A 115,343-nucleotide genomic window follows, 5' to 3' on the forward strand; every position below is an offset into this window, starting at 1 on the left:
TACGCAGATCGGGAATCCAGGAATCGTTCGGGAATACTTTCGGCATGCCGTCGATCTCCATGACGATGACGTCGGGCACGACGTATTCGACGGTCTGCTGGCTGAAGTGCCGGGCGGGCACCGGCTCCAGCGATCGGATCAGCTCTATGGCCTTCTCCACTCTTTCGGCGGAAAGGCCGGAGCGGTCGATGATGAGCTGCCGGTCGCCGTCTTCGAGCTCGGCCAGAAAATCCCGTAGTAGCAGGATGGCGTCGCCGGCGACTCGTTTTTCCGGGTGCAGCTCAGCCTGAAAGATAAGAGACTGCTGCACGGTGCGGGCGGCACAACCGGGAGGATCCAGCGAGGCGATCACACGCTGCACCTTTTCGGCATGACGAGAATCGAATCCGCTCTCCTGCAACAGGATTGCAGGGTCTTCGGTTAACAGCCCCTGCCCGTCAAGCGCCGAGAGCAGCACCTCGGCGACGCTCTGCTCTTCGTCGCTCAGATCGGTTAAATGGATCTGTTCGAGAAGATGCGCGGCCAGTCCGGGCGCCATCGCCGCCGTATTCTCGATAGCCTGCTGCTTGCGATCCGAGGCCTCGCGGTCGGGCATGCCCGAATAGTCAGAGGCGTCGTCATAATGGCTTGCCTCGCCCGCATAGTCCGCCTCTTCGCGCGCCGGCCGCTCGGCGTTAACATCAGCTTCGGCGAGTTCGAGAAACGGATTCTCGATCATCTCCTGTTCGATGCGATCTTTCAGTTCGAGGGACGAATACTGTAAAAGCTCGATCGACTGACGCAGGTCCTGCGTCATCACGAGCTTCTGAACCTGTTTCTGTACGAGTCGCTGCTTCATAAGATACGAACGTTAGAGAGAGAAGTCGTCTCCGAGGTACACCTGTCTGATGCGTTCATCGGCGACAAGCTCCTCGGCCGTGCCCGCTTTAAGGATGGTGCCCGAATACATAATATAGGCGCGATCCGTGATTTTCAGCGTTTCGCGCACGTTGTGGTCGGTGATGAGGATGCCCAGGCCGCGCTCGCGCAGATGAGCGATGAGCTGCTGGATGTCGCGCACGGCGATCGGATCGACGCCGGCAAACGGTTCATCAAGCAGAATAAAGTCGGGGCCTGTGGCAAGGGCGCGGGCGATCTCGCACCGACGGCGCTCTCCGCCCGATAAGGTATAACCGGCCTGATCCTGCACCTTCGTCAGATGCAGCTCTTCGATCAGCTCGTCGGCCTTCTGTCTGATATAATCACGATCTTTCGTGTGCATCTCAAGCACCGCTTCGACGTTCTCGCGCACGCTCAGCTTGCGAAAGACCGAAGCCTCCTGTGCGAGATAGCCGATGCCTTCGCGCGCCCTCTTATACATGGGCTGGTCGGTGACGTCTTTGCCGTCAATAAAGACCTTGCCGGAATCGGGCTGCACGAGACCGACCGACATATAGAAAGAGGTCGTCTTGCCTGCTCCGTTCGGGCCGAGAAGACCGACGATCTCGCCCTGCCGTATCTCAAACGAGACTCCGTCGACAACCGTTCGCTTCCCGTATCGCTTAACGAGATTCTGCATCTGATAGAGCTTGGCGTTCGGCGGAATATGCGTGACGCTCTTTGCTGCGGGTTTTCTCGCCATCATCGTACTCCACCGGAAAGGTCTTCTTCAAAAATTACGCGGTCGGGATTTGAGAGCATCTGAATCTTCTTACAGCGCACCCAGACGCCGCCGCGCAGAAGAAAGGGCCGGCCCGTCAGATCCATCTTCTGTTCTTTCTCGCGAAAGACGGCGATCTCGGCGATTGCCTCTTCGGCCTTTCGTTTCAGATGAACGTTGCCGCGCGCAAGCGTAATCTCTTTTTCCATGTCTCTTTCGATAACGGCAGCCTCAAGCCGGGCCCTGATACCGGGTCCGTTATTCTCCTGAAGCTCTACGACAGGCGATCCGGAAAGCCAGAGCCATCGCTTCTTCGTATCATAGCGCATGAGGCGGGCGTTGATCTGCATCTTCTCTTTGCGATCGATCAGCTTAACGCCGCGATCCGCCTCTATTAAAGAAAGCCCCGCTCCCGAAAGCCTGAACTGCTCGCCGTATAACGATCGCGTCTCGGATGTAATCTTTACCCCGCCGAGCAGATGCGCCTCGCCCTTTTCGTCGAAGCGGTATTCGATTCGGCCGGCAGAGAGATCAAAGGGGACGCGGCGCTCCTGCGTGGATGTAGCTTGATCGGCACCGGTGTCTGTGGAGGGATTCGGCTGATCTTTCTTCTGCTGTTCCTGCCTCTGCGCCTCTTCTGAGGCGCGACGCAGCTCCTCCTGGATCTCGGGCGGCAGCGTTTTCGGATCCGTTCCCGGAGGCAGCGTCTTTAAATAGGCCTGGGTTTCTGGTCGTAATGATTTCTGCCATGATTCCTGCACAGCAGACTTCACCTCAGTGCGTTCGACCATGATCAGGCGGGCGAAGGGCCGGTCTTTCAGGACGACCTTCTTCTCTTTGGTCAGATACTCGATGTTGCCGCCGCTCATGTAAATATCGCGGCCGATAAGAACGGGCTCTTTTTCAAAAAGCATGACTCCCGTATCGTCCGAGAGCACGCCGCGATCGGCAAGCAACGACCATCTCTCGCCATGCATGCGCACGTCGCCGTCCAGATAGCTCTTTTTCTCGGCAAGATCGCGCTTGAGCAGATTCGTCGTAACGATGACGGGCTTTCCGTCGCCCTGACGGATCTCGATACGCGGCAATCCTTCGATACTCACAAACTCCTTCGCCCGGCTGTAGGTTCCGCTGGCGGCGCGAAGGGTCAGGCCCTGCTCGCGATCGGTGATCGTCACACCGCCAACAAGTCGCCCTTCGTTACCCGGATCAAGATAGATGAGCGGCGCTTTAAGCGTCGTATCATCATGTACGATCGTAGCGTCGCCTCGCAGGATCATGCGGAATCCGGGCTTGCCGTCGATGACGACGGGCTCACGCACAAGCTCCGCGGCGTAGAACTGCGTCGGCACGCTTTTGCGTCGCTCGGTCGCCGAGTTATCCGTCATCACAGGCTGTGGAAGCGGCTTATCGGGACCGACTTCCTGGACGGTGCGTTCGCCCGACCACGGCAAGATTTCCTGGTAAGGAAGCGACCGACAGCTGAGAGACGCCACCACAACAAACAGGGTGATCATAAACCGCAAAGCGCTCACTGGAAGATATCCTCCGACGAAGGCTGTGCGGGTTTGCGAGGGTTATTCGAGGGGAGCGACTCCACCGTTCCGCGAGGCGAGCGGCAGATCAGACGGTCGCTTGCTCTTTCGAAGAAGATGCCGGCATTGCAGACCGTATGCAGGCCTTTGCGGTTCACGGTTACGGGATCCTTTGAATCGGCGATCTTCTTCTCGGTGTTATAGGTCAATCTCTGCGACTGAATCGTGCCTTCTTTATCGCGAAGAAGGATGTTCCCCTCGACGACAAGCGTTCCGGTCTTCTGGTTCAGCTCGCCGCGATCGGCCGAAATAAAAAGCGGATCGGTTCCGTCGGCCTGATCGAGCTCGAAGCCATAAACGACGATGCGGTCCACCTCATCCTCTTTCTGATAGATGAAGGCCTCCTGGGCGCGCAGATCCCATTTCATGCCGCCCGTGCCGCGGTAGAGCGTTCGCCTGAAGTTTGCGAATCGCAGCGTGGCGTTAGGCTCCCTCGTCGTCTCTTTTAGAAGATCGGCCTCGGGATTGCAGCCCGCCAGTACGGCAAGAAGCGACATGAAAAAGGCAAGTCTCACCGGCCTCTCAGGCTCCTTTTACAAGGCGATCCAACCGGTATAGGTCGCGAAGCACATCGGGGCTGCGATCAAGCCAGTACTGCGTCGCCGAATCGGACCAGGCCTTCTCAGGCTCCGGATGCACTTCCATAAAAAGGCCTTCGATACCGACGGCGACGGCCGCTCGCATAAGTACGGGCGCCATCTCGCGATTGCCGCCGCTCTGTTTACCGCCGCCCGGCAGCTGAGTGCTGTGCGTACCATCGAAAACGACGGCGATGTCGGACTCATGCATGATAGCAGGTGAGCGCGGATCAAAGACCAGGTTATTATAGCCGAAGCTGACCCCGCGTTCGGTGATGAGTACGCGATCGTTACCGCGTTCTTTAACTTTGGCGACGATTGAAGGAGCATCCCACGGCGCCATGAACTGTCCTTTTTTCACGTTAACAAAGCGTCCCGTATCGGCGCAGGCCTGGATCAGATCGGACTGACGGCAGAGAAAGGCCGGGATCTGCAATATATCGCAGACCTCGGCGACGGCGGCGGCCTGATGCGCCTCATGCACATCGGTTAACACAGGAACTCCGAATTCTTTTTTGATAAATTCGAGATGCTTCAGGCCTTCGTCAAGGCCCGGCCCGCGAGGGCTGTCACCCGAGGATCGATTCGCCTTATCGAAGCTCGACTTGAAGACGTAGAAGACGCCTAATTCGTCGCAGACCGTTTTCATGCGCTCGCAGACGCGGGCAAGCATGTCGCGGCTCTCTATAACGCATGGCCCGGCGATAAGAAAGAACGGATGGTTGCCGCCGATCTTCGAGCCGTTTAAAAAATCACGTTCCGATGCAAGTTTCATAGTATACCTCGTTCGAAGAGAAAATCTGTTACGGCGCCGCTTCTCTTTCCCGTTATTTGCCGTGACGGCGCTTCAGCTCGACGATGACGTCGTCGACGGCGATGCCGCGATCGACAAGCATCACCATCGTATGAAAGATCAGATCGGCCGTCTCATAAAGGATCTCGGCCCGATCATGGTTCTTCGCCGCAAGAACGGTTTCGCCGGCCTCTTCGACGATCTTCTTTAAATAGCGGTCTTCGCCTTCGCGAAAGAGCTTTGCCGTGTAGGAGTTCTCGGGCAACTCCGCCTTTCTGCTTTTCAGCAGGTTCTCCAGTTCATGCAGGAATTCCAGATCGGACATTGCTTATTTTCCTTTTTCAAGATGATAGAGATATTCCAGGCCGTCACGCGAGAAGTTCCAGCGCACGGGAAGTCCCGCCTCTTGCATCTTCTCTTTGACCTCGGCGATCGAATACTGTCTGAAGTGAAAGATCGACGCGGCAAGCGCCGCCTGGGCACCGCCCGAAAGACAGGCCTCGACAAGATGATCGGGATTGCCGGCGCCACCCGAGGCGATCACCGGAACAGAGACGCTTTTCACGATGGCCTGCGTCAGCGGCAGATCATAGCCGTCGCGCGTTCCGTCGCGATCCATGCTTGTTAACAGTATTTCGCCGGCTCCGCGATCGGCAGCCTCGCGTGCCCAGTCAACGGCCGACCGACCCGTTGCCGTTCGTCCGCCATGCAAGAAGACCTCGAACATCTGGCCGTTCCAGCGAGCGTCGATCGCGCAGACGATACACTGTGAACCGAAACGCGCCGCCGATTCCGACAGCACCGCCGGATTCTCAAAGGCAGCCGTATTGATCGATACCTTATCGGCGCCGGCCAGAAGCAGGTTCTCGACGTCGCTAACGGTGCGAATGCCGCCGCCGACGGCAAAGGGAATGAAGATATGGTCGGCGACCTCTTCGACAAGATGCCGTACGATATCGCGCCGATCAGAGCTGGCCGTAATGTCGAGGAAGGTGAGCTCATCGGCCCCCTGCTCGGCGTAGAAGATGGCGTTCTCAACGGGATCGCCTGCGTCGCGCAGATCGACGAAGTTGACGCCTTTGACGACGCGGCCGTCCTTGATATCAAGACAGGGGATGACCCTTACTGCAAGCACGGTGCCAGATTTCCCGGTCGCACCCTGCTCGCAAAGAGAAAACCACCGTTCAATGGATCACTTTTCAGGCGCTTAAAACCCATCCCCGGCAGACAGGCTCACTTAACACTCCGTCTGGTACACGGCCTTCAGCTTCTCAAGCAACCCAATGATCTCCTGAGACTGATCCTCAGCCTGGATATAGACGCTGCGCGCCTCCTCGAGCCTTCCGGACCGGTAGAGCGCAACGGCCTCGCGACCGTATTTATGAACAAGGCTGTGCGGCGTATCGATCTCTTTGAAAACCGGCAGATGTCCGCATTTCTTCTGACCATCAGAAAAATACCATTTTCCAAAACGACACTGCGTATGGTCGGTGATGCCTTCAGGCTGCAGGTCGTTCTCGCCGCGCATACAGGCTTCGATCTTATCGATAAACAGACGGTGATCGGTGCGCGCAAGATCAAGGATCATGCTCTCGGTCACCTTCGTCTTGATGCCGACGGTCGATCCGCGCAGATCTTCGGCCACCTCGACGAGATGGTTAAACTCGTCCTTTACTTTGCGCGCCATCTGTTCGATGTCGCCCGAGATGTTCATCGTTTCGGCGATGTTCTGCGCTACGTCGTTCGAGGTGATGGATAACTCTTCGATGGCCGAGGCGATCTGCGAGATGTTATGATCGACGTCTTTGAAGTTGCCGACGATGCGATCGAGCGTGCTGTCGGCGCTGTGAATGGCGCCCGAAGCCGAGCCGAGATTCTCGTTCACGGCGGCCACCGATTGCCGTATCTCTGACATATCGCCCTGAAGCGATTGCACGATGCGCGATACGTCGCCCGTTGCATCGCCGGCATTCCGCGCAAGCTTGCGCACCTCTTCGGCGATGACCGAGAATCGGCTACCGGCATGGCCGGCTCTCGACGCCTCAATCGAGGCGTTCAGGGCGATCAGATTGGTCTGCTCGGCGATACCGCGGATCAATCCGACCACTTCGCTGATCTCTTTTGCCGAGCGGTTCATCTGTTCGATGCGTTCTACAAGGATGCCGGCCGCCTCATTGACCTTGCCGACGCCGGTGGAGGCCTGTTCGGCATACTGTCGTCCTGTAAGGGCCGTCTGCATCGCCTCTCGCGAAAGGGAGGCCGATGAAGAAGAGGTGCGAGCCAGATCAGAGACGGTTTGCGTCATCTCTTCGGCGGCGGCCGAGATCTGCCCGGCACGATCAGCCTGTTTCTCCGTTCCTGCCACCGTGCGGTCGACGGCCGTTTTTAATACGCCGATTGAATCGTCGATGCGAACGGCGACGGGAATCACGCGATCGATAACTCCCGTCAGCTTACCGACTACGGCGCCGACGGCATGGATCATCTGCCCCGTTTCGTCGCGACGTTCCGTCTTGATGTCGACCGTGAGATCGCCGGCCACAAGTGTCTTACTCTGCTTCAGGAACTTCTGAATGGGACGCGTGATTACAAACGTAAAGAGGAAAACAAGAAGCGCCATGCCGGCCGCGCCGATTCCCGTAGATAGCCAGACACGCGTCGCAAGCTGTGATGCAAGTCTGTCGACATCCTCGACCCAGACACCGGTGGCCACAATCCAGCCCCATTCGGGTATGACGCGATAAGCAGTGATCTTAGGAACGGGTTTCGTTTCGCCCGGCTTCGGCCACATGTAATCGACTGTGCCGCTGCCGTCTTTTTTTGCTCCGTCCACCATCTCCTGAAAGAAGGCCTTTCCGGACGCATCTTTCGTACCTGTCATATTGCGGTTGCGCAGGCCTTCATCGGGATGCGAGAGGATGACGCCGTTCAGATCCATCACGAAAAAATACTCGCCATCGCCATAGGTTAAAGCGTCCAGCGTTCGTAAAGCCTGCTGCCGCGCTTCCGTCGTCGTCAGATCGCCAGATTTCTCGCTTTTCAGATAGGCACCCGCTGCGGAAACGGCGAGGTCGACCATCAGCTGAGAGCCGCCCTTTTTCTCTTCAAGCAGCGTATCACGGAAGAAGGGCAGATAATAGGCCGAGATGAAAACTACAAATCCGCCGAGAACCAGGATAAAGAGGCTCAGTATTTTCAGAAAAAGGGGCCAGTCACGTAATCTCATAATGCATTCCTGTCGTTTTCACGATCTATTTTTTCGGTTCAAGAACCTGTTATACACCCGGTTTAAGTATCGGCAAAGTTCAGCCGGATTTCAAAAAGGAGCGGATCTGCTCCAGAAAAAGCTCCGGATCTTCATCCTGCGGCATATGACCGAGATTCTCAAGTCGGATCAGACGCGACGCCCGAATCTGACGATGCCATACAGGGGCGAGATCGACGGGCAGAATCTCATCCTTTTCGCCCCAGACGATCAAAGTCGGGCTTTGAATTCCGGCGAGGTACGGATCAATCGGATAATGCATGCCGGCGTGAATATCTCGCCGCACGTAGTTATTCCACTCAAGGTTCTTCTTTTTCTTTTCTTCGAGGTCTTCGGGAATCTCAAGCTTATAGTATGGAAGAGGACCGCCGTTCTGAAGGCCGGCCGGGCTGATGAGAACGAGCTTTTTCACCTTCTGCGGATGAAGTAAAGCCAGACTGACGGCAATATGACCGCCCATCGAGTTACCGATGACAAACGCCCGATCGATGCGCTTATGATCGAGCAGGCGTTTTAAAAAACGAGCCTGGGCGTCCACCGAGTATTTGCGCCTTTCATCGCGCTCCGTCGTTCCCTGGCCGGGAATATCAGGCAGGATCACATGATAGCCCGAAGAGGCCATCACTCCGGCAAGCTTCTGCATCGAAGCCCGGCTCACGCCCAGACCGTGAACGAGAAGCACATGCGGGCCCCTTCCGCCTTCGAGAACGCCGACCGAATAACCCTTATCCCGATAGGAATAAAGCTTTAGCGGAGCGGCCGTCAACGCAAAGGCCGGCATCAACAGACAGAACAATATCAGCAAGCGTTTGAGCACGAGCCGTTGTAGGATTTGCAGCCCTGCTGCGAAGCAAAAAATCTTTCCGGTATTGCCCTTTGTTCTACAATGTAATATGCCCTTCGAGTCAGATGCCATGCTGCAATTCTACCATTATACGTTTCAGACGTTTCATATCGCGTTAATCCTATTCAATGTACTCGGCTGGATTCCACGACCGACCGCTCGCCTGAACCTGATCACACTCGTCGCTACAGGCCTCTCCTGGACGGTGCTCGGCGCCTTTTATGGGTTAGGATACTGTCCGCTCACGGACTGGCATTACGGCGTTCTTGAACGGCTCGGTCGCTACAACCTGCCCGTTTCGTACATCGCTTTTCTCATCGAAGAGATCTGGTCCATCCGCATTGCGACGGCGACGGCGGACTGGATTACGGGTACGACCTACGCCCTTGCCCTGCTGGCCTCCGTCCTGCGAAACATAAAGATCAGACAGACGTTACCGTAGAATCATCGAGCTCCGCTCTATAAAGCGACCCGGCGCGTCCGATGCAAACACAACGGGATTGCGATCAAGCATCCGCTCTTCATACAACGCGATCACATCGCCGGGGGGCGAGATCTCAACGGACTCATATACCGGACGGCATCGCCTCAGAGCATCAGCCTTCGGCTCGGGCAGATCGGCTATGGATTCTACGAGGGCCCCGGACTGCTCTTTATAGGCGACGCAGATTCGATCCGGGCGGTAATCGGTATGCGTGAGAACGATGCCGTCGGGCCGCATGCAATCAAGCGCATAACGCAGAAGCAGACGATCGGCATGGCCTACGCGAAAGTTTCCCTGAAACCCGGGCTCAAGGTTGTTATCCCGTTCAAAACACAGCGCAGGATCTTCGGTCGGGAACGGCCCATGACCGTGCCGCGTGGGAAGCGTGCGTATCACGCCCAGCGTTCTGCGCTCGCCTGTAAAGCCGGCCGCATCAAGCAGTCGCTCGGCGTTTCGCGGTCCTGTATGCGACGGCGTCACATGGGGAAAGAAGCCGGCCTCCATATCAAGCAGCATGCCCTGCGCCCCTTCAAATAGAAGAGTAGAGGACTCCCGGATCTTTGCAAGACCATCCACACATAGCACAAGGCGCGCAACGGCTGTATAACGCTGCACAAGAAATTCTGGCATGGCAGGCTCGCACAGATCGGTAAATAGCTCCTCTATCTGTTTTGAGAGTGGCGCCGCACCCATAACACTGCGAGCGCGCTCAATCTGATGTTCGCGAATCTGTTGCAGACGCCGCCGAAGAAGCGAAACGTCATACAGATCTGCAAAGCGCATCGTCGGAGCGCCGCTTCGCTCGTCCTGAAAGGCCACTCCGATACCGAGGCCACAGCTTCCATGCCGATCTTCGGCCCGACTCAGCTCTTCGATGCGATTCACATAGGCATGAAAGGCGGTGAGCGTAACGGCCTCTGCATCAACGTGAAGCAGCGAAAAAGGCGAGGCAAGGCCGGCGCCTTTCAGCCTCTCGGCTTCGTCTATCAATAGAAGAGGATCGACAAACGTGAATGACGAAAGCAGCGTCGGTACGCCTTCAAAGCTGCCGCTTCCAAACTGCGAGAAGCGAAATCGGACTCCGTTATGCTTAACGTGATGGGCGGCCTGTGCTCCGCCGTTAAAGCGGACGACCAGGTCGGGCCGGACCCGGCGCGAGAGATAGGCGATCGTCTCGCCCTTCCCTTCGTCGCCGAATCCCAGCCCGCAGACGATGGTGGCTCTCATCAGAGACGTTTCGAGCTTCCTCCGCGTTTTTTGTCGGCCTCAGATTTCGGAATGCTATCGCTGCTTACTCGCGCGGCGCTTCTAACACCCGGCATAGCCGACAATCCGGCGAGGGCCTTTCGCGTGCCGGCAAGCCGGGCCGCCGTCTGCTCCGTTCCCTGTAGATCGCCCATGAAGCTTTCCAGATCGTTCGCTCCACCAACAAGGCTGAGCGCGCCGAGCATGACGTCGAGGATGGAATGAGGATCATCGATGCGCAGAATATGCTCTTCCGGGATAACCGAAGCCCACTGGGCCAGGATAACGTCGTCGCGATAGTTGGCGTATTGATCGGCGGGCGTTTCATCGACCGGGGCACGATTACGCATCGACGGATCAAACTGAAACTCATAAATCAGCTGATTGGAATCAGGCCCCGCTTCGCCCTTTCCGCCGATGATGCCGTTGAAGCGTTTGATAACGCCGCCCACTTCGACCTCGGCGCGATAAGGAGTAGGTCCGGGGCTTTCATGAAAGCGATAGTTCTGCACGAAGACCGTGTACTTTCCCGAAGGCGCCTCGCCCTCGGACCAGCGCACGTTCTCGACGGGCTTCGTCGTCTCGCCTGACACGTTCATATCGACGTCAAGCCACCCTTTGCAGGCCGATTGTTTATGCGCATAATAGATCTCTTCACCGGATGGAGCGATCACATGAAGATCGAGGTCGTTCCGGTTATTCCAGATCAGCGATGCGCGCACATCGACGTTGCGATACTGACCGCCGGCCGCTTCGACGCGCTGCTGAATCTCGGCGTCGATATCGGCCTTGCGATCCTCGAAGCCTTTCTGCGGATAAATAAAAAACACATGATACTTCTGCTGTAGCTCGGCGAAGATCTCTTTAGAATCGATGTCATCGGCCACATCGTCGCCGATATAAGCGGCAATCTGATGCTTCGATACTTTCGGATAAAACCCTTCATCACCGACGAAAAACAGAAAGCCTTTGCGCCCTTCATTCAGGCATTCGAGCTTTGTCTTTCTGGCATAATAGTATGCGATCAATTCATAGGATTCCTGTCCCGTTCCTCCACCGCCTTCTTCAAGCCACAGGCTGGAAAGAGCTTCGTCAAGACGGTTGTCGGCTTCAAACTGACTGATCTGCACGGGCGCTCTGTCGCCGGCCGTCGCATCCCCGATGCCGGCAAAGCTCATGGCCGCCCCTTCGACGTATCCCTTCATCTCGATCATTCCGATAAACATGGGAAGCTTCTGGTAGACGATCTTCGAGTCGTTGCCGCGCGAGCGCGTCACATCAAGGGCGACGACGATGGGAGTTCGGTTCATGCATTCGCGTATCTGCCCTTTTATATCGAGCAGCGGATGCACTCCTCGTATCTCTTCACCTGATGCCGTATGTGCTACGCCTGCATAGGTGAAGGCATCGCGGTTCGTGGAGCGCGCCTGTCGCGCCACATCAAGACTGTAATTGCCGTATCCCATTCTTTCCTCCCACTGATACCACCAAATAGTAAATAATGAAGCGATAGAACCGCATCTGACCGTGCAACGCAAAGCAGGTCAAGTCGGTTTCCCTGACGCATCCCGTTGAAGAGGCATCAGGAGAGGCACTATCAAAGGTCTTCTACAAAAAAACCGTCCTGCCGTTACGTTCCGGGGCCGCTGTCCGATACTGAAAAAGGACTTGTCGGCATTACGGAGGGCATTTTTATGAACCTGAGGGTCATTCATGTTTGAGTCTCCTCTGCACGGAAAGCGTCGATCTCTGGTCGAAGTCGCCTTCCTCTCTCTCTGGCTTGCAGGCCAGCCGGTTCTTGCAGATCCGGTTACGGAGTCGTCTGAAACGGACTCCAGCAATCCTTCTATCCCCGTTCAACTTTCCAGTGAAGATATCGACACCGCCGTGGCTCTACGCTGTCCTGGCGAGGCCTATCGTGTTCTTGTCCTTGGCGACGGACGTGCGTTTTTACAGATCAATCCCGAGCATCCCGATCAACTGCAAGAGCTTGCCATAAGCGATGCCTTGAATCCGACGAAAACGACCATCGACTGCGGCGAGGCGTCTTTCGAGATTCGTACAAGCCCGCCTTTTTCGAATAAACTTGTAGAGCAGCACTTTGAGCTTGAAAAAGGAGAGGCAAGGTTCGCTTCGAAACGCGAGTATGACCCGACCGAACAGCTGCTTGAAGAAGCGACGCAGCTGGTGTTCTCTGGAAATCGCGATGCGTTGAACGCGCTTGATTTCTCGGGCATCGAGTTCGCCTACCAGTATGTGAATGCAGAACGCATCCATCGCTTGATGAACCAGTCTATGAAGCGATGCGACCGTCAGCCCTGCAAGCCACTGATCGAGAATACGTTTCTGTTAATCACGCGGCTCAGTACCGCCATATCCGGTACGGAGCGAGATCCGTCTCTACCCGCTCAATGGATACTGGCGCTTGACGATCTGGCCGTTCCCGTCGCCGATAGCGCCCCTCTGCTTTTGCGTTATACAGAGATCCTCAAGCGCATGAACCAGAGAGAGGATGCCATCGCAATCGTCGAAGAGCTCGTACGACGCGATACGGAATCGCCCGACATGCGTCTTTTCTACGGCGATCTTCTATGGGAATCGGGACAGAAAGAAGAGGCCAGGGTTCAGTACCGAGCCTTCGCCGAACTCATCGCCCGTGACGGAAAGACTCCGCCGGCGCGCATAGCACGCCTGCTTGCCGATTGATCCGCCGCTCGAACTGCTCTTGCCGTTACGGCTACAGGCCTTCCGATTCCTGTTTCTTTGATTCCTTTTCGGATTGGCTTGCCGTAAGGTATTCTCGCAGCTCGGCGCTTAACGATCCGGAACGCCCGGCATCGATCAGGCGATAGGCCCGCTCATCAAGAATAGCGGCTTCGTCGGGCGAGCCCAACCTTCGCGCAAGATCCGCTTCCTCTCGCAAAAGAAGGCCGGCAATCACGGCGCGATCGGCGTCAAGCTCACCGGTTACGGAGAACATGTGCAGCAACGCATCGGCATCCAATCGCAGAACAAGGTTGCGCGGCAGGCCGAGGAAATTGTGAAAGGCGGATTCAAGTTCAAGAGCAATGGACTCCGGATCGTTTTTCTTTACGAAGCCGGCAAGACGTGCGAGGAACATAACGAATTGCTGAAGCAGGCGGATCGTGTAGTCGCGATGAAACACGGGAACAGAATAGCGAACACTGGCAGAATCGGGAACAAGAAAACTTGACCGTTTCTTTGAATGCTCCAGCATCAGGCATGATCGGCCGCACAGGACCGGATGCCGTCTATGCGCATCTGACCGCGCTGCTTGCCGAGCTTGATGCGATCGATCGCGAGCTGAGAGATGTGAAGGGATGAATCCTGAACTGGATCGGCCATCTCTGTGGAAAGGTCGGGGATCTTGCTTTTCCAGGAAACCCCCGAAGAAGGTTAACCACGGAGGCACGGAGGAAATCAAAGGAGGAAAAAATAGAGTAAATCCGGAGTTCTTTCGCGAATCCGGGGCCTGTCGCTGTCAACAATTCGCAAATAAGGCCTCCAAACGCTCGAAACGTGTAAGCTGATTCGGAAGGACGAGCTGTGAAACCTCGTTCCGACTATGATTGGCTACACGAGATGTGTCTGTCAGTACAAAGTAGAACCACCGCGTTGAACGAGTATTCCGGAGCCCAGCTCCTATCAAATTTTCTAATTGACTTTTTTTATCAGGACGAGCTTCCTTGAGATACGCCCGATATAAACACAGGGTAATAATGGAGAAGGTCGTCCCCAGCCGCCCGACGACACATGCGAAAACAATGGAAATGCCTCTTCACGAAAACGAAATTCTGGTCTGGCTGCTGGGCACGGTAGTGCTTTCCTTTCTTCACATCTACAGAGAGCAAATCAACCATCTGCCCTCACCTCGCCTGCTCTTTGCCGCCTACATTTCTGTTTGGACGAGCTGGACATCGACGAATCTGGAACACCTCTTCTTTTACGAATTCTTCAATGTGCTCGAACATACGGGCTATGCACTGAACGGCATTTTGCTTCTGGCCTGGTGCAGCCTTGCTTTCTCGTCAAAGCATGAGGAGCAAACGGATGATAAGCGCGCTTGACCTGGCGGGCGCTCTTGCAGCAACCGTAGCACTGATTCGTTTTTCTTTAAACGGTCATGCTTCATTCAGCGCCGGCGAGCGCTGGATTGTACTCATCCTTTGCTCTACAACAGCGCTTATTAACACACTGAGTTTTATGGCCTGGATCGGGCACGACCATCTATCAGAGATTTCTGAGGATTGGAGCGACTATTTGCAGATTCTTCAGCCGGCCTTCTGGGGAATGCTCTTCTATGTCGTGCTGCAAAGCCGCCATCGCAGAGATCTCGCCGCCAGCCAGAAGCGGTTGCGCGATATAGTTGAAAACATGCCAGTACTGCTGACGGCACATGATTCTGACGGCAGAATCCTTGCGTGGAATAGAGAAGCGCATTCCGTAACTGGCTATTCCATCGACGAGATAGCGGAAACCGACCATCTACAGATACTGTTTCCCCAAGCGCAGCAGCGCGAAGATTTCCTCGCAGAATGTTCGAACGGCGGAGGGGATTATCAGCATTCCATTCGGACGATTGTCGGCCGCAACGGCAGCAAACACGTAGCCTGGTTTAACATTTCCCGTAAATATCCCGTTTCTGGCTGGGCGAACTGGAGCATCGGTCTGGACATCACAGAATCCGTACAGGCCCGTCAGCGCCTCGAATTTATGGCCTCACATGACGAGCTGACGGGGCTGGCCAATCGCGGATTGCTGCAGCATCGCCTGCGTTCGGCGATCGCCGCAATTGATAGCGCCGAGAGCATCGAGCGAATGGAAAGCATCGATTCAGTAGAGGCCATCGCTATCACAGGGAACACAGAGGTCTCACGCAGGTCGAATAGAAAAGGCGCACTGATCATGCTCGATCTGGATAACTACAAGATGGTCAATGATACATACTGACATTTGATCGGCGACCGCTTGCTATATGATGTCGGGCAGCGGATCCAGAACAGCGTGGGAAACGACGCTACGGTTGCCAGAATCGGCGGAGATGAATTCATGATCCTCATAACGGGGCTATCCAGAAAAGAGGAGGCGACCATCATAGCCGATTGGCTGCTAAAAAACTTAAGGGCGACGCCGTTTCATATCGATGGTGCCAGAATCTATACTGAAGCAAGCCTGGGTATTACCGTGTACCCGGATGACGGAAACGATCCGGCAGAGCTTTTAAAGAATGTCGATATGGCGCTTTATGCGGCAAAAGAAAACGGTCGCAACGGATTCTGTTTTTATTCCAGAGACCTGCACGATCGTTTTCGATGGCAGCATATGGTCGCTGAAAATTTGCGTTCCGCCCTTCTGAACGACGATCTTCAGCTATATTATCAACCGCAAATAGACGTTGCCGACGGTAGACTGATCGGCGCAGAGGCGTTACTGCGCTGGCCGGGTTTCGAAGGCGGACTATCGCCTGCGGTCTTCGTTCCGATCGCCGAATCCAGAGGCCTCATGCTTCCGCTCGGCCAGTGGGTTCTCAACAAGGCCTTCAGCCAGGCCGCACGATGGAATCAACAATCGGGTTTTACGACGGGCATCAACTTATCGGCGATACAATTTTACCAGTCCGACCTTGTAGATACCCTGAAAAAGCTGGTAACGCTTAACCGGATATCGCCTGAAAACATAGATCTTGAGATAACTGAGTCGGCCGTGATGCGCGATGCCGATCTGGCTATCGCTTCAATGAAGAGATTACGCGATAGCGGTTTTCATATCTCCCTTGACGATTTCGGTACTGGCTTCTCTTCGTTATCGTATCTGAAGCGCTTTCCCGTCTCTCGCCTCAAGATCGACCAGAGCTTCGTGCGTGGGATGGAATCCTCCGCCGACGATACGGCGATCGTACACGGCGTGATACGCCTCGGCCATGATCTCGGATTATCGGTCGTTGCCGAAGGCGTCGAAAACGCCGAGCAATGGAGTCTGCTCAAAGAAGGCGGATGCGACATCGTCCAGGGATTTTTCTTTTCCCCTCCCGTTCCCGTAGAGAATATGGAGGCCATGCTGGCGAAAGGCGATGCGCGGAATTGACAGACTCATCCCGTGACAAAGCCGAAGAAGGTTAACCAGTAGAGTAGAGAGGGTGCCGGAAGCCCGGCAGCCCTCCCCCTCGTCAAACCGGACGTGCAGATTTCCCGCATCCGGCTTTCCCGAAAACAGACCATCCCAGAGCGTATTCATTTGAGATAGAGCAGTCCCATTTTGCTTATCTGGGAGTAGAAGCTCACACCATTCGGCGGGCGAAAACCACGCTGACTTCTTCTCTTTAAATGCACTGTTAAGCGATGAACTGTATAGGAGTTGACTTTTCTAAAGGAAGCCGCTGGATAACCGAAGCGAAAATAATTTGACCAGCCGACAAGGGTTCTGTTGATACCGCCTATCATCTCATCAATAGGTTGATAGCACATCTTCTTGCCCGTCATGATCTTAAGCCTATCCCGCATCCGCTGCACGGCTTTCTTAGAGGGTAACACATTCAAATAGTCTCGATTTCTGCCCTTGAGATCGCGATCAAACCGAAAGGTAAACCCGAGAAAATCCAGACTCGCTTTCTTCTCCTTCAAGTTGACTGTCTTCGTCTTGTCACGATTGATCTTAAGACCCATGCGGGCTTCAATGAATCCCTCAACAAAATCGGTGAGGCGATCCGATTGATACCGGGCCAACACGACAAAGTCATCCGCATAACGAACAAGTTTTGCGTTGGCCCACACAGCGGGTCCGTTACGACCATGAAACACCTTATCGAAGTAATGTAGAAACAGGTTCGCGAGCAGCGGGGAGATCACTCCCCCCTGAGGCGTTCCCTGTTTCGATCTTGCGATGCGTGGTGGACTCCCTTTATCGTCGGGGGGTTCAACCACAGGCGTCTTCAACCACATCCGGATCAGTCGCAAGACCGACCTGTCACTGATTCTCTGCTCAACGCAGAGAATCAGTTTGTCATGTGGGATGGAATCGAAGTATCCTTTGAGATCAGCATCATATACAGCCTGAAAACCCGACAGAATATGACTTCTGATTTCTGCGAGCGCTGTATGTGCAGATCTTTTCGGTCTGAACCCGTAGGAACAGTCGAGAAAATCAGCCTCATAGATAGGCTCGATAATCAGGAGAGTCGCCATTTGCACGACTCGGTCTTTAATCGTCGGAATGCCAAGAGGACGGCGTCTTCCATCCGGCTTCGCAATATACTTCCTGCGGACCGGGCTTGGTCTGTACGTCTTCTCTTTCAGTTCCTTCTGTATCGATTCAAGAAATGCTTTCGCACCTCCTTTGCTGTTCTCAATTTGTTTGAAGGTTATCCCGTCAACGCCGGGAGAACCGCGATTCGCTTTCACTCGTGAATACGCCGCCTCCAGAACGTCCATCCTGAAGATACGATCATAAAGCACGTAAAATTTGAAGCGTGGTTCGTTCCTCGCCTTGTGATAGAGTTTCGATCTCAAAAGAGCGAGCTTCTCGGAAAGTCCCTTCTGGTTAAGCGGTATCGCTGCCTCAGTTCCCTTTCCTTCTTCCGTAGAGGATGTTTCCATCAAGCGGTCTTACTCCTTTTCTTATCCAAACTTGTTTTCGGCAGAGTCCCTTCGCTCCACCGGAATTACCCGACTTCCTCGCTACTATGGACTCCTCCGACTCCCGATGAGGATGAGTCACAGTTATGGATTCCTGTCACTCGTTGCCGAATCCCTCACCGGGCCTCCCAGGTTCCTCATGTCTTCCTTCTGCAAGTGCTATCCGCTCTGACCCCGAGCAGCCAGTCGGGTGCTAACCATTGCTTCCCCGACCGTGTCAGGCTTCACCAACTCCGAGAGGCTGGCCGCTGCTAATGGTGTAACGAGGCTCATGTCGGTTCACTTTTGTTACGGCCCTTACATTTGATCCGCGTGGCTTCACCCAAATGGATTACTCCAGCAGATGCACGCTTCACTACCCGCCGAATGGCTAATTGCGGGGTGGGTACCTTTCAACCCACGGGAGAACACAGGCTTATCCTGGCGCACCGGAGGCACGGAGGAAGAAAAAGTGGGCCTACAGCGGCGAATTAACGGGATCATTGATACCGATCTCGTTCCTCGTAACTCGGCCTGAAGAGATTTACCTCACGGCCGGCCCAGGAGAGAAATGCCTGCTGAGATGAATTTTAGTAGAGGCCAGGTTTACCAGTTTTCTGTCCCTCAGAAATTAGACTGACGTAGTACTATCTTGGTTTTTTTTCTTCACTCTGACGAACGATTAGCTTCCCGGTTTTTATCGCTTCGTCAAGATCAATAAGGCGAAGTGGTGGCGGTTGCGTTGGCCTTCTTCCCCTCAATTTATCCACCACCCAGGAAGCCAGTTCGCTAATAACAATACCTTCGTTGCTGACGTAGGCATTCCAATCAACAGAAGAAATATCAACGCCGAATCGTCGGGAGTAGGCAAGAATAAATTCATCGAAATCATCACCGCTCAGACCTAAATCATAAACGACATCCATATCACCCCGTAGATCTGATTCCGGAACCTTGGTAATCTCGGAAACTAAACTTGCGAATGCAGAGGAGATCATCGTCATCATTAATACCATCCTGTATCGACTTTCGTGCCTTTTCGTGCTTTTCGTGGACCATCAAATGCGTTCACAAAAAACCTGAAGAAGATTAACCACGGCGGCACGGAGGAGGAGAAGAGAACAGAGGAAATCCGGGGGCTTTCGCTAATTTCTCGATCAAAGAGCCCCCTCATGCCCCTCTGTTCTCCGCGCCCTCAGCGCCCTCCGCGATTAACCCATTCCTCTTCTCCCGTGGACAACCGCCTATACCAGCTTCAACGCCTCGCCCTCGGCCTTCAAGACATAGTCTCTTTCGGTATCGAAGTTGCCGGCCAGGATAAACCGTGCAAGCAGGTTGCCCGCCTCGCGCTGGATCAGGCGCTTGAGCGGACGGGCGCCGAACTGCGGATCGTAGCCCCGCTTCGCCAGCCAGTCAAGCACGGGCTTCTCGATCTTAACTTTAAGCCCCTGCTCTGCGGCTCGATCGACAAGCTGCTTCAGCTGGATCTTCACGATATGCAGAAGCGACTCTTCTGATATCGGATTAAAGAAGATGACGTCGTCGAGACGGTTCAGGAACTCAGGCCTGAAGAAGCGATGCAGATCGTCCTGGATCAGTCGCTCGCGCTCCTCGGCCGTACGGCTGAGATCCATCAGGTGGTGCGAGCCTATATTTGAGGTCATGATGACGATCGTATTCTTGAAGTCCACGGTGCGGCCCTTCGAATCGGTCAGGCGTCCGTCGTCAAAGAGCTGCAAAAAGATATTGAATACTTCGGGATGCGCCTTCTCCACCTCGTCAAACAGGATGACCTGATACGGACGGCGACGCACGGCCTCGGTTAACTGTCCGCCCTCGTCATAGCCTACATAGCCAGGAGGCGCACCGATCAGACGGGCGACGGCATGCTTCTCCATATACTCCGACATGTCGATGCGCAGGAGGGCATGCTCGTCGTCGAAGAGAAATCGAGCGAGCGCTTTGGCCGTTTCGGTTTTGCCGACGCCGGTGGGGCCCAGAAAGAGGAATACACCGACCGGCCGATTCGGATCAGAGAGCCCCGAACGGTTGCGTAGAATGGCCTCGCTGACCGATTCGATGGCCGGGTCCTGGCCGACGACCTGCTTGCGCAGTTCTTCTTCGATATGCAGCAGCTTTTCTTTCTCGCCCTGCATCATCTTTGATACGGGAATGCCCGTCCAGCGACTGACGATAAGGGCGATGTCTTCGTCGGTTACCTCTTCTTTAAGATACTGCTTCTGGCTTTCTTCGATGTTCTTCTCGATCTGCTTCAGCTCGTTTTCAAGGGCGGTAAGCTTTCCGTAGCGGATCTCGGCCACCTTATTCAGATCACCGACACGCTCGAATTCCTTCTCTTTAATACGCCATTGCTCGATATCTTCGCGGATGGCCTTCGCCTTCTCAACGTCCTGACGCTCCGTATCCCAGACGCCTTTCTTTTGCTGGAATTCCTCTTCGAGATCGGCCAGCTCCTGTTCGAGGATTTCAAGGCGATGCTTCGAGGCCTGATCCTTCTCGCGCTTCAGGGCCTCGCGCTCAATCTTCAGCGACTGCAATCGCTTCGAGATCTTATCGAGTTCTTCGGGAAGCGAATCGAGCTCGATGCGCATCTTGCTCATCGCCTCATCAATCAGGTCGACGGCCTTGTCGGGCAAGAAGCGGTCGGTGATATAGCGATCCGAGAGTTTTGCGGCGGCAACGATCGCGCCATCAGTGAGGCGGATGCCGTGATGCAACTCATAGCGGTCTTTCAATCCGCGCAGGATCGTAACGGTCTCTTCAAGGCTCGGTTCTTTCACATAGACGGGCTGAAAACGGCGCTCCAGCGCCTGATCCTTCTCAATGTGCTTCTGATATTCTTTCAGGGTCGTGGCGCCGATACAGCGCAGCTCGCCCCTCGCAAGAGCAGGCTTGATCATATTCGCAGCATCAAGCGAGCCTTCGGCGGCGCCGGCTCCCACAATCGTATGAATCTCATCTATAAAGAGGATGACCCTTCCCTCAGAGCGGGTGACTTCATCGAGCAGCGCTTTCAGGCGATCCTCGAATTCGCCGCGATACTTCGCACCGGCGACCATACTGCCGAGATCAAGGGCCCAGATCTCTTTGTCTTTCAGCCCATCCGGAACCTCGCCGGCGACAATCTTTCCCGCCATGCCTTCGACGATGGCGGTCTTACCGGTACCCGGTTCCCCTATTAATAGAGGATTGTTTTTCGTGCGTCGCGTGAGCACCTGCATCATGCGACGGATCTCTTCGTCGCGGCCGATGACGGGATCAAGCTTGCCCTTTCGCGCAGATTCGTTCAGATTGCGCGCATACTTTTCAAGCGCCTCCATAGTATCTTCGGGGTTCTCGGACGTTATCGGTCGATCTCCGCGAAGATCTTTGAGTACTTCTTTAACCGCCTCCGGAGTAAGACCCGTTCTCAACAGTTCTTGAGAATGTTTCTGTGTGCGGTCTTCAAGATAGGCGATGAGCACATGTTCGTTAGAAAGATACTGATCTGAGCGTTGTTCTGCGATCTTTTCGGCCTTCTGCCACAGCGATACGAACGTTGATGATGGCCTCACGTCCTCCTGCCCTTCCACGCGTGGAAGTCTTTCAAGAGCGGCTTGCAACGGAGCGATCACAGAATCACCCGATAGACCGAGTCGATCAAGAAGCATCGGTCCGATACCGTTCTTCTGACGTAATATTTCATACAGAAGATGTTCCGGTGTAAGTTCGGCATGATGTCTATCGCGAGCGAGCTGCTGTGCCGATGTTACGGCCTGCGACGCCATTGTTGTGATCTTATCGAGTCTCATAATCAACTACTCCACCCCGGTAGGGTATAACCGGGTTTCTTCTTATTTTAATACTTCAGAGAATTCAATAGAACCATTCCACATCAGTACACATCCTTCTCATCGACAGAACAGAAAGCAAAAAACATGCCCGCAAATATGCTCCGAAAGTCCTTCTTCTCTGCCCGCGGCAGACGGTGTTGCTGCCAGAAAGACAGCGACCTGTCAGTGCTGTCAGAGTGATGATAAACTTTCTAAACGAATCCGGCTTAAAAAGTCCGATTCTATTGACACGATGGACTTCTTCAGAAATTTGTGTATCGGGCGAAGTCTACCTAAATCCCCAAATACACGGAAGAAAAAGGTTCAGGCCAGATGGCACCACTAACACGTATTCTCCAGAAACACGGTTTGAAATTCCTGCTGTTGTTCCTCCTTCTTGGCGGAATCTACTATCTTTACGGCTACCCTACGAAATATCAGGGGTATGCACCCGATCAACCGATCCCATTCAGCCACAAGATCCATGCGGGCGAAGTGGGTGTCGATTGCCAGTTCTGTCATACTTCGGTTGATAAATCGGAACATGCCGGAATTCCCGATACGGCAACCTGTATGAAGTGCCACTCTCAGATCGCATCTGACAGTCCGGACATCCAGTACCTGCGTAGTTCTTTCGCGCAGGGCGTACCCATGCGATGGAATAAGGTTCACGACCTTCCCGACCACGCGCATTTCAGCCATAAGGCACACGTCGCCCGCGGCTTCGACTGCGTTCAGTGTCACGGCTCCGTCGAGAAGATGGACAAAGTTGAAGTCGTCGCCGAGTTCAACATGGGATGGTGTGTGAACTGCCACCGTATGTATACGGAGCAGGAGCATCCGGCCGGCAACAACACGATGGTGGGCATTACCAGCTGCGGTACCTGCCACTACTGATACTGACGAAAGAACATAGAAAAGGACAGATTCATGAGCCCGATAAAACAAGCTGTTGAATCCAGACGAAAGTACTGGCAGTCACTTGAAGAAAGAGTTCTGCCCGAAGCCGACGCCTGGAGATCTCCCGAATTCGAACAGTCCCGCAATGAAATGGCCGACGAGGCCGAGAAACAGAAATTCTCACGTAAGGATTTTATGAAGATTATGGGCGCCGGCGCGGTCATGCTTTCCGCTGCCTGCCGTCGTCCGACCGAGCAGATCGTTCCCGCCGTCGTGCAGGCGCCGGAATACGTTCCGGGCGAGAAGCTCTTCTACGCCTCTGCCACTCCTGAAGGCACCGGTATTCTCATTCACGCCCGCGAAGGCCGCCCCATCAAGATCGCCGGTAACGCCGACCATCCCATCACACGGGGAGGCGTTATGGCCACTGAAGTCGCCTCGCTGATGGATCTTTATGATCCCGATCGTCTGCGTTATCCGGTAACGCTGCGTAACGGTCGCAAGCGTCGCGCTGCCCAGAACGACATCATCGCCGAAGCGCAGAGCGCCGTGAAGGCCGGGAACTACGTCATCCTGACCGGGCCGATCAACTCCCCTTCGACGAAGGCTCTTATTGCCGACTTCTTGAAGAGCAATCCGGGCGGACGTCATCTTGAAATGCGCCCCGATCCGACGCTGCGTCAGATCCTTGAAGGCCAGGCCGCTTCTTACGGCGACCGTATCGTTCCCTTCTATCGTTTTGATCGCGCTGAGCTCGTCGTTACGATCGAAGCCGACTTCATGGGCACGATGCCGGGCTCTTCGGCTTATACGGCCGACTACATGAGAGGCCGTGATCTTCGCGCAAAAGGCAGCAAGTATAACTCTCTCATCGCCTTTGAATCGATGTTCACCGTAACCGGTTCAAACGCCGAATCACGCGTTCCGATCCGTCCGGGCGATGCCGTTACCGTAGCTCTTTCGCTTGCCGCTCATATCAACAACGGTCTGAAGCAGGGCAAGTTTGCCGGCAACGCTCAGGTATCTGATCTGCTGAAGAACTATATGCCCGAAAAGGTCGCCTCGGCTCTCGGTATTGAAGCGCAGGCCATCTCTTCGGCCGCTGATGCGCTGTGGAAATATCGCGGACGCTCTCTTGTCGTCGGCGGATCGCCGCAGAGCGCCGTCGGTAAGGCAGCCGCTCTTGCCATCGCCGTCAACCTTCTCAACTCCATTCTCGAAAACGACGGCGTGACCGTGGACCATGCTCATGCGCTCGGTCTTTCGGCTGGCTCGTCTGAGAAAGAGATCCTTGAGCTCGTCGAAGATCTGCAGAACGGTAAGGTGAAGTCGGTTATCATGGCCGGCGCCAATCCCGTGTATCACCTGCCTTCGTCGCTGAAAGTAAAAGAAGCCCTTTCGAACGCCAACTACGTTCTTTCGATCACCGATCACATCGACGAATCGACCCTGGCGGCGAAGGCCGCTCTGCCCGTTTCGCATTACCTCGAAAGCTGGGGCGATGTTGAAATCGTGAAAGGCGTGCGCTCCGTCGTACAGCCGGCCATCCGCCCGCTGTATAACACCAGTTCGCTTGAAGACTATCTGATTCAGATCGCCGGCGGTTCGCTTGGCGGCGCCTCTTCGTTCCACGAGTATCTGAAATCTCGCTGGGCCGACGTCGCAAAAGGATCGTTCAACGATTTCTGGATCAAGACGCTGCAGGCAGGATTCCTCGCCTCCACGTCGCTGAAAGGCCAGGCAGCCAATCGCAATTTCAATACGGCCGCTCTGCAGGCGCTTCCCGTTTCTCCCGAAACGAAAGCTGGACTGCGCGTCGGTCTCTATTACAACGTGCAGGTCCTCGATGGTACGGGCGCCAACAACGCCTACCGTCAGGAGCTTCCCGAGCCTGTAACAAAAGGCGTCTGGATGAACTATGCCGTCATCCTGCCCGAAACGGCCCGTCAGATGAAGCTGAAGCAGGGCTCCGTGATCGAAGTGAAGACGCCGTCCGGCTCGGTAAAGGTGCCCGTGCTGCTGCAGCCCGGTATTCACCCCGAGGCCATTCTGATCGCCCTTGGCTACGGCCGCACCGCAGCCGGCAAGATCGGCGACGAGCGTGGCGCCAATGCCATCGAGCTTGCTCGAGTCGGCACCGATTCGCTGATCCTATCCGGCCTTGAGCTTGCCAAAGAAGGCGGACTGGTCGCTACCGGCGATCGTATCAAGCTGCCCAATACGCAAACCGTATATCGCAGCGGACGCAACACCGAAGATCGTGCCTTCTTTGCTCCTGCAAGCACTACGGAAAAGGACAATCACGCCGAGCATGCCCCATCTGTGGGCGGAGCCCCCTATGACGGATCCGCACAATATGGTCGCCCGCTGATTCGTGAGGCCTCGCTTGAGGACTACCGTAAAGATCCGAAAAACGAAGAGATCTACAAGCCTGAAGGCGTTCACTATCCCGACAACGCCGCTATCATGACGGGCTGGAAGTACGAAGGCATCCGCTGGCACATGGTCATCGACCTCAATGGCTGCACCGGTTGCGGTTCCTGTGTAACCTCCTGTAACATCGAGAACAACATTCCGATGGTCGGTCCCGATCAGGTCTATATGGGCCGTGAGATGCACTGGCTTCGCATCGACCGCTACTACAGCGGATCAGAGGCGAATCCGACCGTTGCGCATCAACCGATGCTCTGCCAGCACTGTGAGAATGCTCCGTGCGAGAACGTATGCCCCGTCGGCGCCACGGCCCACGACACTGAAGGCCTGAACGTCATGGCCTACAACCGTTGCGTCGGAACTCGTTACTGCGCTAACAACTGCCCTTACAAAGTGCGCCGCTTCAACTGGTTCGAGAACTGGGATTATATGGAAGGGCTGGTCCGTCATCTGCGTGACCCGCAGCAGCTCGCACTGAACCCCGACGTAACCGTTCGTCGCCGTGGTGTGATTGAGAAATGCTCTCTCTGCATCCACCGACTGAACCGTGCCCGTCAGGACATGAAGGTTAAAGGACAGAAGAAACTTGTCGACGGCTCCGTGCAGACAGCCTGCCAGGAAGTATGCCCGTCGAATGCCATCACCTTTGGTGATATCAACGATAAGGATTCCAGAGTTCATCAGCTTGCAGCCGATCATCGCGGCTACAAGGTTCTCGATTTCCTGGCGACGAATCCGTCGATCACCTATCTGGCGAAAGTCAGAAATAAAGTAATCTAAGGCGAGCGAAGAACATGGCAAATCTTACCGCAGAACAGAAAGAGTTCTTGAACCCCACCCTCGTGCAGGGTGGCAAGACCTACAAAGACGTTAACAACGACGTCGTGAAGCCCGTCGAAACCTTCCCCTCCAAACTCTGGTGGGGAGGCTTCTTGATCGCCCTCAGCCTTCTCGGACTTCTTGGCGCCGAGATCGCCTACCTGATTTCGACAGGTATCGGTATCATCGGCATTAACACGCCGGTGAGCTGGGGCTCCTTCATTATTACGTTCGTCTTCTGGATCGGTATCGGTCATGCCGGTACGCTGATCTCGGCGATCCTTTTCGTCTTCCGTCAGCAGTGGCGTATGGCGATCAACAGATCGGCCGAGGCCATGACGATCTTTGCCGTGGCCTGCGCCGGTATCTTCCCGCTCATCCACGTCGGTCGTCCCTGGCTGGTGATGATCTGGTTCCTTCCGCTGCCGAACGAGCGTGGAACGCTGTGGCCGAACTTCCGCTCCCCTCTTCTGTGGGACATGTTCGCCATCTCGACCTACCTCATCACCTCGCTGGTGTTCTGGTATATCGGTCTGATTCCCGACTTCGCTTCGATCCGTGACCGTGTTAAAGAAAGCAACTGGTGGCAGAAAACTCGCAAGGCCGTTTACTCCGTCCTTTCATTCGGATGGGTCGGATCAACAAGAGCCTGGTCGCACTATGAAGCGACGGCGATGATCCTTGCCGGTCTTTCCATGCCTCTCGTTTTCTCGGTTCACACCATCGTTTCGTTCGACTTCGCCACCTCGGTGATTCCCGGCTGGCATACGACGATCTTCCCTCCTTACTTCGTAGCCGGCGCCGTTTTCTCGGGCTTCGGTATGGTTCTTACGCTGCTCATCGTTATGCGTGAGGTTTTCAACTTCAAAGAATACATCACGATCAAGCACCTCGAGAACATGGCGAAGGTCGTTACGCTTACGGGTTCGATGGTCGGTCTGGCCTACAGTACGGAATTCTTCATCGCCTGGTATTCGGGATCGATGTTTGAAGGTTTCGCCTTCCTGAACCGTGCCTTCGGACCCTACTGGTGGTCTTACTGGATCATGGTCAGCTGTAACGTGATCTCTCCGCAGCTGTTCTGGTTCAAGAAGCTGCGCACCAATCCCGTATTCCTCTGGATCGTATCGATCTTCGTAAACATCGGCATGTGGTTCGAGCGCTATGTGATCGTCGTCACCTCGCTGCACCGCGACTACCTGCCCTCCAGCTGGGATCTTTACATCATGACTCCGCATGAATTCGGCATCCTGCTCGGTTCGTTCGGTCTGTTTTTCACGCTCTTCCTGCTCTATGCCCGGTTCTTCCCGGCAATCGCCATGGCAGAGGTGAAAACCATTATCAAATCACCAGGAGCAAAGGGCTTCGGTCATTAAGCCGTAGCCTGGAGAAGAGAGGAATCCAATGGAATTCATCAATAAGAAACTCGAACCCGCTCTTGAGAAGCTTGAAGGAGCGCTGGATCGCTTCTTCGGAAAGCAGATTGAGATGGTCGAAGGTCTGATCGAAAAGACCTTCGAATACACCTACCGCGAAACGACAAACGGCGTATTCGGTCTGTTCAGCACTCCCGAGCAGATCTCGCATGCGGCAAAAGAGACGGTGAAGAAAGGTTTTACCAACTTCGACTGCCTCACTCCGTTTCCCGTGCACGGCTTGGAATACGACATGGGCCTGAAGCGCTCGAAAATCCCGTATGTTACGTTTGTGATGGGACTTGTCGGTCTGGCAACGGCCATATTCTTACAGCTGAACGTGCATGAGATGGTCATTCCGGTAACGATCACACATGCCATCGATGCGATGCCGAACCTGAACTCGTATCCGATTAACTACGGCGGCAAGCCGACCTACTCCTGGCCGGCCATGCTGCCCATCGCCTTCGAGCTTACGGTTCTTTTCGCCGGAGCCATCGGCACGGTCGGCGCTCTGATGGCGCTGGCACGACTGCCGATGCCGGGTCGTAAGATCCTGCATCCTTCGATTACGGACGACAAATTCTGTCTCTGGATTCCCTCGGATTCCGCGAACTTCAGCGAAGAAGGCGTGAAAAGCTTTCTGAGCGAGCTCGGAGCAGAAGAAATCACGGTGGTGAAGTGAATATGAAACGTTATACAGTACTGGCCTTTTCGGCCGCCCTGCTGGCCTCGTGCAACTACTCGGGCAATAAGTCAGGCGCTCATTATTTCCTCGACATGCATGATAACATGGCTGTCGAGGCGCAGGAAGAGGACCTTTCGACTCTGAATCGTAGCTTCGACGGCACCTATGCAAAAGGCGCTGATAACATCGAAGTCTGGTCAGGGCCTGGCGCCGGTCTTCGTGTTCCACCTCAGGGCACGGTTCCGCGCAACTATCAGCCCTACCTTTATGATAGCGGCGACTTCGAAACGCCGGCCCGTGAGCTGAAGAATCCTCTGATGGCGACGGCTGAAGTTCTGAAGAACGGACAGAAGCAGTATAACATCTACTGCGGCGTCTGTCATGGACAGCTCGGTCATGGCGACGGCCCCGTTACGCCTCGTTTTGCCGACATCCCTGCTCTTGCAGGAGGCAAGTCGCAGGTGCTCGACTGGGAAGACGGCAAGTTCTTCCATATCATAACCGTCGGCCGCGCACGGATGAAGCCGTATGCCGCTCAGATCTCTCCCGAGAACCGCTGGGCGATCATTCACTACATCCGCCTGCTTCAGAAACAATAAGGAGTTATTGCAATGCATCTTCCCGGTAATGATAAACTGGAGTTCCGCATCTCTCCGATGTTCCGGAACGTCGCTCTGGGCCTGATGGGCCTGGGCCTACTTCTGATCGCGTATCAGATCATCGCTCCCTGGCATGGCTCAGTTCCGCATGAGGAAGGCCATGGTTACAGCAATCCGCGTCTTTTCATGTCGATGAACCTGGCGCTTCTTGTCGGTATTCCCGTCGCCCTGGGCGGTATCTTCTTCACCGCGCTGCACCACCTTTCGGGTGCGGCATGGAGCACGACCGTCCGTCGCCTGTCCGAGTCCTTCTTCTGGTCTCTTCCGGTGCTTCTTGTCTTCCTGGCCGTCGTTCTCTTCGGCATGAAAGATGTGTTCCACCACTGGGCGACCTACGTTCCCGGTAGCGAACCGAAGGACGCGCTTCTCGAAGTGAAGGCAGCTTACCTGAACCAGACGTCCTTTATAATCAGGAACATCGTTATCTTCCTGATCTGGATCGGCTTCGGCTTCCTTTTCTGGAAGACCTCTGTAAAACAGGATGCTGACGGTGAGTTCAAGCATACGTCGCTTCTTGTGAAGCTCTCTGCCGGCTTCATGGTCGTCTTCGGACTGACGCTGTCGGTTTCGTCCTGGGACCTTGGCATGTCGGTGGAACCGCACTGGTTCTCGACGATGTGGGCGGTTTACTTCTTCACCGGCCTTGGACTGAGCGTCTTCGCCGCCATGATCCTGTGGATCTGGTATCTGAAGCGTGCCGGCTATGTTGCCGAATCCGTGAACACCGAGCATATCCATGACCTCGGCAAATGGCTGTGGGGCTTTACGGCCGGCTGGGCTTACATCGCCCTCGGTTCGCAGTTCCTTCTCATCTGGTATGCGCACATTCCCGAAGAGACGATCTTCTACCACACTCGTATGTATAACGACGATATGACCTACAACGCATGGGGTTTCATGTCGCTCGTCATCGTCATGCTGCGCTGGATTCTTCCTTTCTTCCTGCTGATCAAGCGGGAATGGAAGCGTAACCTGAACTGGCTGGCCATCAACGCCATCGTCGTTCTTGTCGGTCAGGTGCTCGATATGTACTGGGTGCTTTATCCGACGCTGGACGGCGGCCACTTCATCTGGCCTTCGATTCAGGAACTCGGACCTCTGCTTCTGCTGGTCGGCGCCTTCATGCTGTCCACGGCATGGGGACTGAGCCGTGCGAAGCTGATCCCGGTTAAGGATCCGCGACTTGAAGAGTGCCTGCACTCCCATCATTGATCGAAGAAGAGGAACTCATGAACTACAGGAATACGATCATCGGCAGCATGGCAACGATCGCCCTGCTTGCCTCGTGCAAGAAAGAGACTCCGATCTATGAAGCGACCGCAGAGGCACTTCACAACGGTTCTCTCTATTACAACGTTTCTGAGGCGAACTGTAAGTCCTGCCACGGAACGGATTGGAACGGCAACGGGCCCGAGGCCCGTTCTCTGAAAGAACAGGGACTGGCCGTTCCCGATTTCACAGCCGCTCTGTCTCCCGACAAAACGGTGCTGGATTATTTCAAGGCGATCACGATCGGCACCGAGAAAACGAAATCTCTGCCGTCGGCTCATGCCTACCAGAGCCATACGGACCGCTCTCGCTGGGCGATGGCGAACTTCCTCTATTCGCTTGGCAAGCCGTCCTCTGACGAAGCTCGTCGCAAGACGGCAAGCGAAGCGGCTATGAAAGAGATTCAGGCCGCCTATTCGAATAGCCGTCGCTGGTATATGGGCGATAACAAGCCTTCAGCAGAAAGAGAAAAAGCGCCTGCTCTTGAGGCCCTTCTTTCGAAGGCCGGATTCACGCCGAGCAGCGAGATCTCCGTCGTTCCCGTTTCGGATTCGCGTCGCGAAGGCGCCTTTCATGCACAGGACAGCCAGGCAGAGGGATATGCTCTCTATAAAAGCAACTGCCAGTCCTGCCACGGCGTATTCGGCGAAGGCTCTCAGGGAGCCGTTCATCTCGGCGCCCTGCCCGGTGAAGGCGAAGGCAAAGGCGGCATTCCGCGCCTGAAGCCCGTTCATGCCTCCATCCGTGACCTGGCCGAGGTCGGCGCCCTTTCAGCCGGAGCTCTGAGCTCCGCACACAACGATAAGGATGCGTTCGGACAGAAGTCGCATGCTCTGACTGAAGAGCAGTGGGAGCTTCTGGCCGATTACATTAAATCCATCACCGGAAAGTAACCATGATACAGACAGATCGTTATTCCAAATCCATCGTGTATTTCAAGAACGCCGGTATCGTGTGGACCTTTCTCGGTCTTACAGCCGGACTGCTCAATGAAATGCAGATGATGTTCTCCGTTCCGGGCAGCGATTCTCCGCTCTCATACGGCCTTCTCAAGGCCATCGCTGCCAATATGACCATCTTCGGCGGTTTTCTGTCGTTCTTCCTGGCCTATGCTCTGCGCATTCTGAATGCAGAAGGCGGCAAGCAGAAGATTGATATGATCGCCCGTGTGTCGTTCTTCCTTCTTCAGATCGGTCTGGGCATCGGTCTTGTGTTCATCGCCGCCGGTTATGCCGACGGTCGTGAATACGGCGAGATGAACTTCCACACCGACAACATGATCCTGCTTTCAATCGCCATCGTGCTGGGCCTTTCGATCTTCAATCTGAACGGACAGAAGCTCTCTGCTGCCGCTCAATTCCAGCTTGTGACGCTTTCGGGCATGGTCGTCTCGTTCTTTCTCGGCAACTTCGGATTCCCGAATTCGCTGATTACGGCCGTCGCTCCGACGTCGGGCATCCAGGACGCCGTCGTGCAGGAATACTACCGCATGGCCGTGCTGATGTTCTTCGTCTATCTGCCGCTTCTCACCATCCTGTATCAGGCTGTGCCCGAGAAGTTCGGCGTTGAGATTCAGAGCCAGCCTGCCGTGCGCTTCCAGCTGCTTGTGTCGATTCTCTTTATTCCGCTTGCCGGCGCCGGAGCGCTTCTCTACTCCGTTGCTCCGCAAACGCTGCAGATCCTCGGCGCCTACACGTCGGCAGCCCTTGCCGTCTCTGTCGCTGCCGGAACGGTGAATCTTCATCAGAGTTTCAAGGCCGCTGCAGGCACAGCCTCTGACGGCGTTGTGGCAGCGATCCGACTGGGCGGTACGTTCCTGACGCTGATCACGGTGCTGCAGTTCGTTACCCGACTGCCCTTTGCAAAACACTATCTGCAGTATACGGCATGGAACGACGCCGATCCGTTCTTCACCGCCACGACGGCCGGTCTGATCGTGCTCTTTGTAGCGGCGGCGATGATCTCGTCGAACGGCAAAAACGGTCCTTCGGGCTGGGTGCTGGCCGTGCTCTCGACGGGCGTGCTTCTGATTCTTCCGGTTACGCTGATCCAGGGCCTGCTTGAAGGCATGGCCGCTCTTGGTATGACCGAAGACGGAGCCGCTCTGAAGAATCCGTCCTGGGCAGCCGTTTCGACGGTCAGCTCCTTTGTAAAAGGCGGAACCGCTCTTCAATACGTCGCCTCGCTGAACGGAGTGATCCTGCTTGCGAAGCTTCTGATCTTTGTCGCCTTCTTCCCCATTATGGGATCGTTCTTTGAAGAAGGCGATGCCGCTCTCACAGCTGAGAGCAAGGCAGCTTGAGGGAGAAACACATGAAATCGATCTTTGAAAATCCCATCAAACTGGTCGGTGCGACGATCGTTCTCTCTGTCGCATCGTTTGCAGCCGTCGCTGTGCTGCCCTTCTGCGGACTCGATCTGCACGGAGCGCATGCACATACGCAGGCGCCCGAAGATCCGCTTGTTCTGAAAGGACATGAGGTTTACTACGAAGCCGGATGCCAGAGCTGCCATACGCAGAACATCCGCCCGTTCAAGGCTGAGGTCGTGCGTTTCACAAACGTCGAGAAATACGCGAATACCTACAGCGCCGATGCGAAAGAACTCGTATTCTTCACGCCTTCGGTGATGGGCAGCCGCCGCATCGGACCGGACCTTTCTGCCGCCGCATCAAAATACACGAAGGAAGGCCTGACCGAGCTGCTACAGAGCAAAGAAGGCCTTCATAGCTTCACGCATCTCTTTGCCGGCGAAGAGGCCGGTGGAAGCATGCAGCCTCTGCGTATGTCGTGGAAGATCCGCTGGATGATGAATGCCGGTATTCCCTTCTCTGATCCGTATCAGCGCGGCGTATTCGACCGACTTGACGAGTCCACCCGCGGCGACGCCCTTGTAGCCTATCTGCTCTTCCTCGGAAAGCGGAACCTGTCCTACGAGTCGCAGTTCTACAAACAATAAGAGGAAGCGAATATGTCTGAGCATAACAACAATCCTGAAACTAAGTCGACTCCGGGCTGGGTCGCTTACCTCTTCTCTCTCGTTCTGGTCATCGGTATCGGTGCGACCATCTATCAGGTGGGATTCCGCGCACAGAGCCGCCAGAGCATGATTCGCGAAGAGATGGGAACGGAAACGATCAAACCGACGATTGAGATCATTCCCGTGCGTGACGCGAAGGCGATCGCAAACGGGGAGGCCACTTACAAGCGTGCCTGCTTCGCCTGCCACGGAATGGATCTTGAGGGCGGCGTCGGCCCGAACCTGAAAGACACGGAATGGTATCATCCGCCGTCCAAAGAGACGAACCTCTACAAGCTCGTTTCTACGGGCATCTCGGGTGCACAGGCCGTTAAGGGCGTACCGATGCCTCCGAAGGGCGGCGCTGCAATTTCGGGCATCGAGGTCTGGGAGGTTATCTACTATCTTTCCAGCCGTAACCCCTCGATTGAAAAAGACGCCGTTTCAAACGTGAAGTAAGCGACGTTCGACCTTTTTATCTGGAAAAAGCCGGGTGATAAGCCCGGCTTTTTTTACTTTGAGGGGTTAGGACGGCTCGGTATCAAATTGTTTTTAAATTCCCGCCAGCGAACGTGAAAAGCCGATCACATCTCAAACGGAATAAACTCGTGGGGGCCGTAGACCTCGGCTCGCAGATCATCCAGCATACCGTACATCTCCCAGGCGTCCTGAGCGCGCTGCATGGGGCTTTCTTTTAAGAAGAATCTGATGAAGCGCTGTATGCGTTCATCGACTTCGGCCGGCATCTCAGCCGTCTCGGGATTCCCGCCCAGAGCATAGACCATACAGCGAGCGGCCGAGAACAGATCAGAGGAAGGTAGAGGCGGCTTCTTTTCAGCAACCTCGGGAGCGCTGTATTTCTCGTTCAGGATGCGAAACCCCTGCCCGGTCGATGCAGGCTTGTAGATCGAGCACGTCCAGTCGATCAACCATACGTTATGATCTGAGGGCCGTATCATAATATGAGCGGGATCGACGTTGCCGTGCAGAATGCCCTGACTGTGCGCATAGCCGAGCACCGATAGCAAACGCCGGAACAGCCAGATGATATGCCGCGGTGGGATGCCCTTCACGTATTTCTCGCGCACGGAATGCAGGTCATAGCCGTCGATGCGGCGCATCACAAGGCCGATGCGGCCGTCGTCGGTCCGGAAATCATCCATGAGCACGGGCAGATGCTTCGTCTGCACCCCTTCGCCGGCATGAAGCAGCTTGATGATACGCGCTTCGTTTTGCATGAGATCGTTATCCGCCGGATCTTCGACCAGCTTGATGACGATCTTTGCCGCCTCGCCCTCGCCTTCTTCGCATACTCCCTCGAATACCGTAGCAAGATCACCCTGTGCCAGCGCCTTCTCGATACGATAGTGCCGTCGCGTCGTCGCAATTGAAGCGGCGGAATTCGCCTCGGCGCCTCGCTGCGGAGCCCTGCCGTATTCGCCCGACTGAACCTTGCTCAGGGCCTGCTCATAGAATGCTTGCAGTAAGGCATGCGCCTCTGTTGCCAGCTCCTTTGCATCGGCATCACCGGGATACAGATCGGGATCGGTCAGCTGACTCAGGCGCAGGAAGGTCTTTTTAATCGTCGCTCGCAACTCGTCGCTCGACGTTCCGGCAGCCGGGATTCCAAAGACATCTTCTGTGCGCACCGCATCCTTGAGCGATGCAAGCACCTGATTTAATTCTGCAATTACGGAAGGCATCCCATAGGCTGTGATGCCGGCCAGAGGCTGTCAATCGGGAATTGGAGAGGGCGGCGGCGGAAAAAGCTGCAGACTACTCTTTCAGAAGAATGCAGGCTCCAACATGACGCTGCTCCCAGGTATCACCATTTTTTTGCGTCCATACACTCGTACCCTGAGATGTTCTGATATGCATGAACATTCCCTGTGTCATCATTGTGAATGAAAAAGGCTGAGCCTTCTTCAAGACGGGAAAGGCCACCCATGGGCCATCGACCACCGTTAGATAGAGAAGATTCCCCTGCACCCTTGCCTCTGCCAGGGTATTACAGGCATCGTACGAATACGAATGAGCAGTTCCGGGAGAATATCGGTACCCGTGAGATCGTGAGTAGTAATAGTGGTAATCGTACGATGTATGTCGAAAGTTAGGAGAGCTACACCCAACAAGAATTAGACTGACGCTCAACAACAGGAAGACTATCCGTCGCAATACTGGCATTTCTTTCTCCTGATATGATTTGAAATTGCAACCCCCTTCTAAGAAGGGGTGACCGACCCCGCGCTCGTACGGGTCACTTCTTCTTTCTAATCTCGCTCACGTCATCCATCATCCGGAAGAATCTCTTATAGAAGTCCGCAGCCGTATAGCCTATGAAGAGGTACAGCGCCACGATCGGAATAATGATCAATACCATCAGCCATCCGAAACGGCCGGCAAACGAGCCGATGTAGGGCATGGCCTGAAGAGCGGCGGAACCGATAGGGCTTTTGATCACGATAAGACTGAGTATGCCGGCAATCGCACCGAAGCCAAGCAAGCTCATAGCCGTCACCTCAACGATTACGATCCATACCGAGTAGAAAATGGAATAGAATACTCCGCCTTTGTTCACATCGAGCTGCAGAATATCAGAGGATCGAATCCAGAGAATAGACGCACTGAGCACAAAGATCAGGAAAAGTCCGATTGCGCCCACGACGACGACAAGAAAGGCAATAGCAGGCGCCTCGCCAGTCAATTTCGATAGAGCGGCTATCGGTACAACAAACGCTATGATCAACCAGAACGCCGCGACCACTCGCAGGCCCCATCCAAATAGCTGTTTCCAGTACTGTCCCTTTTCAAGGTCATGCAACACCGGCTTCAAGAACAAAAGTCTTTCGAACATATCAACCCTCTCTATTTTTCAATCTTCATTTTTTTATCGATCTCAGGTAAGCTCGCTCGCTGTCGATGTCTCGCAGATGATCGAATAACGTCTCGTATTCATCAAGCTGCTCGTCAGAGAGAACCTTCTCTCTGACGGACTCGCGGAAGTCTTTATCCTTCCCCAGTTCATCAACATGATTCTTGTATTCGATATAGTCGACGTCGGTACGCGGATAGCGAAACCTGCCAATAAAACGCATATACGTACCGGCCTGGTACCCTCTGATCACCGCCGGCATCGAATAAGAACTCACGGCGGCCAGAGTAAACGGCTGAACATCGCCTCCCGGATCGGCCCGGACAAGCTGCTCGGCCATGGCTTTCAGCTCATCAATGGCAACAACAAGCATGGCGGCTTCGCGCGGGCTGAGGTCGCCCGGCTCCTTGCTGCCGATCATCTTCATGTACACAACTTCGTCTGCGGGCATCTTACCAAGAAGCGCCAGGACACGCTTTGCCAGTTCGGCCTCGGGTGGTCGTTCGCTACAGCCCAGCGCGGCCAATGAGAAGAGGAAGGCAACGGATCCGCATCTCAGCAATGAATTCGTTGCAAAAACTTTTTCTATAAACATCGCAGATTGTTGGATATCATAGATTTTTCTGAATGCAAATACTCAAAATGGAGTATTTTTCGCTTTCCGGCAGATGCAATCAAGGTCTGAATCTGACAATAATCGCATTGTCATCATTGCTACTGCCGGCAACCTCAACACCGGCTCCATAGGAATATGGACGGTCATCAAATTGATGGCCTACGGCGATAATATCACCGTTCGAGGCAGCTGCCACGCCATAAAAGATAGAGCGCCAGTTGCTGAATGTCGGCACGGAAGTCCTCGTCCATTGCAGGGATCCTGCGCTGCTGCTCTTACGAAGCATATACTGACAGGGCACCCCGACGTTAGAACACTCCACAGAACCTGCCGTAATTATACTGTCGCTCTCATCTACAGAGATTGCTCTGAAACGTGCGTCATACTGCTCTGAGCTCGCACCAAGGGCAAGGTCTGCTGTGCCGTCGCTGCTGTAACGAACAAGCAATGCACCGATATTATTGCTGTAGGATGTGCTATTCGCCACGCCGACGCTGCCGGCTGCATCATAGGTATATCGACCTGATCCTGTCTGATAACCGGCCGCATAGATTCGGCCATGAGAATCCACGGAAACATTGTCAAAAGAGGATTCATCTGTGCCCGAGAAGACGCTTCTCGCCCATTGTGCAGTTCCGGCGTTACTATAGCTGATTAGAAGCGCATTCCTGCGGTTGGATACGGCACCGGTAGCATTCACGGCGCCATACTGGAATACGGAGTTCCCATATTGATAACCCACAACAACGACATCTGAACCCGACATTGCCACGGCATGGAATGCGGCGGAGGCGTTCGGGCCGGCAGTGGTTGACCTTCCCCAGATAGCATCTCCAGAGGGATCAAATTTGACCAGAACAGGCGCGTTCGTCAAACTGCCTGGATCCACGCTAACTCCATTCCCATAGTCAAGGCTGCTCTGCCCCTGATAGCCTGCCGCGTACACATTTCCATCGCCGTCAATAGCCAGCCCGTAAAAAGCAGACCTTGCTCCGGAACCTGTCGGGCTTTTCGCCCATATTGCCTCACCATCCGGGCTGTATTTGACGATGAGCGCATTCTCGTAGGTACTGCTCCCGGTTGCAGACACTCCGGCACCGTATTGAAAAGTTCCCGTACCCGTTTGCTGTCCGGCAACGTAAATATTGCCGGCTCCATCGATAGCGATGGCATTGAATTCTGATTGCCGGGTTCCCACGACGCTACTGCGCGCCCACTGCGCAACTCCGTCGCCATTGAATTTGATTAACAGGCCGTTCTCATATACCGAGGCCCCTTGAACGCTCACAGCATCACTGTACGAATATGTTCCAGATCCTTCCTGATATCCTACAGCGTACAGAGATCCGTCCGCCGTAAGCGTGACCGCGCGGAATTCCGAAGCTTCGGCGCCCTCCACTACCGATCGTGCCCAGATGGCCGTTGGTTCACCGCCTGCTGCACCACCCAGCAGAGCAAGAAAGCTCATATCGGTACTCTCGCTCTTAGAACAGGAAGAGAATACAGTAACCACGAAGCCAAAGATAACGAGCTGTGCACGCCGGTGCCATTTGCGCTGTATCGAATTTTTATGTGTAAGCATCCTGTCCCCCCGGGCTTCGATCTGATCATGTACTCTCTCATCTATGCCCTGATAGCCGATCGCGTTAACCCCGTAAGGATGCGCCGTCAGGTAGAGTCTTGCCATCAAACAATCGAAACCGGTGAGATTATATGGGTATACTCTCGCAGATTGCAATACTCAATATAGAGTATTTTTCGACAATATGATAGAATCTGGCATCCGACACTGAGACTTACAGGCCCCCGTTGTTACAGGAGGCCAAGTTCTTTCGCTTTGATGGCCACTCCATGTCATTCAGAAAGCGGACATAATTTATAATTGACAAAGCTTGAATATGACCATATATAGTCTCATGGAGACTATATCCATTTCCAAACTGAAGGCCCATCTCAGCGATGCGCTAAAAAAAGTTGGAAAGGGGACTGAATATGTGGTGATGGACAGGAGCCATCCCGTTGCAAGACTGATCCCTTTTTCGGGCAATCTCAGAATTACGATTCAGGAGCCACAGAACCCCGGGAAAATCGTCCAACGAAGGTTCGCCGGAAACCTCGACCTGGATCCTGTAGATATTCTCTTACAAGATCGGAGCGGAGAATATCGTTGATTGTATACCTTGATACTTCTGTTCTCCTTCGGTGGCTGTTGAATCATAATAATGCCTATTCCGATTTTTTTTCCTGGGACCGATGCTATGTGAGCGAGCTTCTATGGATTGAAAGCAATCGCACTCTAAATCGGCTGCGTCTTGAAAGTCGGATAACGGATCAAGACTACTCCGATCTTCGCCTGAATCTATCGGAGGTCTATTCGACCTTTCAAATAATTGAAATCGGCGATGCAGTTAAGAAAAGAGCTGGCGAACCGTTTCCTACCGTCATCGGAACGCTGGACGCCATTCATCTCTCATCTGCCCTTTTTCTCTCAGAAGAATTACGGGATGCTTCATTGGTGCTCCTGACACACGACGTTCAACTGGCCCTGGCTGCCGTTGCCTGTGGACTCTCCGTTGCCGGAATGGGCAACCGAGCATAAATAGTTCCTGCTGAAAAACGGGTTCAGGAGCATCTGTCCCACAGAATTCGATCTGATCCATCCAAATCGGTCAATGTCATCACTTGCGACTCTGTAAGGCCCCGGCCTCTCTGCCCCAGACAGCCCGTGTGGTTTGACTTAAATTTGCCGTCGCGCTATTCTGCGAAATTCATGCTCTTTCAAACAACGCGATCCCCGTTCTTCCACGAGCCCACTGAAAAAAATATCAGCCCCTCGACTCAACCGAAACCCACGCGTATACCTGGTGACGATCCTTTTCGCTCGAATTCAAACCGAACCAGTGCAATGAATCCCTACCCATAGAGGGTGGCCGAAACCAACCTTCCTTAGAAAGGGTTAGCCACATCCGATTCACGCAGGATCTGCAATCCGTCTTATCCCTTGCTTCAGCGGTCGGCGTGGAGGCATTCATAAGCGAACTGCGAGAAGTGGATCGCATGGCAACGCTATTGCCGAAAAAGCTGCTCGCCTCGCCCGTGATGATCGCTGATGCCGAGGCGGCGCTCGTGATCGTCACACCGCTGCTGCCCGAAGAATGAAAAGCATAGGCCCGGCCGGTGTTGCTGCTGTAACCGAATGCCCCCGCGACAATGTCGGCATAGCCATCACCATTCATATCGCCCGTGGCAGCGCTACTGCCGAGCCGACTGCTCGCCTCGCCCGTGATGATGGTAGATGCCGAGGCAGCACTCGTGATCGTGACACCGCTGCTGCCGGAAGAATGAAACGCATACGTTCGGCCAGTCCAAGTACTGAATTGATTGGCACCGACGACAACATCCCCATAGCCGTCGCCGTTCACGTCCCCTGTAGCAACGGTAACGCCGAAGTTGCTGGCGGTTGCCTCACCAGTGATGATGGCAGATGCATCGGTAGCGGCTGTGATCGTCACACCGCCGCTACCCGTGGAATGAAACACATACACCCGGCCGGTAGCAGTGCCATGACTGTATGCCCCTACGACAATGTCCGCAAAACCATCGCCGTCCACGTCTCCGATAGCAGCGCTATTGCCAAAAAAAGCATTGGTCATGAACTCACCCGTAATTGTGGATGACGCATCGGCAGCCGCTGTGATCGTCACACCGCCGCTACCCGTGGAATGAAACACATACACCCGGCCGTACCGGGCGATAACCCCGCCATTGTCATAATTTTTTGCCCCGACAACAACGTCGGCAAAACCGTCGCCGTTTACATCGCCTGTAGCGACGCTGACGCCAAACTGATGGCCACTCCCCTCACCAGTTATCATGCGCGATGCCGAGGCGGCGCTTGCGATGGTCACACCACCGCTACCCGAAGAATGAAAAACGTACGTTTTGCTGCAACCATGTGCACCCGCGAGAACATCAGAATAACCATCACCGTTGATATCACCTGTGGCAATGCTATAGCCGAATTGATTGGCAGCTCCTTCACCGGTGATGATGGCAGATGCCGAGGTGACACTCGTGATAGTCACTCCGCCGCTACCCGCAGAATGAAATACATAGGCCCGGCCGGTGTCGCTGCTGTAACCATTGGCCCCTACAACAACGTCGGCAAAGCCGTCGCCATTCACATCACCGGTGGCAACGCTGACGCCTAATTTGCTGCTCGCCTCGCCCGTGATGGTCGTTGAAGCCGAACCCGCTGTCGTGATCGTCACACCGCCGCTGCCCGTGGAATGAAAAACGTAGGCACGACCGGTGTTGCTGCTGTATTGAGGTGCCCCCACGACAACGTCGGCATAACCGTCGCCGTTGATATCCTTGTTGATTCCCTTGCGAACCGTGATGGTTGTCACGCTGGAATAATTGCCGGCGCTGTCTTTGCTTCGTACGGCAATCGTATGCTGGCTATGATCACGCCACGTCGAACTGCCTGTCGGCATCTTATAAGACCATGATGTGGTTCCCGTCGCCGTGGCATAGGCCCCCCCATCCAGGGATACTTCCACTGCGGCAACACCTGTCTCATTCGCAGCTGTACCGATCAGGAATCCGGTTTCGACGATACCTTTATCGCGCAGATTCTGGATCAAGACCGTCGGCGGTGTGTTGTCGCCTCCAGGAGAGCCTGCTCCTGGACCAGAAGGATCCGTCGGCGCTGCTCCCCCTCCTCCACCACCCAGCAGAGCAAGAAAGCTCATATCGGTACTCTCGCTCTTAGAACAGGAAGAGAATACAGTAACCACGAAGCCAAAGATAACGAGCTGTGCACGCCGGTGCCATTTGCGCTGTATCGAATTTTTATGTGTAAGCATCCTGTCCCCCCGGGTTTCGATCTGATCATGTACTCTCTCATCTATGCCCTGATAGCCGATCGCGTTAACCCCGTAAGGATGCGCCGTCAGGTAGAGTCTTGCCATCAAACAATCGAAACCGGTGAGATTATATGGGTATACTCTCGCAGATTGCAATACTCAATATAGAGTATTTTTCGACAATATGATAGAATCTGGCATCCGACACTGAGACTTACAGGCCCCCGTTCTTACAGGAGGCCAAGTTCTTTCGCCTTGATGGCCAGTCCCATGCGAGAGTTCACTTCGAGTTTGCAGTAGATATTGCGGATATGCTTTCGCATCGTATGCGGAGAGATGCCCATAATACGAGCGACGTCATCCGTACTTAAATCCGAGACGAGCAACTCCAGGACCTGGTGTTCTCTTGTTGAAAGCGGTCTGGCCACCTGACGATCAGAGACCACATGATTGATGAGCACCTGAGCGATACGGGATGTCACAACGGCGCCATCAGAGACGGCCATTCCGATCAGATCCCTGAGCTGATGGAGTTCCTTCTTTAAAATATAACCGACAGCGCCGCGTCGAAAGGCCTTCAGGATCTCAAGATCATCCTCAACGCCGGTCAGAACGATTGGTCTGGGTTTATTCCTGCGCTTTTCAAGCATGCTGAGCAGGCTCAACCCATCGGTCCCTGGCAGCTGCAGATCAAGAAAGAGCAGATCATACATACGGCGCGCCGAGGTACGCCAGAAATCCTCTGCATGATTGTATTCGTCGACAGCGTAGACCGCACGGGAGCGGCGTAACTTTGACGAAAATCCTGCACAAAATGCCCGATCACCATCCACAAGTGCAATCCTGACACTTCCTGAAATGTCAGAAGATCGATTCACCTGCAATAACCACCATCACAATATCCAGAACATCAATTATTCTCCGCAAGGGACCATTATTGAATCAACCCGTGGATAGTAATTAAATCCTTTTGACTATAAAATCAATACTCAAAATAGGGTATTTTTTAATATCGATCAACAGTATGCAGAATAAACAGGTCGTCCTGAATATCTTCTCGACCAATCTACTGGGAATACAGAAGGATTACCAATGCGGCAAAACAGGCAGCTGCTCTATCAGGCGAAAATGCTGCCAGCGTTTCATGCATCTTCACTGTTGTGAATTCGAACATGGCTTTCATCCACTATCCAGAGGCTTTCATGGATAGATTCCGATCCGAACAACGGCAGAATGGAGTTCACGCACCGCAAAACACTGTGCTTCGACTGAGTCCTCAACTTCAAAATAATGATTCCGGCATACTCTTTCGGTGGGTACATCTTGATATTGGCAAAATCCAGATCAAGTGTGATGAGAATTCTCTTTTCTTTTCGACAGACCTCAATGAGTACTGCATCGTGTACACCCTGCATCCTCTGTTCAAGGACAGTCACTGCATCATATCCTGCCTGCTTCAGTAAAAGGGCCGTCTCGGACGGTAAGTTTTCATCAACCTTAAAACGCATCATCATGCCGAGATCGAAATAATCCGCTCCCTGGAGAGTTCTGCTGCGTAGCCGAGAGCAGCTTTGATATCCTCTGACGTCAGAGTGGGATAGCTTCTCAAAACCTCCGCCTCAGTAACTCCCTCTGAAAGATTATCAAGAATAACAGCCACCGGTACACGAGTACCTTTTATACAAACCTGACCATGACAGATCAGTGGATCAGCGAAAACCCTTTCTTTCCAATTCATTGTACCCTCACCTTGCACAGCCTACGATAGAATTTTGCGGACGTCAACCGGTAATTATACCATCCAGATCAAGGGTCGCCTCACTGGTGCTTGCCGAGCACGCCTGGCGCTCACTCGCCTCCTATTGCTCTCGATTGAGCAGGCCATGCAGCTCGTCGATCTGTTCCTCTGTGGCCTCGGGATCGGCGGCCTTTACGATTTCAAGGGCGTCTTTACCGCTTAACGTCGGCTGACGATCGAGCAGGTATTCGGCCAGCGCATGCAGCATCTTCCAGGAGCGGGCGACGTTCAGCTCCGTCTCGGTTTGCTTCCAGAGTTCGGTGGTGAGCGCCATCGCCGCCTCGGGCGTGCGTTCAAGGACGGGCAGGATCGATTCGATGATGGCCAGGTCGCCGGCCGCCCCGTTTATATTCCGCTTTCCGGTGAACAGATATTCGGCCGTCAGTCCGCCCATGGCCGTCTGGATCTGACCGAGCAGACGCCTGCGCACGGAGTCGAGGCCCTGAACGGCCTCTTCGCCGAGTTTACCCGAATAGAGCAGATGGCCGAGGCTGCCTTCGCGTTCATCGGCGACGATGGAGACGCGAACGATGCGGATGCTCTTCAAGTAGGCCATGACGGTATGACCGGCCTCATGATAGGCCGTCGCTTCAAGCTCTGTATAGACGCTGCGTCTCTGCACGTGCAATAATTCGCGCAGCGGCGTCCATACACAACATTTTTGCGGACGTTCGCTCCCTGATTTCTTTATCTTATGTCATGAACGAGAATGAAGTGAAGCGGCATGTGCTGGGCATCCATCCGGGGATGCCCACAAGCGACGGAGCGGGCGTACAGCTGAGGCGTTTCATCGGAACGCCGGAGCTTTCCATCTATGATCCGTTTCTTCTTCTCGACGTCTTTCACAGCGACGATCCGGGAGCGTATATCGCCGGCTTTCCTCCGCATCCGCACCGCGGGTTTGAAACCGTCACCTATCTGATCGCCGGACGCATGCGTCATCGCGATTCGCGCGGGAACGAAGGCCTGCTCGGTCCGGGCTCCGTTCAGTGGATGACGGCCGGTCGCGGCATCATTCACAGCGAGATGCCCGAACAGGAACACGGCCTGCTTCGCGGAACGCAGCTCTGGGTGAATCTGCCCGGCCGTCTGAAGATGGTTGACCCGGCGTATCAGGATATTCCGGCCGATCGTTTTCCTGATGTCGCGCTCGGCCAGAGCGACGATGCCGACGGAACGCTCAAGGTCATTGCAGGGACGTACGGCGAAACGACGGGTCCGACGCAGACGCATATTCCCATTCAGTACTTCGACGTCGAGCTTGCAGCGAACCGCAGCTTCCATCACTCGGTGCCCGAAACGTGGAACGTCTTTGTTCTTGTGCTGGAAGGCGATCTTACGATCGGCAACCGCCGTGTTCCGACGACAAGCACGGCCTTTCTCAGTCGAGGACCTGAGATCGAGATCTCAGCCGGCGACGAAGGCAGTCGGTTTCTGTTGATCGGCGGCGAGCCGATCGGTGAACCGGTCGCTCGTGGAGGCCCTTTTGTTATGAACACAAAAGAAGAGGTACTTCAGGCGTTTTATGACTATGAGGCAGGTCGGCTCGACGCCTGAGCGATGCAGATTCGCCTGATCGATCCACCGCCTTTCGTGACGGTTTGGCGATCAGTCGATCTTGAGATTCTCAGCAGCCAGAGGTAGAACCCAGTCCGCCACGGTCTCGCCGCGGGCCGCTCTTTCGAAATGCACGGCCATCTTTTTCATGATGAGATCGCTGTTCAGGAAGGGAAGGCCCAGCCAGTTCCACAGGCGGATGTTACGGCCTTCTTCAAAGGTATGCAGGGTAGTCGAGAACATATCCTGCGTGCCGTTTATATGATCCTCAAGATCGTTCGCCCAGTAGGATTCGGCCGGCTCGGTCGTCTTTTGCCGCTCTTCGTCTAACTCGACGAAGTCTAAATCCTCAAAGCCGATGCCGTAACGAATGGATTGAAAATCTTCGGCCGTTCCGTATTTGATCTCGATGACGTAGGTATGGCCCTTCGCCTCGCGTATGATCTTTTTCAGCGGTTCTTCGAGATCGGCGGCCAGAGCGGGCCTGTAGCGGCCGTTTAAGAGATCGAGCATCACCGTCCTCTGCTGTTGCACGTTGCGTCGCTCGTTACGAAGGGGGCGGTGGATCTGTTTTCTATTAAGAATAAGCTCGGAGTCATACGAAACCGAATGATGCAGCACCTTTTCAAGATAGGGCAACCGTCCTTCTTTGATGATTCTGCCCGATTCGATTTCAGCAAAGAAGCCGGGTTTATGCGGCAGGATGGTTAACTTCTTGCCCGTTCGAGCGGCGGCCTTTTTCTCCTGTCCGACGACTTCGGCCAGTGGAAACGGAGCGGACAGCCTGAGCGCTCGTTCTTCCAGCTCAGGCGGAAGGATCATGCCCTGCCCGATCAAAACGCGCACCATGCCCGGAAGCGACCAGATCTCGGGAACGCCGGAATCTACGAATTTCTCGAAGTCGTTCTGGATCTCTTCGTCGCGGCGACGTCGGTACTGCTGCATCGCGCGACGACGCATCGCCTTATCGCGTCCATCGTAAGAAAGAAACAGCGCTTCAAGCTCGTTGCGAACGGCGACGTAGAGCCGGTTCTGGAATTTCTTAGCGGCGGCGAGTTTATAAAGCCCCTCCCACGCCTCTTCGGTATCGGGAACGGCCGTATCTCCCTCAAAAAAGGCGAATTCGTCGCTTCCTGAGATCGCAAGACACATGACGTCGTCTTCGTTTGTATGATAGCCATTTATAAAGTTCAAGCCCTGAAGCGTCACTCCGCGAAAGCGTACCTTCTCGCCCTCATGCAGGATCAGAATCTCGGGATCGTTCAGATACTCTCGAAGAAGTGGCCTGAGATAGGCCGTCGTTTCTGGAAGTAGCAACACCGGACGCTGCTTCTTATACAGGGGAACGAGCGTATAGGGATCAAAGTGATCACAATGCGGATGCGAAATAAAAAGGCCGTCGATATCGGGAAGACTGTGCGCCACGTTCTCGGGTAGGATGGGATTGCGAGTGAGGAAATCGCCGAAGGCATGAGACGAAAGCCACACATCGTTCATGATGCGTACATCGCCCTGATCACCGCGCAATTGCACGATGAATTCTGAGTGACCGAGGTAATCGATTTTCATATTTCGTTATTCGCTCGAAGGGCGTTGTGGTCTTTTCAGATACGCACGAATATCTGATGCCGTGTGCGCTCGATGTCGTATTCGGTCAGCACGCGATCCTCGGCGAAGCGCCCCATCCTTTTGCGCAGCTCGGCATCACGACTGAGATCGATGATGCTCCGTGCGAGGCTTTCATAGTCGTCGGCTCTGTGCAGAATGCCCGTAATCTGATGCCTGATGATCTCGTCGACTCCGGCTCCCATTCCCGAAACGGTGGGCAGCGATGTATAACCTGCTTCAAGAAGCGAGGCGCTGTAGCCGCTGGCCTGATTGCGCGGTTGCCCGCCGGGATGAAAATAGAGATCACTGAAATAATAAAGAGCGCCGACTTCGAGGTCTTCAAGAAATCCGACAAGGAAAACCGTATTCTCGAGCCCGTGCAGACCGATCAGTTCTTTCAGGTAACCGTATTCCGGTCCCGAACCGCCGATGATCCACGCATAGGATTTGCGATCGATTCCCATGCGGTCCAGATGTTCAATGACGCGAAAGATGCGGTCCAGGTTCTTATCACGCGTCAGCGGTCCCATCGAGAGAATGCGAAACCTCGATTCCACGTCTTTCAATCGATCCATAATCTGCGATTTCGCCCGCTTGATCAAACGGCGATCCCAGCGAGCATGCAATCCAAAGGGGACGCTGACGATGTTGTCGCCGCGCAGGCCTTTCATGACGGCGAGTTCGTGAAAGTAATTTGAGAATACGAAGATGTTCTGCGCCTTCTTCAAGAAACGATGCAGGTTCAGATGCAGGAGCGATAGCTGATCAAGGTCAAGAGGCTGCAGGATCACCGAGTACGGGATTCCCGATCTGTATATCTGCGGCACAAGTCCGGCCGTTCGCCCGTAGAGATTGCCAAGAAGAATATGATCAGGCCGCTCCTTTTCCAGTAGCTGCTGAAAGCGAGCGGCATACTCCCGATTGCGAGCCGGAGCGGGAACAAGGAAGTTCGGTATGGGCACCGAGATACGGTGGATCGGCATGTTCAGGGCATGATCGAAAGACTGCCGCTTCCCTTCATCTGAAAGCATCGGAGATGCGGTCACCAGAACTACGGCGTCTTCTTGAGAATGGACGAGGCCCGTATTGAAATTCTCCATGCCGCCGGGGTCAGGCCCAAAAAAATCTGTAATAAACAGGATTTTTTTCATACTCGATGCATCCAATCGCCCGGTTTGCCACCATGCGAAAGTATGACAGCAGCTTTTTTTCGCGTTCCGCGATTGTCCACTACAACGCCGATCCGGCCTCTGATTCTTCTACTGCTATGGCTATGCGCCTGCAAGCCGACCGTCGATCCTGCCTTGCTCGGCCTTCAGGAAGAGCCTTCGAAGCTGATAGTATCGTTCGGCACGGAGCAAAACGTCATTACAGGATCGATCTATGTGCGATCACGGCCGGAGTTCGACGGATGTCTTCATGGTCGACCTGCTTTCTATCGTGCGCTTGAACAGGGACTTAACGTCAGCTATTGTTCCTCCTCTCTTGACGCTTCTTTTCAGGCCTTCGTCGATGCCTCTTTCGAACAGGGTAAAACAGCGTATGACAGGCTGGAACGCGATGACATCGCCGCCTACATTCTCTCGGCCGCTGCACTCAGAGATACAATCGGATCAATCCGCCTCCTTTACTGCGAGCCCGACTGCAATGACGGCCTGCGGCTACTTGAAAGCGAGATAACGATCGTCTCCAGAGCCTTTCATACGCCAGATGAACGCGTACTACCGCGCCGATTCTATGATAGCGATATGTCGATCGCAATCACGGACCGCATCTGGCTATTATACAGACTGCATGATTCGCGCATCCTTGCGATTCGCATCGGCGACGCCGCACAGGCAGAGCAGCTGTACCAATTCCTGACCGTCACCGCGCCGCGGACTGTGACGCATATCTTTCAGGATGCCGCCGGGGCGTCATCTGTAACCGGAGCGTATTCCGGCGAAACGGGCGGCGCCGGTAACGAACGACTGATCCTGTCATCTCAATCGACTCCCGTAAAGCAGAGCGTCGTCGTCAAGGGCACCACGTTTACATTACTGCTTTTCGCTAATTCATCCGTCGTGCTTCGCCGCGACGATCCGCCAGGCTTTCGATTTCAGTCCATTCCCGAAATCAAACTCGCAGAGAACGGAGCGATCGTTAACCTGAATCCCGAACAGTATACGCCCGAACTCGCCGTCCCGGGGCGTGTTGCACTCCGGCTTCCCGACGTATCCTCTTTTAGCAAAAGCGGCATCTGCTTATGGTCGTCACCCTGCTCTCCTGAAGATATTCCGATCAGCATCGCAGAGCAAATAGATTCGCAGAGAATGGTAAACGACAACATACCGGTTTGCGGCGTCGACGATCTGACCGTTACAGAAATCAACCCCTTCGGAGTCATGACTTCATCCGAAACGTCGATTCAGATCGGGGGTAAGTTTATCGAAATCAGTGTCAGTCGTAACTGCGCCAATCGATCGCTCCATTTTCGGCAAACCGACTGGACGGCCGGATTCCCCGATTCTCTGGACGCAGGTATATTGATCCTCGCCGCCGACCGAACGCTTTTCGATATTTCGGTCGCAGAGAGAACGATACTGCGACGTCTTAAAGCGGCACCGCTCGTCGTTGCAGACGCTGCGCGAGAAAAGACGATAGCCGTCGATGATAAGGCCGTCTGGATCTACGGGTCGGCCGATGCCGTCGGTATCAGGCGAGTTCATTCGCTACGCGTTGCGCCGTCGGGAATCGTATACCACGGTATGAACTGTTCAGGATTGCGACCTGATCTCTGTCCCTCTCATGCGATGACTCCTGGAACCGATACAGCGCAACCTGCTTCATGGCCGACGGCTCGAATATCCGAAATCCTTCCCTTTCTTGACGGACGCTTCATCGAACTCTACTGCCAGGATTGCACAGGAGAAAGCGGCCGACTGGATCTTTTCATCCATCGACTTTCGGATAATCGCGAAGAGCGCTATGTGCTGCCTCAATCCGACATGAGAATCATCACGCTCACGCCGACGTCTACTTGCGGCACCCGGAGCAATCGCGTCGCCGATCTGTATATTCCTGCATCGGCGGCGATCTACAGGCTCGGCCTGATCGACAGTGACGGCGTTTTTCAACAGTTCGATCAGTTGGAAATCGATACTGCGACGTATAACCTTTTGCGGCGAGAGAAGAGCAGCCTGTCGGTTACGGACGACGGAGTCGTATTGACCGACAGGGCTCTATCAGGATGCGAGATTCGAGCCACGCCGGGTATCGTTGCGTTCGGAGGCGCTCTATGAAACGGATCTATTCATCGATGCTTGTTTTCGTAACTGTCGTTCTGTATGTCAGCCAACCGCTTTACGCCTCTCCCGTTTCTGTTACGATGGTGATGGCGGGAGCGACGGAGCGGAACGAAAAAGAGACGACGTCCATCGCACAGAGACAGCAAGCCGTCGATATCGGCCTGAAGGCGTCCATGCCCCATACATCCGATGATGCCGGCTTCGCGTTCGTCTACGGCTCCGACGCCGTGTTGCGCTTTTTTCTTTCGCAGTACCCGGCTGAGGATCGCCAGCAGGTGCAATTTCTGGCGACGGGGCCCGCTTTTACAGGCATTCGCATCGCTCCGTTCTCTTATATGCTTCTGGGATATGCTCCCATGGATCTCTGGTCGAATATCGGGTCGACTCAGGGAAGAGATGCCGCTCTGAGGCGTAGCAGTTATCCAGGGCTGCATCTTCATTTTCAACATGGCGATTTCGGCAGTCTTCGTATCACTCCTCTTGCCTTTATCGATCCGCCGGGCCGATTCGCCGATTCTCCCTTTTTTCTCTCTACCATTCAGCAGAGCCTATCGAAGCGTCAGACAGAAGGCCGGCATGACGACTCCCATGCGTCGGACCGTATCAATCATCAGATACGGTATGATCTTACGGTGGATTGGTTCTTTATGGGCCTGCACTACCAAACGGCGAACTTCACGAAAACCGGACCGTCCGATCGATCGTCGCTTTCCGTCGACCATACCGGACTTGATCTCGGAGTAATTACCGACTCTATCGACATTCTCATCGGCGCCGTGCGGTCCTCCGGATCGTTAACCATGGCGGGTGCGGCCGCAGTTCCCGTAATGGGAATGCAATATCGCCTGAGCGCGAAGGCCCGGCTTTTCGAGCGCTATGGCGTCTCGATTTTCGCCATGCGCTCGGAGGCCGATCGACCGGCCGATGCCTACACAGATCGCCGTGTCGGCTTTGTTGATTACGGCGCTCCGTCCACCGATCTGCCTCTGCTGGCCGACGCCCAGTTAAACGGATTGCCCTGCGTCCCCGTTCCTGAGGATCGCTGTGACGGATTGATCGTGCAGAACACTCCGCCCTTTCGTTATCCGGGAGACTACGGAGATCTTACCCTGCACTATCAGGGAGATCAATGGGGCATCGCGCTGCGGGCGGGCATCATCGTGCCCTTTCGCTACGAGCAGACCACGGACGGAGCGGAACGAGAACGAGAGATCTACAACGACCATGCCGGATGGGCGGCGGAGCTTCAGCTATCGCCCGATTTCATGAAAGGATCCGTCGCTCTTACTTACTCCGCTCTCTATGATCGAGACGAGGAACGCAAAAGGCGTCTGCAGGCTCAATCCATCTCAGTCTGGTTCCGTCTGCCCGTTCCCATCGAACATGGATCGCCGTCGAATACGAGATAGCTCAGACGCTATGGGGCTCGATTCTTCTGTAGCGAAATCCATACAAAAATCCGTTTCAAGGAGGAACTATGAAACGCCTGCTATTTTGCTCTCTGATGCTGGCCGTTGCGTGCAGCAAGAGAACCGATGATGCGCTTGCCTTTCTTCTGGAAAGTCCGACGCCTGTTTACCTTTTCACGATGCCCGAGGCCTCCGACGTTGAGCGGTTCCGGCTTCGATCTGAAATCGTTCGCCGCGTCGATGCGGCCCGAAATGAGATCGTATTCTGGTTCTACGGGCTTGATGATCCGCAAATCATGGATGCTCTAAAACGGGCCGCCGATCGCGGCATTCAGTTAACTCTTACCGGATCATCGGATCAGAATTATGAGGGTCTTGAAAAACGAGAACTGCCCTACAGGCTTCGCGCAAAAACGGGGCTGCAACACGCCAAGCTTATGCTGATCGATAGAACGATACTCATTTCTGGAACAGGAAACTTCACACGCAGCGGGATGATGTATAACAACAATCTCTTCTTTATCTCGCGCATACCAGAGGCAGTTGCGACGACGATACTGAATTCTCTGGAGTTTGAAGAACAGGGCGATATGCCGATCTCGTGGCAGGATAACGGCGCCCTATTCCGTATGATGATCGCTCCTCTTCACGGGCGCACGATTCAATCCGAACTGGTACAGAGTGTTCTGCGCGGGCGCTCCGTACGCGTGATGATTTTCAGCTTCACCGACGCAGTAATGGCCACGGCCATGCTGGTGGCCGCTCGCAACGGCACGCATGTTGCCGCCGTCATCGAATCCAGCGGAAGGGACGGGATGTCACCGAAAGATATGCTGCATGAGGTTTACGGAGCGGCGGGTTCTTCTCCTTTCTTTTTATATGCAGATGGAAACGAACGCGTATATTATGCTGAAGACGGAGCAAAGCATGGAGGAAAGCAACATCATAAGACGATGATCGTGGACGATCGCATCCTCACCGGATCGTTCAACTACTCATTGAGCGCGCGCGATTCGAATCTGGAAACCTTTTTTGAGATCAGGGATCCGCAGGCGTTGCCTCTCTTTCACGCAGAGTTTGAACGATTGCAGGCGCTCTCACAGCCCGTTGCGCGCCCGCCGTATAACTCCGCGCCGTTTACGGAAGGCCTGACGTACGAGAACGGTCGCCTTTGCATGCCGGAACGGCAGGTGCAGCTTATGCGAGGACACGGCGCTTTCTTTCGCGGACTGCTCTTTCGAGACGCGAACTGCGCTCCCTCCTCCGCATCGGCGGGCTTCCAGAGCTCCGCTGAGTTTGATCCCGGGGCGACCGGCGTTCTGTCGTCGGGCCGGGCCCTGGTCGATTATCGAGAGGCTGAGGTTTCAGAGTCCCTTCCCGAGCCTATGACGGATGGCCTGCTCCCTCTCCCATTTTATTGCGATAGCCCGCACTGCGATCCATGTTCGGCTGGACTGTGTCGCAGTGTGACGCTCGATCGGGTTTCTTTGAGCGGGGGCTGGCTACGACGCTCGATAGAGAGTCCAGTAAGACGGCTGCTTCTTCTGCATCGTAGCGGTCTGGAAGAGGCCGAGATCATCGAACAAAATGGCAGCTTCCTGCGTTTCAAAGCACAGGCGACTTCAAGTGCACTGCTCTTCTTCTATACGGAGGATCAGCAAGGCAACGGGCAAATCGAAATCGCCTGTGCGGCCAGGACGCCGCCGGCCGCTCTGAAACGCATCCTGTTGGCCCTATTATGGTTCTATCCGTCCCGGTTTCCGGCGCCCGTTCCCTGCACGACGCCTGACGAATCCCTCTGAATACCTGATTTGCCCGAAGTCAAATGCCGTGAAGGGACCGATCGCTACTGCCGATAGTCATGAAGTGAGATCCCGGCTGGTTCAAATTCTGTTGCTTTGCTCTGGATGCCTTCTATCTGCCCAACTGCTTGCAGACAGGCCTGAAGACCAATACGTTCAAATCTTCTATAGAACGGATCTGAACGGAGAGATTGACAACGATGAAGAAGGCGTACGCGGTCTGCAGCCTTACGGTCGCTATCAATCCAGAGGTCGCCACCTCTGCTTGAACTCCGACTGCATCGTATCGATCCATCATGGTCGCCTTGATCGCGCCAATCCGGCCGATCGTCCCGAATCTGAGAAAGACAGCGGCGATCGACTCGGGCGCATTAAAGAGTCGAATCTTTTTGATCTTTTCGTTCCGCTTCCCGGCACAGCATCCACGACTCCGATCCAGGACGATTACTTCAGTGCGAGAACGCTGCGACCGGGAGAACATCGTCGGCAGCGGCTTGGAAGTCTGCATCTGCTCTTTTATTCGTTACCCGATTGTTCGCATGAGTCGACGGCTCTGCTGAATCAGGTCTACAGGTCGCAGGCTGATGCCGACCTCTTTGTCGTCTTCCTGCCCGATTCAGTAGCCGGCACATGCCTTCAATTCGAGTCGCCTGAAAATCCGTATCACTCCCTGTATGATCCTCCCGAGAAGCAGACGGCTCGCACACTTTTCCTCTCCAGAAGCGATCGCTTTCGCTATTACAGAGACCGGCGCGGTAGCTACCGATGTTCCGTTTCTGCTCCCCATCTTGCCCGCATCCGATTGCATTTTCGCGGACGACAGCTGCTCGGCGTAGAGGCCGCAGAAGAACGATTCAGAGAATCCGAGCGAATGTATCCTCTTTAAAAGCAGCCGCTATTCTGACGGCCTGAGTCCCAGCCGTAGAGAAGTCCTGCCGCGAATACTGGCAGAAAAAAAATACTTGTACCGAATCGCGAACCGATTAGCGTGGGCGTATGAGCGGGCAGATCCGTCTGGTCGGACTGACCGGGACGATAGCGGCGGGCAAATCGACGGCGGCCGAGATTCTGGCCGAGGCCGGTTTTCGCGTCGTCGATGCCGATGAGATTGCCAGAGGGCTGCTTCTCGAACCGTCTGTGCGAGAGCGAGTGATCGCTCTGCTCGGTGCGGAATGCTATGACGATCAGGGCATGCCCGATCGCAAGCGCATTGCCGGGATCATCTTTGCCGATGCCGCGAAACGTGCACAGCTTGAGGCTCTTATCCATCCCCTTGTAAGGGAAAGGGTAAAAGAGCTTGCGGCACAGTACAGCCCGCTCATATACGACGTTCCGCTTCTCTTTGAGAGTGGAGCGCATAAAGATACAGATCTGACCGTCATGATCGACGCTCCGCTGGAGCTTCGCATGGAAAGGGCAGGCAGAAGGAATGGATGGAGCCGCGACGAGTTTCTGGCCAGAGAGAAAAGCCAGATGCCGCCGGAGCAGAAGCGCAGCATGGCCGATATGGTGATCGACAACGATGCCGATCCTGAATCGTTCCGCAGACGCCTGCATAAACTGATCGAAATTCTGGAAGCTTCGCGCTGAGAGGTCTGTATGAGTCGACGAGTATTTTACATTGTTCATCTTGATAAAGGACGCATCGCCGCCCTGTCGTTCTTCGGGGCCGGCCTGCTTCTGACGGCCTTCGCCACCGGCTACCGCTTTGCTCCTCAGGCATCGCAGGCATCACCGGAATCGGCCGACATTAGCCTTCTTGATTCCAGTTCGCCTGATTCTCCAGATGCAGCAAGAGATGAAGGCGATGTTCCGGCCATTTCGCTTAACGATGAGAGACGCGACGTCGCATCGAATCATGACGACGAATCGCCCGCAGAGAATCGCGATAGCGATGACCGCAGAGAACCGAAGCGCGAAAGAGTCAATCTGCTTGATTCAGCCATGCCTGCCGAATCATCCACTCGACCGGAACGCAAAGAAAGCCCCGATAACAGATCAGAAAAGCGGCGCGAGGAAAAGAAGCCTGTTAAGAAAGAGAAGCGCATAAAGGAGAACGTAAAAAAAGAAACGGTAAAAAAAGAGAAGAAGCAGGATAAACCCGCTACGAAGATTATAGAAAAGAAAAATACCGAGAAGGAAGCTGAAAAAGTCGTCGAGAAGCAGAGCGTCTATGTTCTTCAGATGGGCGCCTATCAATCGCGAGAGGCTGCTCTGCGGCTATCGGAACAGATCCGTAAACATGGAATCAGCACATACGTGCGCAAAACCGGAAAGATTCATACGGTCCGTACGGATGGAACAACGAACCGCGAAGAACTCTTCCGCCTCGAAAAAAAATTGAAATCCCTGAACTTCTCTCCCGTCACTGTGCGGATTCAGGACAGGTAACGCAGAAGACGGATCGATTCGCAGACCAATCGATCCGTCTTTTTTCGCTTGCCAGCCAGAGAGAATAGAGCGGTGTAAGCCAGAGTGGTTTCGGAAGATTCAGTGGAAACGATCCGTCAGGTCGTCGTTCATCGCATGATCGAACGACTGCAATCCGACTACGGCGATTTCATCGAAGGCGTGAAGGGATTCTCAACCATCCCCGAGTTCTTTCGTGATTATCTCTATTCCCCTCCGAATAAAGAAAAGCGCGACGCTACGCTTGAACAGCTTTACGGCAAACTGAAATCGATCACCGGTCCGGAGATGACCGAGAACATACACAAGCTCATTCTTCTGATTCAAATTTCGGACGATCTGGACCGATCAACGGCAAAGGCGCTTCTCGATGGCCCTCTTAAAAACGATCCCTCCTCTCATGCAACGATCAGCGACGACGAGATGGAAGAAGCGATCTTTCGCGCCGGCGGTTATGAAAACCGTATCAAGCAGATCGAATTAATATGCGAAACCCTGAGCTTCTTTTTTGCTCTTTCCAAGTTGCCCTTTATCAAGCTCGTAATGGCCCCCATCAAGGTGGCGGCCAGCCTCGTCGGAGCCGAAGACCTTGTCGGCACGATGGAGAAGGGCTATGAAATCTCGCGAGAGATCAAGGATATGAAGCCTTTTGTCCAGGCATTCCGGGAACGCGAAACGGCCTACGTCGAACGCCTCTGGGCCCGGTCGGCGCGTTAGAGACACTGCTCTCTTGCGATATCGTCTGGCGATATCAACTTGCGGTTTTCAAATCCTGTTTGACAGCGGTCAGGCCCCGTCCCCTATATGGGCAACGTCATTATGCATCAGGAAATCACATCATCAGGGGCGGAGCCCGAACGTACGCGACGGCGCCGACATCCGCAGATCAACCGCAGCAATACCGATCTTTTTTTTAATCGCGAGCTGTCCTGGATGCAGTTCAATTTCAGAGTTCTTGAAGAGGCGGCGCGCAAGGATAACCCTCTTCTCGAACGACTGAAGTTCATCGCCATCTATGAATCGAACATGCACGAGTTCTTCATGGTTCGCGTCGCCGGCCTGAAGCAGATCATCGCCTCGTCTTACGACGATCTGCAGCTTGACGGCAGAACGGCCGAGGCGACGCTCAAAGAGATCCATAGAATCGCCCATCAGGGAACGCATCAGAAATATCGCATTCTTGACGAAATCCTCACGTCACTATCGCATCATGGCATCGTTATCATTCGCGAGCCGCGCATACTGGAAGCCCATGAGCGTAAGTTTCTGAAAGAGTACTTCGATCGCGAGCTCTTTCGTATTCTCACGCCGCTTGCCATCGATCCGTCGCATCCCTTTCCGCGCATTCTGAACGGACGCCTCAACCTGGCCTTCACGCTGAAACGTAAAACGGCTCTTTCGCCAAAAGGAGAATCCTACGCCATCGTCGAGGTTCCCTCGGTACTGCCGCGCTTCGTCGAGCTGCCGCATCGAAGCCGATCGTCGCGCAACATCCGGCGCTTTATTACGCTCGAAGATATTATCAAAATCCACGCCGCCGATCTATTCTCGGGCACGACGATCAAGACGATGCATGGATTTGTGATCAATAGAAACTCCGATCTTTCGGTCGAAGACGTTTCCTCTGAGAATCTGCTCTCTACGATTGAAGAAGAACTGAAGAACCGTAAATGGGGCGAAGCGGTGCGCCTGAACTACAGACAGGGCATGCCGGCACCTCTGCTTGAATATCTGCGCGAGAAGCTCGACCTCGAACCCGAAGAGCTTTATGAGCGACCGTTCTTTCTCAATCTCGATACGCTGATGGAGATCTATCAGGCAACGTCCGACCGGGTCGATCTACGCGACCGCCCATTTTTTCCACGCAATGCCGTGCCTCTGGAAAAGCCCGAGAAGATCTTCTCGCGTATTCGAAAGTCCGACATTCTGCTGCACCATCCTTACGATTCCTTTCAAACGGTCGTCGATCTCTTGCAGGTGGCCGCCCATGATCCGAAGGTGCTCGGCATCAAACAGACGCTGTACCGTACGTCGGGCGACAGTCCGATCGTTCGTTCGCTCATCGCAGCGGCCGAGGCGGGCAAGCAGGTTACCGCCCTTGTTGAATTAAAGGCGCGCTTCGACGAAGAGCGCAATATCGTCTGGGCCCGCGAGATGGAACGCCATGGCATCCATGTCGTCTATGGCCTTGTCGGCCTTAAAATACACGCGAAGATGCTTCAGATTATACGCCGCGAGCCCGACGGCGTGCGCTCCTACTGTCACCTCGCCACGGGTAACTACAATCCGACGACCGCTCGCGTGTACACGGACCTTGCTCTGATTACGGCAGATCCCGTAATCAACGACGACGTGACGAATCTTTTTCATACGCTCACGGGTTATTCGACGGTGCCGCGTCTTTCAAAGATATCGGTGGCGCCGATCAATATGCGTGAGACGATCAGCAAGCTGATCAACCGCGAGATCCATAACGCCGAATCAAGGAAGCCGGCCTTCATTCGCATGAAACTTAACTCGCTCGTCGATCCCGATATGATCCTGCTGCTTTACAGAGCGTCGACGGCGGGCGTGAAGATCGAATTAAGCGTGCGCGGCATCTGCTGCCTGAAACCGGGGTTACCCGGAATCAGCGACAACATACGAGTCGAATCCATCGTCGGTCGCTTTCTCGAGCACAGTCGCATCTATTACTTTGAAAACGCCGGCGATGCTAAGATATTCCTGTCATCGGCCGATCTTATGCCGCGCAATCTGAACCGTCGCGTCGAGGTTTTCTTTCCGGTCGAATCATCGGAGCTCAAGCAGAAGCTGATCGCTATTCTGGACGCCGTCTTTCGCGATAATCATAACGCCCGACGGCTGCAGTCCGACGGAACATACACTCGCCTGCAACCCGAGAAAAGCGAGATGCGTTTCTCGTCGCAGCGACATTTTCGCGAAGAGGTCATCAAAGAATTCGACCAGAAAGAGAAAGAGCGCGCGGCAAAACGCAAGTCTATCTTTCAGCCGTTAACAAACCCCGGTCAGGATGAACAACCTCAGAATCAAGAAGGCTGATCGTCGAGCAGCATACTCTGATCGAATTCTATGAAATGCTCGCATTGGAACCGCCCGAATGCGATCGATTCCGTTTTCTTGAAGAGAGAGTCCATGCGGGCAGGATTCAAAGCGTCATGTCGATTTTGACGGTCGTTTTCTCGCGCTTCGGCTCGGGAAAGATCGAAACCCTGTAGGGAATATTCTCTTTCCGGCAGATTTCTTCGAGATAGGAGTTATACAGCAATCCAAGACCGGCCCCAAGTTTATCGCTGTCGGAATCGGAATAAAAACTGGCCAGCGAAATACCCTCGACGTCGCTTTTCATTTTACGCGAAAGCCGTTGCGCCGTCGTTTCATCGATCAATCCGTAGTTCGAGATCTGAATCTGAATGCGCGAGAGACTGTGCGTGGCGATCCGGTCGGGGTTCATATTCCACGAGAGGTCAAGCAGCTCGTTATTGCGCACGGCGATGGCCGTGAGTTTTTCGCGATTCTCGCGACTGCGAATAAAGCGGTCGGCTTCGGCACGGCCCGAGAGATTACCACGAAAGGCAAGGCGTTCGAGATGCGCCTTTTCGGCATTCTGAACGAACTCCATCAGAAGATTGCTGAGATGCGTGGCGATGCGCGTATGATCGAGATAGGCGGCCAGCATGTTCACAAATACGTTCGTAATCGGAAGCCTGAAATCCGTGTTGTAGATGATATAAAAAACGAACCAGATGCGAGGATCGACCCATTCGATGAATTTCGGCAGGCTGCGCACGCGAGCCTGAATATCTTCATCGGTCAGATTCAGGCTGGAGAGGATGCGCTCCGTTACCAGCTCGCGAATATCACGTTTGATCGCAGCAAGCTGCGGCCCGAATTTCTGCTGCATCATCTCGACCTTCTGCTGCGACACATGCTTCAGGTCGACGATAGAGTATTTCGGATTCTTGCGGTTGAAATCTTTAACGACGCGAGACTCAAACAACGCCTTCGCAAGCGCCGGCGAGAGCTTCCGATATAATATGGCATAGACGATGAGATTATTCGTGCTGATGACGGAACTTCGCAGGCTGAGCAGCTCGGGCCGGCTGACAAAAATCTCCTCGATCATGGACTTCATGATCAATTTCTGCACCGTCTGGGCGTTGAAAGACGGAGACATGAGCCCCTCTTTCGGCGATCCTTCGCGATTGAGCACCTTTTGAATCGCCGGATTCGCCCCGAGAAACTTCATGCCCGCCGAGGTGAGAATAATGGACGAGGGAAGATGGATGAACGGATCCTTGCGCGGCGGAAGCTGATCGGGCAATGCTTGCATCTTTTTCTCGCCAACTCAAAATGGGCCTGGCCTTACTATTATCGTAGATAATAAGGGCAGATATTACCACTTACAAACCGGCACGTGGGCGGATTTGTGAGGCCAATTGTAAACCCCGGGTTCTTTTATGAAAAGGATTTTTTACCTCATTCCGCCGATGTCCGTCTGGTTCTTTGCATTTTTTCCGTACGGTAAGCCGATCGCAGCCGAACCGAATGCGCAACCCGATCGGTCTCAGGAAAGCTCATCTGAGCGCTCCACACAGCAGTCTGTCGAAGAATCGGCGAGGCTTGAGCGCGAGTATCTCAAAAAAGGAGAAGATCATTTCTTCGCGCGAAGATTCGGAGCCGCTCTGCAATGGTTCCGTCGCGCCATCGACATCAATCCCGACAACGCCCTGGCTCACGCCTACACCGGCGACATCCTGCTCTCACTCGGCGAGCCCGACCAGGCCTTAAAACACTTTCGCGTAGCGGCAGAGCTGAAATCCGACCCTGCTCCCGAGTACTTTCGCATCGGCCAGATCTACTACTTGAAAAAGGAACGGGAACAATCCGAGCAGTATTTTAAGAGAGCGCTGAAAAGCGATCCAACGCTTGTCGAGGCGCATTTCTATCTCGGGCTGCTCAGCTATCGCATGGGTCGCAATCGCGAAGAGACGCTCACCCACCTGAAGGCCTTTCGCGCGGCTCGACCTGACTTCACCGATAAAGAGGCTCTGAACCGGGCCATCGCTCTGCTTGAAGATCCGGCGACGAAGCTCGATCAAAGCCGCGATCTGATCGATATCGATCCGCTGCGCCTGTTCTATCGTAAAGAGAACGAGCAGAAAGATACGGCGCGAACTGAGACGGAGTCAAAGGACGCTGAAGATAAGCCTGTCGCCGACGAATCCACCGAAAAGAATGAGAATATAGCGCAAACTGAGAAAGCAGAAGATCAGGCACAGACGGAGAAAGCAGAAAAACAGACCGAAGATAAAGACGGCTTCCTGACTGTCGCAGCAGGGCCAGGATCGCTCTTCAACCAGGCCCTTGTATTCCGCGATGAGAATCCCACACGGGCTTTGCAGATACTCGATCGCGCCATCAAAGAGGATGCCCGTGACGCCAGGCTTCATTCGCTGCGCTGCGAGATCCTCTTTCGCAGCAAAGCAGATACCGCCGGAGCGCTGAAGGCCTGCGCTAAGGCAACCGAACTGGCACCCGATTATCGCAATCTGCAGAACCTGGGTCGCGTACAGGAGGCGGCAGAGAAACGCGCCGACGCCTACGCCTCCTACGTCGAAGCCCTGAATCGCAAGATGGAGCCCGATCTGGCGATGCATGCGATCAAGCTCGGCGAGACGCTTCCCGGCAAAGAACAGGAAACCCGTCGCCTGCTGGAACGCATGCTGGCCCGACGCCCCGATCACCGCGAAGGACTGTTAACGCTCATGCGACGACAGAAAGAAGATAAGAACCGCGTCGGCATCCGCACGACGATGGAGCGGCTGCAGTCCCTCTACTCCGACGACGTCGAGGTGCTGGAACGCATGGCGATGATTCTGCTTTCTGACCCCGATACCGAGACCGAGGCCGTCGAGCTGCTCAAGCGATACTACGACCGCACCGGCGATCTTCGCGCAGGGCTGAGTCTTTCAGGACTGTATCTGAAACGCGAGAACGAGAAAGAGGCCCTTGTGCTTCTCGCAGAGCTGTATGAGAAGCATCCCGAGAACCATGATGTCGTCCGTACCATTCTGATACTCTTTGTGCGTCGTAATCAGAACCTCGACTCGGCCGAACGCATCGCACGCTCGTTTCTTGCCACCAACCCGCCGGCAGAACAACGGGCTGCCATTCTGGGTCTCTTGCCCAATGAGCTGCGCAACCGCATTGATCCGCCTGTGGAAAAGCAGGTAGAGAAGGACGGGCCGGCAAGAGAACCATCCAGACAGCCGGTCAGGCCGAATACGCCTGTACAGCCCTGAAACGTGCTTTCCCTGATACGGCGCAGCCGGATTCTGGCCGCACTATGAAACTGAGCGTTGTTGGAACAGGCTATGTCGGTCTCGTTGCCGGAGCATGCTTTGCCGAATACGGGAACACGGTCTACTGCGTCGATATTGACCAGAAAAAGATTGAGAATCTCAAGAAAGGAATCTTGCCGATCTATGAGCCCGGCCTCGAAGAGCTCGTCCTGCGCAATTTCGAACGCGGCCGCCTGCTTTTCACTACGTCTCTTGAAGAGGCCGTAAAGGACTCACATATCATCTTCATCGCCGTGGGCACGCCCGACGGCGGCGACGGTCGCCCGAATCTTACAGGCGTCCTGAAAGTGGCCGAAGACGTCGGGCGCCTCGCTCCAGGATATCGCATCCTCGTCGACAAATCAACGGTTCCGGTGGGAACGGCCCGCCGCGTCCATGCAGCCGCTGCGTCACAAACGCAACATCCCATCGATGTCGTCAGCAATCCTGAGTTCTTGCGCGAAGGCCGCGCCATCGAAGACTTCATGAAACCGGAGCGCGTCGTCATCGGCTCGGATTCGGAGCGCGCCGCCTCGCTCATGAAAGAGCTGTATATGCCCTTTGTTCAGGATTCGGCCGACATCATTCAGACGACGATTGAATCGGCCGAGCTGACAAAGTACGCCTGTAACGCCTTCCTTGCCCTCAAGATCTCGTTTGTGAATGAAATCGCCAATCTCTGCGATAAGGTCGGAGCGAACTATCTCGACGTAAAAAAAGGAATGGGAACCGATTCGCGCATCGGCAAGAAGTTTCTGAATGCCGGCATCGGCTACGGCGGCTCCTGCTTTCCAAAAGATGTGCGCGCCCTCGGCATGATCGCCCGCGATGCAGGCATCGTTCTTCCGCTTGTCGAACAGGTCGAGCGTACTAACGATGATCAGAAAGAGGTCCTCGTTCATAAAGTAAAAGAGTATTTCAAGGGAAAAGGCAAGGATCTGAAAGATGTGAAGCTTGCCGTCTGGGGACTGGCCTTTAAGGCCGGAACGGACGATATGCGCGAAGCTCCATCGATCACGATCATCAACGAGCTTCTGAAAGAAGGCGTAAAGATCCATGCCTCTGATCCGGTCGCCTTTGAAACCTCAAGGCCCATCTTCGGCGACTCCATCGCCTATGAAGAGATGTATAAGGTTCTTGAAGGGGCCGATGCTCTGCTTGTGCTAACGGAGTGGCCGGTGTACAGCGAGCCCGATTTCGACCGCATGAAATCGCTGCTGAAAGAACCGGTTATCTTCGACGGGCGCAATCTCTACCGCGACACGCAGATGAAGGCAAACGGCTTCAAACAATTCGGTATCGGAGTCACTCATTCCTGATAGAAGCTCTCATCATGTTGCTGTCAGCCCGACGGCAACATGAGTACTTTGAGGCTACGTAGAGGTTATCATGTCGATAGTAAAGCTTCCCGAATCAGGCCAATCGATCGTTGTCGGCCAATCACATGAAGGCCGGCCAATCGAACTCTATCGCTTCGGCACGGGCGCCTTCCCTTCGCTTTTAATCGGCGGAGTACATGGCGACGAGAGCGAGGGCCATCTATTCGCCGAACGCCTGCTTGCGCAGCTGCAATCGGGCGAGTACGCGCCCGGTTCCGAGCTCAGCCTGTATATATGCCCGCGACTGAACCCTGACGGATGCGCCGCCGATCGACGCACAAACCACAGAAACGTCGATCTGAATCGTAACCTGCCCACAAAGGACTGGACGGGATCGTTTACGAATCCGCGGTATTATCCAGGAGCGGCGGCCGGTTCAGAGCCCGAAAGCGCGGCGACGCTGAAAATACTCGAGCTGGTACAGCCGAGATTCATCTGCTCTCTACACTCGTGGGAAAACGCCATGATCAACTATAACGGCGACATCCTTGACGTCGCCGAGGCCATGTCGGCAAAGAACGGACTGCCTCCTAAAGGCGATATTGGTTATCCGACGCCGGGCTCGCTTGGAACCTACGCCGGGCTTGAACGCGCGATCCCGACGATCACGATGGAGTTCTTGCGCGGAGAGGCGCCCGAAACGATCTGGCAGAGGCACCGCGAGGCCATTCTCATCGGTCTGCACTTCTACGCTCGTTAGCAGAGCCCCTTCAGAACGCTTTTTGTTCTTATAACCGGGCCCCGCAACCCTCCTGAAAACCGGGATGGCTCCTTACTCTCCAGGGATAGGAACGGGCGGGCCATAGAACTTCGGCTCTGTGCCGAGGACATAAACGTCAAGCATCGCCGCCATACGCGCAAGGATCTCGCGCAGCTTCGTCCTCATGCCGTTCCAGCGATCGACATCACGGGCCGTATAACCGATGGCGTCGATACCAAGACGCCTTGCGATAAAGACGGCGCGCTCCACATGAAACTGCTGCGAGATAACCGTGAACGAATCCTGCCCGAAGACGGCCTTCGCCCGCACCATCGAATCAAGGGTGCGAAACCCCGCGTAGTCGAGGTGGATGCGATCGGCCGGTATGCCGCGTTTTAAGAGCTCGTCACGAATCGTTTCGGGCTCATTATACGAACGATGCGCGTTGTCGCCGCTTACAAGGATATGCCGAATACGACCCGCCTGATAAAGATCGACGGCGGCGCGAATACGGTATTCCAGAAAAAGATTCAGACGGCCGTCGCGCAGATATTTCGAGGTACCGAGCAGAACGCCCACATTGCGCGGCGGCAGCGCATCGACACTCGTATAAAGAGATCGAGACGCTACGATCGTCACATGCAACCAGATGGCGCGCAAGGTGGGCAGTACCGAGAGGCAGGCAAGAAGAAGTAACAGAAGCTGCATCCGGTTCACCGGGAATTTTATGCGCGCCACGGCACCAGCCTGCCCGTCCTGCTCAGTGCGTAAACGTTTTTCCGCTCCAGGATAAACGATGCCAGAGGTCGTGATCGCTAAGGGCCTTCGCTTCCTTCGTGCTTGACTCAGAGCGTCGGTCTGGGACTCCGTAGGAAACCATCCACTGGAGCACACGATGCACGAACTGCAACCGCTGATCGAAGCTGCCTTTGCAAACCGCGATCTGCTTAAAGAAAAGAATTATCGGGAAGCCGTCCTTGAGGCCCTGGAGCTTCTCAGCAACGGAAGCATCCGCGTCGCCGAGCAGAAGGCCGTCGGCGACTGGACGGTGAACTCCTGGGTGAAGATGGCCATCCTGCTCTATTTCGGCATTACCGAGATGAATGTGATGTCTTCGGGCGATCTGTCTTACTACGATAAAATCCCCGTGCGCAACGATCATGCGAAGCGCGGCGTTCGCGTCGTTCCGCCCGCCGTCTGCCGCTACGGAGCCTTCGTCGAAAAAGGAGCCATCCTCATGCCTTCTTACGTCAATATCGGCGCCTATGTTTCTACGGGTACGATGGTCGATACATGGGCGACGGTCGGCAGCTGCGCGCAGATCGGCAAGAACGTGCATCTTTCAGGCGGCGTCGGTATCGGCGGCGTCCTGGAACCGCCTCAGGGCCGTCCTGTGATTATCGAAGACGGCGCCTTTCTCGGTTCGCGTGCCATCGTCGTCGAAGGCGTTATCGTTGAAGAGCGAGCGGTACTCGGCGCCAACGTCGTGCTCACCGGCTCGACTCCGATCATCGACGTCACCGGACCGACGGAGGTCGTGAGCAAAGGACGCGTACCTGCCGGATCGGTCGTCATTCCCGGAACGCGCATCAAGAAATACCCCGCCGGCGAATACGGAACGCCCTGCGCCCTGATCATCGGAAAACGCAAAGAGAGCACCGACGAAAAGACGTCGCTGAACGACGCCCTTCGCGAGTTCGAGGTTCCAGTTTAGAGCCTTAGATCCAGCTGCCGGTAACGAGACGACGGATCTGCCACTTCATGAAGAAGTTCAGGCCCGTCGTGAAGCTGTTTATCTTCCCGTCTCTGTCGACGACGACGACGGTCGGATAACCTCTGATCCCGTAGGCGTCGGCGGCCTCGGAGCGATCGTCGATGACGACGGGATAGTTCATCTCGTGTTCCTGAACAAACGACATGACCTGCTCCGCCGATTCCTGCGTCAGGCCGAGAATGACCAGGCCGTCGTTTTCAAGCTCGGAATGCAGCGATTTCAGGATGGGAATCTCGACCTTGCAGGGAAGGCACCAGGTGGCCCAGAAATTGACGACGACGACCTTTCCTCGCAGTTCAGATAGCCGGTAGGTGCGGCCGTCAAGGGCGCTGAGCGTGAAATCGGGGGCTTCCCGGCCTTCCATCTTGCTCGAAGCCTGATACATGGGAATGCGCTGATAGAGAAGCCAGCCAAGAAGTAAAGAGAAGATGATGACGGTGGAAAGATTGTCTTTCAAATACTGTAACATGGAATTTTTGCTCGCTCCTGTTCCTGTGCAGAGAATGCCGGATCAGATGCCGGATTGCCTTCCTCTTACAAAAGAATCCGATACACCTACCCCGTATTCTATTTTTCTGCCGTCGTGGAAAAAGGTTACAGGCCGGCGAAGAATTCACGCCAGTGTGCAATTACCGCAGCCTGTGGCGCGACAGAATCCATTTCTGCGCAATCCGCAGGCCTCGCCCCCTGCTTCCAATGAGCGGCTGTATGTCGTCATCATAGACAACGACACGAATACCTATGAGCAGGTCATCCGCATCTGCATGAAGGCGCTTCAGATATCAGAGCAGGAGGCCTTTCAGATCGCCCTCGCCGTCGATCATAACGGCGAGGCCATCGTTTTCGAAGGGATGCGAGCCGAGGCGCAGGCCGTTGCCGATATCATTCGCACAATCGGCATCGAGGTGCAGCTGCGCCCGGTCGTATAAGAACTCACCGATTACAGATCGAGCATGTGGCCGAGGCGATCCTTTTTGGTGCGCAGATACGCGGCATTGTCGCTGACGGCCTCAATCTGTACGGGAATGCGTCCCGTCACCTGAAGGCCATAGGCGTCCAGACCGACGATCTTGCGCGGATTGTTCGTCATCAGCTGCAGGGTCGTCAGGCCGAGATCTCGCAGGATCTGAGCGCCAACGCCGTAGTCTCGCAGGTCTGCCTTGAATCCAAGCTTCTCGTTCGCCTCCACCGTATCAAGGCCCTCATCCTGTAAACGATAGGCGCGCAGCTTGTTAATAAGACCGATGCCGCGGCCTTCCTGACGCATGTAAAGAACGACGCCGTATCCATGCTCGGCAACGTAACGCATGGCAAAGTCAAGCTGGGCGCCGCAATCACATCTTCGCGAATGAAAGATATCGCCCGTCAGGCATTCGCTGTGTACGCGCACCGGTACGTCTTCTTTGCCGGCGACATCGCCTTTCACAAGAGCGACGTGTGTTTTGTCGTCGATCGTCGTCGTATAAGCGATCATACGAAACTCCCCGTACTCAGTGGGCAGTCGCGTCTCGACTTCACGGCGGATCAGAGAATCGCTGCGATTCCGGTAGCGGATCAGATCTTCGATCGTATAGACGTTAAGGTTATGTTTTTCGGCGAACTTCAGAAGCTGTGGAAGGCGAGCCATCGTTCCATCGTCGTTCATGATCTCGCAGATCACCGCGGCGGGGCGCAATCCGGCAAGGCGGGCCAGATCGACCGACGCCTCCGTATGCCCGGCACGGCGCAACACGCCACCACGTACAGCCTGCAGCGGAAAGATGTGTCCCGGACGGACCAGATCCTCCGGACGCGACGACGGGTCAGAGAGGATCTGGATCGTTCGGGCACGATCGGCTGCAGAGATGCCGGTGGAGATGCCATGCGCCGCATCGACCGATACGGTGAAGGCCGTTTTTAACGACTCTTTATTCTCGCGCACCATCTGTTCGAGCTCAAGGGCATGGATGCGCGACGCCTCCATCGGCACGCAGACGAGTCCGCGACCGTATGTGGCCATGAAATTGATCGCCTCCTGTGTGGCGAACTGAGCGGCGAAGACCAGATCGCCTTCGTTCTCGCGATCCTCTGAGTCCACCAGGATGATCATCTTTCCCTGTCGGATCTCTTCGATCGCCTCTTCTATGGGCCGGATCTCTCTTGCTGCCGAAGTCTCATTTTCAAGCATGGTCGACCTCCTATCAGGCAATGCTGATTCAGGTTTTTTTGACCCGTTTCGCCTACAATAGAAAAAGAAAGGGATGATTTCCTGAGCGCATAGCAATCCTTAACACCAATGCCTTCTTTAGAACGTCCGCCCGGACCGTCGCGACTCCAGGCACTGCGGCTTGTACCGATGATTCGCCGCAACCCCATCCACTTTTTTCAGCATATGCTACAGGCCTACGGGCCGATCAGCCACTTCCACATCCTGAGAGAACACGTGTATCTCGTTCAGGAGCCCGAGTGGATCGAGCAGATCCTCGTCGCCAGGGCAAAGTCTTATCATAAAAGTCCGCTCTATCGGGAGCTACAGAGGGTGATCGGCAACGGATTGCTCACGGCCGAAGACGAGCAGTGGAAGAAAGAGCGCCGGCTGCTGCAGCCTGCCTTTCACGCGAAGCGACTGCAGCTTTACGGCGATATCATGCGCGAAGAGGCCGAAGTCGTATGCCGGCGATGGTTCGATCGTCTGGCGCGCGACGAATACTTCGAAACCGATCTGCTCGCCGAGATGATGGAGCTGACCTTTGCCATCGTCGGTCGCTGTCTTTTTCAGGCCGATCTTTCGCGTTATACAGAGCGGGTGAAGCACAGCCTTGATACGGCTCTTGTCGAGATTACCGAACGCATCACACAGTTGATCCCGCCGCCGATCTGGCTGCCTCTGCCCGGTCACAGACGACTTCTTCGTTCGCTTGCGACTCTCGATGCCATCGTGCAGGATCTGATTAAAGAACGCATGCAGAATCCGACCGATGACATGCTCTCGCTGATGCTGCAGAGCGTCGACGAACAGGGAAACGCCATGAGCGCGAAACAGATACGCGATGAAACGCTGACGCTGATCCTTGCCGGCCATGAGACGACGGCAAACGCCCTTACGTGGACCTTTTATCTTCTTGATAAGAATCGCGACAGCCTGTTACAGGCGGCCCGGGAAGCATCAAAGGTTCAGACTGGTGCGGATTTTCGTGAGGCGAACTTCTTACGGGCTGTGTTCGACGAATCGTTACGGCTCTTTCCTCCAGCATGGGAGATAGAGAGACGCGCCACTGTTACACATACGATTCAAACGTCATCAGGTGAAGTACTGATTCCCGAGAATACGAATATCGCCATGTGTATTTATATGATGCATAGAGATGAACGGTTCTGGCCGGAGCCGCATCGCTTTCTGCCCGAGCGATTTCTTGAAGACAGACGACATGGCTTTGCTTATCTTCCGTTCGGTGGCGGACCGCGCATCTGCATCGGAAATCAATTCGCCATCAACGAGGCGATGATCATTCTGAGCGCTCTGCTTGCCCGTTTCGATGTTCAGACGCTTGTCGATCCTGATCCGGCGCCTCTTGTTACGCTCCGTCCGCGAAAGGGCATGCCCGTGCGCATAAGAAAAAGGAAAAGCATTTGACCTCAAACGCGGGTTGTTTTTGAATCAGTGAACGGCTTGCTATGGATTTTTCTCTCTCTACAGCTCTTCTTGGTTCTCTTCTGAGCAGTCTTGTTCTTACCGGCGCCATGATGTATCTGGCCTCGCGTCCCGACGCTACGGCCTCTCTGCGATGGTGGACGGCCGGTTTTGCCCTGCTCTTTCTGCGATATGCGCTCATACTGCTCAAGCCGTATATCGGCGAAACGGCGTCTGACTTTCTGGCCGAATCGTCGCATGCTCTATCGGCGTTGATCATCTTCGTCGGCACGGCGCGCATGATGGGTCGACGTCTGCCGTTCTGGCCGATTACGCTCAGCGGCGCCGCAGCGGTGGTCTGGACGGCCATTGCCGTTTACTGGATCCGGGATTTCTTCTGGCTTGCTCTTCCGTTGTATTTTTTCGCCGGCACCGTGCTCTGCGCCACCGGCGTGGTGATGTTCAGACAGCATCGGCGAGAACGAGGTCAGGGCTACGGACTCGCTGCCATCGGCTTCTTTCTGTGGGGACTGCATAAATTCGACTATCCGTTTCTGCGTCCGCTTGAGTGGTTTGCTCCGATCGGATTCATGATGTCGCAGCTGGCGACGATGCATCTGTCGGTCGTTCTCATACTTATCGCGCTCAATCGTCAGAGCCGGCGTGCGGCGCGACAGAGCGATCGCGTGCGCTATTTCAGCGAACACGATCTGTTAACCGGATTGCCCAGCCGTAGAACGCTTACGACGATTCTCGATCGCGCGATGAAAAACTCCGAGGCGCCGCTGCTTGTCGTCTTTCTCGACATCCGCAAGTTTCACGAGATCAATGAAGGCCTCGGCCAGAAGATCGGCGATCAGGTGCTGCGCACCGTAGCGCGACGGCTATACGATACGGGACAGGGACATGATATCATCGCCCGCGTCGGTGGAGACGAATTCGCCATCGTCGTTCACTCCTCTCCTGAAGAAGAGGCGCTCGGCGCATTGCTGCGTCGTATAACGGTCGATCTCGAATCGCCGATACCGATCGGCGAACAGGAGATTCGCGTCGACGCCACTATCGGCGTCGCCTATTATCCGCGCGACGGGCGCACGGCCGAAGAGGTGATGAAAAACGCAGGCACCGCTCTCAGTGACGCACGCCGCAGCGGGGTACGTTTTCGCGATTTCGGCGAACTCAGATCGGGCGAAATGCTTGAGCGCATGAATCTGCGTCGCGACCTGTTCGGAGCTCTAAAGCGAGAAGAATTCTTTCTTGTATATCAGCCTCAAATCGATCTCGCCACGGGGCAGATTTGCGGGCTTGAGGCGCTGATGCGCTGGAAACATCCTCAGCGCGGCGATATACCGCCGACGGTTTTCGTTCCTCTCGCCGAAAGCACGGAGTTCATTCTTCTGCTCGGTGAATGGGTACTCGACCAGGCCTTAAAAGATCTGGCCCGGCTTGAAAAGGCCGGCTTTTCGTTACGTCTTGCCGTGAATCTTTCTGCCGTGCAGTTCAAACACGAAGAGCTGACGAATGCCATCCTGCGCTTTCTCGATTCGGCGGGCGTCTCACCGGATCGTCTCGAACTCGAGATCACCGAAAGCACGGTTATCCATGACGAGCGATTTGTGGAACGGGTCATGGATCATCTGCATCGCATCGGCCTTCAATTCGCCATCGATGATTTCGGGACTGGCTATTCCTCGCTAAGCGTACTGCGCCGACTGCCTTTCGATCGCCTGAAGATCGATCGCTCGTTTATCCAGGATGTGGCCACCGATGCCGGTGTGAAAAACATCGTGGAGGCCATCATCTGGATGGCGCATAGCCTGAATTTAAAAGTGCTGGCCGAGGGCGTTGAAACGGACGAGCAGCTTACCGCTCTGAAGATGCTCGGCTGTGACGAAGCGCAGGGTTATCTGCTTGGCCGCCCCGTTTCTCTCAATCTGCTCATCGACAGACTGTCGCGCGAAGCGGGTCGACACAGCACAGAGTCGATTTGACAGGAGGGGCCGAGCACAGATCGTCGGCATCGCACTCGAACGAATATCAGGACGGATTACATGGAGAAGCGCAAGGTTTTTGAATCGGCTGTGAGGATCTGCCACGATATGCAGGATCGTATCACGACGGCGCTTGAAGAGCTGGAGATGAACAACGCCTCTTCGGGAAGGGCTTCCATCTTCAAGGAAGATCTGTGGGATCACGGCGATACCACATCGACGATTCTCACCGGCGGCGGCGGACGCAGTCGGGCCATCGAGAACGGGCGCATATTCGAGAAAGGCGGCGTCAACGTATCGGATGTAAGCGGACGCTTCTCTGAAGAGATGGCGCGTGCGCAACCGGGCGAATCCAGTCGCTTTCGCGCAACGGGCATCTCGCTTGTGCTGCATCCGAAGAACCCGCATGCGCCGACCGTTCATGCAAACTTTCGCGTGATCAAGCGCATCACCGAGCAGGGCGACATCGACCGTATGTGGTTCGGCGGCGGAGCCGATCTCACTCCCCATCTTTTCTACGAAGAGGATGCGCGGCATTTCCATAAGGCCTGGAGCGACCTGTGTCTTCGTCACCGCGAGATCGCCGATTACGGCAAGATGAAGCAGGATTGCGATGCCTATTTCTTTCTACCACATCGCGCAGAGGCTCGCGGAATCGGCGGTATATTCTATGACTATCAAGAGGAAAATGCCGATCAGTGGCTTGCTTTCATGAAAGAGGCCGGCGAGGCCTTTCTCGAATCCTATGTGCCGATCATAAAGCGGCGCTCAGATATGCCATTCACCGAGGCGGAGCGCGAATTCCAGCTCTACCGCCGCGGCCGTTACGTCGAATTTAACCTGATTCACGATAGGGGCACGCTTTTCGGTCTGCGCACCGGCGGACGCATCGAATCCATCCTCATGAGCCTTCCGTCTCCCGTTCACTGGAGATATAACTATCATCCAGAAAACGATCTTTCACTTCCTGAAGCGCTGCGCCGTCAGATAGCCGAACTCTACTCGGCGCTCAAAGAGCCGCGCAACTGGATACCCTGAGAACCGCTGTTTGCCTCACAGCGCGAAAAAAATGTTATCTTTCTCGCCAGAAGGTCGTTTATTGAAAGAGACAACTTTATAGAGGTTAAACCCGGATCAGAAATGTTCTCTTTTTTACGAAATAAAAAGCCGCGAACGATCTTTATCGGCGATGTGCATGGTTGCATTGATGAACTGCAGGCCATGTGCAAGCGCCTGCGCCTGTCGCAGGAGGATCGCATCGTCATGCTTGGCGATCTGATCAATCGCGGTCCCGATCCTGCTGCCGTCGTCGCCTTTGTCGCCGAAAAGAAATTCGACTGTCTGATGGGCAACCATGAAGACGAATACTTGAAAGAATACAAACACGAAGAGAAGTATGCCGCTCTTCGCGAAGAGCTTGGACTTGATCTGCATCTCTGGATCGAAGAGAGGCCGCTATGGATCGATCATCCGTCCTTTTTATGCGTTCACGCCGGATTGAAGCCGGGCGCGCTTCCCGCATCGAATGACAGGCGTTATTTACTGAACATCCGCACGTGGGATGGCGAAGGCCGCGATATTAAAACTCCGTCGAATCCAGCATGGTACGAGTATTATACGCAGCCTCGCCCCGTTTTCTACGGACACTGGGCACAGCAGGGATTGACGATCCGTCGCAACACCGTCGGTCTTGACTCCGGTTGCGTATATGGCCGGGCGCTTTCGGCCTGGATTCTTGAAGAGGAGCGGCTCGTGCAGCAGAAGTCGAAGCGGGTCTATTATGTACCGCCGGCGCTTCGCAAGAAGGTGGTTACAGATAATACCGAAAGCCGTAGCAGAGCTTCTCGCTGATCTTCTGCCACAGGCTGCGTCGCCTCCACTCTGACAGATGGATCTCGCGAGCCTCGTTAATATCGATTCCCCATTGTAGAATCAGGCTTTTCGCGAGATCAGGATCGGTACACTGCACCATCACCTCCTGATTGTGCAGAAAGCTACGGTAGTCGAGATTGCCCGATCCAATAACGGACACATCGTCGATCAGACTCTGTTTCGCATGAAATACCCTGCCCTCCATCTCAAAGACACGGACTCCGGATCGTAACAGCGCATCATACGTAGCCCGACCGGCCTGTCGCGCCGACCAGACGTCGGTCGTGCCGGCGGTAAGAATGCGCACATCGACCCCACTGCGCGCCTTCATACGCAGCAGGCGCGTCAGACGATGGTTGGCCACAAAATATGGGGAGCTCAGGAACATCTGCTTCTTTGCCGATCGCAGCAGCCTGAAATAGTTTCTTCTATAAGAAGCACGGTCACGGCGAAACAGCGTCGTATAGAGATTGGGCTCGGTCAGTATCGAACGACGATGCCACTGCTTCAAGCGAACACGAAGAGCGGCAATGGACCTGATAGACTTTGCTCTTACTCTGAGCATATTCGACAACGACAGCGGGTACACTCCGTAACGCACGGATTGAAAGAGCAGAAGCATACCCGCGAAGAGAAACCGGAAGAAGGAGCGATTACGATCGTTCTTCTCGATACGCATCATCGTATCGCGCCAGCGCGAAGGGCCGGACAACCGATGACTGTTCTCATCCTTGATATTCATGCCGCCGACGTAGCAGATCCTGCGATCGATGAGTACGATCTTACGGTGATTACGTCTGTGCATGCCCGACCGAAAGATTGAGAAAAGGCTTACAGGTTTATACACAGCCAGCTCGACTCCGGTTCCTGCCAGAAACGCATAAATAGCCGGCAGGGCCGAACGACTGCCGATGCCGTCAAGCATCAGCCGCACATGCACGTCGTGATTGACCGACAGATCTTTCAATACCGAAAGAAGATGCGTGCCCGAATGATCGTAGTTGAAGATGTAGAACTCCATCAGCACGGACCGCTCAGCCCGTCGCAGATCGTCAATCAGCGCATCACAGAAATGGTCTCCTTCGAAAAAGAGCTGAACGGGTGTCTCGGGCCGCATATCAGAGGACAGCTTCGGAGACTGAGACAGCGAATCAATTCCTTCTTTTATCAGGCTCAGGAAGCCCGCGAAACGTAAAAAAGGTTGTAAATACGTGAAATAAAGATTCACTGGTATGAAAAGATGAGTCGCCGCAGTCTGACAGCTCTTCTCTGTGCCGCACAGATCGGCCTGCTTGCCTTCGTCACCGTTGACAGGGGCATGCAGACTATTGCCGTATCAAGCGCAGGGACGGATTCAGCGGTCTGTTCGAACCGAACAGGGATCGACGTTCCGGAGGCTGTGCGCTCCGGGACGCCGTCTACATCGCACTTTACTGTCGCACCCGATTCCTATTCTTTACAGCCTGTGAAGGCAGCGACGCTGTCGGTTCGTTTAATCGACGATGTCGTACGCATTCATCTTCCGCTGGTGCCGGCAGGCGGCCATCTTTTCTCGGCCTTTTCGCGCGCCCCTCCTTACGTCTGAGATCGGGTCTTCCCGTTTTCAATCCAAATAAAGAAGCCTCTTCGCGAGTCTTCGGTCTGACGTACAGGAGAAAACTATGTATATAAAGCAACGCGCGTTTCGCGCCGCCACCTTCATTCTATCATTTATTCCGACATTAATCATCGCACAACCGGCCGACGAGCCGCCTGCAAACAAGCCTCCCATTGCCGACGAGATCGTCGTCAAAGGAAAGAAAGAAGGATTCACCGAATCGGTTGAGATTCGAGAGATCCGTGAATCTAACGCTCGCGATGCCGGCGAGGCATTGGAAAAGGTCGAAGGCGTGAGCAAGATCCGCAAGGGCGGCATCGCCAACGACATCGACATTCGCGGCATGAAGCGCGACAATATCAACATCTTCATCGACGGGCAGCGTCTGCACGGCGCCTGCCCGAACCGCATGGACCCGGCTTCCTTTCATGTGGACTTCGCTGAAGTCGAAACCATCGAAATCATCAAAGGTCCGTACAACGTAAAGAATCCTGGCGGAATCGGCGGCGAGGTAGACATTAAGACGAAAGAGATCAAAAAAGGATTGAATAACGAAATCAATCTGAGCGGCGGCTCCTTCGATACGAAAGAAGGGTCGTTCCGTTCGTCTTATGCTACCGATGCCTTCGGTTTTCTTGTCGGTGGATCGGCGAAAACGGCCCAACCCTACATCGACGGAAACGGCAAACGCATCACCGAGCAGTATCCCGACTTCGATGATCCCTCAGCCGCTCTTTTCAGCCCGTATGCGTCGTCCGACGTGACGGCTACCATGACTCAGATGAATGCGATGAAGACGCTTGCTCCGGCTCAGTTCGCCGCAACGTTCCCTGATTTCCCGGCATCGGCTCCGCCCTCGGCGAACCGCTACAAATATGGCGAAAGAAAGAACAATGCCTACGAGATGCGAACGGCATGGATCAAGACCTTCTTTAAACCTACAGAAAAGCAGAAGATCGAACTCAGCTACACAAAGCAGGAAACTGAAAACGTATTCTATCCGTATCTGATGATGGATGCGAACTATGATAATGCGGCGCGCACGGCTGCCACTTACACGATCGAAGATCTGACCTCAAAGATCGAGCAGGTCAAATTCCAGGCCTACGACAATCAGGTAAAGCATCTGATGACCGATGAATTCCGTTGCAGCTCGACAAACAGTACCAATGAATGCTATCTTCCTATGTCGCAGAGCTTCGGCATGGCAACGTATGCGACGACGCGCACGACAGGCGGCAAGATCGAGACTACGTTTAAAGTACTCGGAAAGTCGACTCTCGGAATCGATACGTATCATCGCAATTGGAATACGACAACGACGACGCGTGTGAAGCACTTCAAAGACACTTCGATGCCGATGATGCAGAATAACTATCGCGATCAGGCCAGCATCCCCGATGTGACGACCGATAATATCGGCGCCTACTTCGAGAACGAATCGAAGTTGAGCTCGAAGCTCAAGCTGAACACAGGTCTGCGTCATGACAAAGCCATCACAAAGGCCGGCAAAGACAGACGCATTCTCTACAACGCTTATTTTCCCGGCTTTGATCCTCTCTATCAATTCCAGTATGCAAAGGCATCCGCAAATGGAATCACCGTAGCACCGGGATATATGGTTCCCGGGATCGCCATCGACGCAGAGATCTACTTACCGTCAGCCGAGCCGACCGTCGTCGACGAGATGACGGCCGGAAACGCACGTCTCACCTACGAGGTTAACGATCGCTTCGAGGTATTTGCCGGCTTCGGGCACGGTGCCCGCCTGCCCGATCCGCAGGAACGCTTCTTTGCGCTTCAGCGTATGGGGAACGCTGCGATGCCCGATACTGTCGGCAATCCGCACCTGAAAACGACGCAGAATGACCAGGGTGATCTCGGCTTCAAATATTTCAACGGGAAGATCCTCTGGAAGATGCAGGGCTTCTACAGCAAAGTCTACAACTATGTTGTGACGCGATTCGCAAGCGATACATACATCGGCAAGATCAACCCGTATAACGATCCGCTCGTTTACAGCACCTATACGTCCGTTGTGCAGCAATCACTTCAGCAGATCAGCGGTGTGAATCGGATTGCGAGATCTTATAAGAACGTCGATGCGACGATGTACGGTGGGGAGAGCTCCGTGCGCATTACGCTACCGAAAGATATGTTCACCGGTGCGGGCCTTTCCTACGTGCGCGGCATCAACGACACCGAGCGCCTCGAACTTCAGGAGATGCCTCCGCTCCGTGGTAACATCTGGTTGCGGTTTGATAACGGAAAATACTTCACCGAGGCTGAAGGTGTATTCGCCGCCACACAAACAAGGGTTGACCGCGCCATCGGCGAGAAACAAACACCGGGCTGGGGCATCGCAAACATCAAGGCCGGCGCCGAATTCGGAGGCCTGAAGCTTGTTACCGGAGTGCGCAACATATTCGACCGATACTACTACGAACATCTCTCTTACAGCCGAGAACCTTTTGCTACAGGCATCAAGGTTCCAGAACCCGGACGCAGCTGGTTTGTCAGCATGCAGTGGGCGTTCTGAAAGTCTTTCCAGAGAAAGGCTCAGGCTAAGACAATAACGTCCTGTCAGACTGCGGCGGGCTCCGGCCCGCCATTTTTTTGTCTTTGGGCGCGACGAATCAGTCCTCATCGGGCAAGTCACTGGTTCATGCGTGTCCGGGCGGGTTGGTGGCTATGTTTGAAAGACTCTCGTGAGTTTTCTGGCGGCAGCATCGACACAAATGGTGCAGATGACTACCGGATTCCAATGAGCCTCCACCCAAACTGGGTCAGTTCCTCCATCCTCCAGAGTGATCACCCCCATAGCGATTAGCATCAAGAAGACGAAAATGTAACAGCGAGAAAACCCAGTAGCATTCGCAATCGCCGACAAACGCCCCCAGTCCCGGTCATCCGGATAGAAATTCACACGCACCAGGTTCTGCCCCTCATCCTGATACTGCTTTTTCCACTTCCCTGTTCTCTCAAGGAAACCAAGCTTGAAATCCAGCCCGGGATCATCCATAAGACTGGCCAGATAGGCACCAAGCGCCCAGTGGCTGATTTTTATATAGGGGCTCCGCCAGAAGAATCGTTTAAAATAAACCTCTGGGATCAGCAATGTGGAGCGCGATCGGTAGTAAGGCTCCCCATCCACGCAAGTCTGTTCGTTCATGAAGAGGTAAGGTATAAGAAGAGGCAAATTGCTAAAAAATTTTCGGCGGATCTGCAATCTCGAGCAACCGCTCCGCTCATCACCTCAAATACTATCTTCGTTATGCAGAACAGGGAATTCGCCAAGCAGCTCGATTGTATCGAGATAGAACTGCTGGATGCGCTGTCGTGGTATCTCGGGCACGGATCGAGCAGACTTGCGTCGCTGTTCCAGCACGACCGGCACGCCTTTCACCGTAACCGTCGCCCTCTCCCCCTCGCGGGCACGACGAAGAGCTACGTAGTCCCGACACGGTAGAACGCGAAAGACCGGTGATCCCGACGTATGATCGATATGCACCCAGACGGGAATATAAGCCAGATCGCTGATCTTCAGGCCCTTGCCATCCGAGTTCTTCTCGACCGTGAATTCAAAGATCATGCCGCCATCCGTATGACGCTTCTGCTGGTTAGACACAAAGTTGCCGAGCGACCAGATGACGAGGCGCTCTTTGGTATCGCCATAACGATCCGTCACCGTACGCTTTTCGTAGGGCTGAAGAACGTGCGGATGTCCGCCGATGACGATATCGGCCCCTTCCTGAAATGCCAGGTCTACCGCATAACGCTGATACGGATCGGGATCACGTCGATATTCGGTACCATAATGATAGATGACGATGACGGCATCGGCCTGTTCGCGCGCCATGGCGATCTCACGTCGGATCTGCACGTAATCGAAGCCGTTGACGAACGTTCCCGGAGGTACGGGAAGGCCGTTTGTTCCATAGCTATAGTTTAAAAAAGCGAAGCGCACGCCGCGAATCTTACGAACAAAGACACGCTCTTTTACGAACTCCTGCTCGTCGGCGTATGTACCGACGACATCAAGGCCTTTCTCGCGCACGATCTTTTTCGTTCGCAGGACGCCTTCGCGGTACTTGTCGACCGTATGGTTATTCGTAAGGGCAAGCATGTCAAAGCCGGCCCATTTTAAAGAATCAATGAGAGAATCGGGCGTTCCGAACTGCGGATAACCGCTGTACTTCGATTTTTCGCCGGGCAGCGTCGTTTCGAGGTTACCGATCGCGTAGTCCGCCTTTTCGATGATCGGCTTCACGTCGACGAATACCTCGTCGTATTTCCAGCAATCACAGCTTGCATCGTAGGCCGAATCGATCTGCGCCTGATGACTCATAATATCGCCCACAGTCGAAAAGCGGATCTTCTCGGCGGGCAGCTCTTCCGCGCAGGCCACGCTCAGAGTAAGACAGAGAACGGGCAGCAGGCGACTCTGAATAAACGGCAATCTATTTTGCATCTTTTTCACTTTTCCATCTGAGATCTGGCTCAGGAAATCTCTCGAAGTCTTAACTGGTTTCGGCCTACGTCACTTTCAATCTCGCGCATTACGGAACGGACGGTTTTGCAGGCAAGAATCCACATTCGTATGGATCTTGATGCAAAACCGAAAATCCCTTCTGCACATCGGTGCGTTTTTTAAGCATATCGTACACCCACAGAGGATGCGGAGCGTCCTTCATCCAGACGGCCATCTTTTTGATATTCTGCAGATTGTAATGAAACGGATGCGTCTCGACGAACTTCTCGCCTTCGGGATAACCGAATTCCTTTGCTCCGGCCGTTACCGTGCGAATGATCATTCCTTTTTCGTCAGTAAAAAGCTCCTGAATCGTCACGCGAAAGGGCTGCGGATAACGAAAATACTCTTCGGCATTCGACAGATACACAAGTCGGATGGGCACATTCAGGCGCTTTGCCGAGGCCGAGACCTCGCGAAAGGTCGTCTCACCGTTCATGTCGCCGAGCACCGCCTGGATGCGTCCGTCGACGGCCATCTGACGGATGTACTGATAATCGGCGTCATCGTTATGAAAGCTGCGAAAATTGAAATGCGACGACATCCATTCCAGCTCTTTCAGGCGATCGGGAACGCCTGAATATCCGCGCAGGGCGACGTCGTAGGCCTCGACGTACTTTGCATAGTCCGGAGCGTTACCCAGGCGCTGGCGAATCAGCTCGGCCGTTTCCTTGCGGCTGGCGCGATCCCACATTTTCTTGAATGCGGCGTAGTCGGGCGATTCTTTCAGAAAAAGAAAGTGCAGGCGGTTCACATAGACGATGACGGAATCAAAGTCCATCAGATAGGCGACAGGTGAACGGGCCCACGCGATAAAGGTGAAGTTCTGATCGGTACCGACGCCGACATAGGCGCCGCCGATGCGCTCCACGTGCGGCCTGAAAAGATCGATCCGTCGTTCATTCGATGAAGGGTAATGATCGGCAAACAGCTTCGCCTTCTGCTTGATCACGTCAACGGATCGAACCGCAAAGGCCTCGTCGAAGCGGGCCCTGTCTTTCACGCCCTTGCCGAACTCGTCTTCAAGATCAGAGACGGTCTGAACAACGGAACCGACGGATTGCCCCTGCGCCGGATCGGCCGACTGGCACTGGGAAAGATTCAGGATAAAGAAAGGAACAAGCAAAAAGGAAAGCGGGCTCTGCCCGGATAGCAATGACATACGGCATATCTTCGCAGAAAGGGCAAAGGGCAAAGCATTTTTTTGCCTGAAGGCCTGTTTACAAAGCACGCGTGTTCACCGGGGATTTTTCCTTCCCGCTGATCCCGCTCGCACCGAAATTCTCCTCTGGCCTGGTCGCTACCGCCTCGTTTCAGATGGCTTTACAGCAGCCCTTAAAGCGAAAATCTCGCCCTGTATGCAAAAAACTGAGTTCGCACACGAACAGTATCGCACGTGGACGCAGCGCCTCATCCTGACCGCAAAAGGCTTCACGATGGGCGCCGCCGACATCATTCCCGGCGTTTCAGGCGGAACGATCGCCCTCATCAGCGGCATCTACGAGCATCTCATCACCGCTCTTTCCACGCCGGCACCGCGGCATATCATCGCCCTGCTTACCTTCCCCTTCTGGATTACTAACGCCGAAAAAAGAAAACGCAACGGCCAGACGCTCGCCGAGATCCCCTATCTCTTTCTCATCTTTCTGGGAACCGGTATTCTGCTCGGTATTCTGTCGATGTCGCGCATGATTCCGTTCTTCATGGATCATTATCCGTTTCAAACCTACTCGTTCTTTTTCGGCCTCATCGTGTTCTCGATCACGATCCCCTACAAGATGATGAATCACGGCTGGAAGGAATGGTCGCTTCTCATTGCTTTCACACTCGGCACGTTCTGGCTGGTGACCATATCTCCGTTTGAGAAGATTCCCGTTCAGGTCGAATGGCAGGAGAGCGCCGATTCCATCGAAACGAAAACCGCCCTTGTTCATACCGACTCAAGCGGATCGTTCCTCGTTGAGATGCCTGAGGCTCCCGAGCATCTGACACTGCGCCTTCCGGAACGGCAGGGCGAGATAACGGCCACACTCGTCACAACAGGCCAGGGCGATGAGATCAAGAAGGAATACAGGATCGAATCCAATACGACGGAGCTTGATCTACTGCTGCGAGAGCCAAAACCAAAAGACGACTCAATCGCCATCAAGGGTTATCTATCGGCCCGCCAATCGCATACGTTCTCAGTCGGCGATTATGCATGGATCTGGTTTACAGGCGCTCTTGCTATCTGTGCGATGATCCTGCCCGGCATATCGGGCGCCTACATCCTTGTTCTTCTGGGAGAATACAAGTTTATTCTGCAAAGTCTGCACGAACGCGACATCGCCGTCATCGGCGTATTCGTCTTCGGAGTCGCCACAGGCATCCTGACCTTTGTGCATCTGCTCAAATATCTTCTGAAACATTATCACTCCGTGACGATGGCCGCCCTCACCGGATTCCTTGTCGGTTCGCTGGGCAAGATCTGGCCCTTCCTCTATCTCGATGCCTCCCCGCAAACGATCGATTATGGCGTCTTCGCCGGTATTGCCGGAGCGGGTGCGATTCTCTTATTTATTCTTGAGCGGCTTTCCAGCAAACTCGGAGACCCAGAGCCTCCTGTGAAAGATTGAAAGCCTTCGCTTAACCGGGTTACACACATGAGCTCGTCTGACTTCATCAAGCGATTGCAGGGGCTGATGCCCGAACGCATCCGCTTTGCAGAAGCCGACGAGCTGGAACCCTATTCGCGCGATCGCACGGTAAAACAGAACCTATCGCCGGCCTTTGTTCTGTTTCCCGAAACGACCGAAGAGGTGGCGACCATCGTTCGCACGGCCTTTGAATACAGGCAGCCTCTTACTGTGTCGGGCGGCCGCACGGGCTATGTCGGCGGAGCCATCGCCGCCCCAGATGAAGCCATCGTATCGTTTGAAAGGATGAACCGCCTGCTGAGCTATGATCCGTATCTGCCGGCGCTTCATGTGCAAGCGGGTATGACGACGCGATCGGTGCAACAGGAGGCCGCCTCCCGGGGGCACTTCTTTCCCGTTGACTTTGCCTCGGCCTCTGCCTCGCACATCGGAGGCAACCTCGCCACACATGCCGGCGGCATTCGCGTTCTAAAGTATGGAACGATCCGTCGCTATGCCATCGGACTGACGGCCGTCGACGGACGAGGCGAGATCCTGCGCTTTCCCGATCTGCTCAAGAATAACACGGGCTACGACCTGAAAGAGCTTCTGATCGGATCAGAAGGCACGCTTGCCCTGATCACCGAGGCGACGCTACAGCTTGTACCCGAACCACCGGCCACGGATCTTGTTCTGATGGCCTTTCATGATTTTCCGTCGCTTCTTGAGGCCCTCTCGATTCTGCGTCCTCTGGATCTGCATGCATTTGAGATCTTTGACGATGCCTGCCTGCGTTTGATCTGCGAGCATCGAGACCTTCCCTGCCCCTTCGCCGAGATACCAGCCTTTACCGCCCTTGTTGAATACGTACCCGGTACGACCGATGAGGTGCTCATGACCGTACCGGCCCAGGACATCCGCCTTGCCTCAGACGAGGCACAGCGTCGTCGCTTCTGGATCTATCGCGAAGGCATCAGCGAGGCGCTTTCGCTATCGGGCCCTGTGCATAAAAACGACATCTCTGTGCCCATCGCCAGGGCTGCTGAAGCGGTCGATGCACTGCGTCAGATCCAATCCGACAGCCTGCCCGGCACGCTTTTCATCTTCGGACACCTGGCCGACGGCAATCTTCATATCAATGTGGTCGCTCCCACTGATAAGGACGAGACGGCCTTTCGCACACAGGCGGCGGATTTCGATCTGCGTAGTTATACCTTTCTTTCTTCGGTCGGCGGATCGATCAGCGCCGAGCATGGTATCGGTCGTTTAAAGAAGAAATACCTTTCTTACAGCCGATCCGAGCGCGAGATCGAATTGATGCGCAGCATAAAAATGGCCTTTGATCCGGAGAACATTCTGAACCGCGGTCGAATTTTCTGAATCCGTTTTTCAAAATCCGATAGTATAATTTCTTTATTTTTGCTTGTTCTTTCTCTGCGCCTTTTTATTATCTCACCAGGCAGAGTTGCTGACGTCTCGAAACGTATGCCGCATCATGCAGTGCGAGACGAGCTAAAGAGACAAGAGTAAGACTGAGAAAGATCAGAAAAAGTTAGAATTGAAGAGGAGCGATATGGCCTATACAACGATCAGTACAGATTCACTCGGCACAGGGGTGGGATTCCACCGTCCGGAAGTACCGGTCTTCGAACCGCTCACGCCGACGGATCCTGCCATCAAGGCGATGACCGATCTTAAGAAGGTCAGTGCGCGTACCATCTTCCCGAAAGAGTCCATCGAGACGGCGAATCAGAAGATGATTCAGAACCGTATTCGAATGCTCTTTGTCGTAAACATCTCTGACGAGGTGATCGGTCTTATCACGGCCAACGACATCCTCGGCGAGAAGCCCGTGCGCATCGCCCAGCAGGATCAGAAGAAACATAGCGACATCACCGTGCAGGATATCATGACTCCGGTCGATCAGATCGACTGCTTCCAGATCAAGGATGTGAGTACCGCTCGCGTCGGCGATATCGTCGAAACCCTGAAATCGAAGAAGCGCCAGCATGCGCTTGTCGTCGACTACCAGGGCTTCAGCAACAAGCGAACGATTCGCGGCATCTTCTCGTTGAACCAGATCGCCCGACAGCTGGGTATTCAGGTGCGCAGCTATGCCGTCGGCGATACGCTGGCCGAGATTGCCCGCGTCCTCCAGGCCTGACCTCGTTTCGCCGGCCTCAGAGCATGCCGCTTTTGAGGCCGGCAAAAAATGACCCGTCTCCCGTTTTCCTCTTTACGCGAAGATCCGATCTGCTATTTCGAAACCAGTTGCGAAAACGGGGGAAGATGTGGGAAAGAAATTCGTATTATCTATCGATCACGGTACGACCGGTTCACGTGTATTCTGCTTCGATGAAAAGGGCAAGACCCTTTCCAGCGCCTACAGAGAGTTCACGCAGCATTTTCCAAAACCCGGCTGGGTGGAGCACGACGCCGAAGAGATATGGGCCGGCGTAAAGTTTCTTCTACAAGACGCTATCGACAAAGCCGATCTCGACGCGAAAGACGCCATCGCCATCGGCATCACAAATCAGCGTGAAACCGTCGTGCTCTGGGAAAAGACGACCGGTAAACCCGTTCATAAGGCCATCGTCTGGCAGTGCCGCCGCACGGCCGATATCTGCGACGAGTTGAAGAAGGCCGGGCATGAGAATACGATCCGCGCGAAGACCGGCCTGGTCATCGACGCCTACTTCTCGGGCACCAAGCTTGCCTGGCTTCTGGATAACGTTCCGTCGGCCCGCACGCTTGCCGATCGTGGTCGCCTTGCCGCCGGCACGATGGATACCTGGCTGCTTCACAAGCTGACCGGCGAACATAAAACCGATTATACAAACGCCAGCCGCACGATGCTTTTTAATATCGAGAAGCGCACGTGGGATGACGAGCTGCTGAGCATCCTGCGTGTACCCGCCTCGATCCTGCCCGAGGCGCTGCCCAGCTGCTCGCCCTTCGGCATCACGAAAAACACCGGGGTTCTTCCCGACGGCATTCCCGTGCTCGCCATGGCCGGCGATCAGCAGGCCGCCCTGTTCGGTCAGCTCTGCACCGAACCCGGACAGGCAAAGAACACCTACGGCACCGGCTGCTTTCTTCTATTTCATACGGGCAATCAGTTCCTGATCAGCCGCTCGGGACTGCTCACCACGCTTGCCATCGACAAAAAGGGCGGACCGGCTTACGCACTTGAAGGCTCGGTCTTCATCGGCGGAGCGGTCGTTCAGTGGCTGCGCGATTATATGAAGTTCTTCGCCAGCGCCCGCGAAACGCAGCAGTTAGTCGAAGACATCGATCGCGAAGAAGATGAACTCGTCTTTGTTCCGGCCTTTGTGGGACTCGGCGCTCCGCACTGGGATATGAAGGCCCGCGGCGCCATCTTCGGCATCACCCGCGACACCTCGCCCGCTCGCATCACGCGCGCCGCTCTGAAATCGATCGCACTGCAATCGGCCGATCTTGTTAAGGCGATGGAAGCCGACACAGGCCAGTCCCTTCCCTTTCTTCGCGTCGACGGCGGCGCAGCGGCGAATAACTACCTGATGCAGTTCCAGGCCGACATCCTGAACCGGCGGGTCGAGCGTCCGGCTAACGTCGATACGACGGCCACAGGCACGGCCTATCTTGCCGGCATCGGCGCCGGCGTCTGGAAAGATGCCGACGAGCTGCGCTCGCTTTTGCGCGATTATTCGATCTTCAACCCCGAGATGAGCGAAGAGAAGCGCAGCCGCGAGCTCAAGCTCTGGCAGAAAGGCGTCGAGCGTTCGAAGCACTGGGTGGATTGACTCTGGCGTCGCGTCGACCACCTAATATTGACGAGCTCGTTCGGGGCGAACGCTTCGAAGCCTGATCCCCCGGCTAATCCAGCGTAAGCATCGCCGCTCTCTCGTTCAGAAGAGCGGCGTAGAGCAAGCGACTCTCTTCAGATAAAAAGGATCGAGCGATCCAGTCATGCATTGCGGGTAAGGCGTTTCGCATACTTTCGACGATGCGCCGGACGATCACCGGTTGCAGGCGAAGTCTTTCGAGCGGAAAATAGCGTAACAGATCGGCCCTGGTTAGATTTCTTTTTTTTCCGTTCAGAGGTAACGCCATCTGTTCCGCATCTTTTAATACAAGCGTCGTGCTGAGTTGATCATAGACAGGTGAGAGACGAACAACGCCGTCCTGTATGATGACTGAGAAATTCTTCAGATGCATATCTTCGTTGCCGGTAAGATATGCGAAAAGCGTCATGCGAAATAGTCGCTCTTTTTCCAGCACGGGAAACGTACAGAAACGATCCACAAGCGACGCTACCTTTTCCATGCTGCTGTCATACTTCGTCTCGCGGCTGCGGCCTGCGAGCTGCGCAAAATCCTCGATATGGACGCGCTCCGAATGACCGCGCCGATCAAACCGACGCACACAATAAGCAAGCGATCCATCTCTTAAATAGAGAAGCGTATGAAACGGCACCTCAAGACCGGCAAGCAACGCCAGATGCATCGTCAGATCTTCGTTCTCGGGAAGCTCTTTATAGAGAGGATGAGCAGGTTTGATGATATAACGACCTCCCGTATCGACGATGTCAAAGCGGCCTTGCTTGATTCTCAAAACGGCGCTCAGCTTCGGCTGAACTCCCTGAATCGACATGCGAGGAGCTCGATCCATCGCCTCGCGCAGAAGTGCCTCGCTATCATAGGGAAGCGGCTCCAGTCGGGCAAATCCGCGGGCAATACGATGCAGACCGGCCCGGCTGTAGTGCGTTTCCTCCCCGACTAACGCCTCGTAGGTGACGGGACAACGATTCATGGCTTCTCCCGCTCACGCACGGATACCGCTCCAACCAGATCTGATCCGACTGCGGCGAGCTGCGACATCCAGTCGTCACGATCGATCTTCTTTGTGCGAAGAAGCGCTTCGAGTAAAACGCCTTCAGGTAAGAGCCCGTCAAAAAAAGGCGGAAAATGATCATACTCATAGACGCTACGGTCCGTCGGCATGGTTAACGATACGGGCGGACCGGAATAATCCGCTCTGTAAGAGAACCTGTAGCGGCGTCTTGCAGAAAGCTCTTCAAGCGTGCCGGCATACTTCTCGCGATAATAGACATCCAGACTACGACTCATCGTCACCCTCGGCGAGACGATCGATGCCCCGGACAAACGGACCAGAAAGATGAAGCTGCATACCCAGAACGGTAAGAATGCGCATCAGAAGATCAAGGCGAACGCTTGTGCGTCCATGCTCCAGATCGTAGAGGATCGTCTTGCCGACGTCCGCACGCAGTGCCAGCTCCACGCGGGAAAGTCCGGCCTGGCGACGATGTTCGGCAATGAACGCTCCAAGAAGCTCTGGCTTTTCGAGAAGGTTGATCATTTTACTGCAAAAACGGCAAAAATCACCGCTGTTCATCATTCAAGGCGATATTTCCCCTGATTACAAGCATTTTATACTGCTATTACGGTAAAAAAAGCAAGTAAAGGATTCAAGGTATCCGTTGCAAAGAGTATTTACTGGAATTCCGGTAAATCCGGTCATTGCGCATCACTTCCTTGCCTGTTCATAGATCTGAATCCACTCAGCGGGCGTCATCCTCGTCGCCAGCTCTGCAAGCAGATCGTAGGGCAACTCCTGCTTCGCCTTAAAGCGCAGGCAGCTCTTGCCCATGTCTACGGTGAGATTGCGCTTATTCAGTTCGTCCGTGAACCAGCGCAATAGATCAGGCGAAGCATACAGGCCCATGTGATAGACGGCGATATGGCTTTTCTGAGAGGCGATGTTTATAAAAGGCAACGGCAGCTTCGGGTCCACATGATACCCTCTCGGATACAGCGTTTGCGGCACGACAAAGGCGATCATGCGATATTGAAAATCGAGCGCAAAGCCCTTCGGCAAATGCTTCTTGAAAAGGGAGACAAGCCGCTCGATCTTCTCTTTTCGGTCGGGCTCGAGACCGTCTATGTATTCGGATACCATAAGCGATGTGTCAGATGCCTTCGGTTTCATAGTTAACCTCGAAAATAAGAAACCGGTCACTTCCAATCAAGCGCTTTTGAGCCGGACTCAGTCATCTTTCCTTCTCTTATTAAACGCTCCGCCAGTTCGCGGTTTCTTGTCGAAGTGGTCCCCTTCGTCTTTCTCGGTGTGAAGAACTGTAGATAGGAGGACTCATCATACGCCTGGCGCTTGCTCTCGCTCCAGCCAAAGCAGAGGCCTTCTTCAAGCAGATCGTGAAAGCTGATCGAAGGCGTCTGCGATCCTTTCTTGTAAAGGCGTACACGCTGGCCCGCTGAGGTGGAGGCATTCCGCTCCAACCAGCGTCGCAGCTCGTCTCGATCTTTGAAGGCCTGTATGGGAAGTGGGGATGACATGGGATGGTGTCGGTGGGTTAGAGTATTTCGGTTAGATCAAGTGCGTCTGGCCACAGCTCATTCGTCGTCATCCGTCTTCCACAGCTCCAGATCCGAAACCGGACGTGGAAGGCGGCCTTCGAGCCATTTCGCGCAGAGAGCCGGCGTGAACTCACTCGAAGTCGACTCAATGACCCACGAGAGAAACTGCACGCCGCCGTTCATATACGGAGGGGGCGATACGGGCTTGAAAACGGTCGGCAGCCTTTCTTCGATTGATAGAAGGTTCAGAACATGGCCGAGCTCCTGTACGTGGCGCCAGGCAAGCGGATGGTCGGTATTCAAGGAAAACTTAACCCACCAGTTGCCGCTGTCATAGCTACCGGCACCGATAGATTTGCGACCGGCGGGCAGTTTTATGGCAGGCAGCTTTTCAAGAAACGTTAACAGAGGTTCAAAGTCGTGTGACACAGTGGAGACAGTACAGTCACAGGAATAACCGGAGCAAGGTTTTTTTGGGGGACGGAGGATGCCGACTTAGAAAGGATCAGAAAAACCATAGTGCTCGTGCTATATCACCAGCAACCCGCATCTTCGCCAGCTGGATCAAATGGATCGGGCCTGAGCTCTAGACACAGCTCATACTCGGAGTTCGGAGCATAGGACTGGCGTAGAAAGATCTTCTGCGCACGGGCTGTCCGAAGAAGCCCTTCCCGAATAGTGAATGCCATACGCTGTAGTTCTGACAATGGTCCGGCTATACCCTGCTCGTCTATCCGATTTTCTGGCCATGACATCAGCTTGAGATACAGATAGGGCCCGAGGTGTTCATGCTCAGATGGTCGCTCATTGCGGGGATCAGAAGTGAACCTGGTCACTTCTTGAATAAATCTTTCAATTCCTTTGCGATCGCCAACGATTTTCCATGTTTTCGTGTCGTCATCTCGATCGTAGAAAAAGCCGAGCTTTCTCCATTCTTCTCTTACAGCTGCTCTCATTTCTGGAGAAAGCATATCCCTACTCCTCTCCCTCGCTTACAAACAGCTCCCTGACAGCATCAGTGTTCCCGTCCGCCAGCAATTCCCAGAGCTTCAAGGCCAGCTCAATTGCCACGTTTTATATTAGCAAGTCTAATTCTGAACTATCGTTAGGGACGGATTCATTTTACAGGTAACTCTCTGTGCAAATCAGATTATCAGTATTGATCATGATCGTTACTGAGTTGAAAACTCTGAATCCTATAGAATTCCTGACTTTACTGGAGGGACGTTATGAGGACTGACACCGAAATCAAGGCAGAAGGCATGGCCGCTCTGAAAGGAGCCCTCGACCCCGTAGAGGTCGAGAGATTTATTCTTCTGCTACGAAGAGATTCCTTCGATTATGCGGAGTGGCAAAGAAGCCTCTGGCCTGAAAAGAAAACGAGCGACATCTTTGATATGGGCCGAAAGCAGGCTGAGGCAAAAACAAAAGGCCCGTAAGGCTTCGAGGCATGTTGTCGATCAGGGCCGGCAAAGCCTTGCCAGATCATTTCTGTTTTATCACCAACCGGGCGCCTCTTCTTATCCAATCCAACCGATCCCCCATCACCCTCGGATCGCATAGGCCAGAATATGAGCAAGTATATGAGCCAGAATGGCCGCCTCAAGGCCATAGCGCCAGAACAGGAATCCTGCTACAAGGCCGAACATTGCATTGCCTGCTGCAATATAGATCATGGAGAATGTCGTGAGCGTGCCGGCTGCGGCAAGCGCCGCCGGAATATGCGATAGCCAAAGAGCAAAGCGCTTACAATGATGCCAGACCAGAAGGCCCCGGCAGATGGAGCTTCCGTTCGGATGATCTTCCACGCAAGCCACACAATGAGCGTCATTATGCCCCATCTCAGAAGCACCTCTTCGGTGATACCCCCATAAAGAACACGAGCCAGGATGGGCACGGGTCTTTGCTGATTGGAAGGGCCGAGTTCGGCGGGCAGAAACGAATAAAAAAGCAGAATGACAGACATGCCCGCCAATCCACCCAGAAAACCAGGAATCAGCTGAGAACGCAGCACGGCGACGACCGGCTGCCGACTTATGAGCGCAGACAGGACCGGAGCAAGCAATCCGACCTTCTTCGCTAAATACGTACCCGTAAACGTTGCAATACAAACGAGAATCGTATTCTGGATGGCCGTTGCGAGCTGAATTGTTTTAAGAGGCACCGGCCCGCTGTCTTCGATCATTTGCGGAAGCGCAAGATACGAGATGGCGAACGATCCGGGTAAGGCGATTGCGAGAATGAAAAAGATAAGTTTCCAGTTCATGACATGCCTTCTATTTCGATGCTATCCGCCTTGTAAAGTATTTGTCTGTTCCTGAGATCACCTGTACCTGACCCGCCAGAAAATAGGATCAACGAACGTGCTCATTGACGCCCTGAGTCTCCTGCGAGAATCTGGTCATACGGGCAGCATACGATGCCTCAAACGGCAGCCGTTCGCCCGCCTTGAGTTCGCCAGGTTAACCCATGAAACACATAAAGAGAAATCGATTCAAACGCTATCTTGACATCCTCGATCAGCCCGTTCGCTTTAATCCCTTTGTTTTCAGCCGCACCTTTCTTCTCTGGGCCTTTCTTGGGTTAACAGGAGGCAGTATCGCTGGCCTTTACTGGATCGGTCTCGAATACCTGACGCATGCGCTGTCGAGCTTTGGCGGATGGTATGTAATCCCCGTGATGGCCCTGTGTGGACTGCTTGCCGGACTGATCATCCATTTCATCGGCGATCCGGGTGAGATTCATCTTATCGTGAACAACATCCGCTTCAATCATGGCCGGCTTGATCCTAAGAATAACCCCTCGATGATCCTGTCGTCACTTCTCTGCGTCGCCTCGGGCGGCAGCCTTGGTCCCGAAGCGCCGCTTGTGCAGGTGACGGGCTCGACGGGAACCTATCTTGGGAAGCTGTTCAAGCTGAAGGGAGAAGAGCTGCGAACGTTAACCATCGCCGGTATGGCAGCGGGCTTCACGGCGCTTTTCGGGGCTCCACTTGGAGGCAGCCTGTTTGCATCTGAGATCCTGCATCACAAGCATGCCGTCGCCTATTACGAGGCGATCATCCCCGCCCTTGTGGCAAGTTGCTTCAGCTATCTTGTCTTCGCCGTCATCGTGCATCTGGGGCTCGGGCCGATCTGGCATCTGGCGACCTATCAGTATTCGGGTATCTTCGATTTCGCCTATGCCGCTCTTTTTGCCGTTGTCGGAGCAGCTGCAGGATGGGCCTTCATTTACTGCGCTAAATTCATGAAATCGGCCTTTGAATGGCGGACGCTGCCCATCTATGTGAAAACGTTTGTCGGTGGCGTTATACTCGGCGTGATTTCGTTCTATCTGCCGATTACGCGATACTTCGGCCATCACCAGATCAACGATCTTCTCACGGGTAACCTGTCGCTCTCGTTTCTGTTTGCCATTCTTGCCTTTAAGATCATCGCCATTGCCGTGACCGTTTCTTCGGGATGGCGAGGCGGATTCATTATTCCGCTCTTCTTTGTCGGGGCGACGCTTGGATTGATCCTGCATCAGCTGCTTCCGGCGATCAACCTGACGCTGGCCATCGTCAGCTGCATGGCTGCCGTCAACGCATGCGTGACGCGCACGCCGATGAGCACGACCATCTTGCTTGCGACGCTGACGGGATTCGGCCATTTTGTTCCGATCCTCTTTGCCAGCCTGACCGGATACTTTCTCGCTCCGAAGATTCCCTTTATTCGATCGCAGATGGGGGATTCCCCCTCCCATCCCGCTTGACCGCTCGCCCATGTTGAAAAAACCGAATGTCATGGAACTGCTTGCCCCTGCCGGAAACATGGAAAAGATGCGCGTCGCTCTGCATTACGGAGCGGATGCCGTCTACCTGGGGCTGGCCGATTTCTCGCTGCGCTCGATGAGTCGCGGCTTCTCAGAGGATGAGGTATTCGAGGCGATCAAGCTGGCGCGCTCGCTCGGTCGTAAGGCCTTCATCACTCTAAACATCCTGCCGCATAACCGCGACCTTGAGGCGCTGCGCGAACATCTGCAGCGCCTTGCACCGCATCGGCCCGATGGCGTCATCGTCTCTGATCCCGGCGTCTTCGAGATGGCCGCCGAGCTGCTGCCCGACTCTGATCTGCATATCAGCACGCAGGCGAATATCACAAACGCCGCCTCGGCGAAGTTCTGGAAACGCATGGGAGCGGCGCGCATCGTTCTTGCGCGAGAGGTGAGCATCGAAGAGATCAAGCAGATCCGCGACGCCGTCGATATCGAGATCGAGGCCTTTGTGCACGGCTCGATCTGCATGGCCTATTCGGGGCGATGCTATATATCGAGCTTCATGACAAATCGCTCGGCTAACGACGGCGAATGCGCGAACTCCTGCCGCTGGAATTATACTCTGCTTGAGAAGAAGTCCGGCGAGGGCGAAATGACTGCCCCCGTACAGAGAGATGAAGAAGAACCGACCTACTTTCTTCGCGAAGAGAAGCGCCCCGACGAGTACATGCCCGTCTTCGAGAACGATCGCGGCACGTATCTGATGAGCGCAAAAGATCTCTGCATGATCGAGCATATTCCCGAGCTGCTTGAGGCCGGCGTGACTTCTTTCAAGATAGAAGGACGCGGCAAGGGCGTGAACTATGCCGCCGGCGTCGTCAAAGTCTATCGCGAGGCGCTTGATGCGGCCGCCCGCGGCGATCGTACCGTTGATCCGCGCTGGATCGAAGAGCTGGGAATGTTTTCAAGCCGGGGTTATACGACGGGTATGTTCTTCGGCCCGCACCCCGATAAAGACTATCATCACGACGAGGCTCGCATCGACCGCAAGACGCACGACTTCGGCGGCATCGTTCGCGAGCGCAGTGCCGAACAGATCCTGCTTGCTCCGCGCACGGTGCTGCGCCCGGGCGAGCAGATCCAGTTCTTGAGCAAGGGCATCGAGACCGATCTTTTTACGATCACCGCTGTCTTAGATGAAGAAGGCAACACCGTGGCGGCGACAAAGAACGAGGCGATGGCCCGGCTGCAATTCGATCGCCCCATCCCCGATGTCGTCCGACCGATGGATATCATCCGCCGCCCCTGCATGACGACGGCTGCGAATTGATCTCTGGATAATGGTTAACCGCAGAGGGCACTGAGGACGCTGAGATAAAACCTTGACAGAAAATCATCTGCCGTGGATTTCTTTCGCCTATTTTGTGGACCACAAAACGCAGAAAGAAATTCACAAAATATACTTGCTATGCTAATTCCCTGTAACAACAGGCCTCAGAAAAAGAGCACTATGCCTCGGGAATTCAGGACTAAAAACATTTAGCGTCCACGAAAGGCACGAAAATCGCGAAAATCGAAATTCACAACCCCCAGCCTTTATAAGCGCAGGCGATCGAAGGGGCTAAGAAAGAATAGCAGTAAGATTTCCGGAAGAGAAAACCTTTTCGTGTCGTTCGCGCTTTTCGTGGACAATAAAAAAAGCCAAAAAACCAATCACAAAAGGCATCCTTCAAAATCTGTTTGAAGGGTAGTATCCTGAAACGACAGGCCTCCGGATAAAAGCACTATGCCTCGGGAATTCAAGACGCAAAACATTCAGCGTCCACGAAAATCGCGAAAATCGGAATCTTCATTTTCCTTAACTTAATAGAGTCAAGCGATTAGAAACCAAGAAAGAGAACAGCAGTAAGATTTTCCTGAACGCAAGACCTTTTCGTGCCCTTTTGTGCTTTTCGTCGACCACCACTCGACCGATGCGGCAGTCGGTTTTTTTAGCGGACACCGGGGCGGTGTCTGGCTTTACTGTACCAGCTCTCATTATGGAAATCAACGCACAGGCCGCCCTTGCTAAAGGCGCTTCTCTTACACCGTTTCGTTATACATCGGCCGATCCGGCTCCGCATGAGGTGGAGATCGAGATCACGCACTGCGGAATCTGCCGCAGCGATCTACATCTGATCGACAACGACTGGGGCGTGAGTAAGTATCCGCTTGTGCCCGGGCATGAGATTATCGGGCATATTACGAAGGCGGGCACCGACGTTTCGCTGAAGCCAGGTACGCGCGTCGGCGTCGGCTGGCAGCGCTCGTCTTGCCTTGAATGCGAAGAATGCGTTTCAGGCCGCGAGAATCTGTGCATCAAACACGAGGCTACCTGCAACAAACACTTCGGCGGCTTTGCCGAACGTATCGTCGTTGACTCACGCTTTGCCTTTCCCGTGCCCGACGCTCTCAGTTCCGAGAATGCCGCTCCTCTGCTCTGCGCCGGCGTCACCGTTTACACGCCCATGCGTCACTTTGCCGTGAAGCCCGGTCAGCGCGTAGGCGTTATCGGCATCGGCGGGCTCGGCCATCTGGCGCTTCAGTTTGCGCGAGCAATGGGATGCGAGGTCACCGCCTTCTCTTCAAGCCCTGATAAAGAGGCCGAGGCGAAATCGTTCGGAGCGCATCACTTCGTGCAGATGACGAAGCAGAATCTGCGCTCGCTGCGTCGTTCCCAGGATTTCATTCTGAATACGGCGATGGTGGAGATGGACTGGCATGCCGTTATCCAGACGCTGCGCAGCGACGGACGCCTCTGCTTTGTCGGAGTGCCCGATAAGCCGCTGAGCCTGCCCGTGCATCTGATCCTCGACGGACGACGCAGCATCAGCGGCAGCAATATCGGCGGACGCAACGACATGCTTGAAATGCTTCACTTCGCCGCTCTGAACGGCATCAAGGCGCAGACCGAGGTGATGCCGCTTGCCTCGGTCAACGAAGCGGTGCAGAAGGTGCGCGACAACAGAGCTCGCTACCGTATGGTTTTAGCGATGCAATAACGGTTGCCGCCGCCCTGCCCGATGACAAAGCTGTCCGTATGCGTTCTGCATTCCCCAATCTCACCGGCCGACTTGCACTGGCAGCGCTGCTGCTTCTGCTTCCGGCCACCATCCTTCCGGAGAAGAAGATGACCCCTACCTTTCAAACTCTGCTTGATCGATCCCGACGCTTCACGCTGCCCAACGGACTGCGCGTCGTCTTCTTGCAGAGAGGGGATGCTCCGGTGGCCGCTCTCTATCTGAAGATTCGCGCAGGCGGATCAGACGAATCGCCCGAAGATACGGGCATCGCCCACATGCTCGAACATATGCTTTTCAAGGGCACGAAGATCCAGGGCACGCTCGACTATGAGGCCGAGGCTCGATACCTTGAGATCATCGATCGCTGGGCCATGAAGTACGATCGCAGCCGGCGCGAGCTTGAGGCGGCACAGGCAGACCGTGCGGCTCCTGAGAAGATCGAAGAGCTGACCCGACGCGTCGAGAAATGGCGCAACCGCATGGATCTGATCCAGTCCGATGTGGCGAAGTTCCGCGTGCCCGACGAAGACTCCCTGCTCTATTCTCTGAACGGCGAGCGCGGGTATAACGCCTACACCAACCGCGATCTTACAAGTTATCTTGTCGAGCTGCCTTCGAATCGTATCGAGGTCTGGGCGCGCATCGAATCCGACCGCTTTAAGAATCCCGTTCTACGCGAGTTCTACACGGAGCGCGACGTCGTCTCTGAAGAGAGACGCATGCGCGTCGAAAACGTCGGATCTTCTCTTTTAATGGAGAAGTTTCTCGAAGAGGTCTACGGCGATCATCCGTATGGCCCGTCTCTCATCGGACCTATGGAGAAGATCCTTTATTTTAACCGTCCGCAGGCCGCACGCTTCTATCAGGAGCATTACGGTCCGGATAACGCCGTCATCGCCGTCGTAGGCCGCTTCGACGAGGCGGAGGTTAAAGGCCTGATCGAGAAGTACTTCGGCGACTGGCAGCCGCGAAAAAAACACGGCTCAGAAAAACCCGGGAGCAAGCACGATACGATTCCCGAAGCAAAGCCGCAGCTGCGCAGGGTCGATGTCGATGTGCGTCATCCCGGTTCGCCTGCGATGTTTATGGCGTGGTTCAAGCCGCCTTTTCCGCATACCGACGATTTGAAGCTCGAGGTGCTGGCCCGCATCCTCGCCGGCAGCGAAGAGACCCGTCTCTACCGACGCCTTGTTCTTAAAGATAAAATCGCCGCCGCCGTGAATATCTACTCTGGATTTCCGGGCGAGCGTTATACAAACATGTTCTTTCTTTCGGCCGTTCCCGTTCTGCCTCCGCAGGCGATGAGCGATGAAGCGGCCGTCGCGCAGGGCTATGATCGCATCGAGATGGCCGTCTTCGAAGAGATCGAACGCATCGTCCGCGAAGGCGTCACCGACGAAGAGGTTTCGCGAGTTAAGAAAGGTATCGCTACCGAGCTTGTGCAGGGATTTCAATCCAACGGAAATCTGGCCGATTCTCTCACTTACTACGAGACGATTACGGGCGATTACCGCGATACATTCCTGAATTACGATAAGCTGAACACGATTACAGCGGCTGACGTGAAGGCGGTCGCCGCGCAGTATCTGAAGCGCGACATCCGCATGATGGGTCGCCTGCTTCCGCCTCCTGCGCAAAACAATGAAGCGCCCGCCAACGGCGAGAAGGAGGCACGCTGATGCGACGCCACTTCAAACAGAAGCTTCTCCCGAAATCCGCTCGCGGCTTCAGGCAGATGCTCTTACTATTCTTGATTACCGGAGCTTTCATGACGAACAGTGCAGGAGCGCAGACGCTGGATCTGCTGCAAAGAGATGGAAACGTGCTTGAAGGCATGAAGATCAAGCCGCTATCGTATACGAATCCGGCCGTGAAAACGGTGCAGATCGACGCACAGGCACGGCTCTATATGCTTGCCGACGATACGCTGCCGCTGATCAATCTGCGGCTTGTGTTCGAAGGCGGCACGTCATCCGAAGAGAAGGCGTTCGGAGTCACCTCGGCCCTTGCCTCGTATATGAAGCTGGGCGGAGCCGGGGATCGCTCGGGCGAAGAGATAGCCGACGCCCTTGCCACGCTTGGCGCCTCGCTTGAGATCGGCGCCTCTGAAGATACCTTTATCGTGCAGTTAAGCGCCCTGAAAGGCGACTTCCCCGCGGCGATGCAGATTCTCGAAGACGTGCTGCTGCGTCCTCGCTTCGACGAGGCCATCCTTCCCGTTATTCAGAGCTCGATGCGCACGGCCATTCAGCGACGCAACGACCGCCCCGAAACGATCGCCCAGCGCAAGCTGCGCGAGGTCTTTTTTCTTCCCGATCGTCGCGGTCATTCGCTTCAACTGGCCGACGTCGACGCCATCGACGTAGCGGCCGTTCGCCAGGCTCATGCTACGCTGTTCGCACGACGCAACCTGCATGTCGCTCTGAACGGGGATTATCCGGCAGAGATGGCCGATGCGATCTCGAAGCTTGTAAAGGCGATGCCGGCCGTCACGAAGCCTTACGTCGTCTATGATCGCGAACCGGCGACAAAAGGAGTCGAGAAACTCCGTGGAAAGATCCTGCTTGTGAAGAAGGACGTCTCGCAGGCCGTCGTCACGATCGGAACCTTTATTCCCGCTCACAACGACGCCGATTTTTATTCTCTTCAGGCGGGTAACTATATCCTGGGCGGCGGTTCGTTCGTTTCGCGATTAATGCAGGAGGTGCGCGCCAAACGCGGACTTGCCTATTATTCGTATTCGCGAAACGACTTCGACGCCCGCTTCGGTCGCTTTGTCGCCGCAAGCGGAACGAGAGCCGACCGCACCGCCGAGACGCTATCGGTCATGCTTGAGGTGATCGGCGGAATGGACCGCGTTTCCAACGACGAATTGAAGCTTGCCACCGACTCCATCGTCAACTCTCTCGTTTTTGAATACGACAACCCGGGGCGCCTGCTTGCTCAGGAGATCCGCTTTCGCATGCATCGTCTTCCCGAGAACTATCTTGGTAAATTTCAGGATCATATGAATCGTGTGACCACCGCCGATGTGAAACGCGTCTTCGCAAAGCATGTCGATCCGTCGCAGATGTGGATCGTCGTCGTCGGCCCCGAATCTCTCAAGGCCGATCTTGAGAAGATACGCCCCGTTGTCGTCATCGATCCCGAGGAATCGCCCTTAAAGTAAACCGATAATCGAATGAAGCTAAGCGAGTATTCTTACAAGAACTTTCAATTCCTCGGCAACTCAGAGGGCGGCACACATACGTGTATCGCCCTTCCGCAGTATCGCCTGCTTTTCGATACCGGAGTCGGATCGGCCCGGTTAACGGAGTATCCGCTGATTCTTCTCAGCCACGGACATCTTGACCATGCCTCGGGGCTGGCCTATCTGATTTCACAGCGCTCGCTGCGCAAGCTGGCCCCGCCTGAAATCTATGTACCGCCCGAGGTGTATGAGCCGCTGACGCAGATCATGAAGCTCTGGGGCGATATTGAGGACTATCATTCGCAGTTTCATCTGCATGCCGTAGATTACGACCGTCATTATCCATTAAAGGGAAATCAGTTCTTTCGCGCGATTCGCAGCAGCCATCGCGTTCCCTCAAACGGATACTCCATCGTCGAGAAGGTGCTGAAGCTGAAGCCCGAGCATCTGAATCTGCCCGGTAAAGAGATCGCACGACGCAAGGCGACAGGCGAGAATCTCTTTAACGAGACCTACCAACCCATCATCACGTTTTCAGGGGATACGACGATCGAGTTCGTCACCGAGAACGAGATAGTACAGAAATCGCGCATCCTCTTTCTGGAGTGCACGTATATCTGCGAGAAGCGCCAGACGGCACGGGCCCGCGAATGGGGGCACATCCACCTTGACGAGATCGTCGCCAACGCCGAGGCCTTTCGCGAAGTGGAGAAGCTCTTCCTGATTCATTTCTCGCCGCGCTACGGACGGCGTGAGGTCGAAGAGACGCTGAAACGCAAGCTGCCCGACTGGTTATACGCACGCACAACTCCGTTTCTTACGCTTCGCGACGCCGAGGCCTGATGGCAATGAAAACGTGCCAGAAGGGCGGCAGGCAGGTGAAGAAAACCGATCAGGCCTCTGTCGCCGCGATGGCCTCGCGAAGATCAAGACGATTCTCGTAGATCGCCTTACCGGTGATGATGCCGACAAGGCGGCCCGATGTATTGATATCGAGCAGCGCCCGAATATCGTCGATCGACGAAACTCCGCCCGAGGCCACAAGCCGGAACGGATAACGCTCCAGTATGTCGCGCATCGTCGCTACCGGAGGCCCGGCGAGCGTGCCGTCAGTCGAGATGTCGGTGAAGATGATCTCCTGCACATGATGGTCGATGAGACGTTTCAGATAATCGTCGAGCTTCAGTCCGGAATCCTCCTCCCATCCGCTTACGCGAACGATGCCCGATTCGGCATCGACGCCGACAAGGATGCGCGAGGGCCCATACGTATCGATCATCTCTCGCAAGAAGACCGGATTCTTCACGGCTGCCGTGCCTATAATAACGTAGCGGAATCCGCTTAACAGATACTCGCCCGCGGTCTGTGCGTCGCGAATACCGCCGCCAATCTCAAGATCGGCCTTGCCCTCGGCGGCAAGAAGGATCTCGTTGCGAGCATCTCGATTCACGGCAATATCGCCGCTGCGGGCTGCGTTCAGATCGACGACATGGATGCGGCGGGCCCCCTCTTCGATAAATCGTCGCACCATATCGCCGGGCGTCGTTTTATACACCGTCGATTCATCATATCGTCCTTTATAGAGACGGACAACGTTGCCATCGAGCAGGTCGATGGCAGGCATGATTTCAGTTTTCTTTTGCGAGGGAAGAGACATGGATATTACCTGTTTTTGACAGAGCTTCGAGTGGTCGGCCCAGAAGAAAAGCAGCTTTTTCTATCGAACACAGAGCTGTTCGATCAGATCGTCGTAACCCAGTCTTTTAGAAGGCGCAATCCCGCCGCGTCGGATTTCTCGGGATGATACTGCGTGGCGAGAATCGAGCCCTTGCGCACCGTTGACGCAAAGCGATCGGAGCCGTACTGCGTCGTCGTCACCGTATCGGCCGGGTCGGTATTCTGCGGCCTGTACGAATGTATAAAGTACATCGAATGGTTCAGATAATCGGGCCCTCCGCCAACGGACGTCAGCGTATTCCATCCCATATGCGGCACGCGAAGCGCCGGGTCATCAAAGCGAAAGCGACGCACCTCGCCTTTCACAAGACCGAGGCCGGGTACAAGGCCGGGAGCGCCATCGGTCTCATCGGAGTTATCAAAGAGCACCTGAAAGCCGATGCAGATACCGAGCAGAGGCTTATTCTGAGCGACGTGCTCTCGTAAGATCTCCTCGCGGTATCCGCGCAGATGATTCATCGCCGCCGTAAAATGTCCGTCGCCGGGCAGCACAAGGGCACGGCAGGATTTCAGCGCATTCGCATCGGCCGTAAACTGCACATCGTCGTGAAACAGGCGCAGCGCCTTCACGATGGAGTGGATGTTCCCCATCCCGTAATCAAGAACGGCGATCATTCAAGCATACCCTTTGTAGAGGGCACGGCATCGCCTGCTCTCGGATCGACCTCGACGGCCATCCGCAGCGCACGTCCGAGCGCCTTGAAGACCGACTCATGCAGGTGATGGCGGTTCTCTCCGTAATGGATCAGGACGTGCAGATTCATCTTCGCGTTCATGGCGAACTTCTGCAAGAACTCAAGGCTGAGCTCCGCATCATAGACTCCGAACTTGCCGACGTTAATCGCGTCCGGACCTTTATAGGTGAAGTTGAAGCGTCCGCCCAGATCGACGGCGACGGTCGTCAGCGTCTCGTCCATCGTCAGCGTAAAATGTCCGTAACGTCGGATGCCCTTTTTATCGCCCAGCGAGTCGTGCAGAAGCTTGCCGAAAAGGATGGCCGTATCTTCGACGGAATGGTGGCCGTCGATCTCCAGATCGCCGCGCAGATGCAGATCGATATCGATGAGGCCGTGCTTCGCAATATGCGAGAGCATATGCTCGAAGAACGGAATCTCGGTATCAAAGTTCGTCTTTCCGTTACCGTCCAGCCCGATCGCCAGGCGGATGTCGGTCTCAGAGGTCTTGCGTGCGCCCTCGGCGCGTCGATCTGCCATACGTCCAGATCATCGGTTTCGAGCAGGCGATCAATGATAATCGCAGAAAGGAAAAAATCCCCCGCCTGGCAGCACCGGGTTGATTTTCGCTTGCCCGCCTGCTCGCCGCCGCTTCTCTGGTCTCAGGCCCAGGTGGCGGAATTGGTATACGCGCTAGTTTCAGGTACTAGTGGGAGCAATCTCGTGGAGGTTCAAGTCCTCTCCTGGGCACATCGCCATCATAAACTCAGTCAACCAAAAGCCCCGGAAGGGGCTTTTTTCGTTTGGGGGGGATGGGTGGGGCGCGGGAGGAGGCCTGGAGTATTAAGCGATTGCTGGATGGCGGCCGCAATAATTCACCCGACCATCCCATTCATGAATACGTCGACATACTTCTTCATCTTTTCGATGATTCGATTACCGATGCTTCTGGCCTCGAGAACACTGGGACGGTTTTCCAGACAGTTCAGAACATCCTCCCGGATGGGTTCCTGTTCTGTGAATATGTAGGCATCGAGCAAGGCAGAGAATTGCTTACGATCCAGATTTTCTTCTTCGCAAATTTGGTTCAATGCGAGGATTTTCTGATCGTGCCAGTATTTCTCGAATTCGTCGGGGATGTTATCAGTTTCGCTGATAACGGGAAGGTTGGCTTCAATGAACTTCTGTATAAGTTCTCGCTTGCTTCGCATTACCGGATCGTTTCCCATCTGCTCCAGTAATCTCTTCTTCTCTTTATTCGACTCTCCCTCTTCAGCTTCCTTGATCTTCGCCAGAAGCTTGAGAATATAAGCCACATTGACATCATCTCTGTGAATCAGCTCGAGTTCAAAATCCACATCTGCAAGAATCGACACCTTCTCTTTCTCACGGTCGCTCTTTACATGTTCACGTAAGTCCTGATATTTGCTCGCATAGTTGTTGAATGATTGCTCCGTCATGGGAAGGTCATCCCATGTAAACTCTGTAAAAGACCTGAGAGTATTTCGAATCCGCATCAATTCTCGAAACGCTTTTACAAACGCAAACATGGCCTCTTCATCGGGCAGATCATTCACACTGTTCGGAGTGGGCACTATTTGAAGCAACGCAGCGAAGGCAGCACTGAAGGCGCGAACGATCTCTTCGTAGGGGGGAAGAATAATCGTCTCTCTGGCCTCTTTATTCGAAAAAAGGGCGATCGCATCGTCTGTTGCGGCCTTGAGGTTTCGAAAGCAGAGGATGTTTCCGTGGGATTTCTTTTCGCCGATCACTCGATTAGTGCGGGAGAAGGCCTGAATGAGGCCATGGTGTTTCAGATTCCTATCGACATATAACGTATTGATCTTTTTTGCATCAAAACCCGTAAGATACATGCTCACAACAAGAAGGATATCCAGCCGGTCTTTATCTAAAAAACCTTCCTTCTCTCGATCCTTTAATCGTTTGCTTATATTTTTCGTGTAAGCGTCAAACTGCTGGTTGTCTTTTATCGAAAAACTTGTTCCGTAGAGTTGATTGTAGTCAGATACAAATTCTTCCAGTTTATCGCGGGTATGCGGTGTATTGTAGGAAAATCCGGCCTCGCTGACCTCCCATGTTTCATCCGGAATCAGCCCGTTTGCATCCTGATCTTCCTCGTTCGCCGAAAATGTAAAAACGGTAGCAATGCGCAAATCGGTTGCTCCTGCTTTGATCTTCTTTTTGAAGATTTCGTAATACTTGATCAGAACATCGATGCTGGTAATCGCGAATATCGCCGAAAACTCTTTGTTGTGTGTTTTTCTGTCATGATTCCGAATGATATAATCAACGATCTTTTCCAGCCGTACCGGCGATTCCAGAACCTCTCTTTTGTCGATGTCTTCCACCTCAATGTCGATAAAGGTTCGATTGGCCTGTTTATAACGTCCCAGGTACTCGATCTGAAATGGCAGAACATTTCGGTCTCGAATCGCATCGGTGATCACATATTTATGCAGACATTCGCCGAAGAGATCCTTCGTCGTTCGCATTCCAAATTCATTCTTCTGGAGGTTTTCTGCAAAAATCGGAGTTCCGGTAAAACCGAATAGTCGGCTCTCATGAAAGAAATCGGTTATATTCTTATGGGTTTGCCCGAACTGGCTACGATGGCATTCGTCGAAGATAAAAATAATTCTCTTATCCTGAAGACCTGACATGTCCGTTTTATACCGATCCACAGTGATCGCCCGGTGTAATTTCTGAACCGTCGTTATGATCAGTTTCGGATCTTTGATTTCGCCCTTCCCGTGCTTGAATCTGCCAAGGAACTGGTCCACAAGCATCTTCGTATTGGCCGAAGCGTCGACGCTTCCTTCGTGAAACCGGTTAAACTCCTCCTGCGTCTGATAATCGAGATCCTTACGATCCACGACAAAAACTACTTTGTAGACTTCGGGCAAATCCATAATGATCTGGCTTGTCTTGAATGAAGTAAGCGTCTTTCCCGATCCCGTCGTATGCCAGATGTAACCGTTCTCACCGCTGCTTTGAACGTGCTTGATGACAGCTTCCGTTGCATGGTATTGGTACGGACGAAGGATCATCAATACCTTGAAGGTTTCATTGATAACAATGTAATGAGCGATCATCTTTCCGAGATGATCGGGGCTCAGGAATGCGTCGGCAAAACCATGCAGCTCGGTGATGTGACGATTCTGAAAATCGGTCCAGAAGTAGGTCTGCCGTGCATCCTGTTTTCTATTATTCGCAAAGTACTTTGTATTCGCGCCGTTGCTGATCACGAAGATCTGCACATACTGGAAAAGGCCGTAGCTCGACCAGAAGGAGTGCCTTTGATACCGGTTGACCTGATGAAAGGCTTCTTTCAGTTCCAGCCCGCGTCGTTTCAGTTCGATCTGCACAAGAGGAAGGCCATTTACGAGAAGCGTCACATCATAGCGATTTTTGTAGCTCCCCTCCATGGAAATCTGATGCGCCACCTGAAATCGGTTATCCGTCCAGTTTTTCGAATCGAAAAAGCGCAGATAGATGCTTTCGCCGCTCTCGCGGGTTAACTGGAAACGGTCTCGAAGCGTTTTTGCCTTCTCGAAGACATTGCCCTTTGCGAGATGGCTCAGGACCGCTGCAAACTCTTTCTCAGACAGGGAAACCTGATTGAAGAGTTCAAGCTGTGTTTTCAGGTTTGCAAGCAGGCTTTCCTCGTTATGGACCTTTGCTTCTTCGTAGCCCAGAGAGCAGAGCTGTTCGATCAGTTTTGTCTCTAATTGTGCCTCGGACTGCGAACTCATTTTTCTTCAATCTCTTTTATCATTTTATCGAAGTCCGATTCAAACTGTCTATCTTGAATTACCCGAAATTTCTCAAATTCGCTCTCGGCAAAATCCTTTGCTATGCGGGCCGTAATCTTGCCGCTATCTTTCAAAACTTCCCGTTCATCGAACTCAAGAAATGCGTCGAGGCGCGAAGCCCAGTCCTCCATCGTCATGGGGATCTTTCTCCTCGCCCTTTCTTCGGCAAGATCCAGATAGGCACCGACGATTCGTCCGAGGGATTCCAGTTCTTCTTTAGACAGATAGTTTTTAGCGATGGATACGTCGGACTTGAGGATTTTGCCATCCGGCGCCCCTGCCCATGACGTGAGACCCATGTTCTTCTTTTTGCTGTCGGCTCGATCCTTGATTAGCTCTGCTGCCGTTTGCCCATGAATGGCGAAATGCAGCTTGTTCTGGACTTTTGCAAAGAAATCCCGGGTCGTTGAAGCATTCCTGTCGTAGTCAACGCTGGTTGCATAAATATCGGTGATCTTCTGGTAAAAACGGCGCTCCGAGAGTCTGATTTCCCGGATCTCTTCCAGAAGTTTCTCAAAGTAGTCCTCTCCAAGAAAAGTCCCGTTCTCCATACGCTGCCGGTCCAGAACATAGCCTTTGATGGCAAATTCTTTTAGAATGGAGGTAGCCCACTGCCGGAATTGAGTGGCTCGCTTTGAATTGACCCGGTAGCCGACCCCTATGATCACATCCAGAGAGTAGAAATTTGTCGGTTTGGTAGAAAATTCGGAAATTCCGAATTTTCTCATGGTCTCTTTCTCCGTCAGCTCTTCCGTTTCGTAGATATTTTTGATGTGCTCATTGATCGTAGAGGGTGCCTTCTCAAAAAGCGCAGCCATGGCCTTCTGGGTGAGCCAGACCGTCTCGCCCTCCACACGCACCTCGATGCCGTCTTCTCCCTGCTGTGCGGTGAAGATCAGGAATTCGGCAGTTGAGTTTCGGATAAGTTTTTTCATGTTTGTGAATGATAAATGATGAGTTATGAATTATGAGTGTTTGCCGATGTTTTGTTTTGTAGTCAGGATGATGCTCCGGTGACAGACGACAGATATGCTCCAGTCTTATTGTTCAAACGGATCGCCTATTACATTCCTCGTTTCAAATATCTTTTGAATCATGGAAAGTGCTTTCTGTGACAATTCCTGGGTAAAGAGCAGAGTTAAATTATGCTTTGCTCTTGAACAACTGACATAAAACAGATTACGATTGCGCTCGAACGTTTCCCGCTTGTCGGCCGGATATCCATCGCTCATCCATTCGAGCATTTGATTCCAATTATATTGATTCCAACCTCGTCCAAATACAACCAGCACATTATCAAACTCGGCCCCTTTCACACCGTGCTTGGTCGAAAAAGGCGTTTTTTCGTCAATATACTCATGAAGGTTTATAACTTCCCGATATTTAACAGTTCTGATTGATCGGATCTTTTCTAAAAATCTCTTCTCCTCTTCGGAATGACTATCAGCGGCGCCGTCACTTAATAGATTGAATTTTCTTTCCGATTCTTCTACTTTTGCTGACGCTCTGGGTGTTTTGGATTCTAATAACAGATCCAGCACCTCACCTATAGACCCGGTATTCCTTAATTCCATTAACCGATTCAAGTTGTCGGTCCATATTTTTTTGTCACGTTGAGATTGAAGGCTGGGATGATTCTTGTTGCCAATCTGGAATAACTCGCCATATTCACGACGCTCGAATGCTGAAGCTGTTGGCTCAATAATATCAATAAAGAACTGAATATATTTATCGCCTTTTTTTAAGTAGTCGTCTGGATAAGGAAAACAATCAGCAAGGTTCTTGAAATTCTGCTCAGTCGCAATGAGGTTATTCGTAAGGAAGAGTATTTTTGTTTTTGTGGGCGACATATCCCATCCATCTGCTACCATTAACTCTTTAACTTTTTCAATGTGCTCTTTTGCATTTGCGGTTGGTAGATCGCCGGTCCAATGACCTCCCCCCCGCCTTGTACCGACCCATAAATTAGAGTGAAAGATTCTTACTGCTCCCTGAGATTGCGGATTTGATTCCGCTTGTGGTAGTTCAGGGCGCATCCGATTGAGGCAAGCAACAATATTTTTGTCTGACCTGAAGTTGGCTTTCTTACCTATCTCAACGATCTTTCCTGCCTTACTGGAAATCAGCCCACATGCCGCAGAACCATAGATTTTCTGCCAATGATCACCAAATAAACCAATAATTACACCAGACTCGTTATCTACAAGATTAGTAACGACGCTCTCTGCCAGATGGACATCAGTGTCTTGATATTCATCGATTAAGATTATAGGAAATTTACTCTTTACGAGTTTCTGAAACTTAGGATAGGAAAGTATGCGCGCCATCAAGAAAACCACATCATCATGGTGGAGAGAGATTTCCCTATTGTTAATTCTGGGATACCCCAAATCATATTTAACAATCTGTTCTGCAATCCCACCCGCTTCCTTGATCCGTTCTTCCCATCTTTCTCCAAGACTAGGAAGCAGCTCTCTCAACTTGATTTGATAATTCTGCAAGATACTCCAGCAAAACGCATGAATCGTATCAGCAAAAATAACCGGATGATGGTCCGTTCTATCTTTAATTTCGTCTTTTGCCACATTCGTATAAGTAATGCAGGCAATTTGTTGCTCGTTTAATAGAAATTCACTAGCTCGCTGCTCTATAAGATACTTAATCGTCTCTATCAGAGAGTATGTTTTTCCAGCCCCTGCTCCCGCCTCAAGGCGAAAACACTGGTTATTATCGATGCAAGATCTTAGTTGTTTTAAGGCTTCGATGGAAGCTTGCTCTGCTGGGCTTTGACGGGTCATTCTTTCCCCTCCCCGACAACGACTTCTTCATCAGTATCAAGCCATTTAAGCCCTTCTGCGATATATTTTGGTACAGTCCAATCCGTTTTGTCGACCGAATACTCAATCGCAAAATTTGCTTTGCTTGATTTCCCTATTTCTTGCGCTTTCTCAAAAACGGCTTTCTCTAATTCCTTACCTTTCAAACGACTCAAATCAAAGACATCAGCATTTGCCAACATGAAAGCATCTTCGAAACTTCGCCCGCAAACTCCTCCCTTTTTCTCCGGGATTTGATAAGCGATGCGCCGGTATCCAACAACCCTTGCCTTTTCGTCGTATGCCAGAATTTTCTTGAGATCGCCATATCCATCAATCCCATACCATTTGGAAATGCCTGCATTGCTTGAGTCAGTGCCTTCACCGACACTTGAAGCAGTATAGGTTGTTCTCTTACCCTCGGTAGTTTTTCGTACCGAATCTAAATCGGTAATAAATAGCGTTTTAAGCTCAAGAAAGTCTATAAACTTATAGAAATGATGAGCAAAAGCACCCCCAATCTCAACAACCGATAAATACTTCCGCCTCAGTTTGGTAGCCTGAGTTTCATCCACCTTACGAATAATCTCTGGTAAAATGATTCGTTCCGTTGGTCCTTCGATTAAGATGGCTCTGTCTGCAAAATAAAGATCACACTTTGTAAGTGTTAAGTACTTATGCAGGAACTCTTTATCATCTTTGACATCGTCTTCTTTGAATGCTGCCCCGAGATCCTTCACTCTGGTTTCCTTGCCATGCTTAGACAAAAAGTATCGGACTTTTCTGAAATCCGCTTCATTCGCAATATGTGATGAGTGGGTACTGACCACAAACTGTACCGGCCAGATTTTTCCATCATTGAGCTGTTGTTGAAATTCTTGGACAATTTGATCGAGCTGACGAATGAAAACTTCCTGCATTTGTGGATGCAAATGTGCTTCGGGCTCTTCAATAAAGATTAAATGGCCTTTAGGTGGTGTAGTCTGGGACTGGAATTCACGAAAATATTCATAAATACGGAACAGAATAAAAATAAGATTTCGTATACCCAGGCCATTATAGGTTTCTGGCAAAGTGAAGTAGTCTTCTCCTTGATAAAAGACCTTGGTATTGCTCTCCAACAAAGATTTGACATTGAGTTCGGTTACGGCATTGAGATTGGGATCCTGTAGGCCTGGATAACCAAAAATACTTAGAGCAGGCAAAAGAGCTTTCACCTTCTCTTGAAAATCAGTATCAACTTTTTCTTGTAGCTCTTCTGCAACCCTTCGAACTTCTTCAGATTTTTCCTTAAACTCCGCGGTGGCCCCGGAGCTATTCGCACTGTTAAATATTTTTCCAAGGGATTTTCCAAGCACATCGCGTTCACTGTGCGTTTCGTCATCCAAACCCCGCTGGGCATTGATAAGACCGGACAAAATTAGCTTTTTGAACTTCGAAAAATCGAGTCTGACTCTGTTTTCAGAATTGGTCGGTTCAATTGCGTAAATTACAGCTTCAAAGTGCTGATTAATCAGTGCTTTTAAATCCGAAAAGTATTTGCGTCTATTCTCTACGCTTAAAGGCTGAAAAAAATCTTTGATTTTTCCATCTTTAAGCTGATAGGCTACCAAAACCTTGGTTTCAAATAGTGTTTCATCGAGATCTATGATGAACTCACCCAAAACTCCGTACTCATCTTTATCATTCGTATAATCCAGTAACAATTCCAATTCAATAGTTGGAATCAGCTTCCGTATCTCGGCTTCAGATTTTTCTTCTTTGAACGCAGCCAGCCCGTTTTCAAAACCGCATAGACACGTCTGGGTAAAGTCTTCGTAACGTAATTTGGGTCCGGATGGCCCTAAAAAACTTCGGAAAATCTCTGCCAATGATGTTTTGCCTGAGTTGTTTCGGCCAACGATTACTGTTGTTCTTTCATCAAAAGTAAGCGTTAGATTTTTTAATAATCTGTAATTCTTGATTCTAGCACTTTTTATGAGCATACTCTTCCCTCCATAATTCTAATAAGCCAGCATCCGGCTCCCCTATGCGAACATCTGCTGTAGCAGCCCTTTCTTAAATTCCCGACTCTTTTCGATTTGCGCGGCAACCTTCTCAATCTTCGCATCCAACGCAGACAGAAAGTCGGCAATCTTCTGCTGTTCGGGGAGAGAGGGGAGATTGAGCTTAAATCCAAGAATGTCGCTCCTCGATAATCCAGGGATCATATTGCCTGAAGCAAGCGCTTCAAAGCTATTCTTATGTAATAACAAAAATTGATACAGCATTACTGTTATTGCATTAACTGGACGAATAGCCATCAGTTGACGACCAATTGCCACTTTTTCAATACCCAATTGAAGCAAAGTCCCGACACCACTTCCCTTAACGGTTATTAAAATATCACCCTTGACTCCTGCATTCTTACAATTTCCAGTCCATTTAGCGACTGCCTGATCATGATTTGTGAAGTCAGAAGGACCAGAGAAGTAAGGTATTCCAAATCGTTTTGATCCGTATTGTTCTGGAGATAAATGTAGCCCTGAAATCAACTCCGCCACCTCCCCCAACCGCTGCTCCTCCCATTTCGGATAACTCTTCCCATTCTCATCCTTGAACCGGAGCTTCTGCGAAAAGATCTTCTGCATCACCCCTTTCTTGTATTCTTCCAGCAGGGCCTTCCTTCGAGCCAGTTGCTCGATCTTCCGGTCCACCGCAGAGAGAAAGTCGGCGATCTTTTGCTGTTCAGGGAGGGAGGGGACGTGGAGCTTGATCGCTGCAAAATCTTTGAAGTACAACCTCAATCTGTCACTTGTCAGGCCATAGGAATATGAAGTGAATAAATACAGGCTTCGCTTTCGGGCGAACATTTGGACAAAAAAATCTGTGTTTACTCCCTCGTCGGGAACAAGTGCAACGTAAGCCGGGCTGACCATGCAATCCTGCATGGCGAGTCCGAATGCCCCCTGCCACATTCGCATCATGTTGTAGACAATGTCACCGGCCTTAACTCCAAGGTTATCGCCTGCTTCAGCAACATCATCCATCTTTCGGTCCAGAGAGTTCCTTGGAACGAGCCCTCTATCCATGGTAACAGAATAGATCGGTAAAGTTTCATTCCCCTTTTCGCGTCTATTCTGAAATAATTCTTTTCCTTTCTTCTCTTTCCACTGCCCTCGAAACTCGGGAAATCGTAAACATGGTGTGTTTTTCGTTGGTTTTGTCATAGTTTATTACCGATAGAAACTCCAGCTTCAACGAGCATGTCCTTAAACTCCCGGAAGCTGATCAACTTTGACTTTTCGGCTTTGAATAATTGCCTACCCTTATCAACTATAAGAGCATCTGTCACATACAGGCTTACATAAGGTAAATATGTGATATTCAAGAAATCTATTCCGTCACTGATTCTTGGAATCGCCTCACTTTCGCGAATGCTTTCAGAGAGCTGCTTCAGCATATTATATCCCGGAAACAGCTCAATTGGAACTAATAGCAATTGTTCGACAAACTTATCTAAGCTGATAGAGCGATAATCAAATGCAGCGTATGTGTTTTTTAGAAAACGTAGATGGATGGGCAGATAAGTTGCCTCGCCGACATCCAGTTTCAACAATTCCGATAGCGGTATCCCAGCCTCCTGAACCAGATTATCAACAAATCCAATTATGATGTTGCGTGGGTCGTTATCTCGCAATCGAGCTATCAATCGGCTGATATTCTCGATGGCCACATCTTGATGCCTCTCTCCTCTTTTAAGAAACCCTTTTGCGGAATTTTCCAGCGCGGCAGGAAAATCTGCGACAGTCTCCTGCTTTCTTGACAGCATATCATTTATTACACTACCAAGTTTAACTTTTTGAATTTCCAGGGAGTATTGTCGAGATGCCTTCTGGAAGTGCTCATGCCCATATGTTGCGATAGCTTTTTCTCGCAACATTCTGGAATTATTTGTGTATTCCTGCTTATATTTTTCCCTGTTATCATCCGAGAGAATAAACACAGCATCTCTCAGCATTTTATCCCGATCTACTTTATGATCTCGAAATACAAAATTTATCTCCTCATGGACAATCGCCAGAGGTGAAAAGTTGGAAAAACCGTATCCTTCTATTATCGCCCATAAATCATCGAAATCATCAGTCCTGCTGGTTTGAAACAGTTCCATGAGCAAATGAGAATGCAAAACGGGCAGATATTCCTGTTGTGCTAACCATTGAACTACGGATTTTCGGAATTCTGTATCTCTGGACATTTGAATCCATACCATTGTATCCAAAAATACAAAGTTCCTACCATTACAGTTGCAATCGGTGTTCATTCCCTCACCCTACCACACCCATCGGACATTCCTAACTCATAACCCTAAAACGGCGTCTCAATCCCCAGCTCTTTGCAGTAAGCGGCAATCTCCGTGTCCGTCTTTGCCATCTCTTTATCCAGAGATTTCAGTTCCTTTGAAATCGCCTTCAGATCGATAGGCTCTTCCTCTTCGAAGGTATCCACATACCGGGGAATATTCAGGTTATAATCGTTTTCCCGAATCTCATCGATGGAGGCGAGATAGCTGTATTTCTCTTCGACTTTTCGTTCCCGAAAGGTCGTAACGATCTTTTCTACGTCTTCGGGCCGAAGCTGGTTTTGATTCTTCACCTTCTCGAAGTGCCGGCTTGCATCGATGAAAAGGATATGGTCCGGATCACTTCGCTTTTTCTTTAACACCAGGATACATGTGGGAATCCCCGTTCCGTAAAAGATATTCGGAGGAAGGCCGATGATGGCATCGATATAGTTCTTTTCCTCAATCAAGTACTGGCGGATATGCCCCTCCGAGCTTCCACGAAAAAGCACTCCATGCGGCAGAACAATGGCCATAATTCCATTGGTATCGAGCTGATAGATCATATGCTGTACAAAGGCGAAGTCGGCCTTTGTGGCCGGCGCCAGCTTTCCATAGGGAGCAAAACGGTCGTCATTCATGAAAAGAGGGCTGGCACTCCAGTGAGCAGAGAAAGGCGGATTGGCGACGACCGCTTCAAATTGTTGATCGATATGATGCGGGTGTTCAAGGGTATCGTCATTCTTTATGTCGAACTTACGATAATGAACTCCATGCATGATCATATTCATGCGGGCAAGGTTATAGGTCGTCGGATTACTCTCCTGACCGTAAAAGGCGCCGACCTCTTTCACCTCTTTTGCAACACGAAGAAGTAGCGAGCCGGAGCCGCAGGTCGGGTCATAGACGCTCTTCAACTTCTTCTTTCCCGAAGAAACGATCTTTGCGAGGATTGTGCTGACGGATTGTGGAGTATAGAACTCCCCTGCCTTTTTCCCCGCTCCACTTGCGAACTGACCGATCAGATATTCGTAAGCATCGCCGAGAACGTCATTCGTTACGTTATCCAGTTGGAAATCGATCTTGTTAAGATGGCTGAGAACCTTAACGATCAGTTCATTCTTTGCGTTTTCCGTTCGGCCCAGCTTGCTGCTTGTCAGATCCAGATCTTCAAAGAGGTTTTCGAAATCCTCCTCGCTCTCAGCTCCCCGCGTGCTCTGCTGGATATTGCTCAGCACTTTTGTAAGATCGCCGAGGATGAAATTCTCTTTCCCTTCTTCTGGCTGCCCCTTTCGGGCAAGTTCAGCAAAAAGTTCAGAGGGTTTTAGAAAATAGCCGAGGGTTTCAATGGCTTCATCTTTGATGGCTTCAAGATATTTTTTCCCCTTCGAGGAGTTTTCATCGATCTCCTGGTATTTCAGGCCATCCGGTTTCAGGATGTGATCGGCATAGGCATGCATTTTTTCGCTGAGATATTTGTAGAAGATGAATCCGAGAATATAGTCCCGGAACTCATCGGCTCCCATTTTGCCGCGAAGGGTATTGGCGATGTTCCAGAGTTGTTGCTGAAGAATCTGTTTGTCTGTCATTTTGTTTTTCGAACTTCAATAATGTGGTCCACCCGACCCATGACTCTGCCGGGTCGGGCAAAATCCTGCTCAGATCTGCCTTACAAGGCGTATAAAACCGCACAGGTATTGTGCAAGAAAAATCCCTTCCATTTCTACGGTCCAGAACTTCACGCATCGGATTTTGCGATTTGTAACCGGGGGTGGTAGGAGCATTCGGAGCCCGTCCGCATTGCCGTCCGCCCCATTCAAATGGGGCGGACAGCAACTGCCAGAGACCATCCAGGCTTAAAATCCAACTGTATTTGCTCAATGTCTGTAAAACCAGGGTCCAACTTTTGCCGACCTGCGGGCACATCGCCATCTTACTGACCGGAATTCAAGAAGCCCCGCAAGGGGCTTTTTTCGTTTGGGGGGGCGCGCGGGGTGGATCGGGTGGCAGGAGTATGAGGAGGCCACTGCATGGGCTCAGGGAAAGAGTTGACAGCTTTTCGGTATCTGATCAAATTAATACAGGGACATGCTTTTTCGCTTCAACGCTTACCTTCATACTCTGGCAGGTCCTTGATGCCCATATATCAGTTCGATTTTCAAGGCTGCGGTCGCTTTCACAATGAATGCAGGAATAACCCTTTCGCTGAGCTTCGGCAAGGAGGTAACGACAATGATCATTTCCATCAGAACGATGGCATGCTTGAGTGTGGTAGTGGTGCTACTGGGGTAGTATGGTAACAAGAAATGTTACACGATCAGGAGTGAAACACAGCAGCCGAGATTCTCGAACATAGTATGGGAGTGCACAGAGGGGTTCGATCCCCCTCTGCCCCATAAACGTCCTTCAATGATTTGAGTCCTTAATCTTACAGGCTTTGGTCCCCAGCTTTGGGGCAGGCACGAGAAGAATCGAAATCTTTACCGAAGCTTTCAATGTATATGAATACTGCCTGGGCTTGAGACGATGAAATTGGTAAAGGGACTGCCGGGGCTGGGATTGTGAGACACATATGAAGGTCTATCTGGACAACTGCTGTTTCAATCGACCTTACGACGATCAGTCAGACTGGAAGATACGCGTTGAAACAGAGGCCAAACAGGGAATCCAGGATCTCATCAAGGCCGGGCAAATCAGCCTTGCATGGTCCTATATACTCGACTTTGAGAATTCTAAGAACCCTAATCCCGACCGGCGCTCTTCCATAAGGACATGGAAGACGATCGCCGTCCAGTATATCAGAGAATCGGCCGCTCTACTCGAAGAAATGGATCGACTGGTCAATCTGGGCATCAAGCCGCTGGATGCCCTGCATGTGGCCTGTGCCATCTCAGCCGAGTGCACCCATTTCATTACGACCGATAACGGCATTCTGAAAAAATCTTCGCTAATATCCGGTATTTCCATCGTCGATCCCGTTGACTTTATTAGAGGCTATAAACATGAAATCGGACGCTGAAATTCGAACGGAAGGCATGCGCCTTCTCATCAAGTATATGGATAACCTCGACGCCGAGCGGTTCATCACTCTCATACAGCGCGACAGGATGGACTATACGGAATGGCGGCAACGGCTCTTCGAAGGCATGTCGGGCCGTGAGATCAGCAAACAGGCCATGGAATTCGCAGAAGAGGACCGACAGGGCTGAGCACAGGTATACAGAGTAGAGAGATTCTAAGCTATGGTAAAGGATCAATCGCACGCTGCCCCAGAATCTTACCTTTCGCGCTTTTCGCGGTTAAAATTCTTTTCCCACCCAATACGAGAGAAGCGCGAAAAGATCATTTGATAGTAACCCCACTCCCCTTTCGCGCCTTCTCCCTCTTACTTCAACGTCGCCAGATACTTCGCCAGATTCTCAGCATGCTGGATGCCGCCTTCAATGGCTCCGTACTTCTCGTTCACGAAATTAAGCTGTTCTTCCGTGAAGAAATCCTGCACCATCGTCAGATGCGTTCCCTCGCCCGACGGCTCCATCGTGATGACGGTGCGAAAGCTCACATCTTCGGTTTCGCCATCGGCGCCGAGATGTTGATACACGATGCGATACGGTCGGTCAATCTCAAGAAACTGCACACGGTTCTTAAAATCTGTGCCGTCGGGGCCGTGCATAATAAAATCCCAGATGCCGCCGTTTGAGAAGTCCATGTTCTTTGTTGTCAGAGTAAATCCGTCCGGCCCCCACCACTCTGCCAGATGCTTCGGATCAGACCACGCCTCGAATACAAGATCGATCGGAGCATCGTAATAT

104 protein-coding genes and 1 tRNA gene (2 of these 105 cut by a window edge) are annotated in these 115,343 nt (G+C 53.5%); 51 read left to right on the plus strand and 54 right to left on the minus strand.

Features of this window, described 5'->3' with window-relative positions; translation table 11 throughout:
* The 9 genes from rpoN to LEPIL_RS08760 all read right to left on the minus strand — a co-directional run.
* Positions 1-838: the 5' portion of an RNA polymerase factor sigma-54 gene (gene rpoN / locus LEPIL_RS08720; protein ID WP_002771916.1), read on the minus strand. 554 nt of this gene lie to the left of the window's left edge; 838 of the gene's 1,392 nt are visible here — the first part of the coding sequence; the start codon lies at positions 836-838; the stop codon falls past the left edge of the window.
* A gap of 12 nt (positions 839-850) precedes the next feature.
* The gene (lptB, locus tag LEPIL_RS08725; protein WP_040919953.1) at positions 851-1,558 is read right to left on the minus strand and encodes an LPS export ABC transporter ATP-binding protein; all 708 of its coding nucleotides are present in this window, start codon (positions 1,556-1,558) and stop codon (positions 851-853) included.
* A 62-nt stretch (positions 1,559-1,620) separates the two neighbouring features.
* Complete coding sequence (locus LEPIL_RS08730) at positions 1,621-3,174, minus strand: hypothetical protein (RefSeq protein ID WP_002771925.1); 1,554 nt, start codon at positions 3,172-3,174, stop codon at positions 1,621-1,623.
* Positions 3,171-3,749, minus strand: a complete 579-nt coding sequence (gene lptC / locus LEPIL_RS08735) for an LPS export ABC transporter periplasmic protein LptC (RefSeq protein WP_002771926.1) — start codon at positions 3,747-3,749, stop codon at positions 3,171-3,173. Before lptC ends, LEPIL_RS08730 begins: the two co-directional genes overlap by 4 nt.
* A 7-nt stretch (positions 3,750-3,756) precedes the next feature.
* The gene (gene kdsA / locus LEPIL_RS08740) at positions 3,757-4,587 is read right to left on the minus strand and encodes a 3-deoxy-8-phosphooctulonate synthase (RefSeq protein WP_002771927.1); all 831 of its coding nucleotides are present in this window, start codon (positions 4,585-4,587) and stop codon (positions 3,757-3,759) included.
* Between the two features lie 52 nt (positions 4,588-4,639).
* On the minus strand, positions 4,640-4,930 hold the full coding sequence (locus tag LEPIL_RS08745) for a phosphoribosyl-ATP diphosphatase (protein ID WP_002771928.1): 291 nt from the start codon (positions 4,928-4,930) through the stop codon (positions 4,640-4,642).
* Between the two features lie 3 nt (positions 4,931-4,933).
* On the minus strand, positions 4,934-5,740 hold the full coding sequence (gene hisF / locus LEPIL_RS08750) for an imidazole glycerol phosphate synthase subunit HisF (protein WP_002771929.1): 807 nt from the start codon (positions 5,738-5,740) through the stop codon (positions 4,934-4,936).
* A 102-nt stretch (positions 5,741-5,842) separates the two neighbouring features.
* Positions 5,843-7,831, minus strand: coding sequence for a methyl-accepting chemotaxis protein (locus tag LEPIL_RS08755; protein WP_002771931.1), 1,989 nt, complete (start codon positions 7,829-7,831; stop codon positions 5,843-5,845).
* Positions 7,832-7,910: 79 nt separating this feature from the next.
* Positions 7,911-8,687, minus strand: a complete 777-nt coding sequence (locus tag LEPIL_RS08760; RefSeq protein ID WP_157135045.1) for an alpha/beta fold hydrolase — start codon at positions 8,685-8,687, stop codon at positions 7,911-7,913.
* A 76-nt stretch (positions 8,688-8,763) separates the two neighbouring features.
* Here LEPIL_RS08760 and LEPIL_RS08765 point away from each other — a divergent pair, with 76 nt between their 5' ends.
* Entirely contained in the window at positions 8,764-9,156 is a 393-nt protein-coding gene (locus tag LEPIL_RS08765; protein WP_052608252.1) for a DUF2784 family protein, read from the plus strand.
* Here the strand turns inward: LEPIL_RS08765 and LEPIL_RS08770 are convergent.
* Complete coding sequence (locus LEPIL_RS08770) at positions 9,148-10,425, minus strand: adenylosuccinate synthetase (protein ID WP_002771937.1); 1,278 nt, start codon at positions 10,423-10,425, stop codon at positions 9,148-9,150. The genes LEPIL_RS08765 and LEPIL_RS08770 overlap by 9 nt on opposite strands.
* A complete protein-coding gene (locus LEPIL_RS21895) occupies positions 10,425-11,909 on the minus strand; it encodes a hypothetical protein (RefSeq protein WP_002771939.1) in 1,485 nt (494 codons plus the stop codon). The genes LEPIL_RS08770 and LEPIL_RS21895 overlap by 1 nt, the downstream gene beginning before the upstream one ends.
* A gap of 247 nt (positions 11,910-12,156) precedes the next feature.
* Between LEPIL_RS21895 and LEPIL_RS08780 the strand changes: the two genes are divergently transcribed.
* Positions 12,157-13,149, plus strand: a complete 993-nt coding sequence (locus LEPIL_RS08780) for a tetratricopeptide repeat protein (RefSeq protein ID WP_002771940.1) — start codon at positions 12,157-12,159, stop codon at positions 13,147-13,149.
* Between the two features lie 31 nt (positions 13,150-13,180).
* On the opposite strand, the gene LEPIL_RS08785 is transcribed toward LEPIL_RS08780, so the two are convergent.
* Positions 13,181-13,681, minus strand: coding sequence for a hypothetical protein (locus tag LEPIL_RS08785; RefSeq protein ID WP_002771948.1), 501 nt, complete (start codon positions 13,679-13,681; stop codon positions 13,181-13,183).
* A 547-nt stretch (positions 13,682-14,228) separates the two neighbouring features.
* Here LEPIL_RS08785 and LEPIL_RS08790 point away from each other — a divergent pair.
* Genes LEPIL_RS08790 through LEPIL_RS08795 form a run of 3 tightly spaced genes read left to right on the plus strand, consistent with a single transcriptional unit; the run spans position 14,229 to position 16,548 of the window.
* Positions 14,229-14,531 carry a hypothetical protein gene (locus LEPIL_RS08790; protein WP_078123444.1) on the plus strand — a complete coding sequence of 101 codons (303 nt, stop codon included), beginning with the start codon at positions 14,229-14,231 and terminating at the stop codon, positions 14,529-14,531.
* On the plus strand, positions 14,515-15,414 hold the full coding sequence (locus LEPIL_RS21900; RefSeq protein ID WP_052608253.1) for a PAS domain S-box protein: 900 nt from the start codon (positions 14,515-14,517) through the stop codon (positions 15,412-15,414). Before LEPIL_RS08790 ends, LEPIL_RS21900 begins: the two co-directional genes overlap by 17 nt.
* Positions 15,415-15,417: 3 nt before the next feature.
* Entirely contained in the window at positions 15,418-16,548 is a 1,131-nt protein-coding gene (locus LEPIL_RS08795; RefSeq protein WP_052608254.1) for an EAL domain-containing protein, read from the plus strand.
* Between the two features lie 146 nt (positions 16,549-16,694).
* On the opposite strand, the gene ltrA is transcribed toward LEPIL_RS08795, so the two are convergent.
* The 3 genes from ltrA to clpB all read right to left on the minus strand — a co-directional run bounded on the left by ltrA (position 16,695) and on the right by clpB (position 21,886).
* A complete protein-coding gene (ltrA, locus tag LEPIL_RS08800) occupies positions 16,695-18,056 on the minus strand; it encodes a group II intron reverse transcriptase/maturase (protein WP_002769328.1) in 1,362 nt (453 codons plus the stop codon).
* Positions 18,057-18,721: 665 nt separating this feature from the next.
* A complete protein-coding gene (locus LEPIL_RS08805; protein ID WP_002771951.1) occupies positions 18,722-19,081 on the minus strand; it encodes a DUF1493 family protein in 360 nt (119 codons plus the stop codon).
* Positions 19,082-19,318: 237 nt separating this feature from the next.
* On the minus strand, positions 19,319-21,886 hold the full coding sequence (gene clpB / locus LEPIL_RS08810) for an ATP-dependent chaperone ClpB (protein WP_002771952.1): 2,568 nt from the start codon (positions 21,884-21,886) through the stop codon (positions 19,319-19,321).
* 354 nt (positions 21,887-22,240) lie between these two features.
* Here clpB and LEPIL_RS23915 point away from each other — a divergent pair, with 354 nt between their 5' ends.
* The 10 genes from LEPIL_RS23915 to LEPIL_RS21910 all read left to right on the plus strand — a co-directional run bounded on the left by LEPIL_RS23915 (position 22,241) and on the right by LEPIL_RS21910 (position 33,567).
* Positions 22,241-22,804, plus strand: coding sequence for a cytochrome c3 family protein (locus LEPIL_RS23915; protein WP_002771954.1), 564 nt, complete (start codon positions 22,241-22,243; stop codon positions 22,802-22,804).
* Between the two features lie 33 nt (positions 22,805-22,837).
* Positions 22,838-26,020 carry a TAT-variant-translocated molybdopterin oxidoreductase gene (locus LEPIL_RS08820; protein ID WP_002771961.1) on the plus strand — a complete coding sequence of 1,061 codons (3,183 nt, stop codon included), beginning with the start codon at positions 22,838-22,840 and terminating at the stop codon, positions 26,018-26,020.
* A 14-nt stretch (positions 26,021-26,034) separates the two neighbouring features.
* Entirely contained in the window at positions 26,035-27,435 is a 1,401-nt protein-coding gene (gene nrfD / locus LEPIL_RS08825; protein WP_002771963.1) for an NrfD/PsrC family molybdoenzyme membrane anchor subunit, read from the plus strand.
* 112 nt (positions 27,436-27,547) lie between these two features.
* Positions 27,548-28,159 (plus strand): DUF3341 domain-containing protein, encoded by a 612-nt coding sequence (locus LEPIL_RS08830; RefSeq protein ID WP_040919960.1) that lies wholly within the window; start codon positions 27,548-27,550, stop codon positions 28,157-28,159.
* Positions 28,160-28,161: 2 nt separating this feature from the next.
* Positions 28,162-28,761: a c-type cytochrome gene (locus tag LEPIL_RS08835; protein ID WP_002771965.1), complete on the plus strand. Its 600-nt coding sequence runs from the start codon at positions 28,162-28,164 to the stop codon at positions 28,759-28,761.
* A 12-nt stretch (positions 28,762-28,773) separates the two neighbouring features.
* Positions 28,774-30,033 carry a hypothetical protein gene (locus LEPIL_RS08840; RefSeq protein WP_002771966.1) on the plus strand — a complete coding sequence of 420 codons (1,260 nt, stop codon included), beginning with the start codon at positions 28,774-28,776 and terminating at the stop codon, positions 30,031-30,033.
* 17 nt (positions 30,034-30,050) lie between these two features.
* Positions 30,051-30,983, plus strand: a complete 933-nt coding sequence (locus LEPIL_RS08845; protein WP_002771967.1) for a cytochrome c — start codon at positions 30,051-30,053, stop codon at positions 30,981-30,983.
* A 2-nt stretch (positions 30,984-30,985) separates the two neighbouring features.
* Positions 30,986-32,392, plus strand: coding sequence for a cbb3-type cytochrome c oxidase subunit I (locus LEPIL_RS08850; RefSeq protein ID WP_002771968.1), 1,407 nt, complete (start codon positions 30,986-30,988; stop codon positions 32,390-32,392).
* 11 nt (positions 32,393-32,403) lie between these two features.
* Positions 32,404-33,048 carry a cbb3-type cytochrome c oxidase subunit II gene (locus tag LEPIL_RS21905; protein ID WP_002771969.1) on the plus strand — a complete coding sequence of 215 codons (645 nt, stop codon included), beginning with the start codon at positions 32,404-32,406 and terminating at the stop codon, positions 33,046-33,048.
* Between the two features lie 12 nt (positions 33,049-33,060).
* The gene (locus LEPIL_RS21910) at positions 33,061-33,567 is read left to right on the plus strand and encodes a c-type cytochrome (RefSeq protein ID WP_002771971.1); all 507 of its coding nucleotides are present in this window, start codon (positions 33,061-33,063) and stop codon (positions 33,565-33,567) included.
* 125 nt (positions 33,568-33,692) lie between these two features.
* Here the strand turns inward: LEPIL_RS21910 and LEPIL_RS08865 are convergent, their stop codons facing one another.
* The 4 genes from LEPIL_RS08865 to LEPIL_RS08885 form a co-directional block, all read right to left on the minus strand.
* Positions 33,693-34,811: a protein kinase domain-containing protein gene (locus LEPIL_RS08865; protein WP_002771973.1), complete on the minus strand. Its 1,119-nt coding sequence runs from the start codon at positions 34,809-34,811 to the stop codon at positions 33,693-33,695.
* A gap of 554 nt (positions 34,812-35,365) precedes the next feature.
* Positions 35,366-35,962, minus strand: coding sequence for a hypothetical protein (locus LEPIL_RS08875; protein ID WP_002771975.1), 597 nt, complete (start codon positions 35,960-35,962; stop codon positions 35,366-35,368).
* Between the two features lie 25 nt (positions 35,963-35,987).
* Positions 35,988-36,575, minus strand: coding sequence for a hypothetical protein (locus LEPIL_RS08880; RefSeq protein ID WP_002771976.1), 588 nt, complete (start codon positions 36,573-36,575; stop codon positions 35,988-35,990).
* A gap of 79 nt (positions 36,576-36,654) precedes the next feature.
* Positions 36,655-38,286, minus strand: a complete 1,632-nt coding sequence (locus tag LEPIL_RS08885; protein WP_211208635.1) for an NHL repeat-containing protein — start codon at positions 38,284-38,286, stop codon at positions 36,655-36,657.
* A 226-nt stretch (positions 38,287-38,512) separates the two neighbouring features.
* Here LEPIL_RS08885 and LEPIL_RS08890 point away from each other — a divergent pair, with 226 nt between their 5' ends.
* The gene (locus LEPIL_RS08890) at positions 38,513-38,767 is read left to right on the plus strand and encodes a type II toxin-antitoxin system Phd/YefM family antitoxin (RefSeq protein WP_002771978.1); all 255 of its coding nucleotides are present in this window, start codon (positions 38,513-38,515) and stop codon (positions 38,765-38,767) included.
* A complete protein-coding gene (locus tag LEPIL_RS23400) occupies positions 38,764-39,195 on the plus strand; it encodes a type II toxin-antitoxin system VapC family toxin (RefSeq protein WP_002771979.1) in 432 nt (143 codons plus the stop codon). Before LEPIL_RS08890 ends, LEPIL_RS23400 begins: the two co-directional genes overlap by 4 nt.
* Before the next feature lie 226 nt (positions 39,196-39,421).
* On the opposite strand, the gene LEPIL_RS08900 is transcribed toward LEPIL_RS23400, so the two are convergent.
* From LEPIL_RS08900 to LEPIL_RS08920, 5 genes are all read right to left on the minus strand, one after another.
* On the minus strand, positions 39,422-41,569 hold the full coding sequence (locus tag LEPIL_RS08900; protein WP_002771980.1) for a beta strand repeat-containing protein: 2,148 nt from the start codon (positions 41,567-41,569) through the stop codon (positions 39,422-39,424).
* A 125-nt stretch (positions 41,570-41,694) separates the two neighbouring features.
* The gene (locus LEPIL_RS08905) at positions 41,695-42,342 is read right to left on the minus strand and encodes a response regulator (RefSeq protein WP_169314804.1); all 648 of its coding nucleotides are present in this window, start codon (positions 42,340-42,342) and stop codon (positions 41,695-41,697) included.
* A 264-nt stretch (positions 42,343-42,606) separates the two neighbouring features.
* On the minus strand, positions 42,607-42,975 hold the full coding sequence (locus LEPIL_RS08910) for a DUF5615 family PIN-like protein (RefSeq protein WP_211208637.1): 369 nt from the start codon (positions 42,973-42,975) through the stop codon (positions 42,607-42,609).
* Positions 42,975-43,202 carry a DUF433 domain-containing protein gene (locus tag LEPIL_RS08915; RefSeq protein WP_002771983.1) on the minus strand — a complete coding sequence of 76 codons (228 nt, stop codon included), beginning with the start codon at positions 43,200-43,202 and terminating at the stop codon, positions 42,975-42,977. Before LEPIL_RS08915 ends, LEPIL_RS08910 begins: the two co-directional genes overlap by 1 nt.
* A 121-nt stretch (positions 43,203-43,323) precedes the next feature.
* Positions 43,324-43,884 carry a peptidase M41 gene (locus LEPIL_RS08920; RefSeq protein WP_002771984.1) on the minus strand — a complete coding sequence of 187 codons (561 nt, stop codon included), beginning with the start codon at positions 43,882-43,884 and terminating at the stop codon, positions 43,324-43,326.
* A 77-nt stretch (positions 43,885-43,961) separates the two neighbouring features.
* Here LEPIL_RS08920 and LEPIL_RS08925 point away from each other — a divergent pair, with 77 nt between their 5' ends.
* Positions 43,962-44,819 (plus strand): pirin family protein, encoded by an 858-nt coding sequence (locus LEPIL_RS08925; RefSeq protein WP_002771985.1) that lies wholly within the window; start codon positions 43,962-43,964, stop codon positions 44,817-44,819.
* Between the two features lie 51 nt (positions 44,820-44,870).
* Here the strand turns inward: LEPIL_RS08925 and LEPIL_RS08930 are convergent, their stop codons facing one another.
* On the minus strand, positions 44,871-46,388 hold the full coding sequence (locus LEPIL_RS08930; protein ID WP_002771986.1) for an MBL fold metallo-hydrolase: 1,518 nt from the start codon (positions 46,386-46,388) through the stop codon (positions 44,871-44,873).
* Between the two features lie 35 nt (positions 46,389-46,423).
* Positions 46,424-47,578, minus strand: a complete 1,155-nt coding sequence (locus LEPIL_RS08935) for a glycosyltransferase family 4 protein (protein ID WP_002771988.1) — start codon at positions 47,576-47,578, stop codon at positions 46,424-46,426.
* A 42-nt stretch (positions 47,579-47,620) separates the two neighbouring features.
* Between LEPIL_RS08935 and LEPIL_RS08940 the strand changes: the two genes are divergently transcribed.
* The 8 genes from LEPIL_RS08940 to ppk1 all read left to right on the plus strand — a co-directional run bounded on the left by LEPIL_RS08940 (position 47,621) and on the right by ppk1 (position 58,394).
* A complete protein-coding gene (locus tag LEPIL_RS08940) occupies positions 47,621-49,708 on the plus strand; it encodes a hypothetical protein (RefSeq protein WP_002771990.1) in 2,088 nt (695 codons plus the stop codon).
* Entirely contained in the window at positions 49,705-51,123 is a 1,419-nt protein-coding gene (locus LEPIL_RS08945; RefSeq protein ID WP_002771992.1) for a hypothetical protein, read from the plus strand. The genes LEPIL_RS08940 and LEPIL_RS08945 overlap by 4 nt, the downstream gene beginning before the upstream one ends.
* 68 nt (positions 51,124-51,191) lie before the next feature.
* The gene (locus tag LEPIL_RS08950) at positions 51,192-52,925 is read left to right on the plus strand and encodes a phospholipase D-like domain-containing protein (RefSeq protein WP_002771994.1); all 1,734 of its coding nucleotides are present in this window, start codon (positions 51,192-51,194) and stop codon (positions 52,923-52,925) included.
* A 64-nt stretch (positions 52,926-52,989) separates the two neighbouring features.
* Positions 52,990-53,811 carry a hypothetical protein gene (locus LEPIL_RS08955; protein WP_143464757.1) on the plus strand — a complete coding sequence of 274 codons (822 nt, stop codon included), beginning with the start codon at positions 52,990-52,992 and terminating at the stop codon, positions 53,809-53,811.
* Positions 53,812-53,921: 110 nt separating this feature from the next.
* Positions 53,922-54,515 (plus strand): dephospho-CoA kinase, encoded by a 594-nt coding sequence (coaE, locus tag LEPIL_RS08960; RefSeq protein ID WP_002771997.1) that lies wholly within the window; start codon positions 53,922-53,924, stop codon positions 54,513-54,515.
* A gap of 9 nt (positions 54,516-54,524) precedes the next feature.
* Positions 54,525-55,316, plus strand: coding sequence for an SPOR domain-containing protein (locus tag LEPIL_RS08965; protein ID WP_002771999.1), 792 nt, complete (start codon positions 54,525-54,527; stop codon positions 55,314-55,316).
* Between the two features lie 84 nt (positions 55,317-55,400).
* Entirely contained in the window at positions 55,401-56,051 is a 651-nt protein-coding gene (locus tag LEPIL_RS08970) for an FFLEELY motif protein (protein ID WP_040918548.1), read from the plus strand.
* An 87-nt stretch (positions 56,052-56,138) separates the two neighbouring features.
* Positions 56,139-58,394 carry a polyphosphate kinase 1 gene (ppk1, locus tag LEPIL_RS08975; protein WP_002772003.1) on the plus strand — a complete coding sequence of 752 codons (2,256 nt, stop codon included), beginning with the start codon at positions 56,139-56,141 and terminating at the stop codon, positions 58,392-58,394.
* Between the two features lie 106 nt (positions 58,395-58,500).
* On the opposite strand, the gene LEPIL_RS08980 is transcribed toward ppk1, so the two are convergent.
* Complete coding sequence (locus LEPIL_RS08980; protein WP_002772006.1) at positions 58,501-59,685, minus strand: DUF8084 family protein; 1,185 nt, start codon at positions 59,683-59,685, stop codon at positions 58,501-58,503.
* Positions 59,686-59,842: 157 nt separating this feature from the next.
* Between LEPIL_RS08980 and LEPIL_RS08985 the strand changes: the two genes are divergently transcribed.
* The 3 genes from LEPIL_RS08985 (at position 59,843) to LEPIL_RS08995 (ending at position 63,775) form a co-directional block, all read left to right on the plus strand.
* A complete protein-coding gene (locus LEPIL_RS08985; protein ID WP_157135047.1) occupies positions 59,843-61,657 on the plus strand; it encodes a tetratricopeptide repeat protein in 1,815 nt (604 codons plus the stop codon).
* 44 nt (positions 61,658-61,701) lie between these two features.
* On the plus strand, positions 61,702-63,015 hold the full coding sequence (locus LEPIL_RS08990; protein ID WP_002772009.1) for a UDP-glucose dehydrogenase family protein: 1,314 nt from the start codon (positions 61,702-61,704) through the stop codon (positions 63,013-63,015).
* A 70-nt stretch (positions 63,016-63,085) separates the two neighbouring features.
* A complete protein-coding gene (locus tag LEPIL_RS08995) occupies positions 63,086-63,775 on the plus strand; it encodes a M14 family zinc carboxypeptidase (protein ID WP_002772011.1) in 690 nt (229 codons plus the stop codon).
* A 72-nt stretch (positions 63,776-63,847) separates the two neighbouring features.
* Here the strand turns inward: LEPIL_RS08995 and LEPIL_RS09000 are convergent, their stop codons facing one another.
* Complete coding sequence (locus LEPIL_RS09000; RefSeq protein WP_002772013.1) at positions 63,848-64,513, minus strand: SanA/YdcF family protein; 666 nt, start codon at positions 64,511-64,513, stop codon at positions 63,848-63,850.
* 157 nt (positions 64,514-64,670) lie between these two features.
* On the opposite strand from LEPIL_RS09000, the gene LEPIL_RS09005 reads away from it, so the two are divergent.
* Positions 64,671-65,489, plus strand: coding sequence for a 2,3,4,5-tetrahydropyridine-2,6-dicarboxylate N-succinyltransferase (locus LEPIL_RS09005; RefSeq protein ID WP_002772015.1), 819 nt, complete (start codon positions 64,671-64,673; stop codon positions 65,487-65,489).
* 4 nt (positions 65,490-65,493) lie between these two features.
* Here LEPIL_RS09005 and LEPIL_RS09010 read toward each other — a convergent pair whose 3' ends face one another.
* Complete coding sequence (locus LEPIL_RS09010) at positions 65,494-66,018, minus strand: TlpA family protein disulfide reductase (RefSeq protein WP_002772017.1); 525 nt, start codon at positions 66,016-66,018, stop codon at positions 65,494-65,496.
* Between the two features lie 154 nt (positions 66,019-66,172).
* Between LEPIL_RS09010 and LEPIL_RS23405 the strand changes: the two genes are divergently transcribed.
* Positions 66,173-66,478 (plus strand): ATP-dependent Clp protease adaptor ClpS, encoded by a 306-nt coding sequence (locus tag LEPIL_RS23405; RefSeq protein ID WP_157135048.1) that lies wholly within the window; start codon positions 66,173-66,175, stop codon positions 66,476-66,478.
* 11 nt (positions 66,479-66,489) lie between these two features.
* Here LEPIL_RS23405 and LEPIL_RS09020 read toward each other — a convergent pair whose 3' ends face one another.
* Entirely contained in the window at positions 66,490-67,716 is a 1,227-nt protein-coding gene (locus LEPIL_RS09020; RefSeq protein ID WP_002772022.1) for a bifunctional 3,4-dihydroxy-2-butanone-4-phosphate synthase/GTP cyclohydrolase II, read from the minus strand.
* A 108-nt stretch (positions 67,717-67,824) separates the two neighbouring features.
* On the opposite strand from LEPIL_RS09020, the gene LEPIL_RS09025 reads away from it, so the two are divergent.
* From LEPIL_RS09025 to LEPIL_RS21915, 4 genes are all read left to right on the plus strand, one after another.
* Positions 67,825-69,162, plus strand: coding sequence for a cytochrome P450 (locus LEPIL_RS09025; protein ID WP_002772024.1), 1,338 nt, complete (start codon positions 67,825-67,827; stop codon positions 69,160-69,162).
* Positions 69,163-69,203: 41 nt separating this feature from the next.
* Positions 69,204-71,150, plus strand: coding sequence for a putative bifunctional diguanylate cyclase/phosphodiesterase (locus LEPIL_RS09030; protein ID WP_002772026.1), 1,947 nt, complete (start codon positions 69,204-69,206; stop codon positions 71,148-71,150).
* A 60-nt stretch (positions 71,151-71,210) separates the two neighbouring features.
* Positions 71,211-72,188: an oxygen-dependent coproporphyrinogen oxidase gene (gene hemF / locus LEPIL_RS09035; RefSeq protein ID WP_002772027.1), complete on the plus strand. Its 978-nt coding sequence runs from the start codon at positions 71,211-71,213 to the stop codon at positions 72,186-72,188.
* 102 nt (positions 72,189-72,290) lie between these two features.
* Positions 72,291-73,001, plus strand: a complete 711-nt coding sequence (locus LEPIL_RS21915) for a metallophosphoesterase family protein (RefSeq protein WP_002772029.1) — start codon at positions 72,291-72,293, stop codon at positions 72,999-73,001.
* Here LEPIL_RS21915 and LEPIL_RS09045 read toward each other — a convergent pair.
* Entirely contained in the window at positions 72,961-74,139 is a 1,179-nt protein-coding gene (locus LEPIL_RS09045) for a phospholipase D-like domain-containing protein (protein ID WP_143464756.1), read from the minus strand. The genes LEPIL_RS21915 and LEPIL_RS09045 overlap by 41 nt on opposite strands.
* Before the next feature lie 123 nt (positions 74,140-74,262).
* On the opposite strand from LEPIL_RS09045, the gene LEPIL_RS09050 reads away from it, so the two are divergent.
* Positions 74,263-74,607 (plus strand): hypothetical protein, encoded by a 345-nt coding sequence (locus LEPIL_RS09050; RefSeq protein ID WP_002772033.1) that lies wholly within the window; start codon positions 74,263-74,265, stop codon positions 74,605-74,607.
* Between the two features lie 76 nt (positions 74,608-74,683).
* Positions 74,684-77,158: a TonB-dependent receptor domain-containing protein gene (locus tag LEPIL_RS21920; protein ID WP_002772035.1), complete on the plus strand. Its 2,475-nt coding sequence runs from the start codon at positions 74,684-74,686 to the stop codon at positions 77,156-77,158.
* 150 nt (positions 77,159-77,308) lie between these two features.
* On the opposite strand, the gene LEPIL_RS09060 is transcribed toward LEPIL_RS21920, so the two are convergent.
* The 3 genes from LEPIL_RS09060 to LEPIL_RS09070 form a co-directional block, all read right to left on the minus strand.
* Complete coding sequence (locus tag LEPIL_RS09060; RefSeq protein WP_002772040.1) at positions 77,309-77,791, minus strand: DUF1564 family protein; 483 nt, start codon at positions 77,789-77,791, stop codon at positions 77,309-77,311.
* 84 nt (positions 77,792-77,875) lie between these two features.
* The gene (locus LEPIL_RS09065) at positions 77,876-79,090 is read right to left on the minus strand and encodes a CapA family protein (RefSeq protein WP_002772041.1); all 1,215 of its coding nucleotides are present in this window, start codon (positions 79,088-79,090) and stop codon (positions 77,876-77,878) included.
* 88 nt (positions 79,091-79,178) lie between these two features.
* Positions 79,179-80,312 carry an LIC_10091 family lipoprotein gene (locus tag LEPIL_RS09070; protein ID WP_002772042.1) on the minus strand — a complete coding sequence of 378 codons (1,134 nt, stop codon included), beginning with the start codon at positions 80,310-80,312 and terminating at the stop codon, positions 79,179-79,181.
* Between the two features lie 196 nt (positions 80,313-80,508).
* On the opposite strand from LEPIL_RS09070, the gene LEPIL_RS21925 reads away from it, so the two are divergent.
* From LEPIL_RS21925 to glpK, 4 genes are all read left to right on the plus strand, one after another.
* Entirely contained in the window at positions 80,509-81,765 is a 1,257-nt protein-coding gene (locus LEPIL_RS21925) for a DUF368 domain-containing protein (protein WP_002772045.1), read from the plus strand.
* A 27-nt stretch (positions 81,766-81,792) separates the two neighbouring features.
* Entirely contained in the window at positions 81,793-83,145 is a 1,353-nt protein-coding gene (locus tag LEPIL_RS09085; protein ID WP_002772052.1) for an FAD-binding oxidoreductase, read from the plus strand.
* 193 nt (positions 83,146-83,338) lie between these two features.
* Positions 83,339-83,929 (plus strand): CBS domain-containing protein, encoded by a 591-nt coding sequence (locus LEPIL_RS09090; protein WP_002772053.1) that lies wholly within the window; start codon positions 83,339-83,341, stop codon positions 83,927-83,929.
* A gap of 127 nt (positions 83,930-84,056) precedes the next feature.
* Positions 84,057-85,550 carry a glycerol kinase GlpK gene (gene glpK, locus LEPIL_RS09095; protein WP_002772054.1) on the plus strand — a complete coding sequence of 498 codons (1,494 nt, stop codon included), beginning with the start codon at positions 84,057-84,059 and terminating at the stop codon, positions 85,548-85,550.
* A gap of 73 nt (positions 85,551-85,623) precedes the next feature.
* Here glpK and LEPIL_RS09100 read toward each other — a convergent pair whose 3' ends face one another.
* The 7 genes from LEPIL_RS09100 to LEPIL_RS09130 all read right to left on the minus strand — a co-directional run bounded on the left by LEPIL_RS09100 (position 85,624) and on the right by LEPIL_RS09130 (position 89,113).
* On the minus strand, positions 85,624-86,559 hold the full coding sequence (locus tag LEPIL_RS09100) for a HipA domain-containing protein (RefSeq protein ID WP_002772055.1): 936 nt from the start codon (positions 86,557-86,559) through the stop codon (positions 85,624-85,626).
* The gene (locus tag LEPIL_RS09105; protein ID WP_002772056.1) at positions 86,556-86,876 is read right to left on the minus strand and encodes a HipA N-terminal domain-containing protein; all 321 of its coding nucleotides are present in this window, start codon (positions 86,874-86,876) and stop codon (positions 86,556-86,558) included. The genes LEPIL_RS09100 and LEPIL_RS09105 overlap by 4 nt, the downstream gene beginning before the upstream one ends.
* On the minus strand, positions 86,866-87,126 hold the full coding sequence (locus LEPIL_RS09110; protein ID WP_078123468.1) for a helix-turn-helix domain-containing protein: 261 nt from the start codon (positions 87,124-87,126) through the stop codon (positions 86,866-86,868). Before LEPIL_RS09110 ends, LEPIL_RS09105 begins: the two co-directional genes overlap by 11 nt.
* A 168-nt stretch (positions 87,127-87,294) precedes the next feature.
* Complete coding sequence (locus tag LEPIL_RS09115) at positions 87,295-87,756, minus strand: DUF1801 domain-containing protein (protein ID WP_002772058.1); 462 nt, start codon at positions 87,754-87,756, stop codon at positions 87,295-87,297.
* A gap of 26 nt (positions 87,757-87,782) precedes the next feature.
* The gene (locus tag LEPIL_RS09120) at positions 87,783-88,121 is read right to left on the minus strand and encodes a YdeI/OmpD-associated family protein (protein WP_002772059.1); all 339 of its coding nucleotides are present in this window, start codon (positions 88,119-88,121) and stop codon (positions 87,783-87,785) included.
* A 57-nt stretch (positions 88,122-88,178) separates the two neighbouring features.
* Positions 88,179-88,571 carry a hypothetical protein gene (locus tag LEPIL_RS09125; RefSeq protein ID WP_002772060.1) on the minus strand — a complete coding sequence of 131 codons (393 nt, stop codon included), beginning with the start codon at positions 88,569-88,571 and terminating at the stop codon, positions 88,179-88,181.
* Between the two features lie 104 nt (positions 88,572-88,675).
* Positions 88,676-89,113, minus strand: coding sequence for a hypothetical protein (locus LEPIL_RS09130; protein WP_002772061.1), 438 nt, complete (start codon positions 89,111-89,113; stop codon positions 88,676-88,678).
* 258 nt (positions 89,114-89,371) lie between these two features.
* Between LEPIL_RS09130 and LEPIL_RS09135 the strand changes: the two genes are divergently transcribed.
* Complete coding sequence (locus LEPIL_RS09135; RefSeq protein WP_002772062.1) at positions 89,372-89,581, plus strand: hypothetical protein; 210 nt, start codon at positions 89,372-89,374, stop codon at positions 89,579-89,581.
* Between the two features lie 105 nt (positions 89,582-89,686).
* On the opposite strand, the gene LEPIL_RS24040 is transcribed toward LEPIL_RS09135, so the two are convergent.
* Both LEPIL_RS24040 and LEPIL_RS09140 read right to left on the minus strand, forming a co-directional pair.
* Entirely contained in the window at positions 89,687-89,818 is a 132-nt protein-coding gene (locus LEPIL_RS24040) for a hypothetical protein (protein WP_281251501.1), read from the minus strand.
* Positions 89,815-90,408, minus strand: coding sequence for a hypothetical protein (locus LEPIL_RS09140; RefSeq protein ID WP_052608258.1), 594 nt, complete (start codon positions 90,406-90,408; stop codon positions 89,815-89,817). The genes LEPIL_RS24040 and LEPIL_RS09140 overlap by 4 nt, the downstream gene beginning before the upstream one ends.
* 203 nt (positions 90,409-90,611) lie before the next feature.
* Between LEPIL_RS09140 and LEPIL_RS09145 the strand changes: the two genes are divergently transcribed.
* The 6 genes from LEPIL_RS09145 (at position 90,612) to LEPIL_RS09170 (ending at position 98,993) form a co-directional block, all read left to right on the plus strand.
* On the plus strand, positions 90,612-91,895 hold the full coding sequence (locus LEPIL_RS09145; RefSeq protein ID WP_002772068.1) for a chloride channel protein: 1,284 nt from the start codon (positions 90,612-90,614) through the stop codon (positions 91,893-91,895).
* 31 nt (positions 91,896-91,926) lie between these two features.
* A complete protein-coding gene (locus LEPIL_RS09150; RefSeq protein WP_052608260.1) occupies positions 91,927-93,228 on the plus strand; it encodes a peptidase U32 family protein in 1,302 nt (433 codons plus the stop codon).
* Between the two features lie 709 nt (positions 93,229-93,937).
* Positions 93,938-94,939, plus strand: coding sequence for an NAD(P)-dependent alcohol dehydrogenase (locus LEPIL_RS09155; RefSeq protein ID WP_040918560.1), 1,002 nt, complete (start codon positions 93,938-93,940; stop codon positions 94,937-94,939).
* A 38-nt stretch (positions 94,940-94,977) separates the two neighbouring features.
* Positions 94,978-96,639: a M16 family metallopeptidase gene (locus LEPIL_RS09160; protein ID WP_002772075.1), complete on the plus strand. Its 1,662-nt coding sequence runs from the start codon at positions 94,978-94,980 to the stop codon at positions 96,637-96,639.
* On the plus strand, positions 96,639-98,129 hold the full coding sequence (locus tag LEPIL_RS09165; RefSeq protein ID WP_002772077.1) for a M16 family metallopeptidase: 1,491 nt from the start codon (positions 96,639-96,641) through the stop codon (positions 98,127-98,129). The genes LEPIL_RS09160 and LEPIL_RS09165 overlap by 1 nt, the downstream gene beginning before the upstream one ends.
* Positions 98,130-98,141: 12 nt before the next feature.
* Positions 98,142-98,993 carry an MBL fold metallo-hydrolase gene (locus LEPIL_RS09170; RefSeq protein WP_002772079.1) on the plus strand — a complete coding sequence of 284 codons (852 nt, stop codon included), beginning with the start codon at positions 98,142-98,144 and terminating at the stop codon, positions 98,991-98,993.
* Positions 98,994-99,042: 49 nt separating this feature from the next.
* On the opposite strand, the gene hisA is transcribed toward LEPIL_RS09170, so the two are convergent.
* From hisA to hisB, 3 genes are all read right to left on the minus strand, one after another.
* Positions 99,043-99,807: a 1-(5-phosphoribosyl)-5-[(5-phosphoribosylamino)methylideneamino]imidazole-4-carboxamide isomerase gene (gene hisA / locus LEPIL_RS09175; protein ID WP_002772081.1), complete on the minus strand. Its 765-nt coding sequence runs from the start codon at positions 99,805-99,807 to the stop codon at positions 99,043-99,045.
* Positions 99,808-99,890: 83 nt separating this feature from the next.
* Positions 99,891-100,502, minus strand: coding sequence for an imidazole glycerol phosphate synthase subunit HisH (hisH, locus tag LEPIL_RS09180; protein WP_002772083.1), 612 nt, complete (start codon positions 100,500-100,502; stop codon positions 99,891-99,893).
* Positions 100,499-101,101, minus strand: coding sequence for an imidazoleglycerol-phosphate dehydratase HisB (gene hisB, locus LEPIL_RS09185; protein ID WP_002772085.1), 603 nt, complete (start codon positions 101,099-101,101; stop codon positions 100,499-100,501). Before hisB ends, hisH begins: the two co-directional genes overlap by 4 nt.
* 126 nt (positions 101,102-101,227) lie before the next feature.
* Between hisB and LEPIL_RS09190 the strand changes: the two genes are divergently transcribed.
* Positions 101,228-101,311 (plus strand) — tRNA-Leu (locus LEPIL_RS09190).
* 125 nt (positions 101,312-101,436) lie between these two features.
* Here the strand turns inward: LEPIL_RS09190 and LEPIL_RS09195 are convergent.
* From LEPIL_RS09195 to LEPIL_RS09225, 7 genes are all read right to left on the minus strand, one after another.
* Positions 101,437-104,334 carry a type I restriction endonuclease subunit R gene (locus LEPIL_RS09195; RefSeq protein ID WP_002772087.1) on the minus strand — a complete coding sequence of 966 codons (2,898 nt, stop codon included), beginning with the start codon at positions 104,332-104,334 and terminating at the stop codon, positions 101,437-101,439.
* Positions 104,331-105,329, minus strand: coding sequence for a virulence RhuM family protein (gene rhuM / locus LEPIL_RS09200; RefSeq protein WP_002772088.1), 999 nt, complete (start codon positions 105,327-105,329; stop codon positions 104,331-104,333). Before rhuM ends, LEPIL_RS09195 begins: the two co-directional genes overlap by 4 nt.
* A 105-nt stretch (positions 105,330-105,434) precedes the next feature.
* Positions 105,435-107,192, minus strand: coding sequence for a UvrD-helicase domain-containing protein (locus LEPIL_RS09205; RefSeq protein ID WP_002772089.1), 1,758 nt, complete (start codon positions 107,190-107,192; stop codon positions 105,435-105,437).
* Entirely contained in the window at positions 107,189-109,195 is a 2,007-nt protein-coding gene (locus tag LEPIL_RS09210; RefSeq protein ID WP_002772090.1) for an ATP-dependent nuclease, read from the minus strand. The genes LEPIL_RS09205 and LEPIL_RS09210 overlap by 4 nt, the downstream gene beginning before the upstream one ends.
* Positions 109,196-109,237: 42 nt before the next feature.
* Complete coding sequence (locus LEPIL_RS21930) at positions 109,238-110,419, minus strand: restriction endonuclease subunit S (RefSeq protein ID WP_002772091.1); 1,182 nt, start codon at positions 110,417-110,419, stop codon at positions 109,238-109,240.
* The gene (locus LEPIL_RS09220; RefSeq protein ID WP_143464755.1) at positions 110,416-111,462 is read right to left on the minus strand and encodes a hypothetical protein; all 1,047 of its coding nucleotides are present in this window, start codon (positions 111,460-111,462) and stop codon (positions 110,416-110,418) included. Before LEPIL_RS09220 ends, LEPIL_RS21930 begins: the two co-directional genes overlap by 4 nt.
* A 95-nt stretch (positions 111,463-111,557) precedes the next feature.
* On the minus strand, positions 111,558-113,120 hold the full coding sequence (locus LEPIL_RS09225; RefSeq protein WP_002772095.1) for a type I restriction-modification system subunit M: 1,563 nt from the start codon (positions 113,118-113,120) through the stop codon (positions 111,558-111,560).
* A 983-nt stretch (positions 113,121-114,103) separates the two neighbouring features.
* Here LEPIL_RS09225 and LEPIL_RS09230 point away from each other — a divergent pair.
* On the plus strand, positions 114,104-114,550 hold the full coding sequence (locus LEPIL_RS09230) for a PIN domain-containing protein (protein WP_002772097.1): 447 nt from the start codon (positions 114,104-114,106) through the stop codon (positions 114,548-114,550).
* The gene (locus LEPIL_RS09235; protein WP_002772099.1) at positions 114,534-114,740 is read left to right on the plus strand and encodes a hypothetical protein; all 207 of its coding nucleotides are present in this window, start codon (positions 114,534-114,536) and stop codon (positions 114,738-114,740) included. The genes LEPIL_RS09230 and LEPIL_RS09235 overlap by 17 nt, the downstream gene beginning before the upstream one ends.
* 176 nt (positions 114,741-114,916) lie before the next feature.
* Here the strand turns inward: LEPIL_RS09235 and LEPIL_RS09240 are convergent, their stop codons facing one another.
* A protein-coding gene (locus tag LEPIL_RS09240) for an SRPBCC family protein (RefSeq protein ID WP_002772101.1) crosses the window boundary here: on the minus strand, positions 114,917-115,343 show its 3' portion. The gene runs 56 nt beyond the window's last position; only the last 427 of its 483 coding nucleotides appear in the window; its start codon lies beyond the right edge, outside the window — the gene reads right to left on this strand; its stop codon occupies positions 114,917-114,919.

The sequence above is a fragment of the Leptonema illini DSM 21528 genome (assembly GCF_000243335.1).
GTDB lineage: Bacteria > Spirochaetota > Leptospiria > Leptospirales > Leptonemataceae > Leptonema > Leptonema illini.

What these genes read in the sequence shown, in the direction of transcription:
- clpB (WP_002771952.1), bottom strand. Translation starts at nt 21,886, where the DNA reads ATGAGACTCGATAAGATCACAACAATGGCGTCGCAGGCCGTAACATCG.
- LEPIL_RS09105 (WP_002772056.1), bottom strand. Translation starts at nt 86,876, where the DNA reads ATGAGTCGTAGTCTGGATGTCTATTATCGCGAGAAGTATGCCGGCACG.
- LEPIL_RS08940 (WP_002771990.1), top strand. Translation starts at nt 47,621, where the DNA reads ATGACAGCAGCTTTTTTTCGCGTTCCGCGATTGTCCACTACAACGCCG.
- LEPIL_RS09090 (WP_002772053.1), top strand. Translation starts at nt 83,339, where the DNA reads ATGGCCTATACAACGATCAGTACAGATTCACTCGGCACAGGGGTGGGA.
- LEPIL_RS21900 (WP_052608253.1), top strand. Translation starts at nt 14,515, where the DNA reads ATGATAAGCGCGCTTGACCTGGCGGGCGCTCTTGCAGCAACCGTAGCA.
- coaE (WP_002771997.1), top strand. Translation starts at nt 53,922, where the DNA reads ATGAGCGGGCAGATCCGTCTGGTCGGACTGACCGGGACGATAGCGGCG.
- LEPIL_RS08965 (WP_002771999.1), top strand. Translation starts at nt 54,525, where the DNA reads ATGAGTCGACGAGTATTTTACATTGTTCATCTTGATAAAGGACGCATC.
- rhuM (WP_002772088.1), bottom strand. Translation starts at nt 105,329, where the DNA reads ATGAAAAAACTTATCCGAAACTCAACTGCCGAATTCCTGATCTTCACC.
- ltrA (WP_002769328.1), bottom strand. Translation starts at nt 18,056, where the DNA reads ATGGAAACATCCTCTACGGAAGAAGGAAAGGGAACTGAGGCAGCGATA.
- LEPIL_RS09210 (WP_002772090.1), bottom strand. Translation starts at nt 109,195, where the DNA reads ATGCTCATAAAAAGTGCTAGAATCAAGAATTACAGATTATTAAAAAAT.
- LEPIL_RS21905 (WP_002771969.1), top strand. Translation starts at nt 32,404, where the DNA reads ATGAAATCGATCTTTGAAAATCCCATCAAACTGGTCGGTGCGACGATC.
- ppk1 (WP_002772003.1), top strand. Translation starts at nt 56,139, where the DNA reads ATGGGCAACGTCATTATGCATCAGGAAATCACATCATCAGGGGCGGAG.
- LEPIL_RS21930 (WP_002772091.1), bottom strand. Translation starts at nt 110,419, where the DNA reads ATGACAAAACCAACGAAAAACACACCATGTTTACGATTTCCCGAGTTT.
- hisH (WP_002772083.1), bottom strand. Translation starts at nt 100,502, where the DNA reads ATGATCGCCGTTCTTGATTACGGGATGGGGAACATCCACTCCATCGTG.
- LEPIL_RS08915 (WP_002771983.1), bottom strand. Translation starts at nt 43,202, where the DNA reads ATGAATTGGAAAGAAAGGGTTTTCGCTGATCCACTGATCTGTCATGGT.
- LEPIL_RS08790 (WP_078123444.1), top strand. Translation starts at nt 14,229, where the DNA reads ATGGAAATGCCTCTTCACGAAAACGAAATTCTGGTCTGGCTGCTGGGC.
- LEPIL_RS09130 (WP_002772061.1), bottom strand. Translation starts at nt 89,113, where the DNA reads ATGCTTTCTCCAGAAATGAGAGCAGCTGTAAGAGAAGAATGGAGAAAG.
- LEPIL_RS09165 (WP_002772077.1), top strand. Translation starts at nt 96,639, where the DNA reads ATGCGACGCCACTTCAAACAGAAGCTTCTCCCGAAATCCGCTCGCGGC.
- LEPIL_RS21920 (WP_002772035.1), top strand. Translation starts at nt 74,684, where the DNA reads ATGTATATAAAGCAACGCGCGTTTCGCGCCGCCACCTTCATTCTATCA.
- LEPIL_RS08995 (WP_002772011.1), top strand. Translation starts at nt 63,086, where the DNA reads ATGTCGATAGTAAAGCTTCCCGAATCAGGCCAATCGATCGTTGTCGGC.
- LEPIL_RS21925 (WP_002772045.1), top strand. Translation starts at nt 80,509, where the DNA reads ATGCAAAAAACTGAGTTCGCACACGAACAGTATCGCACGTGGACGCAG.
- LEPIL_RS08880 (WP_002771976.1), bottom strand. Translation starts at nt 36,575, where the DNA reads ATGTTTATAGAAAAAGTTTTTGCAACGAATTCATTGCTGAGATGCGGA.
- LEPIL_RS09170 (WP_002772079.1), top strand. Translation starts at nt 98,142, where the DNA reads ATGAAGCTAAGCGAGTATTCTTACAAGAACTTTCAATTCCTCGGCAAC.
- LEPIL_RS08745 (WP_002771928.1), bottom strand. Translation starts at nt 4,930, where the DNA reads ATGTCCGATCTGGAATTCCTGCATGAACTGGAGAACCTGCTGAAAAGC.
- LEPIL_RS09020 (WP_002772022.1), bottom strand. Translation starts at nt 67,716, where the DNA reads ATGCTTGAAAATGAGACTTCGGCAGCAAGAGAGATCCGGCCCATAGAA.
- LEPIL_RS09110 (WP_078123468.1), bottom strand. Translation starts at nt 87,126, where the DNA reads ATGATCAACCTTCTCGAAAAGCCAGAGCTTCTTGGAGCGTTCATTGCC.
- LEPIL_RS09155 (WP_040918560.1), top strand. Translation starts at nt 93,938, where the DNA reads ATGGAAATCAACGCACAGGCCGCCCTTGCTAAAGGCGCTTCTCTTACA.
- LEPIL_RS09050 (WP_002772033.1), top strand. Translation starts at nt 74,263, where the DNA reads ATGAGTCGCCGCAGTCTGACAGCTCTTCTCTGTGCCGCACAGATCGGC.
- LEPIL_RS09005 (WP_002772015.1), top strand. Translation starts at nt 64,671, where the DNA reads ATGCACGAACTGCAACCGCTGATCGAAGCTGCCTTTGCAAACCGCGAT.
- LEPIL_RS09135 (WP_002772062.1), top strand. Translation starts at nt 89,372, where the DNA reads ATGAGGACTGACACCGAAATCAAGGCAGAAGGCATGGCCGCTCTGAAA.
- kdsA (WP_002771927.1), bottom strand. Translation starts at nt 4,587, where the DNA reads ATGAAACTTGCATCGGAACGTGATTTTTTAAACGGCTCGAAGATCGGC.
- nrfD (WP_002771963.1), top strand. Translation starts at nt 26,035, where the DNA reads ATGGCAAATCTTACCGCAGAACAGAAAGAGTTCTTGAACCCCACCCTC.
- lptB (WP_040919953.1), bottom strand. Translation starts at nt 1,558, where the DNA reads ATGCAGAATCTCGTTAAGCGATACGGGAAGCGAACGGTTGTCGACGGA.
- LEPIL_RS08770 (WP_002771937.1), bottom strand. Translation starts at nt 10,425, where the DNA reads ATGAGAGCCACCATCGTCTGCGGGCTGGGATTCGGCGACGAAGGGAAG.
- hisB (WP_002772085.1), bottom strand. Translation starts at nt 101,101, where the DNA reads ATGGCAGATCGACGCGCCGAGGGCGCACGCAAGACCTCTGAGACCGAC.
- LEPIL_RS08925 (WP_002771985.1), top strand. Translation starts at nt 43,962, where the DNA reads ATGAACGAGAATGAAGTGAAGCGGCATGTGCTGGGCATCCATCCGGGG.
- LEPIL_RS23915 (WP_002771954.1), top strand. Translation starts at nt 22,241, where the DNA reads ATGGCACCACTAACACGTATTCTCCAGAAACACGGTTTGAAATTCCTG.
- LEPIL_RS08935 (WP_002771988.1), bottom strand. Translation starts at nt 47,578, where the DNA reads ATGAAAAAAATCCTGTTTATTACAGATTTTTTTGGGCCTGACCCCGGC.
- LEPIL_RS08785 (WP_002771948.1), bottom strand. Translation starts at nt 13,681, where the DNA reads ATGCTGGAGCATTCAAAGAAACGGTCAAGTTTTCTTGTTCCCGATTCT.
- LEPIL_RS08820 (WP_002771961.1), top strand. Translation starts at nt 22,838, where the DNA reads ATGAGCCCGATAAAACAAGCTGTTGAATCCAGACGAAAGTACTGGCAG.
- LEPIL_RS08900 (WP_002771980.1), bottom strand. Translation starts at nt 41,569, where the DNA reads ATGGCAAGACTCTACCTGACGGCGCATCCTTACGGGGTTAACGCGATC.
- LEPIL_RS08950 (WP_002771994.1), top strand. Translation starts at nt 51,192, where the DNA reads ATGAAACGCCTGCTATTTTGCTCTCTGATGCTGGCCGTTGCGTGCAGC.
- LEPIL_RS09220 (WP_143464755.1), bottom strand. Translation starts at nt 111,462, where the DNA reads ATGGTATGGATTCAAATGTCCAGAGATACAGAATTCCGAAAATCCGTA.
- LEPIL_RS08755 (WP_002771931.1), bottom strand. Translation starts at nt 7,831, where the DNA reads ATGAGATTACGTGACTGGCCCCTTTTTCTGAAAATACTGAGCCTCTTT.
- LEPIL_RS09225 (WP_002772095.1), bottom strand. Translation starts at nt 113,120, where the DNA reads ATGACAGACAAACAGATTCTTCAGCAACAACTCTGGAACATCGCCAAT.
- LEPIL_RS08840 (WP_002771966.1), top strand. Translation starts at nt 28,774, where the DNA reads ATGCATCTTCCCGGTAATGATAAACTGGAGTTCCGCATCTCTCCGATG.
- LEPIL_RS21915 (WP_002772029.1), top strand. Translation starts at nt 72,291, where the DNA reads ATGTTCTCTTTTTTACGAAATAAAAAGCCGCGAACGATCTTTATCGGC.
- LEPIL_RS09230 (WP_002772097.1), top strand. Translation starts at nt 114,104, where the DNA reads ATGAAGGTCTATCTGGACAACTGCTGTTTCAATCGACCTTACGACGAT.
- LEPIL_RS08780 (WP_002771940.1), top strand. Translation starts at nt 12,157, where the DNA reads ATGTTTGAGTCTCCTCTGCACGGAAAGCGTCGATCTCTGGTCGAAGTC.
- LEPIL_RS09065 (WP_002772041.1), bottom strand. Translation starts at nt 79,090, where the DNA reads ATGCAAAATAGATTGCCGTTTATTCAGAGTCGCCTGCTGCCCGTTCTC.
- LEPIL_RS08930 (WP_002771986.1), bottom strand. Translation starts at nt 46,388, where the DNA reads ATGAAAATCGATTACCTCGGTCACTCAGAATTCATCGTGCAATTGCGC.
- LEPIL_RS08765 (WP_052608252.1), top strand. Translation starts at nt 8,764, where the DNA reads ATGCCCTTCGAGTCAGATGCCATGCTGCAATTCTACCATTATACGTTT.
- LEPIL_RS09045 (WP_143464756.1), bottom strand. Translation starts at nt 74,139, where the DNA reads ATGCGGCCCGAGACACCCGTTCAGCTCTTTTTCGAAGGAGACCATTTC.
- LEPIL_RS09115 (WP_002772058.1), bottom strand. Translation starts at nt 87,756, where the DNA reads ATGAAACCGAAGGCATCTGACACATCGCTTATGGTATCCGAATACATA.
- LEPIL_RS09140 (WP_052608258.1), bottom strand. Translation starts at nt 90,408, where the DNA reads ATGAACTGGAAACTTATCTTTTTCATTCTCGCAATCGCCTTACCCGGA.
- LEPIL_RS09235 (WP_002772099.1), top strand. Translation starts at nt 114,534, where the DNA reads ATGAAATCGGACGCTGAAATTCGAACGGAAGGCATGCGCCTTCTCATC.
- LEPIL_RS09205 (WP_002772089.1), bottom strand. Translation starts at nt 107,192, where the DNA reads ATGACCCGTCAAAGCCCAGCAGAGCAAGCTTCCATCGAAGCCTTAAAA.
- LEPIL_RS08850 (WP_002771968.1), top strand. Translation starts at nt 30,986, where the DNA reads ATGATACAGACAGATCGTTATTCCAAATCCATCGTGTATTTCAAGAAC.
- hisA (WP_002772081.1), bottom strand. Translation starts at nt 99,807, where the DNA reads ATGTCTCTTCCCTCGCAAAAGAAAACTGAAATCATGCCTGCCATCGAC.
- LEPIL_RS09085 (WP_002772052.1), top strand. Translation starts at nt 81,793, where the DNA reads ATGAGCTCGTCTGACTTCATCAAGCGATTGCAGGGGCTGATGCCCGAA.
- LEPIL_RS09160 (WP_002772075.1), top strand. Translation starts at nt 94,978, where the DNA reads ATGCGTTCTGCATTCCCCAATCTCACCGGCCGACTTGCACTGGCAGCG.
- LEPIL_RS09030 (WP_002772026.1), top strand. Translation starts at nt 69,204, where the DNA reads ATGGATTTTTCTCTCTCTACAGCTCTTCTTGGTTCTCTTCTGAGCAGT.
- LEPIL_RS08980 (WP_002772006.1), bottom strand. Translation starts at nt 59,685, where the DNA reads ATGCAAGCATTGCCCGATCAGCTTCCGCCGCGCAAGGATCCGTTCATC.
- LEPIL_RS09010 (WP_002772017.1), bottom strand. Translation starts at nt 66,018, where the DNA reads ATGTTACAGTATTTGAAAGACAATCTTTCCACCGTCATCATCTTCTCT.
- LEPIL_RS08865 (WP_002771973.1), bottom strand. Translation starts at nt 34,811, where the DNA reads ATGCCTTCCGTAATTGCAGAATTAAATCAGGTGCTTGCATCGCTCAAG.
- LEPIL_RS09150 (WP_052608260.1), top strand. Translation starts at nt 91,927, where the DNA reads ATGGAACTGCTTGCCCCTGCCGGAAACATGGAAAAGATGCGCGTCGCT.
- LEPIL_RS21910 (WP_002771971.1), top strand. Translation starts at nt 33,061, where the DNA reads ATGTCTGAGCATAACAACAATCCTGAAACTAAGTCGACTCCGGGCTGG.
- LEPIL_RS09070 (WP_002772042.1), bottom strand. Translation starts at nt 80,312, where the DNA reads ATGTCATTGCTATCCGGGCAGAGCCCGCTTTCCTTTTTGCTTGTTCCT.
- LEPIL_RS09120 (WP_002772059.1), bottom strand. Translation starts at nt 88,121, where the DNA reads ATGTCATCCCCACTTCCCATACAGGCCTTCAAAGATCGAGACGAGCTG.
- LEPIL_RS09145 (WP_002772068.1), top strand. Translation starts at nt 90,612, where the DNA reads ATGAAACACATAAAGAGAAATCGATTCAAACGCTATCTTGACATCCTC.
- LEPIL_RS08805 (WP_002771951.1), bottom strand. Translation starts at nt 19,081, where the DNA reads ATGATGACGATGATCTCCTCTGCATTCGCAAGTTTAGTTTCCGAGATT.
- LEPIL_RS08890 (WP_002771978.1), top strand. Translation starts at nt 38,513, where the DNA reads ATGGAGACTATATCCATTTCCAAACTGAAGGCCCATCTCAGCGATGCG.
- LEPIL_RS08990 (WP_002772009.1), top strand. Translation starts at nt 61,702, where the DNA reads ATGAAACTGAGCGTTGTTGGAACAGGCTATGTCGGTCTCGTTGCCGGA.
- LEPIL_RS08985 (WP_157135047.1), top strand. Translation starts at nt 59,843, where the DNA reads ATGTCCGTCTGGTTCTTTGCATTTTTTCCGTACGGTAAGCCGATCGCA.
- LEPIL_RS08845 (WP_002771967.1), top strand. Translation starts at nt 30,051, where the DNA reads ATGAACTACAGGAATACGATCATCGGCAGCATGGCAACGATCGCCCTG.
- hemF (WP_002772027.1), top strand. Translation starts at nt 71,211, where the DNA reads ATGGAGAAGCGCAAGGTTTTTGAATCGGCTGTGAGGATCTGCCACGAT.
- LEPIL_RS08910 (WP_211208637.1), bottom strand. Translation starts at nt 42,975, where the DNA reads ATGATGCGTTTTAAGGTTGATGAAAACTTACCGTCCGAGACGGCCCTT.
- LEPIL_RS09100 (WP_002772055.1), bottom strand. Translation starts at nt 86,559, where the DNA reads ATGAATCGTTGTCCCGTCACCTACGAGGCGTTAGTCGGGGAGGAAACG.
- LEPIL_RS09195 (WP_002772087.1), bottom strand. Translation starts at nt 104,334, where the DNA reads ATGAGTTCGCAGTCCGAGGCACAATTAGAGACAAAACTGATCGAACAG.
- LEPIL_RS08945 (WP_002771992.1), top strand. Translation starts at nt 49,705, where the DNA reads ATGAAACGGATCTATTCATCGATGCTTGTTTTCGTAACTGTCGTTCTG.
- LEPIL_RS08830 (WP_040919960.1), top strand. Translation starts at nt 27,548, where the DNA reads ATGGTCGAAGGTCTGATCGAAAAGACCTTCGAATACACCTACCGCGAA.
- LEPIL_RS09060 (WP_002772040.1), bottom strand. Translation starts at nt 77,791, where the DNA reads ATGAACGAACAGACTTGCGTGGATGGGGAGCCTTACTACCGATCGCGC.
- LEPIL_RS08835 (WP_002771965.1), top strand. Translation starts at nt 28,162, where the DNA reads ATGAAACGTTATACAGTACTGGCCTTTTCGGCCGCCCTGCTGGCCTCG.
- LEPIL_RS24040 (WP_281251501.1), bottom strand. Translation starts at nt 89,818, where the DNA reads ATGATCTATATTGCAGCAGGCAATGCAATGTTCGGCCTTGTAGCAGGA.
- LEPIL_RS08875 (WP_002771975.1), bottom strand. Translation starts at nt 35,962, where the DNA reads ATGTTCGAAAGACTTTTGTTCTTGAAGCCGGTGTTGCATGACCTTGAA.
- LEPIL_RS21895 (WP_002771939.1), bottom strand. Translation starts at nt 11,909, where the DNA reads ATGGGATACGGCAATTACAGTCTTGATGTGGCGCGACAGGCGCGCTCC.
- LEPIL_RS09025 (WP_002772024.1), top strand. Translation starts at nt 67,825, where the DNA reads ATGCCTTCTTTAGAACGTCCGCCCGGACCGTCGCGACTCCAGGCACTG.